We start from the raw sequence: 111,632 nt of genomic DNA, 5'->3' as shown, positions 1-111,632 counted from the left end.
TGGAGCTGCCGCGTCCGGACGTCAACGTCGAGTTCGCCGTGCAGGCCGTGCTGCACGAGGACGAAGCGCCGGTGCACTACGTGGAGAACGCACTGGTGTGCAGCCTGTTCGGGCTGCTCTGCTGGGAGGTGATCTTCACGCCGCTGCCCGGTGCCTTTTTCCACCCCTTCCAGGCCGGCCCCAGCGACCTCAACCGCAGCGACTTCGTCAGCCGCCGCGCGCAGGCCTTCGCCGCGCGCCTGGCGCTGCTGGACAGCGACGCCTACCGGGCGGCGATCCGGGCCACCCATGCCGCCAAGTTCGGCATCATCTCGCCATTCGTGCACTGGGAGCTGCTGGACGAAAACCTGCTGGAACAAGCCCTGCACTGCCTGCCCGCGGCGCACCTGAAGCTGTGGTTCGAACGCCTGCTGGCCGACCCGAAGGCCAACCGCGCCGGCATGCCCGACCTGATCCAGTTCTGGCCCGCCCAGGCGCGCTACCGGATGATCGAGGTGAAGGGCCCCGGCGACCGTCTGCAGGACAACCAGAAGCGCTGGCTGGCCTTCTGCGCCGAGCACGGCATGCCGGTGGAAGTCTGCTACGTGCGCTGGGCGGACGACGTGGCGGAAAGCGCGTGAGCTACGCCATTGCCGTGCGCGCGCTGTGCGAATTCACCGCCAAGGAAGGTGACCTCGACCTGCGCTTCACCCCCGCCCCCACCGCCCAGGAAGGCATGGCCGGGCACGCCACGGTGGTCGCCCGCCGCGGCCTGGGCTACATCGCCGAACTGCCGCTGCGCGGCGAGTATCCGGGGCTGGTGGTCAGCGGCCGCGCCGACGGCTACGACCCGAACGAAAACCTGCTGGAAGAGATCAAGACCCACCGCGGCGACGTCGCGCGCATCCCGCAGAACCACCGGCTGCTGCACTGGGCGCAGGTAAAGGTGTACGGCTGGCTGCTGTGCCAGACCCTGGAGATCGACGCCATCGACCTGGCCGTCGTCTACTTCAACGTCATCACCCAGAAGGAAACCGCGTTCCGCGAGCGCTTCGCCGCCGACGATCTGCGCGCCTTCTTCGAGCTGCAATGCCAGCGCTTCGTGCAGTGGGCCGAGCAGGAAAGCGCCCACCGCGTCGAGCGCGACCTGGGCCTTGAGGCGCTGCGCTTTCCCTATGCCGACTTCCGCCAGGGCCAGCGCATGCTTGCCGAGTCCGTCTACCGCGCCGCCCGCGACGGCCAGACGCTGATGGCGCAGGCCACCACCGGCATCGGCAAGACCCTGGGCACGCTGTTCCCGCAGCTCAAGGCCTTCCCCGGCCAACAACTGGACCGGCTGTTCTTCCTCACCGCCAAGACCCCCGGCCGGCGCCTGGCCTTGGACGCCCTGGCGACCCTGCGCCAGCAGGAGGCCGCCCAGCCGCTGCGGGTGCTGGAGCACGTCGCCCGCGACAAGGCCTGCGAACATCCGGACAAGGCCTGCCACGGCGAATCCTGCCCGCTGGCCAAGGGTTTCTACGACCGCCTCCCCGCCGCCCGCGAGGCTGCGCTCCAGCAGCGCTGGTTGACCCAGGAAGCGGTGCGCAACGTGGCGCTGGAGCATCGGGTCTGCCCCTACTACCTGAGCCAGGAACTGTGCCGCTGGGCCGACGTGGTGGTGGGCGACTACAACTACTACTTCGACATGACCGCCCTGCTCTACGGCCTTACCGTGCTCAACGACTGGAAGGTCACCCTGCTGGTGGACGAGGCGCACAACCTCATCGAGCGCGGCCGCGGCATGTACAGCGCCGAGCTGGACCAGGGTGAGTTCAACGCCCTGCGCAAGGTCGCCCCGGCCAAGCTGAAAAGCGCGTTGGAGCGCGTCGGCCGGCACTGGAACCAGCTGCACCAGGACCAGGACGTCGACTACCAGATCTACCCGACCATCCCCGACCTGTTCATCGCCGCGCTGCAGAAGGCCGTCAGCGCCATCACCGACCACCTGACCGACCAGCCCACCGGCAACGAGGCCGAGCTGCTGCGCTTCTACCTCGACGCCATGCTGTTCTGCCGGCTGGCCGAAGCCTACGGGCCGCACTCGCTGTTCGACATCACCCGCCACGATGTCAGCGCGCGCCGCGTGCTCTCGACCCTGTGCCTGCGCAACGTGGTGCCGGCGCCCTTCCTCGCCGAACGCTTCAAGGTGGCCCACAGCACCACGCTGTTCTCCGCCACGCTGACCCCGGCGCACTACTACGCCGACCTGCTCGGCCTGCCCGAAGACACCGGCTGGCGCGAGGTGGAGTCGCCGTTCCGCGCCGAACAGCTGGAAGTCCACGCATTGAGCAACCTGTCCACCCGCTACCAGCATCGCGAGGCCAGCCTCACGCCGATCAGCACGCTCATGGCACGGCAGTTCCGCGCACGCCCCGGCAACTACCTGGCCTTCTTCAGCAGCTACGCCTACCTGCAACAGGCGCTGGAGCGCTTCACCGCCGAGCACCCGGACATTCCCTGCTGGGTGCAGTCGCGCAGCATGAACGAGATCGAGCGCCAGGCCTTCCTCGACCGCTTCACCCCCTCCTCGCGCGGCATCGGCTTCGCCGTGCTCGGCGGCGCTTTCGGCGAAGGCATCGACCTGCCGGGCGAGCGCCTGATCGGCGCCTTCATCGCCACCCTGGGCCTGCCGCAGGTGAACGAGGTCAACGAGGAGATCAAGCAGCGCATGCAGGGAATGTTCGGCGACGGCTACGACTACACCTACCTGTTCCCCGGGCTGCAGAAGGTCGTCCAGGCGGCCGGCCGGGTGATCCGCACCCCGACGGATTCGGGGGTGATCTACCTGCTCGACGACCGTTTCAACCAGCCGGGGGTGCGGAAGTTGCTACCGGGGTGGTGGAAGCCGGAGCGGCTGAAGTTCATCGCCGACCCGCCGCGGTTCAAGGCGCCGCAGGGGTATCTGCTGCTGTAGCCCCGCCCCCCGTGGCGCGATGGACCTCGTGCCGTGCGGTTCGCGAGCAAGCTCGCTCCTACAACCTGCCTGTAGGAGCGGGCCACGCCTGCGACAGCCATCACCGCGTATTCCGATCACCCGGAAATACCGAGCTCCCCGCCACATTGTAGGAGCGAGCTTGCTCGCGAACCTCGTCTGAAACACCGCATTTGCCAGCGGATCGCGGGCACGGCCCGCTCCTGCAGGATGAAAAAAACGGCACTCGCAGCGCCCTTGCGCGATCCATTGACGGAAGAGTCCTCGAGGAGCCGCCATGAGCACACCGCCGGAGCTGCTGGAGCTTCCCCCCGACCTGCACTACGTCGACGACAGCCTGCCGGGCATCAGCCGGCGCCGCCTGCGCGGGCGCTTCGCCTACTTCGATCCCGGCGGCGAGCGGATCCGCGTGGAAGCGGAGATCGAGCGGATCAACCGCCTGGCCATCCCGCCGGCTTACCAGGACGTGTGGATCTGCCTCGACCCGCTAGGCCATCTGCAAGCCACCGGGCGCGACGTGCGCGGACGCAAGCAGTACCGCTACCACCCGCGCTGGACCGAGGTGCGCGACAGCGTCAAATACGAGCGCCTGCTGCGTTTCGGCGCCAACCTGCCCACCTTGCGCGCGCAGATAGAACAGCACCTGGCCCTGCCCGGCCTGGGGGCGGAAAAGGTCATGGCGACAGTGGTCGAACTGCTCGACCGCACCCTGATCCGCATCGGCAACCAGCGCTACCGCAAGCAGAACCGCTCGTTCGGCCTGACCACCCTGGACAGCCGCCACGTCGAGGTGCAGGGCGCGCGCATCCGCTTCGCCTTTCGCGGCAAGAGCGGCGTCAAACACAGCGTGGACATCGAGCACCCGCGCCTGGCGCGCATCCTCCGGCGCTGCCTGGAGCTGCCCGGCCAGCAGTTGTTCCAGTATCTGGACGAGGAACGCCAGCGGCACATGATCGACTCGCGCGACATCAACGCCTACCTGCGCGAGCATGCCGGCGAGGGCTTCACCGCCAAGGACTACCGCACCTGGGCCGGCAGCACCCTGGCGCTGGAGTACTGCCGTCGGACGCCCTGGCAGGACGAGAAAAGCGCCAGCCGCCAGCTCAAGGAGATCATCGCCCAGGTGGCGGGCGAGCTGGGCAACACCCCGGCGATCTGCCGCAAGTGCTACGTGCACCCGCGGGTCATCGAAGCCTTTCTCGCCGGCGAGCTGGTCAACCTGCCCAAGGCCCGCAAGCGCAAGCACCTGAGCGCCGAGGAAGCCACCCTGCTGGCCTTTCTCGCCGCGCACTGAAGGGAACCGGGCGCAAGAATGGCGGTCCAGAGCGTCATGAGAGGAAGAATGGCCCTCAGCCACCAGTGCGAAAAAGGTTCGAGACAGCCACACTGACGTGCTTTCATACAAGGTCGTCAGAAACTGCCCATTCTCATCGGCCGGCGTGACTCGCCGGTCCCAAACGGAGTGCCCGACTTGCCCGTCGCCGACACCGCCCTCGACCAGGCCATCGAGCGTTGTGCCCAGGAGCCGATCCAAGTGCCTGGGAGCATCCAGCCCCAGGGATTCCTGCTGGTGCTGGACGAAGCCGACCTGCGCATCCTCCAGGCCAGCGAGAACGCCCAGCGCTGGCTCGGAATGCCCGCCGGCGAGCTGCTCGGCCGCGACCTTGGCGCGCTGATCGGCGATGACTTCGACCTGCGCGCGCACCTGGAGCAACTGCCGGAGGGGGAAATCTTCCCCTTCCATATCGGCGACGTACGCCTGCGCCTGGGCCCGTCGGCGGGCGAGCGCACCACGCTGCTGGTGCACCGCTACGACCAGGTGCTGATCGCCGAATTCGAGCCACGCCGCAAGCGTGCCCCCGGCGACCCGCATGTGGACTTCTATCCGCTGGTGCGCGCCTTCGTCAGCAGCCTGCACACCGTCGGCAACATCGAGGAGTTGCTGCAGCGCTCCGTGCGCGAGATCAAGCGCATCACCGGCTTCGGCCGGGTCAAGGCCTACCGCTTCGACGCCGACGGCAATGGCCTGGTCATCGCCGAGGAAGCCGACCCCGGCTATCCGCAGTACCTGGGCCTGTGCTTTCCCGCTTCGGACATTCCGCGCCAGGCTCGCGAGCTGTACCGCACCAACCGCATCCGTGTCATCGAGGACGCCAACTACCAGCCGTCCCCGCTGGTCCCGGCGGACAACCCGCGCACCGGGCGACCGCTGGACATGAGCTTCGCCGCCCTGCGCAGCGTCTCCCCGGTGCACCTGCAGTACATGCGCAACATGGGCACCCTGGCGTCCATGTCACTGTCCATCGTGGTGGACGGCCGCCTCTGGGGGCTGATTTCCTGCCACCACCGCGAGCCGCGCCCGGTCGGCTTCCAGACCCGCACCGCCTGCGAGCTGCTGAGCAGCGTGCTGTCGTTGCAGATTGAATCGCGCGAGTCCCACGCCAGCACCCGCCAGTTGCTCGAACTGCGCCAGCGCATCGTGCAGATGCTGTCGGCCATGGCCGATCACGACAGCATCAGCGACGGCCTGCTGGAGCTGCCCGACGTGCTCCTGGACTTCGCCCAGGCCAGCGGGGCGGCGATCATCTCCGCCGAGCGCTGCGACCTGGTCGGCGCCACCCCGCCCGCCGCCCAGGTCAATGCCCTGGTGCATTGGCTGGCCCGGCGCGGCGACGAGGTGGTGTTCCACAGCGACAACCTGCAGCGCGACATCGCCGAGCTGCCGGAACTGGCCGAGCACGCCGCCGGCGTGCTGGCCGTGGCCATCTCGCAGATCCACTCGCACTACATCGTGTGGTTCCGCCCCGAGCAGGCGCGCACCGTGGACTGGGCCGGCCGCCCGGAGAAGGAGCTCGACGTTCAGGGCAAGCTGCACCCGCGCCACAGCTTCGAGCGCTGGCGCGAGGAAGTGCGCGGGTATTGCGCGCCCTGGCAACCGCTGATCGTCGATGCCGTGGTGGAACTGCGCACCTCGGTGCTGGGCATCGTCCTGCGCAAGGCCGAGGAACTGGCCCAGTTGGCCGGCGAGCTGCGCCGCTCGAACAAGGAGCTGGAAGCCTTCTCCTACAGCGTGTCCCACGACCTGCGCGCGCCCTTGCGGCACATTGCCGGCTACGCCGAACTGCTGACCGAGATCGAGAGCCAGACGCTATCCGAGCGCGGCCGCCGCTTCCTCCAGCACATCGAGGACGCAGCGAGCTTCGCCGGCACGCTGGTGGACAACCTGCTGAGCTTCTCGCAGATGGGCCGCTCGGCCCTGCGCCTCTCCGAAGTGGACCTCAACGCGCTGGTGGAAACCATCCGCGTGGAGCTGCAGCCGGACTACGCCGGGCGCGACATCGTCTGGACCGTCGCCACGCTGCCCAAGCTCCTCGGCGACCCGGCCTTCATCAACCTGGCGCTGCGCAACCTGATTGCCAACGCCATCAAGTACACCCGTGGCCGCGACCCGGCACGCATCGAGATCGGCGCCCGGCAGACCGCCAGCGAGACGGAAATCTTCATCCGCGACAATGGCGTGGGCTTCGACATGGCCTACGCCGGGAAGCTCTTCGGGGTGTTCCAGCGCCTGCACCGCATGGAGGAATTCGAGGGCACCGGCATTGGCCTGGCCAGCGTGCGGCGCATCATCGAACGCCACGACGGCCGGGTCTGGGCCGAGGGCCGCATCGACCACGGCGCCACCTTCCACTTCGCCCTGCCGCGCCACCCGCGCAAACACTGAGGGACCCTCCCAACATGCTCAAGCCCATCCTGCTGGTCGAAGACAACCCCAGGGACCTGGAACTGACCCTTGTCGCCCTGGAGCGCAGCCAGCTGGCCAACGAAGTCATCGTCATGCGCGACGGCGCCGACGCCCTGGACTATCTGCTGCGCCGGGGCGCCCACGCCGGGCGCGACGATGGCAACCCCGCCGTGCTGCTGCTCGACCTCAAGCTGCCTAAGGTCGATGGCCTGGAAGTGCTCAAGGTGGTGCGCGACACCCCCGAGCTGCGCAGCATTCCCACGGTGATGCTGACCTCCTCGCGGGAGGAGCCGGACCTGCTGCGCGCCTATGAGCTGGGCGTCAACGCCTACGTGGTCAAGCCCGTGGAGTTCAAGGAGTTCGTCACGGCGATTTCCGACCTCGGAGTGTTCTGGGCCGTTCTCAATGAACCTCCGCCCGGTTCGTTGCGTCTGAACCGTAGACGCAACCCGTGACGGAGCGGTGATGGCCGAAGTCCCGCTGAAACTGCTGATCGTCGAAGACAGCGCCATGGATGCCGAGCTGACCCTGCTGCGCCTGGAGCGCAGCGGCATGAAGGTGGATGCGCGGCATGTCTTCGACCACGTTGGTGTCGAGCACGCCCTGCACGAGGGCAGCTTCGACCTGATTCTCTGCGACTGCGTGTTGCCCGGGTCCTCCGGCACCCACGTACTCGCTATCGCCCAGCGCATGGCGCCGGACGTGCCGTTCATCTTCCTCTCCGGCATCTATGGCGAGGAGCACGCGGTGGAGATGATCCGCCTCGGCGCCACCGACTACGTGCTGAAGAAGAACCTCTCGCTGCTGCCCAAGGCGGTGCGCCGTGCCCTCACCGAAGTGCAGGAACGCCAGCGCCGGCGCCGCGCCGAGGAAGCCCTGGCGGACGTCGAGGCGCGGGCGCGCATCGCCATCGACGCCGCCGGCATGGGCACCTGGGAATTGCGCCCGGAAGACGGCGTGCTCCTGTGGGATGACCGCTGCAAGACGCTGTTCGGCCTGCCGGCGGATACCGACATGAGCATGGACATCTTCTACGCCGGTATTCATCCGGAGGACGTGGAGCGGGTGCGCCATAGCGTCCTGCGCGCCATGGACGCTCAGGGCGACGGCCGTTACCGCGTGGAATTCCGCACCCGCCAGCCCGGCGGCCTGGAACCGCGCTGGCTGTTGAGCAACGGCCAGGCGCAGTTCGTCGATGGGCGCTGCGTGCGCTTCTCCGGGGTGTTGCAGGACATCCACCAGCAGCGCAAGGCGACCCAGGCACTGGAGCAGCTCAACGAGATGCTCGGCGAACGGGTCGAACGCCGCACCCGCGAGCGCGACCGCTCCTGGGACCTCTCCCAGGACCTGCTGGCGGTGCTCAACAGCGACCTCACCCCGGTCGCCCTCAACCCGGCCTGGGAGAACACCCTGGGCTTCCAGCGCCAGATGCTCTCGCGCATGTCGCTGCTGCAACTGCTGCCCGAGCAGGACCAGGAATCCTTCCTCACCGAGCTGGCAACCTTCGCCCACGGTGGCACCAGCGCGCGTTTCGATGGCCGCATCCGCCACGCCAACGGGCGTGAGCGCTGGTTGTCCTGGGTGGTGGTGCCCGAGGACACGCTGCTCTACGTAGTCGCCCGCGACATCACCAGCGAGCGCGAAGCGGCGCTGGACCTGGCCGAGGCCAACGCGCGGCTGCGCGAGCAGATCGCCGAGCGCGAGCGCATCGAGGCCGCGCTGCAGCAGATGCAACGCCTGGAAGCGGTCGGCCAGCTCACTGCCGGCGTCGCCCACGACTTCAACAACCTGCTGACGGTGATCCTCAGCGGCGCCACCTTCCTCGAGCGCGACCTGGCCAAGGGCGACTACGACAAGGCCGGCAAGCGCCTGCAACACATCCGCGAGGCGGGCGAGCGCGGGGCCAAGCTCACCGCGCAGATGCTCGCCTTCTCCCGCCGCCAGCGCCTGGAACCGGTGCCGCTGAACCTCAACGACACCCTCGCCGGCCTGGAAGAGCTGCTGCGCCGCTCCCTGGGCGGCAACATCTCGGTGCGCCTGGAGCTGGACGGCGGCCTGTGGCAGGCGCTGACCGACCCGACCCAGACCGAGATGATCATCCTCAACCTGGCGATCAACGCCCGCGACGCCATGCCCGGCGGCGGCCAGCTGGTGCTGTCCACCCACAACACGCACATCAGCCACCCGCCCAGCCGCCCGGAACACCCCGAGCCCGGCGACTACGTGGTGCTGTCGATCCGCGACACCGGCTGCGGCATGGACGAGGATGTGCTGAGCAAGGTCTTCGAGCCCTTCTTCACCACCAAGGACATCGGCAAGGGCTCCGGCCTGGGGCTGGCCCAGGTGTTCGGCTTCGCCAAGCAGTCCGGCGGCGGCGTGCACATCGACAGCGAGCCCGGGCGCGGCACCCAGGTCAACGTCTACCTGCCGGCGGTGGAGCGCTCGCCCAACCACGAGGACAACCCGCAGGAACCGCTGGCGGCACTGGCCGACAGCGGCCGCGACCGCCACATCCTGCTGGTGGACGACGACGACCTGGTGCGCGAACTGCTCGGCGATGCCCTGCGCCTCTACGGCTACCGCGTGCGCCAGGCCAGCAGCGGCCAGCAGGCGCTGGAGATGCTCGACGGCGATGTCGACCTGCTGCTCACCGACTTCGCCATGCCCGAGCTGAACGGCGCACAGATGGCGCGGATCGCCCGCGAACGCTTCCCGTACCTGCCCGTGGTGTTCCTCACCGGCTATGCCGAGCTGCAGGGCCTGGAGCTGCCCGGCAGCGTGGTGATCCAGAAACCGGTGCGGCACGAGGAACTGGCGCGCTCGCTGGGCGAGTTGCTCGGCAGCGACTGACGCGGGCGTGTCATTGCTCGGCGCGGCTGAACTTGCCCGCGCCCGCACCGTTCTACCGTCCTGCCACGCTTGCAACCGGGACGGTCCGATGACCCACGCACGACCGCACAGCCAGCTCCCCGGCGACATCCAGCGCACCGACCTGCCGGCGCGCCTGGACCGCCTGCCCTGGGGCGCTTCCATACCCTGCTGGTGATCGCCCTGGGCATCACCTGGCTGCTCGACGGCCTGGAAGTGACCCTGGCCGGCGCCGTGGCCGGCGCGCTCAGGCAGAGCCCGGTGCTGCTCCTGAACAGCGCCGACATCGGCCTGGCCGGCGGCGCGTACATCGCCGGGGCGGTGCTTGGCGCCCTGCTGTTTGGCTGGCTCGCCGACCGCCTGGGCCGCCGCCGGCTGTTCTTCATCACCCTGGCCGTGTACATCGGCGCCACGGCGGCGACGGCGCTGTCGTGGAACCTGGCGAGCTTCCTGGTGTTCCGCTTCCTCACCGGCGCGGGGATCGGCGGCGAGTACTCGGCGATCAACTCGACCATCCAGGAATTCACCCCGGCACGTTTTCGCGGCTGGGTCGACCTGGCGATCAACGGCACCTTCTGGGTCGGCACCGCCCTGGGCGCGGTGGGGTCGGTGATCCTGCTGGACCCGGCGCTGCTCGGCCCCGAGCTGGGCTGGCGGCTGTGCTTCGGCATCGGCGCGGCGCTGGGCCTGGTGATCCTGGCGATGCGCCTGTGGCTACCGGAAAGCCCGCGCTGGCTGCTGATCCACGGCCAGCCGGAAGCCGCACGGGAAATCGTCGAGGGCATCGAGCAACGCCTGCGCCAGCAGGGCCACCGAATTGAGCCGGTCGGTCCGGACGCGGTGCTGCTCCTGCGCAGCCGGCATTACACGCCCCTGCGCGAGGTGTTCGCCACGCTGCTGGTCAGCCACCGCCAGCGTTCGCTGGTGGGCCTGACGCTGCTCACCGCGCAGGCGTTCTTCTACAACGCGATCTTCTTCACCTACGCCCTGGTGCTGACCGATTTCCATGGCATCCCCGCCGACCGCGTCGGCTGGTACCTGCTGCCGTTCGCCCTGGGCAACTTCTGCGGCCCGCTGCTGCTCGGCCCGCTCTTCGACCGCCTCGGCCGACGCCTGATGATCAGCGCGACCTACCTCGTCTCCGGCGTTCTGCTGCTGGTCAGCGCCGGGCTGTTCGAACGCGGCGTGCTCGATGCCACCGGGCAGACGCTCGCCTGGATGGTGATTTTCTTCTTCGCCTCGGCAGCGGCCAGTTCCGCCTACCTGACCGTGGCCGAGACCTTCCCGCTGGAGATCCGCGCCCTGGCCATCGCCATTTTCTATGCCCTCGGCACCGGCCTGGGCGGCATCGCCGGGCCATTGCTGTTCGGCCAGTTGATCGAGACCGCCAGCCGCTGGAACCTGTTCCTCGGCTACCTGCTCGGCGCCACGCTGATGCTCGTCGCCGGCGTGGTGCAGGCGATCTGGGGCGTGGCGGCGGAGCGGCGTTCGCTGGAGTCGGTGGCCGCGCCGCTGTCCCAGGTGAGAGCCAATCACGTTCAATAGCAAGATTGTTCAAGCCAGGCGCTGCGCTTTTCTGCCACGCTGGCGGCACTTATCTGCCTGCAAGAAGCCTTCATGTCCCACGATCAGCTTGCTTCCCGCGCCTTCCTCAAGGGCGCCATCGACATCATGCCGCTCTCCCTCGCCGTGCTGCCCTGGGGCCTGCTCGCCGGTTCCCTGGCGATCGACGCCGGGCTCTCGCCGCTGCATGGCCAGGGCCTGTCCGCCATCGTCTTCGCCGGCGCCGCGCAGCTGGTGGCCATCGGCATGCTCAAGGGCGGCGCCGGGTTCTTCTCGATCATGGTCACCACCCTGCTGCTGACCTCGCAGCACCTGCTCTACGGGATGACCATGCGCCCGCTGATTTCCGGCCTGCCGGGGCGCTGGCGCGCCGGCCTGGGCTTTCTGCTCACCGACGAACTGTTCGCCCTCATCAGCGGCCATGACCGCCAGACCTTCAACCGCTGGTATGCCCTGGGCGTGGGCCTGACGTTCTACATCGCCTGGAACCTCTTCACCCTCGTCGGCGTGCTGGTGGGCTCGAGCATTCCGGACCTCGAACACCTGGGGCTGGACTTCTCCATCGCCGCCACCTTCGTCGCGCTGATCGTGCCGGTGGTGAAGAACCTTCCCACCGTGGTCTGCGTCGCCGTCTCGCTGTTCTGCTCGGTGCTGCTGAGCTACTGGCAGGTCGGCTCGGCATTGGTGCTGTCGGGGCTGGCGGGCATGTTCGCCGGCTTCCTCTGCCAGAAATTCTCGGGGGTGCGCGCATGATGGCCTGGGCAGTGATCGTCGGCATGGGCCTGATCGTGTTCTTTAACCGCTACGTGTTCCTCGAACCGCGCCTGCCGATCCGCCTGAGCAGCAACGTGCGGCAGTTCCTCGGCTTCGCCGTGCCGGGGATGCTCACGGCCATCTGCGGACCCATCGTGTTCCTCCCGGAGCACCAGTTGAACCTGCGCGTGGACAACCCCTACCTGCTCGGCGCCGCGGTCGCCGTCGCCCTGGTGCTGTGGACGCGCAACGTACTGCTCAGCGTGATCCTCAGCATGGGCGCGTTCTACCTGCTGCGCTGGTGGCTGTAGCGGCCGCGGACACGCCGTTGTCATCCTTGCCGGCTAAGGTGCTCGTCCATCCCTCGCGCAGCCAGAAGCAGGACGATGACGGTCGACACGAGCACCTCGCGCAAGCAGTTCCTGATCCGCTCGGAGAACATGAGCGCCGACGATTTCGGCGAGCTGTACACGCGGATGTTCGGCAACCTTTATGCGGGAATGCCACGCCCGGAGCGGCCAGTCGCCATCGGCGGCGTGTACGGCCGTTACGAGGGCGTGAGCTTTCGCCGCCTGAGCTTTCGCGGCGACCTGCTGACCGAGATGCCGGACCTGGACGACGAGATCACCTTCATCTTCCCCAGCGCCGGCCGCGTGGTCTTCAACCAGTCCAGCGACCGGGTCGGCATGCCCGGCGTCGGCCTGGCCATGGAGAAGGCCCAGGTACGCTCGGTGGGCTTCATCGACGGCCACGCGCATCATGGCCTGTCGGTGCGCCGCGCATTGTTCGCCCGGCGTCTGGCCATGCTGCTGGGCCGGCCGATCACCCACAAGGTGCGCTTCCAGCCACGGGTGGACCTGGGCAGCGAGGCCTTCCAGGGCATCAAGGCAATCGTCGCGATGGCCACCGGCAACGAGTTCGAGATGCTGATCCGCTCCAGCGCGCTGATGCCGGAGCGACTGCAGGAGATGCTGGTGGATTCGGTGCTGGACAGCTGGCCGCACAACTACAGCGAAGCGCTGCGGCGCCCTGCCCCGCAGATCGCGCCACGCCACGTCAGGCTGGCCATGGAGTATATCCAGCAGCATCCCGACGCGCCGGTCAGCGGCAGCGCCCTGGCGGAGCTGACCAACGTCAGCCTGCGCGCGTTGCAGGATGGCTTTCGCCGCTTCGTTGGCCGCTCCATCGTCGGCTACCAGCGCGACGTTCGTCTGCAGCGCGCCTATGAGGCATTGCAACGGGACGATGCGCGGTCGGTCAGCGAGATTTCCCTGGCGCTGGGTTTCAGCAATGTCGGGCGCTTCTGCCAGTACTTCCAGAACGCCTACGGAATGAGTCCGGCGCAATTGCGCCGGAGATTCTCCGTACCCCTCTAGCGGCGGGATTGGCCTGGTTCGCGGGCAAGCCCGCTCCTGCAGCCAACCGGCAACGTGGGGGAGCGGCTCTGTCCGCGATGTTGTCCGGCGCGATGCGGATCAATCGCGGACGAAGTCCGCTCCCACCTGGCAACTTCTGCGCTGGGGCTCCCCTCTCCCCCGCCCTCTCCCTGAAGGGAGAGGGAGCTGTCCGTGCCGGCTGACGCCGCAGTTTCAGCCGGCATCGGCCCAGTCCCCTCTCCCTTCGGAGCGGGGCGCGTAGCCAGGGTTAGGGAGAGGGAAATCCCAGGCACGAACTTTCAGAGGGAGGCTGTTGCTCCTCCCTGGCCGGGAATGACGACGCCAACCTGTAGGAGCGGGCCATGCCCGCGATCGCGCCCGGTGGGCGCCTCTGATGAGCGCTACAGGCCAGCGTCTGCCGGTAAGTCCCATTCCGCCGCGCAGGATGTCGCGGGCATGGCCCGCTCCTACAGAATTGCAGCCCCTCTCCCTGACGGGACAGGGCGCCCAGCCATACCGGCTGACACCTTGGTTTCAACCTGCACCGTACGGTCCCCTCTCCCTCTGGGAGAGGGTCAGGGTGAGGGCCTGGGCGGGCCCGGATATGTTCAGGCGTGAAAAAACAGCCCGCCGCGAATTCTGCGGCGGGCCGCTCTCTACAGCGCGGTACCGATCAGAACTGGTAACTGGCCTTCAGGCTGCCGCTGGCGCCGTGGCTGCCGCTGCCGCCCAGCGCGCCGACTTCGGCGCCGACGCTGAAGTCGCCCTGGCTGGCGGTCAGGCTGAACGCGCCGCCGAACTGGTCGCGGTTGTCGAAGGCGGCACGCTGCGACACATCCAGCCCCAGCAGGTGGCCCTCGCTGTCGACCTGGTAATCGCCCAGCGCATGGTCATAGCCCACTTCCAGCCCCGGCACCATCTGCCAGCCGCTACCCAGCGCCACCGGGGCGAACGAGGCCTTGAGGTTGGCGTAGGCGCTGCGGCGGTTCTCGCTGATGTCGTCGACCTCCAGCGCCAGTTCGCTGCCCTTCTCCTGGAAGCCGTCCAGGTCCAGGTGGCTGTAGCGCAGGCCGATGCTCGGCTCCAGGGTGACGGTGGACACCGCCGTGCGATAGCCCAGCGCGACGCTGGCGCCGCTGAGCTTGCCATTGGTGTCGCCCTTGGCCTTGCCCAGGCCGCCGCCGAGGTCGCGCTTGCTGTCGTAGTCGAGCCAGCCGTAGCTGAGGTCGGCGTCGACGAACAGCCCCTGTTCGAGGCTATCGAGCGCCAAGCGCGCCCCGCCCCGGACGAAGGTCAGGTCGGTGTCCACGTCGCCGCCGGCGCCGCCCACGCTGCCCTTGCTGTAGCCGAAGCCGGCATTGCCGCTGAGCTGCTCGGAGAAACGCTGGGTCACGCCGACCAGCAGGCCCTGGGTGTGCTCGTTGCTGCTCTGGGCGTCGGAGGTGGCGGAATTACCCTGGTAGCCGGCGAGCGCGGTGGTCCACAGGCGGGTTTGCCCGCTCTTGAGGTCGACGCCGCTGGCGTAGGGTGCGGCGGCGCGGTCGATCAGCGCGTCCTGGCGCAGCAGGTAGCTGGCCGCGTCGGCATGCACCTGGCCGCCGACCGTGGATTCGACGCCGCCCAGGGTGCCGGCGTCGATGGCCGATTGCAGGTAGTAGTTGTAGGCGGTGTAGGCGCCGGAGAGGTTGCTGTTCTGCAGTTGGGTGAGCAGTTGCGCGCCAGCGGCGGCGTTGCCGGACAGCCCGGCGGTGCCCGGCAGGGTGCTGTAGTAGACCATCTTGCCGCGCAGCACGTAGATGGTTTCCTGGGAAAGGCCCAGGCCCTGCTTCAGGTAGTTGTCCATGCTGCCGTACCGGGCGGTGACTTCATCCAGGCCCGCCTGCAGGAAGCTGGCCTGCACGCCCAGCAGCGGTTCGTAGATGGCCGCCATGCTCGCCGGCAGCATCGCCAGGGTCGCCTTGACCCGTGCGGCGGTGTAGTCGTTGGTGGCCAGGTAGTTGTCCATGATGGTCTGGCTGTCCACCCCGGCGATGCTCAGCAGCACCGCGGCGGTCCAGCCGGTGCGGTCCTTGCCGGCGGTGCAGTGGAACAGTGCGGCGCCGTCGGCGGCGGCCAGCTCGTTGAACAGCGTGGTGAACTGGCCGCGCATGCCGGCGTCATTGACGAAGGCGCGGTTGGTCTCCTCCATCATGGCCACGGCTTCGGCAGCGCTGCTGAAGGACAGGTTGGTGATGTTGGCGCCGGAGGTAGTGCTGCCGATGATGTCGATGTTGCGATAGGTCGCCCCGGCCGGCAGGGTGTCCGGGGTGCCGGCGATTTCGCTGGGAGTGCGCAGGTCGAACACGTCGCTGATGCCCAGGCTGTTGAGCATGGCCAGGTCGGTACCCTTGGGCGTCAGCGCGTTGGAGCGGTAGAACACGCCGGAACGCATCACCCCGTCGTTGGACGTCGTGTAGGCGGTGGTGGTGCCGGCGATGTCGCGGAAGTTGTCGATGCCGGCCAGGCGCGGCGTGTCCAGGGCGTAGGTCTCGGCCGCGTTGGCGCAGGCGATGGACAGGCTGAGCAGGGACAGCCCCAGGGATGCGGAAAACAGAGCACGATGAAACACGATGTAGCCTCTTTGAGCGTGTTGGCGGGGCTACTATCGGGGGCGTTCGGGACCCGAATGTGACAGCTGCGCCCGCTGTGCAAATGGGCGCGCGATCTGTCCGTGGGCTGCGTTTTCTGTCTGTACGGCGGCTCGTTGCGACGGCCAATCTCGTTGGGCGCACAGCGCCAGAGGCGTTATCCGCCAGGGCGGCGGATAAGCCGTACCGGCTTATGCGCCCTACGGTTCACGAGTCGTCGTGCGGGCCGCTGGACTCGCGGTCGTGCTCGTAGCGGTGGCGCATCGGGAACGTCGGCAACCAGGCTTCGCGCCGGCAGATCCACAGCTCGTAGGTGGGCTGGAACTGGTCCACGGCGTCCAGCGCGCCGAGGCTCACTTCGATTTCCTCGCCGCTGCGGCCGAACACCGACGAGCCGCAGCGCGGGCAGAAGCAGCGGCCCTGGTAGTCCTGGAATTCGCCCTCGATGCGCACGGCGCTGGCGGGGAAGATCGCCGACGAGTGGAACAGCGCGCCGTGGTGCTTGCGGCAGTCCAGGCAATGGCAGATGCCGACCCGGTTGGGCCGGCCGGTTGCTTCGATGCGAAGGCCGCCGCAGAGGCAGCCGCCGGTGACCTTGTCGGTGTTGTCCATGTTCGTGCCTCCTCGTGTGTATGGCGCTGGGACTCCCTCTCCCTAACCCTGGCTACGCGCCCCCGCTCCGAAGAGAGAGGGAACTGGATCGGCGCGGGTGACGCCGTGGCATAAGCCGGCACCGTCGCCCCCTCTCCCTTCAGGGAGAGGGCTGGGGAGAGGGTGGTGGGCCAGATTAACCATCCCCAACGGATACGCCTTTGACCTTGCCGATCGTGCGGCCCCTCCTGCGAACCGACGCACGGCACCCGCCAGCGATGCCCGATTTGGCCGTTTCGCGATATTCCTCGTCCGGATCGCGTGAGACAGCCGCCATCCCCCCGCCTAGCATAGGCAACCCCAACACGAGAAACCCGGCGCGCCCTGCCCGCGCGCCTTACCTTGCTGCCCGGAGTCCCATGTCTACCACCGCTTCCCCCCTGGCCACGCCGACGGTGGCCAGCCAGGCCAGCCCGCTGGTCATGCGCGTGATCGGCGCGTGCGCCCTTGCCCACCTGACCAACGACCTGATCCAGGCCGTGCTGCCGTCCATCTACCCGGTGCTCAAGGCCAACTACGGCCTGAGCTTCACCCAGGTCGGCCTGATCACCCTGACGTTCCAGCTGACCGCCTCGCTGCTGCAGCCCTGGGTCGGCTATCACACCGACCGTCATCCCAAGCCCTGGCTGGCGCCGCTGGGCAGCGTCTGCACGCTGATCGGCATTCTCATGCTGGCCTTCGTCGGCAGCTTCCACGCCATCCTGCTGGCCTCGGCGCTGGTGGGCATCGGCTCCTCGACCTTCCACCCGGAAACCTCGCGCATCGCACGCCTGGCCTCCGGTGGGCGCTACGGGCTGGCGCAGTCCACCTTCCAGGTCGGCGGCAATGCCGGCAGCGCCTTCGGCCCACTGCTGGCGGCGGCCATCATCATTCCCTACGGGCAGGGCCACGTGGCCTACTTCGGGCTGTTCGCGGTGTTCCTCGTCGGCGTGCTCTGGGGCCTGAGCCGCTGGTACCGCAGCCACCTCAACCTGTTCAAGCTCAAGGCGGGCGGCGTGGCCACCCACGGGCTGTCCAAGGGCCGGGTGACCGCCTCCCTGGTGGTGCTGGCGCTGCTGGTGTTCTCCAAATACTTCTACATGGCCAGCTTCACCAGCTACTACACCTTCTACCTGATCGAGAAGTTCGACCTCTCGGTGGCCAGCTCGCAGCTGTACCTGTTCGGCTTCCTCGGCGCGGTGGCGGCCGGCACCTTCTTCGGCGGCCCGGTGGGCGATCGCATCGGCCGCAAGGCGGTGATCTGGTTCTCCATCCTCGGCGTCGCGCCCTTCACCCTGGCGCTGCCCTACGTCGACCTGTTCTGGACCAGCATCCTCAGCCTGGTGATCGGCTTCATCCTCGCCTCGGCCTTCTCCGCCATCGTGGTCTACGCCCAGGAGCTGGTGCCGGGCAACGTCGGCATGATCGCCGGCGTGTTCTTCGGCCTGATGTTCGGCTTCGGCGGCATCGGCGCGGCCTTCCTCGGGCACCTGGCGGACATCCACGGCATCGAGTACGTCTACACGCTGTGCTCCTACCTGCCGCTGCTGGGCTGCCTGACCATCCTGCTGCCGTCCACCCGGAAGAAGGCGTAAGCCTTCCCGTCGCCTGCGCGCCGCGTCATCAGCCCTCGCGGCGCGCGGGCTGGGTGGCGTGCACGAACACCGTGTAGGTGTCCGCCGGATGGGCCACGCCGGCCTGGTCCAGCGCGCGGGCGATAGAGCCGCGGTGGTAGGTGGCGTGGTTGAGGATATGGAAGAACATTTCCTCGCGGGTCAGGCTGCCGCTGCGGCCATCGGTGAAGCGAAAGCGGATGACCTCCCCGGCCTGCGCCGGCGCCAGCGCCGCGAGCTGTTCGACGTACCACTGGCCGGAGGTCAGCAGACGCTCGCGCAGCTCATCAAGGCCGGGCACCGCGTCGGTATTGGTGGCCGGGTGCGGGTCCGCCTCGCCGCTCAATCGCGCACGGAACAGATCCTCGACGATGACCAGGTGATTGAGCTGCTGGAGCGCGAAGGCGAACTCCCCGGGGAAGCGCTCACGGTCGATCTGCGCGATGGCATCCAGCGCGCGGCGGTCCGACCAGCATTTGTAGGCAAAGGCCTGGCTCAGCATCGCAACTCCTTGTCAGCGGCCTGAAGGCGGAGGCCACACTGTAGCCTATCCGGGGCTTGGGTTGCGCCGCTCCACCTGCCAGACTGGCCCGAGCCCCACGGACGAACCGCTGCCATGAAAACGCCCGACATCGACGCCATCCGCGCCTTCCTGCTGGTCGCCGACCTGAAGAGTTTCACCCGTGCCGCCGACATCCTCGGCACCACCCAGGCCGCCATCAGCCTGAAGATCAAGCGCCTGGAGGAATCCCTCGGCCGCCCGCTGCTGGAACGCACGCCGCGCCGCGTCACGCTGTCGGCCCACGGCGCGGTATTCCTGCCCAGCGCCCGCCGCCTGCTGGCGAGCTACGACGAAACGCTGCGCTGCTTCGACACGCCCCGCCGGACCCTGCGCATCGGCGTGAGCCACCACATACTCGGCGCGGACCTCAGCCATTGGCTGAGGCGTTTGGCCCAGGCCGATCCGGAGGTGCTCGTCGCCTTCAGCCTGGGCACCTCGCGGCAGATGCTGGAGAGCTACGAGGAAGGTGCGCTGGATATCGCGCTGATCCTGCGCCACGACAACCGCCGCCAGGACGGCGAGGTGATCGGCAGCGAACGCTTCGGCTGGATGGCCGCCGACACATTCGAGCTGGAGGACGGCGCTCCCCTGCCCCTGGCGATCCAGCCGGCGCCCTGCGGCATGCGCAGCATGGTCAGCAGCGCGCTGGAGGCGCACCAGCGCCTGTGGAGCGAAGCCTTCGTCGGTTCGGGGATCCTCGCCATCGGCGCGGCGGTGTCGGCGGGTATCGGCATCGGCGCCATGGTCGAGCGCATGGCGCCGGCCGGTTGCGTGGACGTGCGCGCACGCTTCGACCTGCCGGAACTGCCGCCCCGCGATGTGGTGCTCTACTGCGCCCACCGCGACACCCAGACCCGCGCGCTGGTCAGCACGCTGGCGCAGGCCATCGCGGCCTGAAGCTCAGTGCAGGAGCACGCCGACGCGCGCCAGGAACAACGCCAGCGCGACGATCAGCGAGCCGCACAGGGCGACGGCGGCCAGGTGGACGAAGGCGAACTCGCGGGCCTGGATCGGTTCGTGGTCCATGAACGGCACTTCCTGAGCAGCGGTAGGGAGCCGCCAGTATCGACAGTGCCGTGCAGGACAAACAGCGCACGCCGGCTATTTCAGCGATAAGCGAAACGCCTCGACAGCCCGTGCAATCCAACGGCGTCAGACCACGCCCGCGTCCTGCGAGCTGGCCACACGCTTGCCCAGCGGCGTCCTGGCGGAGCCATCGGCGGCGAGGGTCTGTTGTGCCGGCGCCTGCGAGTTCACCCGCATCCCCAGCGGCGTGCGGCTGAAGCCCTCTTCAGCCAGCTGCGGCGCCGCGTTCCGGTCCGCCAGCGGCGTCAGCTGGAAGCAGGCGGCGGCCGGGGTGCAGCTGGCTTCGACGGCGGCACTGGCATGCACGGCAACACCGGCCAGGGAGAAGGCAATGGCAGTCACGACGGTTTTCAGGTTTTTCATGGCATCGATCCTCAGGGGTCAGGGGGACGGCTCATCGGAGCGGGCACCGGGAGCTTCGGGGTGCGGGCCGCGCCGATGAGCTGTTGGGGTCCATTAAGCGTCCCTGGGGTATCTGCAGCGTGTCGGAAACGGCCGCCGCCATCTCCGCGCGTGTCACAGCGGCCGGCCGATACAGTGGAATACACAGCGGCCCACGGCGCGTGAGCCATCGTCGAGCGCATCCGGGAGCCGCAGTCCTTTATGATTCCCCCCTGCGACCAGACTCGTCCCGGTTGCAGATAATCCGCCAATGTCTCCAGGGAAATTCAATGCCGCTGTCCTTGCCGTTCGAACAGGTCGATGTCTTCGCCGAGCGCCCCTACGAAGGGAATGCGCTGGCGGTGGTGGTGGATGCCGATGCACTGACCACCGAGCAGATGCAGGCGTTCGCCCGCTGGACGCAGCTCAGCGAAACCACATTCCTGATGCGCCCCACGTCGCCCGAGGCGCATTACCGCGTGCGTATCTTCACGCCGCTGCGCGAGCTGCCCTTTGCCGGCCACCCCACCCTGGGCAGCTGCCAGGTGTGGCTGGCACACCACGACAACCCCGAGCTGGGCGAGATCGTCCAGGAATGCCCGGCAGGCCTGATTCGCCTGCGCCGGCAAGGCCCGTGCCTGGCGTTCTCCGCGCCACCGCTCCTGCGCAGCGGGCCCCTGGACGCGGCCACGCTGCGCCGGGTCGAGCACGGGCTGGGCCTCGCTGGCGGGCAGGTTCGCGCCAGCCAATGGGTCGATAACGGTCCGGGTTGGGCGGGAGTGTTGCTGGCTCGTCGCGAGGAGGTGCTGGCCATCCGCCCCGACTACGCGGCGCTGGAAGGGCTGAATGTCGGCGTCATCGCCCCCTGGGGTGGCGCGCAGGCGGAAGCGGACGTGGAAGTCCGGGCCTTCATGGGCGAGGAATGCAACGAAGACCCGGTCACCGGCAGCCTCAATGCAGGCCTGGCCCAGTGGCTGATCGGCGCGGGCGTCCTGGGCGAGCGCTATACCGTCAGCCAGGGCACGGTCCTGCAGCGACGCGGACGACTGCGCATCGAACGCGTCGACGGGGCGATCTGGGTCGGTGGCGAGGTACAGCATTGCCTGTCGGGCACAGCCGTTTTTCCCGGGCGCTGAAGGAGCCTTACGCACGCTGCGAGCCGACGTTCGATCCGCCCGGAGCCGTCGTCTCGCAGTGCTCCGCGTGACGAAAACTTCACTGCCGTCTGTCACAGAATTCCTACACGCCGGTTGACCGGCCAAACCGGCGCCACTAGATTCCTACGCTTCTTTCGCCAGGGTGCGCTGCGCCCTGGCGATCCCTACGGCAAAGGAATGTCCGTCATGTTCAAGCCCCTCAGGCCCTGGCTGCCTGCCGTGCTGCTTTGCAGCCCTCTCGCCGCCCACGCGGAAGGCCCTTCCGGCGATTTCTGGCTGATTCACCAGCAGGGCAGCCTCTACAAGAACGAACTCTTCGTGGTCGATGGCGACCCTGCCAACATCTACGACCGCAAGAACGGCGTGCGCTCGCTGGGCGTCTACCAGTTCTACGAGGAAGGCGCCAAGCCGACCTTTACCGCCTACGACGTCGAGGTCGACTGCGCGAAGAACCGCGTGCGCCTCAATGGCGCGCAGAACTACGACAAGTTCTACAACGACATCCGCCCCAAGAAGGTGTCCAAGGAGTGGCAGAAGAAGCCTGAGGCCTGGCTTGCCCAGAGCCGCGACTTCCTCTGCAAGCCGGACGCCCACGTGGAGCAGAAGATGTATCCGCTGGGCAAGATGCCCACCGCGCAGCTGGTCTCGGCCGCGCCGGGGCTGTTCCAGCTGAGAAATCGCGACCATGCCAAGGCCATGATCCTGCAGATGGTCGACAAGGGCTTCGAGCAGATGCCCGCCCGGAACGCACCCGCCAAGGAGGGCGTGCAATGAAAGGACTCTTCGCGCTGGGGATGATTGCCATCCTGCTCGGCGGCTGCTCCGCCATTCCTACCCTGCCCGAGGCGCAGGCCCGCAGCTACTGGAAGGGTCGCCCGGCCGGCGATGCGATCGACCATTTCGGCGCGCCCAGCGACATCGCCCTGGCCCCGGAGAACGACTGGGTCGTGCTGATCTACCGCCGCGACACCTCCTATACCTCCCGCGAAGCGCTCGGCACCTACACCGGCCCGCAGAACGGGCAGCTGGTGCACACCGAGTACTGGGGCGACGTGGTCCATTCGGCCAGCTGCGAAATCCGTGTCGCCATCAACCGTGCCCGGCAGGTGGACTACCTGCTGACCCGCGGCAACTGCGGCGGCATCCCGCTGCGGCCGGAAGCCTGACGCCACCTGGCCGATCAAGGAGGAAAAGAAGCATGTCCACAACGACACAGGCCAAGGCCACGCTCGCGCTGCTGACGCTGATGACGGCGGCATCGACGGTTGCGGCCGAAGAGACCAAGGTGACCGACCTGCTGCGCAGCGGCTACGAGGTGAAGGCGGCGTACGTGGCACCAGGACGGGTCAGCCAGATCCATTACCTGGTCCTGCAGAAGGACGCGTCGGTCTTCCAGTGCAGCACCTACGACAGCGGCGCACCGCTGCAGCGCTACTACGACTACTCCAACACCTACTCCTGCTCGCCGGTCGGCGACCTGGTCCCGCAACGCTGAGCGACTCCCCGCACCCGATCCCGCGCGGCCGGCCTCCCGAGGCTGGCCGCGCCGCTGCCGATCCCACGTGGTCGGAGGCGGTTCCTTCTGCCACCCCAGCCCACTTCGCCATGGATGTTTTCGCATGACACTGCGCCTTTTGACCGCCAGCCTGCTGCTGGCCTGCACCTTCGCCCACGGCGCCGAGCCGGCGCCCGTTCCCAAGGCCCTGGAAGAACAGGTTGGCCGCCTGGTGGAGCTGTACAAGGACAGCTTCGCCACCGGCTACCCCGAGGCCACCCGCGTGCAAACCCTGAAGACCGGCAAGGGCAGCGAGCTGACGCTCGCCGTGTTCACCATCGAAGGCTTCGACATGGGCAACAACTACAACCAGTACCTCGCGGTCTTCACCTCTACCCCCAACGAGGAAGGCCAGGAGCATTACAGCCTGCTCGACGCCCTGCAGATCGGCGGCGGTGGCTGGCGCTCGATCGAGACGCTGGACGCAAGGCTGGTCAGCGACCCGTCCGGCAAGCGCACCCTGATCGACATCCCGGTGATGGAAAACACCGAGGACGACGGACCGAACTTCCCCAGCCGCGCCGGAGTGATCCACCTGGCCGTCGATGACGCACCGACGCCCCGCCTGGCGGAGCAGCACTGACGCAGCCGCTGGCCGTGGGCGCCACGGCCAGGGGCAACGCGGCGGCGCTCGCTAGCGCGCCGCCGCGGCCTCGTTCATCAGGTAGGTCACCAGTTGCCGCGCGTGGGACGACAGCGCGTCCCAATCGGCGACACAGATGCGCAGCTCACGGGTGGCCCAGGCGTCCGCCAGCGCCACCACTGTCGCTGGCAGCTCTTGCGCCAGGCGCGTCGCGGCAGCCTCCGGGAGCATCGCCACACCCACTCGCTGCGCCACCAACTGGGCGATGGCGTCGAAGCTCGGTGCGCGCACCCGTACCTTGAGCGGCATCGAGTTGCGCACCGCCATCGCCTCGACGAAGCGCTGCATGGCACGCTCGGCGGGCAGGCAGACGAAGGGGAAACTCAGCGCGTCGCGCAGGCTCGGCAAGTGCTGGCTGGCCAGGGGGTGATCCTGCGGCACCAGCAGGACCAGCTTGTCGTTGCGAAACGGCAGCGACAGCAGGCCCGCGGTGGCCAGGTTGCCGTCGTAGACGCCGATGTCGATCGCCCCGTCCTGCACGGCCCGCAGCACATCCTTGCTGTTCTGCTCGGTCAGTTGCAGGTCCACCTCCGGGTAGTCCGCCAGGAAGGGCCCGAGCGCGGTGGGCAGAAAAGTGCTGTTGGCCACGGTGGAGGCCGCCAGGCGCAGGGTGATGCGCCGCTCGCCGCGCAGTTCCTGCAGGGTGTCGGTGAGTTGCTGCGCCTCCTTCAGCACGCGCTGGCCGGCTTCGAGCACCAGGCGGCCGGTGGGAGTCAAGGTCATGCCGTCGCTGTGCCGGGCGAACAGGGCAAGCCCGCAGCGCTCCTCGAACAGGCGCAACCGGTTGCTCGCTGCCGAGACGGCCACCGGCACCGACGCAGCCGCCTTGCTCAGGCTGCCGGTGCAGGCGATGGCGGCGATCAGGCGCAGGTCGGCAAGATCGAAATGCATTTGGCGTTCTCCAAAAACGAAAGCCACGTTCGCCAAGTTGCGATTCTAGCGGAGCGGCATTCTTCCTAGAATAAGGCCTTTCCCCTGCCCTGCGCTCCCTGCCCATGAATAGCCTGAACGCCCTTTACCAGCGCAGCCTGCGCAACGGCGTGTTGTTTGCCGTGCTGTCCGCCACCGGTTTCAGCCTCAAGGCGGTCTTCGTCAAGCTCTCCTACGCCGCGGCCCCGGTGGACGCGGTGACCGTGCTGGCCATCCGCATGGGCCTGGCGCTGCCGCTGTTCCTCTGGCTGGTCTGGCTGAGCCGCAGCCCCGGCCAGGCGCGCCTGTCGCTGGCCGATGGCGGGCGCATCCTGCTGCTCGGGCTGTTCGGCTACTACCTGTCGAGCCTGTTCGACTTCTACGGGCTGCAGTACATCAGCGCCGGGCTGGAGCGGCTGATCCTGTTCACCTACCCGACCCTCGTGCTGCTCCTGCAGATGGCCGTGGCCCGCGAGCGCCCCGACTCCCGCACCCTGGCGGCGATGGGGTTGTGCTACCTCGGCCTGGGGATCGCCCTGGTACACGACATCCGCGTGGAAGGCGCCGACGGGCAGATCCTGCTGGGCGCCCTCTGGGTGTTCGCCAGCGCCGTGACCTATGCCCTCTACTACATGGGCACCGGCGCGGTGGTGCGCCGCGTCGGCTCGATGCGCCTGGCCGGGCTGGCCGGCGGTGTCTCCTCGGTGATGGTGCTGATCCATTACGCGGTGAGCGGCAACGTGCAGCAACTGGCGAGCCTGCCCGGCACCGTCTGGCTCCACGGCGCGCTGATGGCGCTGATTTCCACCGTGCTGCCGATCTACTGGATGGCGCTGGCCATCCAGCGCATGGGCGCCACCCACGCCGCGGCGTTCGGCAACCTCGGGCCGGTACTCACCGTGTTCGCCTCCTGGGCGCTGCTGGGCGAGGCGATCTCGGTCTACCAGATTGCCGGCCTGGCGCTGGTGTTGTTCGGCGTGTCGCGGCTGTCGGGGGCGAAAAGGACCGCTCCGGCGGCTGTCGAAACGCAAGCGGAGAAAGGCCGCGCCGCCGGCTGAGCGCGACGGTCATCGGCTATCGGCCGGCCGCAGCGACCGGCTCACACCCGCCCGATGCGCATATTGATCGGCCAGCTCACCGGGTGCCGCGCGGCGGGGTCGCCCCAGCGCTCGGCGATGTCGACGGCGAAGCGCTGCAGCAGGTCCTCGCGCCCGGCCTCGCGGGCGCTGCGGACCGCCGACCAGGTGGAGACGTAGCCCAGGAATTCGTCGAGATTCCATTCCAGGCGGATGGCGATATCCGGCCCGGAAAACTCGGCGAAGGGGAAGTCGAGGGTCGCGTAGCCGCTGTCCACCAGGGCACGCTCGGCCGGCCAGTAAGGGCCGATTTCCTTCCAGTAGAACGGCTCGAAGCGCTCGCCCAGCGCACCTTCCAGGCGCAACACGCCATAGCTGATCAGCGCCAGCACGGCGTTGGGCCCGGCGATGCGCCGCACCTGCGCGTAGAACCTGGGCAGATCGAACCAGTGGGCGGCCTGGGCAGCGGTGACCAGGCTGGCGCTGTGGCTGCGCAGCGGCAGGTCTTCGGCCGGGGCGCAGAGGTAGCTCACCTTCGCCTGCGGCGCGCTATGGGCGATCTGCTCCGCGCTGGGGTCGACGCCGACCACCGCGTCGAAGTGCTCGGCCAGTTGCCGGGTCAGTTGGCCGCTGCCGCAGCCAACATCCACTGCCAATGCGCGGTCGGGCGCCCTCGAAGCGAGGTACGCGGCAAGCTCCGCCGGGTACTCGGGACGAAAGCGCGCGTAGGCCTCCCCGCCCTGGTCGAACCAGTTGCGCAGGTCGGCGGACGGGGAATTCATGATGGGCGACTCCTGTCCGGACGGTTGTTCGACATGAATGTACTGGGCAAACCGACGTTCCGACCAGAGCCACGCCGACCGATGCAGGGCTTGCGCCCTGCCCGGCCTCGGTGCGCGGTCAGACCTGCGCCATGCCGCCGTCGACGAACAGCTCGACTGCGTTGATGAAGCTGGCCGACTCCGACGCCAGGAAGGCCACCGCCTTGCCGATCTCCCGCGGTTCGCCAAGGCGGCCCAGCGGCACCTGGCTGGCCAGTGCGTCGAACAGGCCCTGACGCGCCTCCTCGGGCACCAGGTCGCCAAGGCCGGGGGTACGCACCGGGCCGGGGCTGACGACATTGACGCGGATGCCGCGGTCCTTCAGGTCCAGCGCCCAGGAGCGGGCGAAGTTGCGCACGGCGGCCTTGCTCGCACTGTACACGCTGAAGTTGGCGGTGCCCTGGATCGAGGTGGTGGACGCGGTGAGGATCACCGACGCGCCATCGGTCAGTAGCGGCAACGCCTTCTGCACGGTGAACAGCACACCGCGCACGTTGGTGCCGAAGATGCGGTCGAAGTGCTCCTCGGTGATCGCCCCCAGCGGCAGCATGTCGCCGCCGCCGGCATTGGCGAAGAGGATGTCCAGGCGGCCGGCGGATCTGGCGATCTGCGCATACACCGCATCGAGGTCGGCAAGCACCGAGGCGTCGGCGCGGATGGCCGTGGCGGCCGGGCCGATGGCCTCGACGGCGGCGTCCAGTTCAGCCTGGCGGCGGCCGGTGATGAACACCCGCGCGCCCTGCGCGGCGAGTTCCTGTGCGGCGCCAAGGCCGATGCCGCTGCTGCCGCCGGTGACCAGTGCAACTTTACCAGTGAGGGACGTATTCATGATGAGCTCCAGGGATTCGAGGATTGACGGTTCTGCCTCTGTGGCCGGCATCTGGCGCGGCGTTGCGGTGAGGCATGGCGCTACTCTAGGGCTCGTCGATTAGCGGAAAAAGCGCATACAATGGAATGACTATCCATACCCATGGATAATCAGGTATCGCCCGCAAGGAGCTTTCATGGATCAGCTGCAGGCCATTCGCGCCTTCGCCCGCGTGGTGGAAGCGGGCAACTTCACCCGCGCCGCCGACTCGCTGGACATGCCCAACGCCACCCTGAGCAAGCTGGTTCAGGAACTCGAAGCGCACCTGGGTGTGCGCCTGCTGCAACGCACCACCCGGCGCGTCACGGTAACGCCCGAGGGCCAGGACTATTACGCCAAGGCCACCCGCGTGCTGCGCGACCTGGAAGACATCGACTCGTCGTTCAACCTGGCCCGCGGCAGGCCGCGCGGCCACCTGCGCATCGACGTCGGCGGCTCGACCGCGCGGGACGTGCTGGTGCCGCTGCTGCCGGACTTCCTCGCGCGCTACCCGGACATCCGCATCGACCTGGGCGTATCCGACCGCTCGGTGGACCTGATCGGCGACAACGTCGATTGCGTGATCCGCGGCGGCGCGCTGGACGCCTCCTCGCTGGTGGCGCGCAGCGTCGGCCAGGCGACCATGGTCACCTGCGCCTCCCCGGAGTACCTGCGCCACAACGGCATTCCGGCCTACCCCGAGGAGTTGCGCAACGGCCACCGGCTGGTCAGCTACCTGTCGCCGCAGAATGGCCGGGCGGTACCCTTCCGCTTCGAGCGCGACGGCGAACGCATCGAGCTGAAGCTCGAACACCGCATCGGCGTCAACGAGAGCAACGCGCACCTGGCCGCCTGCGTGGCCGGCCTGGGTATCATCCAGACCTTCTCCTACGCGGCCGGCGCCGCCCTGCTCGACGGCACGCTGGTGGAAATCCTCGCCCCCTGGCGGCCGGCGCCCTACCCCTTCCACGTCGTCTACCCGCAGAACCGCTACGTCACGCACCGCCTGCGGGTGTTCATCGATTGGCTGGTGGAGTGCTTCCCCGGCAAGGTTGCCGGTTGAGGGCTCAGGGCTGCTTGTCCGCCAGGGACTCCAGCAAGTCCGCCGAGGGCACGAAGAACAGGCTGCCGGTCACCGCCTTGCTGTAGTCCAGCAGGCGGTCGTAGTTGCCGGCCGGGCGGCCGACGAACATGTTCTCCAGCATCTCCTCCACTGGCGCCGGCGAGCGCGCGTACCCGATGAAGTAGGTGCCGAACTCCCCGGCGCCGGGGCGGCCGAAGGGCATGTTGTCGCGCAGGATCTTCACTTCCTGGCCGTCCTTCTCCAGGGTGGTCAGCGAGCTGTGCGAGCAGCTGGGCTTCACCTCGTCGCCCAGTTCGATGTCCGCCAGCTTGGTGCGGCCGATGATGCGTTCCTGCGCCTCGGTGGACAGCTGGTTCCAGCCGTTCATGTCATGCAGGTACTTCTGCACCAGCACGTAGCTGCCGCCGGCGAAGTCCACGTCCTCGTCGCCGATCAGGGTGAAGTGCGGAATGTCGCGCCCTTCCGGGTTCTCCGTGCCGTCGACGAAACCGATGATGCTGCGCATGTCGAAGTAGCGGAAACCCTGCACCTCGTCGACCACCGTGACCGCATCCCCCAGGCGCGCGACCAGTTGCGTGGCCAGCTCGAAGCAGAGGTCCATCTGCTCGGCGCGGATGTGCAGCAGCAGGTCGCCCGGCGTGGAAACGGCAACCCGCTCGCCACTGCCAATCGCGCGGAAGGCATGCAGGGCGGCTGGCCGCGGAGCGCCGAACAGCGCATCCCACGCCGCCGAGCCGAAGCCCACCACACACGACAGGTTACCCCCTGGCACGCGCTTGCCGACCGAGCGCACCAGCCCGGAGACGTCCTCGCACAACGCCCGGACCGGGCTCCAGTCCTTGCCGGGAGTCAAGGTGGCGACCAGGAAGATCGCACTGCGGGTGATCGGGCTGTCCACTGCCTGAGGTGCCGGGAAGTCGTTGAGCATGTCGTCCATTCGCTGCCGTTGAAGTTGGGGAATGAGAGTAGCAAAGCCGGTGGCCGGTGGCGGTGACAGCTCCGTGCGAAGGTTACAGCGCGGGCTGTCGATCTGCCCTGGTGAGGTGCCCTGCAGGTTACAGTGCCGCGGAACCGGAGCAGCCGCAGCGCAGACGAAGGTTGACGTCCAGGCTGTCTTGGTTAAGGTCTGGGACGAGCGAACATCACCAGGGCCTCGATGCGGGAGAAGCAGCCAGTGCAACACGAACGCAGCAGCATAGACACCGTCGTTTTCGATCTTGGCGGCGTGCTGGTCGATTGGAATCCGCGCCACCTCTATCGAAAGATATTCGACGACGAGCTGGCAATGGAGACCTTCCTCGCAGAGGTCTGCAACGCCGCGTGGAACGAACGCCAGGATCGCGGGCGTCCCTGGGCCGATGCCATCGCCGAAGCCGTCGCCCGGCATCCGGCCCACGAACCCAACATCCGTGCGTACCGCGAGCGTTGGGAGGAGATGCTCGGCGGCGCTATCGAAGCGACCGTGGACGTGCTGCACGAGTTGCACCACAACGGCGTGCGCCTGCTGGCACTGACGAACTGGTCGGCGGAAACCTTCCATGTCGCCGAGGAGCGCTTCCCCTTCCTTGCGCAGTTCGAAGGTGTGCTGGTCTCCGGCCGCGAAGGGCTGATGAAAACGGAGCCGGAAATTTTCCAGCTGCTGATCCAGCGCTACAGCCTGATACCTTCGCGCACGCTGTTCATCGATGACGTCCAGAAGAACGTCGACGCGGCGCTGGCCCAGGGGATGCGCGCCGTCCAGTTCATCGACGCCGGGCAACTGCGCCGCGACCTGCAATCGTTTGGCCTGCCGGTTGCCGCGCAGAAAACCTGAAGCGCAAGCCGGAAGCGCCCTTCCGGCTCACTTGACGTTCTCAGTAGCCGGTAGCTGCCTTCTCGATGGAGCGCGCCACTGCCTCGGGGTGCGAGACCATGACGACATGGGACGCGCCGCTGACCACCTGGACATCCTTCGCCTGGGCGCGATGCGCCATGAAAGCCAGCACCTGCGGCGGGATGTTGCGGTCCTGGTCGCCATAGACGAACCACGAGGGAATCGCCGTCCAGGCCGCCGCGCCGGCTTTTTCGTTCAGGGCCGCCTCGGTAACCGGACGCTGCGCCGCCGCCATCAGCGCGGCTTCGCCGGCGGGTACATCGGCGGCGAACTGGTCGTGGAACTTGTCCTGCTGGATGTACAGGTCCTTGCCGCCGTCAGCCAGCGCCACCGGCGCGGCCAGGGTCGGGCCGAGGGTGCTGCCGGGGAACTTGCCAGCCAGCTCAGCGGCGCTCTCTCCCTGTTGCGGGGCGAATGCGGCGACGTAGACCAACGCCTTGACGTTTGGCCGGTCGCTGGCCGCCGCGCTGATCACGTTTCCGCCGTAGGAGTGGCCCACCAGCACCACCGGTCCCTTGACGCTGCCGACGATGTTGCCGATATAGGCTCCGTCGCTGGCCACGCCGCGCAGCGGGTTGGCCGCGGCGATCACGGAGTAGCCGTCCTTCTCGAGGATACGCGTCACGCCGTTCCAGCTGGAGGCATCGGCGAAGGCTCCGTGCACCAGTACTACCGTCGGTTTCACCGGCGCCGCAAAGGCATTGCCGACAAGCAGGCCGCTGGCCAGTGCCAGGGCGGTGAGGGTCTTGTTCATGGTGGATCTCCTGGTTGAGGGGAATCGGGTGTGCTTTTCCTGGAACCGAGCGGGCGCCCAGCCCTGCTTGCCAACGCTGTTCGTAGGAGCGAGCTCGCTCGCGAACGCATGTCACCGGAGCCCCGGGCGCGAGGCGAGTTCGCGAGCAAGCTCGCTCCTACAGTGAGGTGCGGGGAAAATCGCTGGACTGGCTCAGCTCGCGCCACAGGCGCAGCTCCGCCAGCCGGGCCTTGTCGGCGTTCTCGATGGCCAGCAGCGCATGGCTGCCCAGGGCCAGGCGCAGCGGCGGACGATCCATCCAGGCCACCGCGAGAATCGCCTGCGCGGCCCGCTGCGGATCGCCCGGCTGCTTGCCGTCGTAGGCCCGCTGGCGGCGCGCCACGGCGCCGACCACTGCGTCGTATTCGAAGCGCCCTTCGGAGAGCGTCGTCGAGGCGCCGGCAAAATCGGTGCGCAGGCCTCCGGGTTCGATGATGGTCACTCGCACGCCAACCTGCGCCATTTCGCGCGCCAGCACTTCGGAGAAGCCTTCCACGCCCCACTTCGCTGCCGAATAGGGCGCGCGCCCTGGCGCACCAATGCGCCCACCCACCGAGGACAGCTGGATGATGTGGCCGCTGCGCTGCCGACGCAGCAGGGGGATGGCCGCCTTGGTGACGATGATGGTGCCGAACAGGTTGGTCTCGATCTGCCGGCGGAACTCTTCCAGCGGCGTGTCTTCCACCGAGTTGACGTTGCCGTAGCCGGCGTTGTTGACCAGCACGTCGAGCCCGCCGAACGCCTCCTGCACCTGTGCTACGGCGTCCTGCGCGGCGGCCGGGTCGGTGACGTCCAGGGGCGCCACGCGCAGGGTCTGCGGGTAGAGCCGGGCGAGGTCCGCCAGCGAATCCGGATCGCGAGCGGTGGCCAGCAGGCGGTGGCCGGCCTGCAACACGGCTTCGGCCAGCGCCCGCCCCAGGCCGCGGGAACAACCGGTGATCAACCATCGTTGGTTCATGGGAACCTCCACGGCTCTCAAGGTAGGGAACTCAGGGTGCGTAGCGGGTGAAGACCAGATCGTGGTCCTTCACCCGCGCCTGGTGGCAGGCGAAACAGGTCTGGTGCTGCGCCTCGTCGGCGGGTTTGCCGTCGACGAAGCGGGCAAAGCCCCAGCCGCCGGTGGCCGCGTACTTCTTCGAGTCCTTGACCATGAACTGCACGGTGGTGGCGGCCCCGGGAATCGACGCCGGTTCGAACTCCGGCGACTGCACGTGCTTCCAGGCGAGCTTGGCCAGCACGCTGCCGTCGGGGAACGGCAAGGTGCCGGCGCGGTAGGCCTTCATGGCGATCTCGTTGCCCAGCACGGCGCGCAGTTCGTTCAGCGGCGCCGCCTCCTGGGCGGGCGCCACCAGTTGCCAGTTGCGGTAGCCCTCGGGCATGCGCACGCCGTAGATCGGCGAAGCCTCCCCGTCGGCCCTGGCGCCAGTTGTCGCCAGCAAAGCGAAACCGGCCAGGGCGATGCGGCGCAATGCGGTTGCTGCGATGGTCATGGCGCGTCTCCGGCTCACAGATGATCGGCGTCGATCACCGCCTTGACGAAGGCGGCAGGTGCCTCCTGGGGCAGGTTGTGGCCAATGCCACCGGTGACCAGGCGGTACTCGTACTTGCCGCCGAAACGTTTGGCGTAGGCCTCGGCCGGCGGGTGCGGCGCGCCGTTGGCATCGCCTTCGAGGGTAATGGTCGGCACCTGGATGGTCGGGAAGGCCGCGAGCTTCTTCTCCAGCTCGGCATAGCGCGGCTCGCCGTCCGCCAGGTTCAGGCGCCAGCGGTAGTTGTGGATGGCGATCGGCCCCTGGTCGGGGTTGTCCAGCGCCTGGGCGCTGCGCTCGAAGGTAGCGTCGTCGAACTGCCATTTCGGCGATGCCAGTTGCCAGATGAGCTTGGCGAACGCGTGGCGATACTGGTCGTAGCCGGCCTTGCCGCGTTCGGTGGCGAAGTAGAACTGATACCACCACTGCAGCTCGGCGGCCGGTGGCAGCGGCGCCTTGCCCGCCTCCTGGCTGCCAATCAGGTAGCCGCTGACGGACACCAGCGCCTTCACCCGCTCGGGCCAGAGCGCCGCGACGATGTCCGCCGAGCGTGCGCCCCAGTCGTAGCCGGCGAGTACCGCGCGCTTGATCTTCAACGCATCCATGAAGTCGATGACGTCCACCGCCAGTGCGGCGGGCTCACCGTTGCGCCGGGTGGACGCGGAGAGGAAACGCGTTTCGCCATACCCACGGGCGTAGGGAATCAGCACGTGGTAGCCCTTGGCGGCCAACTGCGGCGCCACCTCGGCGTAGCTGTGGATGTCGTACGGCCAGCCGTGCAGCAGGATCACTACCGGGCCATCGGCCGGGCCGGCTTCGGCGTAGGCGACGTTGAGCAGGCCGGCATCGACGTGCTTGAGCGCGCCGAAGACCGGGTCGGTGGCCGCTTGCGCCACGGCGCCACAGGTGAATGGCGCGAGGGCGATGGCCAGCGCCGAGGCGCCGAGTTGCGGGGACTTGAACAGGTTCATCACAGGTCTCCATGGCAGACGCGCGGCCTGCCCGGTGGTTGCCGGCAAGCGGCGGAATCTAGTGGTTGTTCAGGCTCGATCGCTGTGGGCGGAATGCCTTGCGCAGTTCCTCGCTGAACAGCTGCGGCTGTTCCCAGGCGGCGAAGTGGCCGCCCTTGTCCACCGCGTGGAAGTAATCCAGCGAGGGATAGGCGCGCTGCGCCCAGCTTTTCGGCGCCCGGTAGATCTCGCCGGGGAAGACGGTGATGGCCACCGGCACTTTGATCTGCGCGGTCTTCTGCGCGGCGGCGCTGAAATTGTTGCTGTTGTTTTCCCAGTAGAAGCGCGAGGAGGACGCGCCGGTATTGGTCAGCCAGTAGAGCGAGATGTCGTCGAGCATCTCGTCGCGGCTCAGCACGCGCTCGGGCTCGCCGCCGCTGTCGGTCCAGGCGGCGAACTTCTCGTACATCCAGGCGGCCATGCCGGCGGGTGAATCGGCCAGTGAATAGCCGATGGTCTGCGGGCGGGTCACCATCATCGCGCCGTAGGCGGCGTTGCGGACGAAGAAGGTGCTCAGTGCGTCGAAGGCGCGGCGCTCGTCGGCGCCCAGCCCGGCAGGCGCCGGAGCACCACTGTTGATCGGCCCGACCAGCTCCGGCGGCACCGTCGCCGGCATGTTCAGGTGGATGCCGAGCAACCCGGGCGGCGCCAGGCGGCCGAGGGCATCGGAGATCACCGAGCCATGGTCGCCGCCCTGGGATACGTAGTGGCTGTAGCCCAGGCGCTTCATCAGTACATCCCAGGCGCGGGCCACCCGGTCCGGGCCCCAGCCGGTAGTGGTGGGCTTGCCGGAGAACCCGTGGCCGGGAATCGCCGGGATCACCACGTCGAAGGCGTCTTCGGCACGGCCGCCATAGGCGACCGGGTCGGTCAGCGGGCCGATGGTCTTGAGGAACTCCAGCGGCGAGCCTGGCCACCCATGGGTGAGGATCAGCGGCATGGCGTGCGGCTCTTTCGAGCGTACGTGGATGAACTGGATGTCCACGCCGTCAATGCGAGTGATGAACTGCGGCAGCGCATTGAGCCTGGCTTCTGCACGGCGCCAGTCGTAGTCCTTGCCCCAGTAGCCCACCAGCGCGCGGACCTTCTCCAGCTGGATGCCCTGCGAGGCGTCGTTGACCGTCTCGCGGTCCGGCCAGCGTGTGGCGGCGATGCGCCGACGCAGGTCGTCCAGCTGCTCCTGCGGCACCTGGATACGGAACGGCCGCACGCTGTCATCGGCGTTGGCTGTGCTGCTGGCACTCGCGGCGAACGCCTGTTGCAGCAGGTGATGCTGGCCGTCGCCGAGCAGGAACAGCCCCACGGCGGAGGCCATGAGCGTACGGCTGAAACGACGACGGAGGTGGGGCGATGATGAGGCGGCTGGCATGGTCGATTCTCCCTGGTTCACTGGCCGACGGATCGGCGACTTGCAGCGATCTCAACAAAGCCGGCGGGGCGCTGCGATTGCACCATGGTGTCGGTCGATACCTTGGTATCGGAGCTCGCGCGACCGCGTGCGGTGCCGCAGCCGACACCTAGGTATCATTGGCAACCCCGCCGCCTGGGCGCATGCTCGCCCCACGGCTAGCGCCGGGAGAGGACCGGTATGCACAACGAAGTCGTCGACAAGCTGCCCGACATGGCCTGGACCGCCCACGCCGACGGCCGCCTGGAGAGCGTCAACCAAGCCTGGCGCCGCTATGCCGGCCGGGACCTGGATAACGATGGCGACTACATCTGGCAGGCGCTGGTGCACCCTGCGGACCTGCCCGCGGTGCAGCAGGGCTGGAGTGCCATCCGCCAGTCCGGCACGCCCCACGACCTGCAGGCACGCCTGCGCCGGCACGACGGGGTGTACCGACGCTTCCTGCTGCGCGCCCGCGCACTCACCGACGACGGTGGCGCCCTGGTTGGCTGGTGCGGCCAGAACATCGATATCGACGACCTGCCAACCGCCGCGCCGGCTGCCATCACCCAGGAAATCATCGACAGCATTCCCGGCCTGATCTCGCTGATGACGCCCGACGGCGAGCTGGAATGCGTCAATCGCCACAACAGCGATTACCTCGGCGCCAGCCTCGAGCAGCTGCGCGGCTGGACCGGCTCCAGCACGCTCCACCCCGACGACCTGCCCCAGGCGCTGAAGGCGTGGCAGCACGCCGTCGCCAGCGGCGAGCCGTACAACGTCCAGCACCGGGTGCGCGGCGCGGACGGCATCTACCGCTGGTTCCATGTACGCGCCCTGCCCCACCGCGACGCCGCAGGACGCATCCAGCGCTGGTTCGTGCTCAAGGTGGACATCGACGAACAGAAGCGTGACCAGGCGCTGATCGCCCAGGCACGGGAGTCGCTGGCCCGCGCACTGGACGAGGTCCGGGCGTCCGAAGACCGCCTGCGCACGCTGATCGACGCCGTGCCGGGCTTCGTCTGGCGCACCGCCCCGGATGGCAGCGTGGAATTCCTGAACCAGCGCTGGTTCGACTACACCGGCATGAGCGCGCAAAGCGCTGCCGGCGTCGGCTGGATGAGCGCCCTGCACCCCGAGGACGCGCCGGCACTGGGTGCCTACTGGCAGGGCCTGCTGGACGCCGGTAGCGCCGGCGAGTTCGAGGCCCGCCTGCGGCGCTTCGACGGCAGCTACCGCTGGTTCCTGATCCGCGCGGTGCCGCAGCTCGACGCGGCCGGGCGCGTGCTGAAATGGTACGGCGGCAACACCGATATCCATGAGCGCAAGCGCGCCGAACTGCTGCTGGCCGGCGAGAAGCGCCTGCTCGGGCTGATGGCCGGCGGCTGTGCGCTGCCCCAGGTGCTCGATGCCCTGTGCGACCTGGTGCAGAGCAACCTGGAAGATTGCCGCTGCGCCATCACCCTCGTCGCTCCGCGCCAGGGGCACGTGGCGGAAGCTGCCACGCGCCTGCAGCCTGGTGCCGCGCCGCATCTGCCGGCCGCCTTCTACGGCGGCGCCAACGGCCTCCCGGTGGATGCCCACAGCAGTCCCCAGGCTCAGGCGGCCGTGGAAAACGCCAGCGTGCTGATTGCCAACCTGAACGCGGAAACCCGCTGGCCCGCCTGGCGCCAGCAGGTGCGCGGCGGCGATGTCCATGCGCTGGCGGCGACACCGGTGGTGTCCACCACCGGCGAGGTCAGCGGCATCCTCTCGGTCTACTTCGCCCGGCCGGAGCTGCCGGATGAAAGCCAGCGCGCGCTGATCGCGCAATTCACCCATCTCGCCAGCATCGCCATCGACCGCGCCCGCAGCGAGGCCGCCCTGCGCCAGAGCGAGGCGTTCCTGGCCAAGGCCCAGCGCATCAGCCTCACCGGCACCTTCTCCTGGCGCGTGGACAACGACGAGATCGCCTGGTCGGAGGAGATCTACCGGCTGCTCGACCTGCAGCCGGGGCTGACGCCAAGCTTCGAGCTGATCTTCTCGCGTGTCCACCCGGACGACCGCGCCACGGTGCGAGCGCTGCTCAAGCGCCAGCGCCGCGACGGCTGCGACTTCGCCCACGAGCATCGGCTGTTGCTTCCCGGCGGCGCCATACGCCATGTGCACCTGGTAGCCCAGGCCACCCGCGACACCGACGGTGCGCTGCTGTACATCGCCACCGCGCAGGACGTGACCCAGCGCCGCCTCGCCGAGGAGACCCTGCACCGCACCCGCGCCGAGCTCGCCCATGTCGCCCGCGTCGCCAGTCTCGGCGCGCTGACCGCATCCATCGCCCACGAGGTCAATCAGCCGCTGGCCGGTATCATCACCAACGCCAGCACCTGCCTGCGGATGCTCGGTGCGCCCACGCCCAACCTGGAAGGCGCGCGGGAAACCGCCCGGCGCACCATCCGCGACGGCAACCGCGCGGCGGACGTGATCAAGCGCCTGCGTGCCCTGTTCGCCCGCCACGAGGCGGTCAGCGAACCGCTCGACCTCAACGAAGCGGCGCGGGAAGTGATCGCCATGCTGCACAACGAACTGCAGCGCCACGGCGTGACCGTGCTGCCGACGCTGCAGACAGACCTGCCCGCCGTGAGCGGTGACCGCGTGCAACTGCAGCAGGTGATCCTCAACCTCATCCTCAACGCCATCGATGCGCTGGGTGACGTGCATGACCGCCCCCGGCAGTTGCGCATCAGCAGCGGCCTCGATCCCGACGCGAGCATCTTCCTCGCCGTGCGCGACAACGGCGCGGGCTTCGCGCCAACGGACGCCGGCCGCCTGTTCGACGCCTTCTTCAGCACCAAGCAGTCGGGCATGGGCATCGGTCTGTGGGTCAGCCGCTCCATCGTCGAGCACCACGCCGGCCGCATCTGGGCCACCACCCACGACGGACCGGGCGCCACCTTCATCTTCGCGCTCCCCCATGCGCAGCCCACCCCCGACCAACCGACGGAGATCCGCTGATGGCCACGCCCCTGCTCGTGTCGGTGGTCGATGACGACGAATCGGTGCGCGAATCCCTGCCGGACCTGCTGCGCGAGTTCGGCTTCCAGGTCTGCGCGTTTTCCAGCGCCGAAGACTTCCTCGCGTCGGACGCGCTGCCGCGCACCCGCTGCCTGATCCTCGACGTGTCGATGCCGGGCATGAGCGGTCCGCAGTTGCAAAAGGAACTGACACGGCGCGCGATGGCCGTGCCGATCATCTTCATCACCGCCCACAGCGACGCGGGCACCCGCCCGCGGCTGATCGCCCAGGGGGCGGTGGACTGCCTGCTCAAACCGTTCAGCGAAGCGGAACTGCTCAAGGCACTCAGCGCCGCCCTGCCGGTCAGCTGACAGCCCGGTCGACGCCACTCGGAGGACATGGCATGTTGCATCACTCTCCCGCCAATCCCGGCGCAGCCCAGCGAACGGAACGCCTGCCGATGCAAGAGCCGACGCCCATCGTCTACGTTGTCGACGACGACATCTCGGTGCGTGAATCACTGGAACTGCTGATCCGCTCGGCCGGCTGGCGGCCGGTGCTGTTCGACGCTGCCAGAGCCTTCCTCGACGAGCCGGCCAGCGCCGCGCCCAGCTGCCTGGTGCTGGACGTCAACCTGCCGGACCTCAACGGCCTCGACCTGCAACGCAGCGTCGCCGGCGCGCGCCCGGCGATGCCGATCATCTTCATCACCGGCTATGGCGACGTGCCATTGACCGTGCGCGCAATGAAGGCCGGCGCGGTGGAATTCCTCACCAAGCCGTTCGACAGCGACACCCTGTTGCACGCCATCGCCGACGCGCTGCAGCAAAGCCGCGCCGCGCTCGGCCAGCAAAGCCGGCTCGAGGCCCTGCGCCAGGCCTATGCGCTGCTCACCAGCCGCGAGCGGGAAGTACTGGAAATGGTGGTGGCCGGGCGCCTGAACAAGCAGGTCGCGGCCGACCTGGGCATCAGCGAGATTACCGTGAAGGCGCACCGCGGCCGGGTCATGCGCAAGATGCAGGCGCGCACCCTGCCGGACCTGGTGAACATGGCGGCCCTGCTGGCGATCACGCCCGCCGAGAGCCGCTGAGCGCGACTCAGGTGGCGCCCAGGGCGCGCCGCCGTTCCTCCAGCAAACGCACGTCCAGCGTGTCGAAGCCTTCCTCGAGCCGGCAGGCGTCCAGCAATGCCAGCGCCGCGACGTCCTCGCCCTGTCTCGTGCGCAGCCGCGCCAGGTCCAGGCTCGAACGCAGCATCCAGGCCCTGGCGCCCTGTTCGCGCGCCATCGCCAGCGAAGCCTGCAGCAGCTCCTCTACCGCCTGATCGCCCTCCTCGCCCAAGGCGCCGATGATCTGCGCCTCGATGCGCATCAGCTCCGGCAACGCATAGGCATCGCCACTGCCACGGCAATGGGCAATGCAGCGCCGTGCAACGCCCAGCGCGCGGCGGTGTTCGCCAGCGAGGATGAGGCCCTCGGCGAGGGCAATCTCGAAGGACGTGGTCAGCAACTCGTAGCGCATGCCGTGCAGGCGCGTGAGGCTCTCCTCCAACTGGCGCACCGCATCGCCAGGCTGCTCACGGCGAATGGCGATGGCCGCCTGGAACCCCGGGGTGGCAGCCTGATACGGCGCAAAGGCATTGGCCTCGGCAATGCGGCTGAAGGTCGCCAGGCTGCGTTCGGCCTTGTCCAGCTCGCCGGTCCAGATGTGGATGCACAGCGTCCACACCAGGGCGATGCAATGGGTCGCGGGATGGTTGAGTTCCGCCGCCTCGGCCTCCACCTGGTCCGCCCAGCGCCGCGACTGGTCCGCGCAGCCCAGCAGCCAGAGCGTGCGGGCCAGGGCCAGGCCAGTGCGGTTGTGGTGGTCGAAACCATAGTGCAATGTGCGGCTGCGCTCCGAGGGCAAGCTGTTGCGCAGGGACTTTTCCAGCTCCTCGCGCGCCCGCTGCTGATCGCCCAGCAGGTGATGGGAGATGCCTGCCAGCGAGGCGGCCACCGCCACCGCTTCCGGTTCGCCCAGGGTGTCGCCGACCACCACCGCGCGCTCCGCCCAGGCCAGCGACGAGGCGAAGTCGCCGATGCGTTCGTAGAAGATCTGCAGGCGCCCCAGCACGCGCAATTCGGCCCAGTGGTCCGCGAGCGCCACGGCAATTTCCAGGGCGCGCAGCAGTGCCTTGCCGGCCGCCTCGCTGTTGCCGCGGGTGAACATCAGCACCAGCCCAAGCGCCGATTGCAGCTCCATTTCGGTGGGGGTGCCGAAATAGCCCAGTTCCAGCAACTGCGTGGCCCGCGCGCACCAGGTGCGGCATTCCACCTGCAGCGAATAATGCAGGAACAACGGCGCACTGGCAGCCGCCAGCGGCAGCGCCAAACCGGGGTCGCCCTGGGGGCCGAAGCTCCACTCCAGCGCGCTGCGCACGTTGCCCAGCTGGTTGGCCAGCCGTGCGCAGCCCTCGTAGATCACCTCCGGCACGCTGCCCAGTTGCTCCAGCAACCACAGGTAATAGGCGGCGTGACGGAAGGCCAGGGCGTGCGCCTCATCAAAGCCATGGCAAGCAGCCTTTTCACGGGCGAAGGCGCGGGTCATCTCCAGCAGGCGATACGCCGTCGCGGCCTCGCTGCGGTCTACGGCCACCAACCCCTTGGACGTCAGTTCATCGAGGATGGCGGCAGCCTCCAACCCATCGATACGCCCGTCCGCGACGACCTGCGCGGCCGCCTCCTGAGAGAACGGCCCGACAAAGACCGACAGACGATCGAACACCAGGCGCTCGTTCTCGGCGAGCAGCCCGTAACTCCAGTCCAGCATGGCGCGCAGCGTCTGGTGGCGCGGCTGCGCCGTGCGCCGGCCGGACCAGCCGAGGGAAAAACGCTCACCCAGCAGTGCATGGGTGGCCTTCACGCCGTGGAGCGCCACCCGCACCGCCGCCAGCTCGATGGGCAAGGCCATGCCACCCAGGCGCCGGCACATGTCGGCGATCAGGACGGGGTCGCCGTCCTGCCATTGCAGCGCCGCGTTGGCAGCCTCGGCGCGCTCGACGAACAGCCGCACGGCAGGGTACGCCAGCACTGTCTCGACGGGCAGGCCGTGCGGCTGCTCGGGAAACTCCAGCGGGCCGAGCCAGTGTGCCTCTTCGTCCCGCGCTCGCAGCGGTTCGCGGCTGGTGGCGAGCAGGCCGACGCCGGGAGCGACGTCGCGGATGCGCTCGGCCAGGGCGGACACCACGTCGACCACATGTTCGCAGTTGTCGACGAGCAGCAGCAGATCCTGGCCCTTGAGGTACGCCAGCAGCACCGCCAGCGGGTCTTCGGCCTGCACGGGCACCCCCAGCGCGGCGGCCAGCGCCGAGGCGACCAGATGCTCGTCCTCCACCTGGGCCAGGTCGATGAAGCGCACGGTATGCCGGCGCTCGGCAAGCAGACGATGACCGACTTCGACGACCAGGCTGGTCTTGCCCACCCCGCCGGTGCCGACGATGGTGAGCAGGCGCGGCTCGCGCAGGCGCTGCAGGATCAGCTGCACGTCGGCCTCACGGCCGATCAGCTTCACTCGCGGCGGCAGGCTGCCGACGCCCTCGGCCACGGGCAACCCCGGCAACACCGCCGGCGCCGCATCGTCCGCGCGGCTTACCGGCGCGACGAAGGCATAACCGACACCGACCTGGGTGGCGATGTAGCGCGCGCCATCCTCGCCATCGCCCAGGGCGCGGCGCAGGCCGTTCATGTGAAAGCGCAGGCTGCCCTCTTCCACCACCATGTCGGGCCACACCCGTTTGAGCAGTTCGCGCTTGGAGAGCACCCGGCCGGGCTTTTCCAGCAGGGCCAGGAGCAGGTCGAAGGCGCGTCCGCCGATGTCCATCGGCTGCGCATCACGGGTGAGCAGGCGCTTGCCGGGTATGACCCGGAACGGGCCGAATTCGATCGACGCTATCGCCGAGGGGGACAGATCGTCCGCTGCAGACTCCACGGGGCGTTTCTTCCGGAAGTGGGAGTGGGCGCGAGGCTGGCCCGCAAGTCCTAGCAGGATAGGAGTTTCGAGCGCGCGATCAAGCGTTGCGCGCGGCCTTTTATGCGCGCTGTCACGCTAAATCGGCAGCGACCGGGCTCAACGCAGGCTCAAGGTAACGGCAATGTTGCCGCGCAGCGCTTTCGAATAGGGACAGCTGTGCCGCGCCGCGTCCACCAGGCACTGCGCCAGTTCCGCTTCCAGCCCAGGCAGTTCGATGGCCAGATGCGCGCGCAGGAAGAAGCCGTGCTCGCCATGCATCAGGTCCACCTCGGCGTCCACCGCTGCATCCGCAGGGAACTCCAGCTTGCGCGCATGGGCCGCGTGGCGCAGCGCGCCGATGAAACAGGCGGACCACCCCGCGGCGAACAACTGCTCGGGGTTACTGCCCTCCCCTGGCGCCCCTGGCGGCGTCAGGCGAAGCTGCAAGCGACCGTCGTCACTGCGTGCTTCGCCATCGCGGCCACCTCGGGTGCGCACGCGGGCAGTGTAGAGAACCTTCTCGATCGACTGCATCGGTACTACATCCTGACAGCGTGAAATCAGTGCGCGGCGGCAGTGCGCCTGCGTCGCGCGGGCGTATTCGCCGGACTCGCAGGCGGAGCCTCGGCGTGCAGCGCACTGCGGTAGGCGCCCAGTTCCTGGCGGGCCAGCTCCAGCAGCCAGGCACGGAAGGGAACAGCCGGGTCGAAGGCTGCGCGCTGCCGCTCAACCTGGCGCAAGGTGGCGCGAACCAGGTCGCCCATGGCCGGTTGGCCGATGCGTCCGGCCTGCACCTGGCCCTCGAAGAAGGCGACGAGCAGCGGCAGCACCGCCATATACAGCTGTCGCGAGGCGATGCCCGCCGGCTCGCTGGTGCCAAGGAGCAACGCACCGAACTCCGCATTGCTGCGCCGCCCCGCCAGATTCATGCAGCCGTCATGCTGGGTCATGGAGGCCTCCCTGGTTAGCCAATGACTCCCGGCTGCCAGCGTGGCAAGGAGCGTGCAATCGGGCCAGTTATCTGCTGTTAGCTCTTGTTAGCTGGCCCCCAGGGGCTACCGGCAGCGCACAAAAAACCCGAGCGAGGCTCGGGTTTCGTGAAGAGCAACGCTGCGGCGCAAGCGCTCAGAACGGCGACAGTTCACCGCTGAAGGCCTCGACCGCCTGCACCAGTCCCTGGGCGGCCAGCATCACCAGTTCGCGCCCCTTTTCCGGTGTGGCGAGGCCGGGATCGGAGCCCATGCGGCCGTCCGGATGGCGCGCGCGGAAATCCGCCGCCTCGCGAATCGGCCCCCAGTTGGCGATCGCCGGCGAGTATTCGGCCGACTTGATGTGCTGCGGGTAGGCCCACTGGGTAACGGCGATCTCCGACGGCGTGGCATGAATACCGTGGCCCTTGGGGAACTGCCGATTGGCCAGCTCGCCGACTCCTTCCAGGTCCCACCAGTTGCACAGCTTCAGGGCGAACCCCGCCGGGCGCCGCGCGAAGCTGGCCTGGGCATAGAGCTCGGAGAACGCCGCCTCGATGGACGCCACGTTGCCGCCATGGCCATTGAGGAACAGGATCTTTTCGAAACCATGGGCGGCCAGGGAGCTCACCCAGTCGCAGATAGCGGCGATGAAGGTCGAGGGGCGCAGCGTAATGGTGCCGGGGAAGCCCAGGTGGTGCTGCGCCATGCCGATATTGAACGTCGGCGCGATGAGGATATCAGCCGATTTCTGCGCCTCGTGGGCGATGATTTCAGGGCACATCCAGTCCGTACCCAACAGGCCGATGGGACCGTGCTGCTCGTTGGAGCCGATGGGTATGACGATGGTCCGGCTGCGACCAAGAAACTGCTCGATTTCGGACCAGGTGCACAGGGGAAGGAGCATGGGAGACCTCGCGATTCGACGGGTTCGCCTTGGGGGATGAGCGTGCGGCGCGCGCTCGGGCTGCGGGGCTCTCGGAGCGGTGGCCGGGTTGCCCGTGGCGGGAATGACAGCACGGCCTGCGCGCTGAGGGACATTGCACCATGGTGTCTATCGGCACTGCGGCGCCCTTGGTCAACGGCGGACCGTGTGCGCCGTTCGCGGGCATGGCCCGCTCCTACAGGCGCACCGTGCTCCATGGCCATGCCTGCGCGCGCCCGAGCACTGTCGCCGTTCACGAGCTCGCTCCTACGCTGCCCGGCGGGCGTAGGAGCGGACCCGTCCGCGATAGCTCCGTCCCCCCGCATGACGTACAGGCATCCGCGCTTACAGCGTCTTCGGCCTGATCGAATACAACCCCGCCAGCAGGATCAGCAACGCGCCGGTGAGGCTCCAGAGACCTGGCGCCTCGCCGAAGACGACGACGCCGATCACCGTGGCGAAGGCCAGCAGCGAGTAGTTGAACGGCTGCAGCGTGGAGGCCTGGGCGTAGTTCAGCGCCTGGATGAGCAGCAGTTGGGCGATCACCCCGGAGACTGCGACGATGCACATCAGCACGGCCTCGCGGGGCGTGGGCATCACCCACGCGGGTAGCCCGGCGCCGGTGGCTGCGACGGCGCCGACCACGGCCATGTACAGCGTGGTAGTGGCGAAGGAATCGGTCTGGCCGATGCGCCGAGAGAGGATGTTGAAGAAGGCGAAGGTCAGCGCCGCCGCCAGCGGGATCAGCGCCGCGGGCTGGAACACGCCCAGGCCGGGGCGCAGGATGAGCAACGTGCCCGCGAATCCCACTGCGGCCGCCAGCCACTGTCGCCCGGCCATTCGCTCGCCGAGGAACGCACGCGCCAGGCCCAGCGTCATCAACGGGAAGACGGCGTAGAGCGCGTGGGTTTCGGCCAGCCCGAGGTAGCGTAGAGCCAGGCCGAAGAGTGCGATCTCGCCCACCCCCAGCACGGCGCGGACCACCTGTTGCCACGGGCTGGCGCTGCGGCTGGCCGCCCGCAGGCCGCCGCGGGAGCGGCAGACGATGAGCGCGAAGAGCACGAATACCCAGTAGCGCACCATCACCAGCTCGGCTACCGGCAGGTGGCGGACCAGCACCTTGGTGATGCCGTCCTGGCAGGCGAAGATGAGCATCGACAGCAGGCACAGGGCGATGCCCAGCCGTGGGTGTTGGGCAGCGGCCAGCGGGGCGGCCGTGGACTTGCGGGTCATGGAGGAAGGCTCTTGGCGGTGGCGGCCCCGCGGCGGGCGCCTGCTGCGCTTGTGCCGCAGAGGCCGGGCGGGGTCAAGCCGCACGGCGCTGGCAAGCACGCCGATGTCGCCTGCACGCCGCGGCACTTCATTCCTGCGCGGCTTCCCTCTACAGTCTGGCGATCCGCTCAAGGCGACAACGGTGACCCATGGACAGGTTTCAGGAAATGACGGTGCTGCTGGCGGTGGCCGAAGCCGGCAGCTTTGCCGCCGGCGCCAAGCAACTGGGCCTGTCGCCGCCCAGCGTGACCCGCGCCATCGCCGCGCTGGAGCAACGCCTGGGCACCCTGCTGCTGGCGCGAAGCACCCGCAGCGTGCGGCTCACCGACGCCGGCCAGCGCTACGTGGAGGATTGCCGGCGCATCCTGCAGGAGCTGCAGGACGCCGAGGAGCTGGCCTCGGGCAGTGCCTTGCGCCCGCGCGGCAACCTCACGGTGACCGCCCCGGTGCTGTTCGGCGAGCTGTACCTCATCCCGCTGATCGCCAGCTACCTGGAGGCCCACACCGAGGTCACGGTCAACGCGGTGCTGGTGGACCGCGTGGTGAACATGCTCGACGAAGGCATCGACGTTGCCGTGCGCATCGGTCAGTTGCCCGAAGGCAGCCTGACCGCGCTGAAGGTCGGCGAAATCCGCCCGGTGGTCTGCGCCGCCCCTGGCTTCCTCGATCGCCACGGCCGCCCGCAGCACCCCAACGAGCTGCTCGACGCGCCGATCGTCATAGCCGCCACCAGCGTGCTGATGACCCATTGGCAGTTCATCACCCCGGAAGGACCGCTGACGCTGCGCCCGCCGTCGCGCTTCGTGGTCAGCTCGAACAATGCCGCGCTCCATGCCGCGCGCCTGGGCGGCGGCTTTACCCGCGTGCTGTCGTACCAGGCTGCCGAGGCGGTGGCACGGGGCGAGCTGGAGATCGTCCTCGCCGACTTCGCCACGGCGCCGCTGCCGATCCACCTGCTCTACCAGGACGGCGCGCGACTGCCGGCCAAGGTGCGCAGCTTCGTCGCCCATTGCGCGGAACGCCTGCGCGCCGATACCGCCCTGCAGGTCGCCAACCGGTGAGCCGCTACCGGGAAATCCAGGTGTTCGACGCTGTCGCCCGCGCCGGCAGCCTGGCCGGAGGTGCGCGGCTGCTTGGGCTGTCCACCGCAACGGCGATGCGCCTGGTCGCCGCGCTGGAGGCGCGCCTGCACTGCGAGCTGCTGCAGCGCGGCCCACGCGGGGTGGCGTTGAGCGCCAGCGGCGAGACCTTCGCCGCCAGCTGCCGGCAGATTCTCGCCGGCATCGAGGAGGTCGAAGGCTCGCTCGGCGGCCTGCAGGCGCACCCCGCCGGGCAGTTGAACCTGACGCTGCCGCTGCTGATGGGCGACCGCATCTTCGCCCCCATCGCGCTGGACTACCTGGCCGCCTTTCCGGACGTGCGCGTGGTCAGCCACCACCGGGAAGACCTGCCGCGCCTGCTGGAGGACGGCATCGATGTCGCCCTGGTGATCGGTGCGCTGCCCGACTCCTCCGGCTTCGCCCTGCCGGTGGGCAGCGTGCGCCCGGTGGTCTGCGCAGCGCCCGGCTACCTCGCACGCCACGGCGTGCCGCTGGCGCCGGAAGACCTCAAGGCGCACCGCATCATCGTTGCCGGCAGCCAGGGCGCGGTCAGCGAATGGCGCTTCCGCCACCAGGGCGCGTCGCGTTCGGTGCGCCTTGCGCCGCGACTGACCTGCAGTACCACCCACGGAGCGATCCGCGCCGCCAGCCTGGGGCTGGGGCTCACCCGCTGCATGAGCCACGAGGCCCATGGTGAACTGAGCAGCGGGCGCCTGCAGCTGGTGTTGCAGGACTATGCAGCGCCGGGCGTGCCGGTACAGCTGATCTATCGCGAAGGCCGTCGCGCGGCGGCGCGGGTGCGCAGCTTCCTCGACTTTGTCGTGCCGCGCCTGCGGGCGCACCCGGCGCTGCGCGGGTAAACCTGAACCCCGCCGCTCGGGCCGTCGCAGGCATGGCCAGCTCCTACAGGCCCAGCCCCACCACTCCCCTGTAGGAGCGGGCCACGCCCACGACCCGCCGGCAGAGCCGGCGCCATCCGCGTGCCCCACCGGCAACGCCGGCGCCCATGGGTTCGCGAGCAAGCTCGCTCCTACACGCAAGTGCCGGGTCGTCTGTAGGCGCGAGCTTGCTCGCGAACATCGCCGTCGCGGCCCCCGCCGGCAGCCTCCCCCCATTCTTCCGCATTCTGAAACGCTGGATTGCCCGCCCTGGCGATTCTGCGCGCCGGCCAACGGGCGCAGCATGCGTCCATCAGCTCGAGCAACCCACCCCGGCCCCCTCGCGCTGCCTCCCCACTCACGACAAGGAACCACCGTCATGTCCCACGCCATCAAACTCTTCCGCCACCCGCTGTCCGGCCACGCCCACCGCGTCGAGCTGATGCTCTCGCTGCTGCAGCTGCCCGCCGAACTGATCTCCGTCGACCTCGCCAAGGGCGCCCACAAACATCCGGACTTCCTCGCCCTGAACCCCTTCGGCCAGGTGCCGGTGATCGACGACGACGGCGTCATCGTTGCCGACTCCAACGCCATCCTGGTGTACCTGGCGAAGAAGTACGGCAACGGCCGCTGGCTGCCGGAGGACCCGGTCGGCGCCGCCCGTGTGCAACGCTGGCTCTCGGTGGCCGCCGGGCAGGTCGCCTTCGGCCCCGCTGCCGCACGGCTGATCACCGTGTTCGGCGCGGCGTTCAATCCGCAGGAAGTCATCACCCGCGCCCACACGCTGTTCCAGGTGATGGAACGCGAACTGGCGAAGACCCCCTTCCTGGCCGGCCAGGAGGCGACCATCGCCGACGTGTCCAACTACTCCTACATTTCCCATGCGCCGGAGGGCAACGTTTCCCTGCAGGACTACCCCAACCTGCGCGCCTGGCTGGCCCGCGTGGAAGCCCTGCCGCACTTCGTGCCGATGCAGCGCACCACCATCGGCCTGCAAGCCTGATGCAACCCATGCTGCCGGGGTGACCCGGCAGCCCTCTCGTCGCGAGGTGAACGCCATGTTCCAGTTGCCAAAACACCGCACCTCCCCCTGGCACGCCGGCGAGAAGGCCGTCCAGGAGCGCGTCGGCGTCGCCGAGCGCATGGAAGTCCACGGCCAGAAGGTCATCCGCGACTACATGCCCGACCAGCACCGCGAGTTCTATCACCAGTTGCCCTTCATCATCGCCGGCGCCGTGGATGACCAGGGCCGGCCCTGGGCGACCCTGCTCGAAGGCGCGGAAGGCTTCGTCACCTCGCCGGACCCGAAAAGCCTGCTGCTGGACAGCGTGCCCGACAGCCAGGACCCGGCCGCCAGCGGCCTGCAAGCTGGCAACCCCATCGGCCTGCTGGGCATCGAGCTGCACACCCGCCGGCGCAACCGCATGAACGGCATCCTCCGCGAAGTGGATGGCGGCCGGCTGGCGGTGGCTGTCGAGCACTCCTTCGGCAATTGCCCGCAGTACATCCAGAAGCGCGAGTGGAGCCGCGACGAGCAGCGCTACAGCCAGCGTGCCCCGCGCCAGGACTTCAAGGCACTGAACGATGAACTGGCGGCGATCATCGGCAACGCCGACACCTTCTTCGTCGCCAGCTACGTGCAGCACGAGGATGGCGAACGCTCGGTGGACGTTTCCCATCGCGGCGGCCGCCCAGGTTTCGTGCGGGTCGAGGGCAATCGGCTGACCATCCCCGACTACGCCGGCAACCTGCACTTCAACACCCTCGGCAACCTGCAGGCCAATCCGCAGGCTGGGATGTTGTTCGTCGACTTCGAGAGCGGCGACGTGCTGCAGGTCCATGGCCGCACCGAGATTCTCTTCGACAGCCCACTGCTGACCGCCTTCGAAGGCGCCGAGCGCCTGTGGACGCTGGAGGTGCAGCACGCCGTCCTGCGCCGCAGCGCCCTGGCGCTGCGCTGGAGCTTCCGCGAATACTCGCCCACCAGCCTGATGACCGGCACCTGGGCCGAAGCCGACGCCACGTTGCGCGAGCGCGAGCGCGAGCAGCGCCAGCAATGGCAGGACTGGCAGGTGCTGCGTGTGGAGCGTGAGAGCGAGGACATCCGGTCCTTCTACCTGCAACCGCCAACCGGCGTTGCCGTGGACTTCGCACCGGGGCAGCACCTGCCCGTGCGGCTGACCACTGGCGAGCAACCGCTGATCCGCACCTACAGCCTGTCCAGCGCGCCGTCGGATGGCGAGCTGCGCATCAGCGTCAAGGCCCAGGGCCCGGCGTCGCGCCACCTGCATGAGCAGGTCCGGGTGGGCGACCACCTGCAGGTGCGCGCGCCCATGGGCAGCTTCACCCTCAAGCGCGACAGCGCACGCCCGGTGGTGCTGATCGCCGCCGGGGTGGGCATTACGCCGCTGCTCTCGATGCTGCGCGAACTGGCAGCGGGACCGGCCCGGCGTGTTCATCTGTTCCAGTCCGCACGGACGCTGGGCCAGTTGCCGTTCCAACGGGAGATCGCCGAACTGCGCCAGCGCGCTCCCCACCTGCAAATCCACCGCGCGCTCAGCCGCCCGGAGGACAGCGCCGTGCTTGGCGTTGACTTCGAACAGCAGGGGCGCCTGGACATCGAGGCGATCAGGACGCGGCTGCCGCTGGACGACTACGACTTCTACGTCTGCGGTCCCGGTGAATTCACCCAGGCGATCTATGACGGCCTGCGCGGGCTGAACGTCGCCGACGGGCGCATCCATGCCGAAACCTTCGGCCCCTCGACACTCAAGCGCCGGGGTGACGGCTCCGCGCCGACCTGGGTGCAGCCGCCCCCCGCCACCGAACCGGTGCCGGTGTACTTCGCCGGCTCGGCCAAGGAAGCCCGCTGGAAGCCCGAAAGCGGCACGCTGCTGGAGCTGGCCGAAGCCCGCGGCCTTGCGCCCGATTTCAGCTGCCGCGGCGGCTCCTGCGGCACCTGCCGGACGAAGATCGTCAGCGGCCAGGTGCACTACCCCAACCCGCCGGCGGAACTGCCCGAAGCCGGCAGCGCATTGATCTGCTGCGCCATCCCGGCGCAGGACGACGGCGGCGTGCAACCGCTGGTGCTGGACCTCTAGGGAGCGAATCGATGATGAACGCGCTGAACGCATTCGAAAGCGGGAGCAAGCGCTTCCCGCAGTGGGACGAGGAACTCGTCGAGTCAGCCGCACCGGCTTTCTGCGGGCCGAACGAGGCGGAAGTGGGCTTCCTGCTGCCGCAGTTGCTGTCGACGCCGGGTTGCCCGTCGCGCTCGCGCACCGTGGAGATCGGCGCGGCACTGCTGCGCTGGCTCAGGCGCGCCGCGTAACTCCAGAAGCCGACCTGTAGGAGCGAGCGTGCTCGCGAACTCCATTCGACACGCCCAGAACGTCCGGAAGGAACACGGTTCGCGATCCCGCATTACCCCGCCGCCGCAGGCGCTCCGGGTGGCGGCGATGATGGCCTTCACCACCGCCACCCAGGGCCCCGGTCGCCGTCTGCGTCCTGGCGATTGCCCACGCGCCGGAACGGGGAGCTGGAAGAGAGCTCAGTCGCCTTCGTCGAGACGCTCGACCCAGCGCTCGGCGGCATCGTGGGAGGCCTGGAAGGCTTCCTCGTGGGATTCCCACGGGCCGATCACCACGTCCAGCGGCGAGACGCCGGCCGGCACCTTCGCCAACGACAGCAACACTTCGCCCACCTTGCCCGGCGCGATGTAACGCGGCGACATCAACACGGCGATGCCCGTGGACGTCAGGTATTCACTGGGCGCCATGAACTCCGGCTCGACTGACTGCTGCATGTGATTTCCCCCCGGCCGCGGATGGCCTGTTCTGCTCTGCACACCATGGATGGGGCGCACGGTGCGACCCCCACTGTTGTCCTGACCCGAGCGAGCGGACGACAGTTCCGGCAACCATGGCGGCCGGCCGGGCGAGCGGACAGACGGCTGCTACTGCGCCGACCACACCGCCAACTCGTAGCCGTCCAGGTCGATGAAGTGGAAGCGCCGGTCGCCGGGGACGGCGGGAAATCTCGGGTCGCGGCACATACTGGCCATTTCGAGGCAATTACCGAATAATCGTCGCGAATCAGCCAGAACCGCCACCATGCTCAACATCCCCCTCGCCAGCGTCGACGATGTCGACCGCGCCGTGCTGGCCATCGGCACCGATTACCCCCTGGGTACTTTGCTCAAGCCCCACGCGCACCGACGCGCGCAGTTCCTCTATGGCATGAGCGGGCTGATGGAAGTGGAAACCGAGGACGGCGCCTGGGTGATTCCGCCCTACAGCGGTGTGTGGATTCCCGCCGGCAAGCAGCACCGTGTGCTGATGCGCGGGGTCAGCACCCGCAGCCTGTACATCGACCCCCAGCTGCCGGTGCGCGATACCCACCTTTGCCAGGCGCTGACCGTCTCGCCGCTGCTGCACCACCTGCTGCTGGCCAGCGTCGAGGTACCGGCGCTGCATGACGAAAACGGCCGCGACGGCGACCTGATCCGCCTGTTGCTGCACGAACTGCGCCGGGCGCCGAGCCTGCCGCTGTTCGCCCCGCTGCCGGCGCAGCCGAAGCTGGCCGAGCTGTGCCGGGCGTTCCTGCGTCAGCCGAACATCGGCGTCACGGCGGATCGCTGGGCCGCCGAACTGCACTGCAGCGCCCGCACCTTCAGCCGGCTGTTCCGCCAGCAGACCGGCCTGTCCTTCGGCGCCTGGCGCCAGCAGGCGTGTCTGCTCGCCGCCGTCACCCGCCTCGCCGCCGGCGCACCGGTCACGCGCGTGGCGCTGGAACTGGGCTACGACAGCCCGAGCGCCTTCTCCAGCATGTTCCGCCGCAGCCTGGGCGTGGCGCCGAGCAGCTACCAGGCCACCACCGACAGCGCCTGACGCCGTTGGCGCAATCGGACGGAACCCTCGGCGCGCGGCTCCTTCGATATGCATAGGTCGCATCCGCCCGAGGAGCCCCCATGCATAACCTGGAAACCCCCACCCTCAAGCTGGGGTTGTTCGACCCCTCGAACAGCTTCGCCCAGGCGCTGATTGCCGGCGCCCTGCAGCGCCAGCATGAAGTCACCGTGCTGCTGGACGACCTCAACCGCCTGCGCGCCCGCCCCGGGCTGCGCTGCAAGCTGGGCAGCCTGGAATCCTCGATCACGGTCAGCGAAGCGGTGTCGGGGCTCGACGTGGTGTGCGCCATGCTCACCGAGCGCCCGACGCGCGACCTGCCGCCGCAATGTGGCGCGTTGATTGATGGTTGCCTGCGCGCGGAGGTGCCTCGCTTGCTCCTGGTAGGCCACTGGGGCTGGCTAGTGGAGCCCAGCGACGCCGACCAGGAACAGCTCGGCGCCGGCCTCGCCCGCAGCCTGGAGGTCAGCGGGCTGGACTGGACGCTGGTAGAGGCACCGCCACTGCCCGAGGGCCTGCGCATCGACGACTTCAGCCGCGCCGGTGACGCCGCCACGCAGGACACGGCACTCGCCCTCTCCTACGCCGACGCGCTGCTGGATGAGATGCAACTGGGCCTGCACAGCGGCCAGTGCCTGCGTCTGCGTCGCAGCGAGGCGTGAGCGCCATGTCCGGCCCCGATGCGCTCAGCCAGTGCCTGGGCACCCTGCTCCTGGCGCTGGCGTTCAGTGCCTTCATCCTCTTCGTGCGCAGCTATCGCCCGGCCGGGGTCAGCGCGCGCTGGTACGACCTGGTGCTGGCATTCGTCGGCCTATGGCTGGCGTTGTGGCCCGAGCTCGGCACCTTCCTGCGGGCGATGAGCCTCGAAAGCGCGCTGGGCCTGCTGGCACAAGTCATCGCCACCGTGATCGGCGGACTGCTCGGGGCCGGCGTGGCCTATGGGCTGGGCCGGCTGATGCGCGAAAGCAGAGGCACGGCGAAGCGGAGCAGGCGCCCCCGCTGAGGCGCCGCAGAACGGCCCGGGGTTCACCGGGCCCGAAAGCAAGCCTCGCGCGCCGGGCTGCCGCTTATTCGGCCCAGCGCCGGAACAGCACGCTGGCGTTGACGCCGCCAAAGCCAAAACCGTTGGAGAGCGCAAAGTCGGTATCCAGCGCACGCGGTGCCCCAGCCGCGATGTCGAGCCCTTCGGCCAACGGGTCCTCCTGGGTCAGGTTGAGCGTTGCGGGCGCCACCTGGTCCCGCAATGCCAGCACGGTGAAGATCGCCTCGATCCCGCCCGCCGCCCCCAGCAGGTGGCCTGTTGAGGATTTGGTGGCGCTGATGACCGGTGACGCCACGTCCTCGAACACCGACCGGATGGCCGCCAACTCTGCCCTGTCGCCCACCGGAGTGGAGGTGGCGTGAGCGTTCAGGTGCCCCACCTGCTCCGGTGTGATGCCGGCCTGTTGCAGTGCCGCTCTCATGGCTCGTTGCGCGCCCTCGCCGTCCTCCGGCCCGGAGGTGATGTGGTGGGCGTCGGCACTGGTGCCATAGCCCACCAGCTCTGCCAGCGGCGTCGCCCCACGCGCCAGGGCATGCTCGAGTTCTTCGATGACCAGCAACCCGGCCCCCTCGCTCATGACGAAGCCTTCCCGCGCGGCATCGAATGGCCGGGAGGCCGCTTCGGGGTGGTCGTTGAATTCACTGGCCAGGGTCCGCGCGGCGGCGAACCCGGCGAGGCTGACGCGGTGGATGGCCGCTTCCGCTCCACCGCACAGCGCGACATCGACCTCGCCAGCCTGGATCATCCGCGCCGCATCGCCAATCGCCTGGACGCCGGCTGCACAGGCCGTCACCGGCGCGCCCAACGGCCCTTTCAGACGATGACGGATGGATACCTGACCGGCAGCCAGGTTGCACAGGAACGAAGGAATGGTGAAGGGCGAGAGTCGGCGCGGGCCCTTGCTGTCCGTGGTACGCACGGCTTCGGCGATAGCCGGGAAGCCGCCGATGCCCGAGGCGATGATCGTGGCGGTACGTTCCTGCTGCCGGGGCGACTGCGGATGCCAGCCGGCTTGCTCCAGCGCCTCCTCCGCCGCCGCCAGGGCGAACAGGATGAAGCGATCGACCTTGCGCTGCTCCTTCTGCGGCAGCACACGATCCGGGTCGAAACCGCCATGCGGGTCCTCTTCCAGACCGGGTACCTGGCCCCCAATGCGCACCGACAAATCGCCAATCAGCTCTGCCGGCAGCTCCCGGATCCCCGATCGGCCGGCCAGCAAACGCTCCCAGACCCGGTCCACACCGCATCCCAGCGGCGTGACCGCGCCCATACCCGTTACGACGATGCGCTTTCTCATGAAGACCTCACTCCTCTCTCGGTTTGGTACGATCTGGAAGAAAGACGTTACTATCATAATGAAAGTAACATGACGCCTTCATTTTTTTCCCAGACAGGAGCGAGCGAACCCGATGCAGCGCAAGACACTGTTGAACGCCGAATGCCCCGTGGCGCTGAGCCTGGAACACGTGGGCGAATGGTGGAGCCTGCTGATCATGCGCGATGCGCTGCAGGGCCTGCGTCGATTCGACGAGTTCTCCAAGAGCCTCGCCATCGCCCCCAACATGCTGACCCGCCGGCTCAACGCCCTGGTCGACGCCGGGCTGCTGGAACGCCGCGCCTACAGCACCAAGCCGTTGCGCCACGAGTACGTTCCCACCGAGCGCGGGCGTGACCTCATCGGCGTCATCTTCGCCCTGATCGCCTGGGGCAATAAGCACTTCGCCGGCAGCGAAGACAGCGTGCGGGTCGTCGAGAAAACATCGGGCAGGACCGTTCAACCGATGATGGTCGACATCGAAACGGGAACGGTGGTGCCCTGGGAGGATTGCGAAGTGGCCGCAGGCCCCGGCGCCAGCGACGACATGCGAGAGCGGATCGCCGGGATCAAGACCCGGTTGCAGTGACCGGCGCCCCGCAGCCAATGGCTGAGCTGGCTACAGCGCCTGCGATGCCCGTGTCGATTTCGCGGGTTCTGCAAGTGCGGACCACGCGAGTGCATTCAGCAAAGGCTGAAAAACAGAACAGCCCACCCTGCGGCGGGCCGCTCCGGCGGAGCAGGCAGCCTCAGATAGTGCGCGAGAACCGCTCCTGCTGCGCCCCGCCCAGGTAGGCATCGAAGGCCATCGCCACGCTGCGCATCATCAGCTGGCCCTGGGGTAGCAGCACCAGCGCGTCGTCGTGCAGTTCGATCAGGCCGTCGCCGACCTGCTCCTGCAACTGCCGCAGCGAGCCGTCGAAGTACTCGGCAAAGCGAATCCCGTGGCGCTGCTCCAGCGGGGCGTAGTCCACCCGGCCGTGGCACATCAGGGCGCTGATCACGTCGCGGCGCAGGCGGTCGTCCTCGCTCAGGCGATAGCCCTTGTGCACCGGCAGCAGGCCCTCGTCGAGCCGTGCGTAGTACTGCGACAGCTCCTTCACGTTCTGCCCGTAGGTATCGCCAACCTTGCTGATGGACGACACGCCCAGGGCGATCAGGTCGCAGTCGGCGTGGGTCGAGTAACCCTGGAAGTTGCGCTGCAGGGTGCCGTTGTTGCGGGCGACGGTGAGTTCATCGCCTGGCAGGGCGAAGTGGTCCATGCCGATGTAGACGTAGCCGGCTGCGGTCAGGCGCTGGATGGTCAGCTCCAGCAGTTCCAGCTTGCGCTCCGGCGGTGGCATGTCCTCGCGGCGGATCAGCCGCTGCGCGCGCACCCGTTCGGGCAGGTGGGCGTAGCTGTAGGCGGCGATGCGGTCGGGGCGCAGGGCGATGATCTTGCCGAGGGTGGTGTCGAAGCTCGCCACGGTCTGCAACGGCAAGCCGTAGATCAGGTCGACCGAGACCGACTTGAACCGCGCGTCACGAGCGGCCTGCACCAGGTCGAACACCTGCTGCTCGCTCTGCACGCGGTTGACCGCCTCCTGCACCTGCTCGTCGAAATCCTGCACACCGAAACTCAGGCGGTTGAAACCCTGGGCGCGCAGCTCGGCGATGCGTTCGCGGCTGATGGTGCGCGGGTCGACTTCGATGGAGAACTCGTGGGCATCGCTTTCATCGAGGTTGAAATGCTCACGCAGGCAGCTCATTACGTCGCCCAGTTGCTCGCTGGTCAGGTAGGTCGGCGTGCCGCCCCCCAGGTGCAGTTGGGTGAGCGTGCGCGAGCCATCGAACAGCGCGGCCTGCAGGGCAATCTCGCGTTTCAGGTAGTCTAGGTACTCCACGGCGCGGTGAGTCTTCTGGGTGATGATCTTGTTGCAGGCGCAGTAGTAGCAGAGGCTCTTGCAGAACGGGATATGGATGTACACCGAGAGCGGCTTGGCCGCGCCTTGGTTGCTGCGCTGGGCAGCCGCGCGGTAATCGTCGGCGGTGAAGGCGCCATGGAACTGCGGCGCGGTGGGGTAGGAGGTATAACGCGGGCCGGGACGGTCGTACTTCTCCACCAGCGCGCGGTTGAAATTCATCGATTCGGGCATGACACGGGCTCCTGAGGCGCTGGCAGTCTGTCGCTGCGAGTCGCTGCCGCACGATACTCCGCTCACGCTAAGCGCCTCCTGCGCGGGATCAAGAAAGATCTCCTGCGCAGGAGAAATCTTCACGGTCGTACACCGGTTGCCGACACACGGCGCATTGGCGACTCGCAATGCCACGGGCTGTAGCGCGCCCAATGACGGGCACCTCACTCATCGCGCAACGGGTGCGTCCTGTACCGCATCCAGGCGGCAGAACCGGGCCTGGTGCGAGCCATGTTCGCGCAAACGGGGCACCAACTGCCCCTTTTGACATTTCCGCAACTTGCCCGCCATGTATGCCCTTTTGCGCATATCCAATCATAGATTGTGCGGCTATTTCGGTACTCGTCGGAAAGAAACCGGCCGTGGTTCTGCTCCGCAAGCTGACGGGCATTCTCGATCCCAAGCCGGAGGCTCTCGATTTGACACTTAGGGCACCAACTGCCTCTAAGCATCTGCGTGGCCAGTGACTGCCAGGTATGTCCTTGGGCACAACGAAATGGGTATTTAGGGTATGCCATCGAAGCTGGCGATGAAGCTGCTGTCACGCGCGGCGCGGGTGACCACGCGGGTGATGACCGCGCCGGGTGCGAAGGCCTGCGGCGCGCCGTCGACCTTGAGGACCTGGCCGGGTGCGAGGGCGGCGCTGCTGGTAATGCCGCCGAGGCGGGTCTGCTGGTTGAGGTAGCGTTCATGGCGCAGGCGGCCGTAGAAGAAGCCCGACTCGCTTTGCAGGTTTTCGTCCTGCGCGTACGCATTTCCCAGCACGCCGTAGTTTTCGCCGTAATGGTAGGCCTCGCCATAGGTGGTCGGATCGCCACGGGACTGGTCGACTTCGCCCTGGAGCCAGGCATTGGCGTCACGATAGTCGTAGGACAGGAAGTGGACGTTCTGCTCGACAACGCCATGGCTGGACTGCAATTGCCAGACGGCATCGTGTCCGTCGCTGCTGGTGCCGGACTGGGGTTGGTAAGGCAGGCTGACGCCGCGTTCGTAGGCCCTTTGGTCGTCGTGCAGCTCGACGACGTCGATGCGCAATTTCTCGTTGGCTGTGAAGCGATACCAGATGCCGACCTCGGCGAGCAGGCGGTTGACGAAGGCGAGGTCCGACTCGCCAATCTGGAGCGTTTGTTCCCTAGTTGGGTATTCGCGGGTCAGCTGGAAGAAGAAATCCTGCCCAGCCCACTGGTGCCGCTCGCTGCGAAAGACGCTCTCGACGATTTCCGGAACGGATTTCTGCAGGTAGACCCGGTATTGCCGTCCCCTGTCCAGCAGGGCCAGGCGTGGCTGCAGGGTGACCTCATAGCGGGTTTCATCGGCGGACGCCGCCAGGCGGCGGTAGCCGGTAATCACACCATATAAGGTGCGCAGCGGTTCGCTGGCGGGTACCGGCATGCCGATGTAGGGCACCGGTGTGGGGGGCGGATAAAGACTGAAGCGGGCTTCCTTGCCCAGCAATCGGTCGGCGGGAATGTCGTGCTGCGCGCAGGTCAGCTCGATGGTGTAGCGGTACGGCTGGCTGAGGCCTTCTTCCCCATGGAATGAGACGATGTCCAGCAAACCATCGAAGTCCTGAATCTGGATTTTGTGTCGGTTGTGATCGAAAAACAGCGGCGTTTCGAACTGCATGATGCCCCGACCTCCTTGTGCGATGGGTGAGCGCAGGAGGTGGGCCAGAAGACCGAACCAGTGCCTGCAAACGCTTATTTGGACGAGCGTGCAGGTTTGGTTATCGAGGGGGAATCAACCGATTCCGGGATACCTGAGGGAAAGGTCGGGCGTTTTTTCCTAGGATTTAATGTGGCGCGACACAAGGCGTGCCGCTTTTCATTGCGCGCAAGTTCACTCCTGTAGCGTGCTCAAGGCCGCTGGCGACGCACCGTGGAGAGCAGGCTCGTGGGAATCGACATCAGCAGGATATAGGCCGCCACCGCGAGCATCAGCCCGCCGCTCCCCAGCAGCAGGTAGCGGCGCTCCTTCACCACGGTCAGGTCCAGCCCGCCGGAGAACAGGATCCAGCCGAGGCCGGCCAGGGCCACGGTGAACAGGATGGCGATCAGGTAACTGGCGATGACGATCAGCAACCAGAGCGGACTCCAGCGCCGGCGCGGCAGCTTTTCCATGGTCTTGGGCCTCCCAGCCCCCTCCGACAGTCACATGAGCCCGGCAGTCTGGTGGCCATTGGCGGCCCGCGCAACCCGACCAAAGCGGCAGACGCGCCGCCCAGGCGCACCGGGACAACGGCTTACCCGACCGGCAGCGGCTGCCTGGCATACCGGAAAGCCGCCCAGGGCGCTTACAATCGCGCTTTTCACCGTTTATGCAGTACGGTTTCAAAAATGGCCCTCGATCCACCCACCATGTTGACCATCTCGGTCGCCCTTGCTGCGGCCGCAGCGCTGTACCTGGCCATCGAGTGGCGCAGCGTGCGCGAACGCTCGCTGCTGTTCTGGAGCGCTGGCTTCGCCACCATTTCCCTTGGCTCGACCCTCGCGCTGCTGCGCATGGGCGGCTACCTGGTGGTGGGCGTCTGGTTCGCCAATGGCCTGCTGGTGCTGGCCCACTGGTTCTTCCTCTACGGCGTGGCGAAGTTCACCGACACCCGGCTGTCGCGCGGCTGGCTGCTGCTGCCGCTGACCTGGATGGCACTGCTGGCGTTGCCCGAGGGCGGCCCGCTGTGGTCCAGGCTGATGCTGCTGGCCAATTCCTGGCTGGTCGCCCTGCTCTCCCTGCGCGCCAGCTTCCTGCTGCGCCCCCACGGCAAGTCCCTCAGCGTAGGCGCCGTGCAGTTGCGCTACGTGATGCTGGTGCACGGCGCCTTCTATCTGGCCAAGGGCGCGACAGCGATCATTCCCGGCACGCTGATCGACCTGGCAGCCTTTCGTGGCGAGATCATCCAGATTTCCCTGGTCGAGGGCGCGATGGCGATCATGCTGATTGCCCTGTCGATGACCGGCACCGAGCGTTACCGCCGCGAGAAGCGCATCGCCCGCCTGGCCGCCCGCGACCCGCTGACCGCCCTGTACAACCGCCGCGCCCTGGAAGTGCGCGCGCCACGCGTGTTCGAGGACGTCTCGCCGGAGCGCCCCGGCGCCCTGCTGCTGATCGATATCGACAACTTCAAGCAGGTCAACGACCTGCACGGCCACACCGCCGGCGACCGCCTGCTGGTAGCGCTGAGCGAGATGATCCGCGCCGCGCTGCCGGAGCGGGCGGTGGCGGCGCGCCTGGGCGGTGACGAGTTCGTCATCCTGCTGGGCGGCGTCGCCAGTGAACAGGTGATGGCGCTGGCCGGCACGCTGCGCGAGCAATTCCATGCCCTGGCCGCGCAGAGCTTCGCCACGCCGCAAGCGGTGACGCTGAGCATTGGCGCCAACCTGTTCGACCAGCCCCCAGCCAGCCTCGCCGCGCTGATCGAGCAAGGCGATGCGACGCTCTATGAGTCCAAGCGCGGCGGCCGGGACAGCATCCGATTGATGGACCGCACGGTTGCCAATGGCGGCCGGCTGGGCTGAGAGCCGGCCGCGAGCGACGTCAAGGCCGGTGGCGGTTGCGACAGACCTCGGCGCGGGCCTTCATCAAAGCTTAATCTCGCGCCGGCAAGCTGGACTCAGTCACCAAAGGTGCGTGACCTATGAATGCTGCCTGTTCCAGGCAGCATTTTTTTTGCCCGGCGGTGCGGGGAAGCCGCAGGAGCGACGGTGTTTACCTGAAACTCCTTGCCGGCGATTGTCCCTCTCCCTGACCCTGGCTACGCGCCCCGCTCCGAAAGGGTGTGGGGAGGCCTGCCACGACCTTCCATGCAGGAGCGGACTCCGTCGGCGCGCGGTGTGCATCGCACCGACGGTTATCGCTGACATCCTCCGCGTCTGCACAACCGCTCGTGCCGGACAACCCGCCCGATAGATGCTATATGCCTTGAGGCGCGCACCGATGTGCGCCCGCCTCCACCTGCCTTCGTATGGATACCGGCATGCCGATCCGCCGTTCGACAACCGTTCTCCTCGCCAGCCTGGGCCTGACCGGCGCCATTGGCGTGCTGTCCGCCTGGGCCATTCTGGAAATGCGTCACGACGCCTTCGAGGTCGCCAGCGCCAACGGCCACAACATCGCCCTGCTGGTGCAGCGCGACATCCAGCGCAACCTCGATCTCTACGACATGACCCTGCAGGCGATAGCCCACGTCCATGCCCAGCCGGAGATCCGCGGGCTGTCGATGGACACCCGCAACCTGCTGCTCAGGGCCTACACCGCGCCCACCCGCGGCATGGGCTCGGTGTTCCTGACCAATGCCGACGGTGTCGCGACCTACAGCTTCGGCAAGGAAGTGCCCGCACGCATCGACCTCTCCGGCCGCGAGTATTTCCAGGCGCTACGGGTATCGCGCAGCGACGCGCCCTATCTCAGCCACCCGTACATCCCCTACTCCAACAATGCCCGCAACAGCATCGCCCTGAGCCGTCGCCTGGAACGCGAGGACGGGAGTTTCGCCGGCGTGGTCGGCGCGAACCTCGAACTGGCCTACTTCAGCGAACTGTTCAGCGGCCTCAACCTGGGCGAGGGCGGCACGGTCAGCCTGCACATGCGCGACGGTACGCTGCTGGCCCACTGGCCCGAGAGCGAACCCACCGCGACCCTGAACGAATCCTTCCAGCGTTACCTGGGCAACGGTGCGGAGAACTTCTTCGATACCAACAACGACGGGCTGGAACGCTGGCACGACTTCCGTCCGGTGGAAGGCTACCCGCTGGTATTCAGCGTCGCTCTGCCCTCCCGCGAGATCTACGAGGACTGGTATTGGCGCGCCAGCCTGATCGGCCTGCTGGGGGTCTCCCTGGTCGCCGCGGTGCTCGGCCTGGCGCTCACCGCCCTGCGCCAGATGCGCGAACGCGATCGCCAGGAGGCCGAGCTGCGCCTGGCCGCCAGCACCGACCCGCTGACCGGCCTGAACAACCGCCGCGCCTTCGACCTGCGCGCCGGCCACGAATGGGCGCGCTACCAGCGCAGCGGCGCGCCGCTGGCGGTGATGCTGATGGACATCGACAAGTTCAAGGCCTACAACGACCACTACGGCCACCCTGCCGGCGACGCGGCGCTCAAAACCGTGGCCCGGGTGATCGCCGAACATTCGCGGCGCCCCGCCGATTGCGCGGCACGCTTCGGCGGCGAGGAATTCGTGGTGCTGCTGGGCGACAGCGGGGAAGCCGACGCCCTGGCCCTGGCCGAGCAGATCCGCGCCGGTCTGCAGGCCCTGGAAGTGCCGCACGAACACGGCCCCCTGGGCGTGCTGACCCTGAGCATCGGCGTGGCCTGCACGTCGCAGTTCAGCCCGAGCGACTGGGCCGAGCTGCTGCAATCGGCGGACAGTGCGCTGTACCAGGCCAAGAACGGCGGGCGCAACCGCGTGGTGGCCTTCCGCTGCACCGCGGTCGGAGCCTCCTAATCCCGCCGGCCGCCCAGGCTCCGCAGCGCGAGCTCGCAGGCGAATAGAAATTCGAACGCCTCCACCTGGCGCAGCGCATCGCTCATGCGCGGGCCCCAGGTGTACAGGCCGTGGCCGCGGATCAGGTAACCGGGGCAATCCGGATGCGCATCCAGCCAGGGCTGCACCTGGGCGGCCAGACGGGCGATGTCCTGGTCGTTGTCGAAGATCGGCACGGTGACGCGGTCTTCGTGGGTGGTGACGCCGGCGAAGGCCTTCTGCAGTTCGTAGCCTTCCAGTTCCAGGCGGTCGCCCACCGTCAGACGCGACAGTACGGTGGCGTTGATCGAATGGGTGTGCAGTACCGCGCCGATCTCGCCACGCCAGGCGTAGAGCTGGGTGTGCAGCAGGGTTTCCGCGGACGGCTTCTTGCCCAGTTCCAGGCTGTTGCCGGCCAGGTCGGTCTCCAGCACGTCATCCTCGCCGAGCTGGCCCTTGTGCTTGCCGGAGACGGTGAGCAACGCGCGGTCGGCCGCCAGGCGCGCCGAATAGTTGCTGCTGGTGGCCGGCGACCAGCCGCGGCCGTAGAGGAAACGTCCGGCCTCGATGATCTGCCGGGTGAGTTGCTGGCGGGTGTCAGTCATGGGAAACCGAAGCGATGGTAAGGGGTCGCCACTCTATCCAGCGCCATCCAGCGCGCTAAATACCGAAATCGCATGGACTCATAACCGCTCCCCATTCACCCTCGGGAGGACCCGGCCATCTATTCTTTTCAGTTATAAAAACCAGTTAAATTCATATTGGTATATACCAAATACTCTCCCCTTCAATACGCTCCATCGCAGTTGCCGGCCGTTGGCCGTTTCGGAGAAAGGTTTCATGTTTGCCTTGCGGGTCATGCTCGAATACTTCCACCCCTGGCCCAATTCGGCCGGTTTCTACCTCGCCCGTGAACGCGGCTGGTACCGCGATGCGGGGCTGGACGTGGAACTCGTGGTGCACGACCCCTATCACGGCGACACCCTGGACCACCTGGCACGCGGCGCCGCTGCCTTTGGCGTATTCCCCAGCAACCGCCTGCTGGTGCGCCGCGAGCTGGGCCAGCCGCTGATCGGCGTGGCGGCGATCAACCATCGCGGCCTGGAGTCGATCCAGACCCTCACCGACAGCGGCATCCGCCGCCCCCGTGACCTGCCGGGCAAACGCCTGGCGCTCAACCCCACCCCGCGTGGCCTGGCCATGGTGCGCCACCTGGTATCCCGTGATGGTGGCGACCCCGACGCGGTCGAGCTGGTCGATGCGGGCTTCCGCGAGCTGCGCCCGGAGGACCTGGCCGCCGGCCTCGCCGATGCCAGCTTCGGCGGCTACTGGGCCTGGGAAGCGCTGCTGCCCAGCCCCATCGCCGAGGAACGCCGCGTGGTCCTGCCGGTGGACGAGATCGGCGCACCGCCCTATCACAGCTACCTGCTGGGCGCCCGCGAGGATTGGCTCGATGCCAACGCGGACGTCGCCCGACGCTTCCTCGCCGTCACCGCGCGGGGATTCCTCGCCGCCGCGGCGGAGCCGGAAGCCGCGTTGCCCGTCTACGAACGCACCATTCCGTACTTCCCCCACGAGATGCTGGCAAAATCCCTGCGGCGCATCGCGCCCAGCTGGCTGCACGACGGCCGCTGGGGCGAACAGCGCGAGGAACTGCTGCAGCCCTACGCCCAGTGGCTGCATGACTATGGTGTGCTGCGCGACCCGGAAATCTGGCGCGGCGCCACCAGCAATGCCTGGCAAGTGGAGACCCCAGCATGACGAAACGCCTGAGCCACGGCATGGGCCTGGAACCGGTGGAGCCCGACTGGCCGGCCCTGACCGAGGCGGAAGTGGCCACCCTGCTGGCGGGCTTCACCCAGGTGAGTGGCCAGCCTCGGCTGCTCTGGCACAGCCCGCGCCCGTTCTCCGCCGCTGCGCTGGTGGCGACCGACAGCGGCCCGCTGTTCGTCAAGCGCCACCACCCCAGCGTGCGCACGGCGGCCTGGCTGGCGGAAGAACACGCCTTCCTCGATCACCTGGCCCGCCGTGGCGCCCCGGTGGCCCGCGTGCTGCGCGATGGCGCCGGCCACAGCACCATCGCCCGCGACGGCTGGACCTACGAGGTACACGAGAAGGCCGAGGGGCTGGACCTGTACCGCGACGCGCTGTCCTGGACGCCCTTCCAGCACAACGCCCACGCCTTCGCCGCCGGCGGCGCGCTGGCCACACTGCACCGCGCCGCCGAAGGCTTCGATGCCCCCTCGCGCAGCGCAGGTGTGCTGCTGAGCAACCTGAACCTGTTCGGCGCGGCGGACCCGCTGGCCGCCATCGAGGCGACCTTCCCCCAGGCGCCCGCCCTCGCCGACTACCTGCAGGCGCGCCCGTGGAAGCAGACCCTGGGTGAGCTGCACCTACCGCTGCAACGCACGCTGCTGCCCTACCTGCAGCGCCAGCCGGCGCTCTGGACCCACAACGACTGGCACGCCTCCAACCTGCTGTGGAGCGAAGACGGTCCGCAGGCGCAGGTGGCCGCGGTGCTCGACTTCGGCCTGAGCGACCGCAGCTTTGCGCTGTTCGACCTGGCCACCGCCATCGAACGCAACCTGGTGCCCTGGCTGGAGCTGGACCAGGGCCGCAGCGCCGTGGCCGATCTCGATGCCCTGGACGCGCTACTGGCCGGTTACGCCAGCGTGCGCCCGCTGGGCCGCGACGACCTGCACGCACTGGCTGCACTGCTGCCGCTGGTGCATGCGGATTTCGCCCTGTCCGAGGTCATCTACTTCCACGGCATCCTCGGCCAGGCCGACAGCGCCTCGCTGGCCTACGACAACTACCTGATCGGCCACACGCGCTGGTTCCTGGACAGCGAGGGCCAGCGTCTGCTGAATCATGTGCGCCAGTTGGCCGCGAAGGTGGCTTGAGATGACCGACATCCTGATCAGCCCCGAAGAACTCGCCACCACGCTGGACGACCCGCGACTGCGCCTGCTGGACGCCAGCGTCGAACTGGCCGCGCCCGAGTTCGACGGCGACTACCGCGTCACCAGCGGCCACGCCGGTTGGCTCGCCGGGCACATTCGCGGTGCGCGCCATGCCGACCTGCTGGTCGACCTGGCGGCTACCGGGGCGACCTTCAGCTTCGCCCTGCCGGACGCGGAGCAGGCGCTGGATGCCTTGCAAGCGCTGGGGATCGAGGATGGCTCGCAGATCGTGATTTACGACGGCAGCGACGGCTTCTGGGCCGCGCGCCTGTGGTGGATGCTGCGCAGCCTGGGCCTCGACGCAAGGGTGCTCGACGGCGGGCTGCGCGCCTGGATCGCCGCGGGCTACCCGCTGGAGCGCGGGGACCTGCCCGCGGCGCGACGCGGCGCACTGTCGACCCCGGCAGAGTACCGCGACGGCTACTGGGTCGACCGCCGGCACGTCGAGAACGTCGTGGCCGGTGCCGCGGCCGGCACGCTCGTCTGCGCTCTGTCCGCGGCCCTCTTCGATGGCAGCGCCATTACCCGTTACGCCCGCCGCGGGCACATCCCCGGCAGCCGCAACCTGCCGGCACGCACACTGTTCGACGACGACGGCCGCTACCGCCGCGGCGCAGCCCTGGACCAGGCCCTCGCCGGGCTGCGCCAGGCCGAGCCGCCCTTGCTGCTGTACTGCGGCGGCGGTATCTCCGCTGCCGCCCTGGCCCTGGCGCTGACGCTGGCCGGGGAAACGCGGGTCGCGATCTATGACGGCTCGCTGCAGGAGTGGGCCGCAGAGCCTGCCCTGCCATTGACCACCGGAGCAGCTCCGGCCTGACAGCCCGCCCGCGGGCAATCACGTCTCACATCCACGGCCATCCGTTTCGCGCGGGAGGGGCTTTGCCCCGTGCATTCCCGGCGCACGCCCCGGCGATTTTCAGGAGCGTTCCATGCAGTACCTGCCGCGCCCCGCGCGCACGCGATTTCCCCTCAGCCTGCTGACCCTGGCCGTGCTGCTGGCCAGCGGCCCCGGCCAGGCCGAGGAAGCCACCACCCTGGACACCGTCACGGTGATCGGCCATGACACGCAGAGCTACGCCAGCAACCGCGCCTCGGTCGGCGGCTTCGGCGAGGCGCCGCTGCTGGACACGCCCGCCGCCATCTCGGTGTTCAACCAGGCGCTGCTCAAGGACCAGCAGGCGCGCCTGCTCAGCGACGTGCTGAAGAACGACGCCTCCACCGGCGAGGCCTATGCGCCGGTGGGCTACTACGAGAACTTCGAGATCCGCGGTTATTCGCTCAACGCCGCCAGCAGCTACAAGATCAACGGCCGCACCATCACCGGCGAGCAGAACGTGGCGCTGGAGAACAAGGAGCAGGTCGAGGTGCTCAAGGGGCTGTCCGGCCTACAGAGCGGCGTGTCCGAACCCGGCGGGGTGATCAACTACGTCACCAAGCGCCCCCAGGACGTGCGCTCGGTGACCCTCGGCACCGACGACGAGGGCGGCCGCTACCTGGCCACCGACGTCGGCGCCTGGCTGGACGGCGAGCAGACCGTGGGCGTGCGGGTGAACCTCGCCCACGAGGACCTGCGCTCCTACATCGACCACACTGACGGCAAGCGCGACTTCGCTTCCCTGGCCCTGGACTGGAACCTCTCGCCCAATGCGCTCTGGCAGTTCGACGCCGAATACCAGAACCGTCGCCAGCCCTCGGCGCCGGGCTACCAGTTGCTCGGCGGGACCGAACTGCCCCACGGCATCGACCCGCACGACCGCCTCGGCTACCAGAGCTGGGCCGACCCGGTGCGCATCGAATCGCTGAACCTCAACACGCGCTTCGAGTACCGCTTCGACGATGCCTGGACCGGCACCCTCAGCGCCTCGCGCAGCAAGGTGGTGATCGACGACTACAGCGCCTTCCCCTGGGGCTGCTACGGTGCCGCCAGCTGTGCCGATTCGGCCGTGCCGAACTACTTCAGTCCCGAGGGCGACTACGACCTCTACGACTTCCGCAGCCCCGATGACACCCGCCGCAACGACGAACTGGAAGCCGCGCTGCACGGCCAGTTCGCCACCGGCTGGCTGCGCCACGAGCTGACGGTCGGCACCTCGGCGTTCCGCCGCGTGCTGGACAGCCGCCCGGAGCTCAACGAGTGGGTCGGCACCGGCAACATCTACACCGGCATCGGCGCCGTGGCGCCCGCCGAGGGCGAGCCCGGCCACAGCTATCGCCACCTCGACAGCCGCCAGTACGGCCTGTTCGCCAGCGACCGCATCAGCCTGAACGAGCAATGGCAGCTGGTGCTCGGCGGCCGCCAGGTACGCCTGGACGAACGCACCTTCGACAGCGATGGCGACACCACCCGCCATACCCGCCGCTCGGAGTTCCTGCCCAACGGCGCGCTGATCTTCAAGCCGCGCGAGGACATCTCGATCTACGGCAGCTACAGCAAGGGCCTGTCCCTGGGCGGCGAGGCGCCCTGGTTCGCCAGCAACGCCGGCGATACCCTGGCGCCCACCTCCTCGCGCCAGGTCGAGTTCGGCATCAAGCAGGAGCTGGCCGGCTTCGACTGGAGCGCGGCGCTGTTCCAGATCCACCAGGCCTACCAGTTCGCCCGCCCCAATGGCGACGGCACCTTCACCTACGTGCAGCAGGGCCAGCAGAAGAACAGCGGGCTGGAGTTGTCCGCCAGTGGCCGGGTAACCTCCGCGCTGCAATTAAGTGGCAGCGTCGCGGCCATCCGCTCGCGCGTGGTCAACAGCGGCACGGACGACTACGAGGGCCACCAGGCGATCAACGTTCCGCGCCTGCGCGCGAGCCTGCAGGCCGACTACGCACTGGCCGACGTGCCGGGGCTCTCGCTGCTCGGCACGGCGCGCTACAGCGGGGCCAAGTACGCCGACCGCGACGGCGCGGTGGAGGTCGGCGGCTACACCGTGTATGACGTCGGCGCGCGCTTCAGCACGCGGCTCGGGGACTACCCGACCACGCTGCGGCTGAGCGTCGACAACCTGTTCGACAAGCGCTACTGGCGCGATGTCGGTGAATATTTCGGCGACGGCTACCTGTTCCAGGGTGCGCCGCGCACGGCTCGCCTGACGGCGAGCGTCAACTTCTGAGGTAAGTGCGAATGTCTGCTCTGGAAATCGTCGCGGTGATCGTCAACGTGCTCGGCGTCTGGCTCACCGCCCGTCGCATCCGCTGGTGCTGGCCGGTGAACGTGGTGGCGGTGCTGCTCTACGCCTGGATCTTCTTCAGCGTGAAGCTGTATTCCGACATGCTCCTGCAACTGGTCTTCGTCGTGCTGCAGTTCTACGGCTGGTGGCAATGGAGCCAGGGTGGCAGCGACCACGGCAAGGTGCGCGTCGAACGCCTGCCGCTGGCCACCGCCCTCTCCAGTTGCCTGGCCGGCGCCGTCGGCGCCCTCGCCCTGGGCTGGGCGATGCACGCCCATACCGACGCCGCCCTGCCCTGGCTGGACGCGGCGCTGACCGCCTTCAGCCTGGTGGCCAGCTTCTGGGCCGCGCGCAAGTACGTCGCCAGCTGGTGGCTGTGGATCATCCTCGACGTCGTCTACACCGGGGTGTTCCTCTACAAGGCGCTGTACCTCACCGCCGGGCTCTACGCCGGCTTCGTGGTACTGGCGATCTACGGCCTGCTGGCCTGGCAGCGCGAACTGCACGACGAACCGCCGGCGCTCGCCGCCGGCCATTCCTGAGGGTCGCCATGCTCTACCAGGCCATCCCGCCGCACTACGCGCGCATCCGCGACCAGTTGGCCGCGGACATCGCCCAGAAGCGCTTCCTCGCCGGGCAGAAGCTGCCGCCCGAGCGCGACCTCGCCGAGCGCTTCGACTGCACCCGCGTCACCCTGCGCCAGGCCCTGCAACAGCTGGAAACCGAGGGGCTGATCTACCGCGAGAACCGCCGCGGCTGGTACCTCAGCCCGCCGCGCATCGACTATGACCCGACGCGGCTGGTCAGCTTCATGGACTACGTGCGCCTGCAGGGCCGCGAGCCGCTCACCGAATGCCTGAGCGCCGAGCGCCGCCGGGCCGGTGCCTGGCTCGCGGCGCGGATGAACCTGCCGTCGCCGGACGAGCCGGTCTTCCGTCTGCACCGCCGGCGCCTGATCGACGGCCGCCCGGTGCTGGTGGAAATCAACACCCTGCTCGCCAGCTGGTGCCCGGACCTGCTCGATGCGCGCCTGGATCGCTCGCTGACCACCGTGCTGCGCGAACGCTTCGGCAAGGTGCAGACGCGCTGCACGCTGAACCTGCGCCTGGGCACGGTGAACGACGACCACGCCGAGCTGCTGCAACTCGCCTCCGGCGCGAGCAACCTCGTGCTGGAACGGCTCAATTACGCCGAGGATGGATTGCTGGTGGAATTCGATCAGGAATTCTGGCGGCCGGACGCGGTGTCCGTGGCCGTGCAGGCGGACTTCCCGTCACGGCCGTTATAGCTGAATAAGTAATTACCAAATGCTAATTCAGTATTTCTGGTTCTAACAGGATCGCGGCTAAGGTAGCTCCAACTTCACCGCAACCGGCTTGTCTGCAAGCCTTCTGGAGCCGCCATGGACCGCACCGACAACATCATCGACCTCGCCCGCCACCGCACGCGCCGTCAGGCACGCCGCCAGGCCGAGCTGATGTGGATGCTGTATGCCCAGCGCGCCGGCTACGATGCCTTCCAAATCGTCCAGCAGAGCCGCGACAGCGGCCGCCGCGAGGCCTGAGCCATGGGCCTGTCGCTTTCCACGGAGCTGCCGGCCGTGGAGTTCGACACGACTCCCGGCACTCCCGAAGACCCCATCGGCGAGCGCGTGGCCAGCAACCTGCTGCGCCTGCGCGCCAAGCGCAACCTGTCCCTCGACGGCCTCGCCCGCCTCTGCGGCGTGAGCCGCACCATGCTCGCGCAGATCGAGTCTGGCCGCAGCGTGCCGTCGATCAAGGTGCTCTGCAAGATCGCCCAGGGCCTGAAGGTCTCGGTCGCCGCCTTCCTCGACGACCGCGCCTTCGACGGCGTGGCGGTGCTGCCTGCCCGCGACAGCAAACGCCTGGTCAGCGGCGATGGCGCCTTCGTCAGCCGCGCGCTGTTCCCCTTCGACGTCTCGCGCCAGGTGGAATTCTACGAACTGCGCCTGAAGGGCCTGGCCACCGAACAGTCCACCGGCCACGCGCCCGGCACCCAGGAAAACCTGGTAGTCGCCCAGGGCGTGCTGGAAATCAGCGTCAACGAAGAACGCTTCCTCCTCGGCACCGGCGACTCCATTCTGTTCTACGCCGACCAGCCGCACAGCTACCGCAACCCGGCGGACAGCGAAGCGGTGGCGTACCTGGTGACGACGTACGCGGAGCGCCTGGACTGAGTCGAATGCCGCAAGAAAGCTGACATGAAAAAGGCCCGGTGGGGCAACCCACCGGGCCTTTTCGTTCAGTGCGCCGCGATCAGCAGGTGCAGCACATCATCGGCATGCCGTTGCAGCTCATCATCATCGGCATGCCGCACTCCATCATCTTGTTCATCAGCATGCAGCAGTTCTTGAACATCTCCATGTTCATGTCCTGCATCGGCATCATCTTGCACATCATCATGTCGCCCTGCATGGAGCATTCCATCATGCACTTCATGGTCGGCATACCCATGTTCATGCCCATCATCGGCATCTGCATCATCGGGTTCATCATGCCCATCATCGGCATCATGGCCATGGCGGACTGGGACATGCCCATCATCATCATGTTGCCGCAGTGCATCATCATCGGCATGCCACAGTTCATCATCATCGCCATCATCTCGGCGCTGTTGCGGAACATGGCCATTTCCATGCCCATGGCCGGCTTCATCTTGCACATCATGCCGTCGTCGAGCATCTCGCATTCCATGGTCGCCATCATCATGGGCATGCCCATCATCGGCATCATGGCGTTGGTGTTCATCGGCATCTGCATGGCGTTCATCATGGTGGGGCTCCCTGAATCGATTGGAATGAAGTGCTGCGAATGGGGCCGATTCTAGGAAGTCGCAGCGACGGGACAAGATGGCGGAAGAGCGGCGACTTCTGGCGCCTCTCCTCGCAACTTTCGCTCAATGACGAGTTCGCTGTCCGCCATCCTTTCCTTAATGCCGTTACAGCGCCGAAACGATCATCGCCAAAGTCGTTAACGACACTATGGATATCTCATCCGATGCTTAGCAAAGAACCGTTGTGAATATTGAATCTAACCAGTTCGCAAAAACTTTCATTCCGCCCGGGAACCACGCCCTAGAGCGGCCGGATGCGACCGCACACCGAATAGAAACGGGCATATGGGAATGCGTTTTTAATATTTATGGAAATAACAAACCCCCTTCTATAGTGGCGATCTGGTTCAACTCTCATCACCGCAAGGAAGTCCCATGCTCCGCCAACTGCTCGCCGCCAGCCTCGCCCTGGCGCTGTTCGGCTGCGCCACCCCGCCCGCTCCGTCCGTCCATACCACCGATCCCAGCAGTTCGACCCTCCAGGGCGACCCGACCCGGCCGGCGCAGGCGCAATGGCTGCGCACCGAGCTGTATTTCGCGCTGGGCCAGGAGAACGGCAAGGACAGGATCAGCGAGCAACGCTGGCGGCAGTTCCTCGACCAGGAAGTGACGCCGCGTTTCCCGGACGGCTTCACCGCCTACGACGCCTACGGCCAGTGGCGCGACCACGGCGCACCGACGCCGGAGCGCCTGAGCACCAAGGTGATCGTGATCCTGCACGAAGACAGCGCGGCGCGCGGCAAGGACATCGAGGCGATCCGCCTGGCGTGGAAGCGCATCACCGGCGACCTCTCCGTGCTGCGGCTGTCGCAACCGGCGCAGGTTTCGTTCTGATGTTCCGCGAGTCGCTGCATGACGGTTACGCGCAGGCGCTGACCGTCGACGAGCCGATCTACCAGGGCCACACCGGCCAGCAGGAAGTACAGGTATTCCGCAACCGCCGATTCGGCCGCGTGCTGACGCTGGACGGCGTGGTACAGACCACCGAGGCCGACGAGTTCGTCTACCACGAGATGCTCGCCCATGTGCCGATCCTCGCCCATGGCGCGGTGCGCCGCGTGCTGGTGATCGGCGTGGGCGATGGCGGCATCCTGCGGGAAATCGTCCGCCATGCCGGCATCGAGGAGATCGTCGCGGTGGAGATCGACCCGCAGGTGGTCGCGCTGTGCCGGGACCTGCTGCCGCTGCACTCGGCCGGCGCGCTGGACGACCCACGCCTCACGCTGATCTACGCCGATGGCCTGGAGTACCTGGCGCAGAGCCGCGAGACCTTCGACCTGATCCTCTGCGATTCCACCGACCCGGGCGGCCCGGCGGCCAGCCTGTTCAGCGACGCCTTCTACCGCAACTGCCGGCAGCGCCTGGGCACCGGCGGCATTCTCGCCACGCAGAATGGCGTGCCCTTCCTCCAGCCGGAGGAACTGGGCGGCACGGCGCGGCGGCTGGCGGACAACTTCGCCGACTGGGGCTTCTTCCATGCCGCGGTGCCGACCTACATCGGGGGCAGCATGGCCTTCGGCTGGGCCTCCAACAGCGAGAAAGTGCGGCGCACCGATCTGGATACGCTGCGCCAGCGCTTCGCGAAAAGCGCCCTGGTGACCCGTTACTACACGCCCGAGGTGCACCAGGCCGCGTTCGCCCTGCCGCGCTACATGCTCGACCTGATCGAGGCGGGGCTTCAGCGCGACAGCTGAGGGTTGTCCAGGCGCTGCGGCGTCCAGTCCGGGTCGCGGGCGCGAACCGGGCTGCTGACCTGCAGCACCGCCGTGCCGAAGCGTTTCTGGAAGTCCGCGCCGATCTGCGCCAGCGCCTGGCGGGTGTAGGGGTTGTCGGCGTGGATGAGGATGAGCAGGCGCGACGGCAGCTTCTCCGGCCCGCCGCTGGGCCCGCGCCACTGGCCATGCAGGTCGAGCCAGCTGAGGCCATCGGGGAAGCGCGGCGTCACCTCGCGGGCAAGGAAGTCCTCCCACTGCGACAGCTCCACCGCCTCCAGGTACAGCTCGGTGCGCAGCATGCGCCGGCTGCCGGCTTCACCGCTGGCACTGGCCGCCTCCTCGTTCAGCCACAGCGCGACCAGGGCCGCCAGCAACACGGCCACGGCGCCATTGCGCCAGAGTGTTTTAGCGCGCATCAGGCGCCCTCCTCCGTCCAGCCTTCGGCAGGCACCGCCCGCGGTCGCAGAATCAGCTGCAGCACGGCGCCGAGCGCCAGCACCGCCACGCCCAGCAGCGCGCCCCAGCCCACATAGGCGACGCTGGAATACAGCATGTACAGGCAGACCGCGAGGAAGCCCAGCGGTAGCCATGGGTAGAGCGGCACGCGGATCGGCCGGGGCACCTCCGGGTGGCGGCGGCGCAGGACGATCAGCGCCACGCTGCTCAGGCTGAGGAACAGCCAGTACACCGGGGTCATGTATTCGACCATGGTGTTGAAGCCGTGGCCGCTCCAGCCTCCGACCGCGATCAGCAGCAGCGCCACCACGCCTTCGGCCAGCAACGCGGCGCGCGGCACGCCGTGGCGCACGTCCCAGCGGCCAAGCACGCCGAGGGCGGGAACGTCGCGCGCGGCAGCAAAGGTGGTGCGGCTGCCGACGATCAGCGTGGAATTGATGCTGGCGACGGCGGACACCACCACCACCGCCATGATCAGGCCGATGCCCGGCGCGCCAAAGGCCAACCCCAGCAGCTCCAGCGCCGGCGCGCCGCTGGCGGCCAGGCCGTCGAAGCCCAGGCCGCGGATGAAGGCCCAGTTCAGCGCCAGGTAGATCAGTAGCAAGGCGGCCAGCGCACCGAGCATGGCGGTGAAGATGCCCCGGCGGTTGTCGCGCAGCTCCGCCGACAGCGTTGCGGCATCGCTCCAGCCGCCGAAGGCGAGGAACACGTAGATCAGCGCGGCGGAGAAACCGGCGACGCCCACCTGCTCCGGCTCCACCGGCGCCACGGGGAGCGGCACGAAGCCGCGCCACTCCAGCCACAGCCCGGCGCCGACGATGCCGAGGAAACCGGTGGCCACCAGGGCGACCAGCCCGGCCTGGGTGCCGAGGCTGACCCGCCAGCCGATCAGGTTGAGCGCCACCAGTGCGGCGACCAGCGCGCCCGCCAGCAGCACGTTGCCGAGCTGGCCGAGGCCAAGCAGGGCGCTGAAGTGGTCGGCGAAAAGGAAGGCCATCAAGGCGATCCAGCCGGTGTGCAGGATGGCGAAGCGCGACCAGGCAAAGAGGAAGCCCACCCGCTGGCCATAGGCACGCTCGAGGAAGTGGTAGTCGCCGCCGGGATGGGCGAAGGCCGAGGCCATCTCCACGTAGCACAGCGCACCGACCATGGACAGCAGGCCGCCAAGCACCCACACCCCGTAGAAGTATTCCTGCCCGACGTTGAGCGCCACGGTGGGCGCGGTTTTCAGGATGTCACTGGTGATCACCATGCCCAGCGTCAGCAGCAGCGCGTGGACCGCGCCCAGGTGCCGGCGCGGGCCGGCCGGCTTGTCAGCGGCGAAGTTGTCAGCCATGAGTCGGCTCCGCAAAGGTAGCCGGGCCGCCGTGCGGCCCGGTTGCAACGACAGCGATCAGAACGAATAGCTCGCGCGGGCGTAGTAGTAGGCGCCGTTGGAGCCGATCGGCGAGAGCACGTCGTACGGCAGGTTGCCGCCGTAGTTGATCTCGGAGCTGGAACGTTCCGGATAGTTGTCGGTGAGGTTGTTGCCGCCCACCGCCAAGCTGAACTGCGGGGTGAACTTGTAGGCCACCTCGGCATCCAGCTGCCACACCGCGCCGTAGGTCTGCTCCGGGTGGTAGCCATCGCCGAAGTCGAACACGCGGGTGGTCTCGCCCTGCCGGGTCAGGCGGCCGAGCAGGTTCCACTGCGCATCGCTCCAGGTGGTGGTGAGGATGAAGCGATCCTTGGGCGCCGCATCGGTGAGGGTGTTGCGTTCCTCCACGCCCACCAGCGCGTCTTCGCCGATGCCCAGGTCGGAGAGTTGCTGCGGCGTGCCCTTGGTGCTGCGCACCTTGGTGTGGTTGTAGGTGTACGCGGTGGTCACGCCCAGTTGCCCGCCGACGAAGGGCTGGTGGTAGTTGAGCACCAGCTCGGCGCCGTCGGTGCGGGTGTCGGCGGCGTTGGTGAAGAAGTTCACGTCATGCACGCCGGCCACGCCGAAGTTGTCCTGGATGAACTGCTCCATGGCGTCGCTGCCGATGCGCTGGGACAGGGTGATGCGGTCGTCGACGTCGATGCGGAACACGTCGAAGGACAGGTCGAAGCGATCGTTCAGTTGCGCGGTCAGGCCCAGGCTGAAGTTCTTCGAGGTTTCCGGGTCGAGCTTCTCGGCGCCCAGCGCGCGGGCGATCGGGTCGTTCACCGAGAGCACGCGGATGTCGGTGAGCGTGCCGCCGTCGCCGAAGTTGCTGGTGGTGTTCTGGAAGCCCACCTGGGCCAGCGACGGCGCGCGGAAGTTGGTGGACGCCGCGCCGCGCAAAGCCAGCACCGGGGTCAGCTGGTAGCGTCCGCTGAGCTTGCCGGTGAGCTTGCTGCCGGCATCGTCGTAGCGCTCCCAGCGCGCGGCAGCATCGACGAAGAACTGGTCGGTGAGGTCGCCCGAGAGGTCCACGTAGGTGCCGAAGACGTTGCGGTCGATGTCCACCTCTTCGCTGGGTCGCAGGCCGCTCGCGCCATCCGCGCCGACGCCGTAGTACGACGCGGGGTCGCCGGCGGTGGTGATGTAGTTCTCGTAGCGGTACTCGCCGCCCAGGGCCAGCACGAAGGGCCGCCCGGCCAGGCTCAGCTCGCGGCTGAGGTCGAGGTTGGCGACGCTCTGGCGCAGCTCGTAGTCGCCGGTGTCGAAGCGGGTCGGCGTGTCGTCGCCCAGGGACGGGTTGAGGGTGCGCCGGGTGGAGGATTCGAAGCGGTTGCGACCGTGGGTGACGCTGGCGTCGTAGTCCCAGGTGTCGGCGATCAGGCCCTTGTAGCCAAGGGTGGCGGAGAGGTCGGTGTTGTCGCCCAGGGATTGCGGCAGGTAGCCGTTGGGGTAGATCTCCGGGTGCTCGTCCGGGTAGCGGTAGAACTCCGCGCCGGTGGTGTGACGCTCGTTGTACAGGCCGAAGGAGTAAAGCTTGCCGCCGCCCAGGGCGAGGTCGCCGTTGAACCAGGCGTTGACGTCGCGGGCCAGGCCATCGCCCATCACGTAGTTGCGCTGCCCGGGGGTATCGGCGAAGCCGTCGTAGCCGGCGCGGTTGGTCGGCTCGCGGTTGATGAACTCGGCGCCGCCACGGATGAAGCCATCCTCGCCCAGGCGGGTACCGGCCTTGGCGGCGGTATAGGAGTTCTGCCCGTCGGTGGTGGTCTTGTCGATGGCGTCCTGGTGGGTGTGGTAGGCGCCGTAGCTGGTGGTCACTTCGCCGCCTTCCGGGGCGTCGTCGAGAATGATGTTGATCACCCCGGCGATGGCGTCGGAGCCGTACTGCGCGCCGGCGCCGTCGCGCAGCACTTCGATGCGCTTGATGGCGCTGATGGGGATCGAGTTGAAGTCCACCGGGGCGGTGCCGCGGCCGATCTTCGAGGAGTCGTTGACCAGCGCGGAGGTGTGCTGGCGCTTGCCGTTGATCAGCACCAGCACCTGGTCCGGGCTCATGCCGCGCAGCTGCGCGGCGCGCACATGGTCGGCGCCGCCGGAGTTGGACTGGCGCGGGAAGTTGAAGGACGGCAGCAGCGTCGCCAGGGCCTGGCCCAGCTCGCCGCCGACGGCGCCGGTGGACTTGAGGTCGTCGGCGGTGAGCACGTCCACCGGCACCGGCGAATCCAGCAGCGTGCGGTTGTTGCCGCGGGTGCCGGTGACCAGCACGGTCTCCAGCTTGGTGGTGGCTTCGGGGGCCGACGAACTGTCGTCGGCGTGCGCGGCGGACTGGGCGATGGCAGCGGCCACCGCAACGGCAATGAGGGAACGGGATAACACGCGACGTACTCCTGTCTCGCTTAAAGAGCGCCACTCGCCGTTGGCGGCGAGTCCGGAACTCCGCTGATGGTTTCTTCTGATGGGCTCGAGCGGTTGGTGTCGGAAGTCCGGAAACCGCGAGCGACTGTTCCCCTCAGGCGGGCGAAAACAGTGCTCGGGAAAGCGCTCCAGGTGTCGGGGCCGGTCTCTCTTCGTGATGAGCGAAAAGGCGCGGCTTCTCGGTATCGCCGGTCATCCCTGACCAGATGGGGAAGGCGTCATCCTAGCTAGTGGCAGAATGCTTTTAAACGAATAAAAAATGCTTTGGTTATAACCAGTTACCAGTGTTTCCAGCGCAACAGTGGCTACTGTTCCTGCAGCAACAGCGCGGCGTTCAATCGAACGCCTTGCGGGTCCATTCGTCCTCGGGGATAGCCAGCGCCTCGCCGGAAAAACGCTCCTCGCGGAACGGGTTCGCCTCATTGTGGAAGCCGTTGCGCTCCCAGAAACCCGGACGGTCGCTGTCGCTGAACTGCAACTCGCGCAGCCATTTCGCGCTCTTCCAGAAGTAGCGCCCGGCCACCACCAGCCGCAACGGCCAGCCATGCACCGGGGTCAGCGGCGCGCCGGCATAGTGCGTGGCGAGCAGGCTGTCCGGGCGCAGCAGGTCCGGCAGCGGCAGGTTGGTCTCGTAGTCGTGGTCGGCGTAGGCCATGACGAACTGCCCGGCCGGCGCCACGCCGTAGTGCGCGAACAGGTCGGCCAGGTGCACGCCGCGCCAGGCGGTGTCGAACTTGGACCAGCGCGTGACGCAATGGATATCGCAGACCAGCTCGCGCTGCGGCAGCGCCAGCAGGTCGTCCAGGCTCAGCTCCAGCGCCTGCGCCGGCTCTTGCGACAACAGCCCGGAGAGGCGCAGGCGCCACGTCGCGCGGTCGTATTGCGGGACCTCGCCTTCATGGAGGATCGGGAAGCGCTCGGTCAGCACCTGCCCCGGCGGCAGGCGCTCGCCATGACGCGGGTCGCCGGCCGGCGAGCGGGCTTTCTTCAGGCGCCGGGCCTTGTCGTGCGTGCTGTTCGCGGCCATTGCAGCGTCCTCAGTTGGCCAGCGGGATCCACGGCGCCTGCGCCACCTTCTGCGCCTCGCCGAAGGCCGGCACCTTGCGCGCCAGGTCGCGGACGTTCTTCACGTCCAGGTCGAGCAATTGTTGGCGGGTGATCAGGGTCGGCGGGACCAGCACCTGCTCGCCCGGATTCTGCCCGGCGATGCGCAGCGCCAGGCTGCGCACGCTGATGGCGCCCGCCACTTCCGGGTTGACCGCGGCGGTGGCGCTCCAGGCGCTGCCCTCCTCCTTCATGATCTGGATGTCGGCGGTGGAAATATCGGCGCTGTAGATCTTCACCTGCTTTCCCCGCCCGGCTTCGTCCACGGCGATCTTCACGCCCTTGGCGAACTCGTCGAAGGGCGCGAAGAACACGGTGATGCCGGGGTTGGCGCGCAGTACGGCACTGGCCTGGTCGGCCACCGAGTTGGCGATCGGCGCATTGAGCGTGCCGAAGCGCGCCTTCTCGACGATGCCGGGGTTCTCGGCCTTTACCTGGCGCCAGATTTCATCGCGGCGCTCCATGGGCGTGAAGCCGTCGATGTACACGTAGCCGGCCTCGAACGCGGTGCCGTTGTCCTGCAGCACCTGCTTGAGCGCCAGACGCGCCAGCTCGCGGTGATCCTGCTCGACGCGGGTGATGCGCGGATCGTTCACGTCGACGTCGAAGGTGACCACCTTGATGCCCTTGGCCAGCGCCTTGTCGATGGAGTCCTTGAGGGTCTCGGCGAGGCCGAGCTGGACGATGATGCCATCCACGCCCAGGTCGATGGCCTGCTCCAGCATCTCGCGCTGGGTGGCCGCCTGTTGCCGGGCGTCGAACACGCGCAGCTTCACATCCAGGGCGTTGGCCTGTTTCTCGACGCCGCGCAGGTAGGCCTCGGGGAAGTCACCGGAGAACAGGTAGCCGACCAGGGCGATCTGCACGCCGCCCTTGTCGAAGGGTGCGGGGGCGCCGGGCAGCCCGGCGGCTACGGCGCTGGCGGCGCCGGACAGCAACAGCACGGCGGCGAACAGCGCGCGCAGGGATTTGGCGGGGGTGAATGTCATCCGTTGAATCTCCGAAAAGTAGCGATCAGCGCCCGCGCCGGGCCAGACCGAAGGTGAACATCAGGGCCGAGACCAGCACCGCGCCCTTGACGAAATCCTGGGCGTAGTACGGCGCGTTGAGCATGGTCAGGCCGTTGAGCAGGGTCGCCACCAGCACCGCGCCGACCAGGGTGCCGAAGGCGTTGGGCTTCTGCGCACCGAGCACGGCGAAACCGATCAGCGCAGCGCCGAGGGCATCGAGCACCAGACCGTTGCCGGAGCTCACGTCGCCGCGCCCCAGGCGCGCCGCCAGCAGCAACCCGCCCAGCGAAGCGAGCAGCGCCGAGAGCACGTAGGCCAGCAGCTTGTAGCGTTCCACGGCCGCACCGGCCAGGCGCGCAGCCTGCTCGTTGCCGCCGATGGCATAGAACAGCCGCCCAGGCCGCGTGCGCTCGAGGAACAGCCAGACCAGCAGCGCGCAGCCGAGCATGATCACCACGGGCACCGGGACGCGGTCCCACAGCTGGGCGCGGCCCAGGGCGAGGAACCAGCCGGCGAAGGCCCCCGGCGCTTCGTCGCCATTGGGCAGGGTCATGCCGACGGCGATGGACCGGCCACCGGTGGGAATCAGTTGCACGCCGACCACCAGGAACATGCTGCCCAGGGTGGCGAGGATGTCCGGCACGCGCATGCGCACGATCAGCCAGCCGTTGAGCAACCCGACCAGGGTCCCAAGGCCCAGGCTGATGAGGATCGCCGCCAGCGGACCCCAGTCCAGCACCACCATGACGTAGCTGGCGGTCATCAGGCTCAGCGCGGCGACCGCGCCGATGGACAGGTCCAGCCCGCCCACGGCCATGCTCAGGGTCACGCCCAGGGCGAGCAGCGCGACGATGGACACCGATTGCAGCACCAGGAACAGGTTGCCGACCCGCAGGAAGGCCGGCTCCAGCAGGGCGAACACCAGCACCAGCAAGGCCAGCAGCAACAGCAGCGCGTAATGGATGAGGAAGTCGAGCAAGCGGGCGACGGGCGAGGTCGCCGGGCTGCCCACGGCAGTTCTAGACACGCACGGCTCCTTTTTCAGACATGCGAAGTTTCTTCTCGAGCGGGATGGGGCGGGGTGAGATGGGCGACGATCTCGCTGCGCTGCAGGTCGTGCCGGGGCAGTTCGGCAACCACCGCGCCGTCGCGCACGACGAGGATGCGGTCGGCGATTTCCAGGGCTTCGTCCGGGTCGCTGCAGATCACCAGCGTGGCGCGGGCGGCGGCACTGGCACGGATGCGCTGGCCGATGTCGCGGCGGGCGCGCACGTCAACGCCCTGGAAGGGTTCGTCGAGGATCAGCGCGCGGCCCCGCCCCAGCAGCCAGCGGGCGAGAATCACCTTCTGCTGGTTGCCGCCGGAAAGCAGTTCCAGCGGGGCTTCGATGCCGGGGCCCTTGATGCCGAGCGCGTCGATCTGCTCGGCAACCTGGGTTCGCTCGCGGCTGCGGTCGATGAAGCCGAAGCGGCTGAAGCGGCGCAGGAACGGCAACGTCATGCTGGCGCGCACCGAGAAGCCCGGCACCCGCGAGTTGCGCGCACGGTCCTCGGCCGCAAAGAACACGCCGGCGGCAATCGCTTCGCGTGGCGTGCGGGGCAGCCAGTCGCGGCCATCGAGGCGGATCGAGCCGGCGTGGTGCCGGCGCAGGCCGAACAGCACCTCGGCGATCTCGCTCTTGCCGGCGCCAAGCAGGCCGGTCAACGCGACCACCTCGCCTGCGTGCAGGTCCAGGTCGAAGGCAGCGCTGTGTTCTTCAAGCTGCCAGTCACGCAGGGACAGGACGCACCCGCCGCGCTGCAGCGGCTGCAGCTGCACCTCGTCCAGCGCGGCGCCGAGCATGGACTCCACCGCGGCGGAAAGATCCAGCGGCGCGGAAAACTCGCCCACCAGGCGGCCATCGCGCAGCACCAGCGCTCGGTCCGCCAGGCGCTGCAGGTCCGACAGCCGATGGGAGATGTAAAGGATCGCCACGCCACGCTCGCGCAGGCGGTCGACGAGGTGGAACAGACGCTCCGCCTCGGCAGTCGACAACGATGCGGTGGGTTCGTCGAGAATCAGCAGGCGCGGATTCAGGGCGAGCGCGCGGGAGAGGATCACCAGTTGCCGTTCCGCGGTACCGAGGGTTTCGATGGGAGCGTGCAGCGGCAACTGCAGCTCCAGGCCGGCAGCGATTTCAGCAGCGCGCTCGAGCGCTTCTCGCGGACGGAATAACAGCGAGCCGGAGGCGCCGCAGAGTTCGTCCAGCAGGAGGTTTTCCGCGACGCTCAGGCCGGGCACCACGCCCTGCTCCACCTGCTGGTGCACCGCAACGATGCCATGGCGGCGGGCGTCCTGGGGCGAGGTGAAACGGACCTCCTCGCCATCGATGGACAAACGCCCGGTATCGTGGCCATGGGAGCCGGCGATGATCTTCACCAGCGTCGACTTCCCCGCACCGTTGGCGCCGAGCAGGGCAAGGACTTCGCCGGAACGAATCTCCAGGTCGAGATCAATCAACACTCGGTTTTCGGCAAAGGACTTGCCGACGCCCTCGAGGCGGAAGAATGCGGTGGCGGCGGACTGGGCGGACATGGGGCTCTCGAAACGCGGCAGGTGCGAAAGCGCCGTATCAGAGCTTCGCCGTTGGACTGAGCGGCGATTCTTTTATAATCTCAAATCATGCATCAACTTATTTTTAATATCGTTTATGCATATGCTAACAACCGTCCGCTCATGGCACAGGCCACTGTCCGCCCAGCAACAGCCGCTGGGAAAACGGCTGACGCGGCGCCGGTCCGGCGGTTAGCATCCATGGCATTCAACCCACTAGGTGAGAACACGAGATGGCGAACGATACCTACACTCCACCCCGCGTCTGGACATGGGACAAGAGCAACGGCGGCGCCTTCGCCAGCATCAACCGTCCCATCGCCGGCCCGACCCACGACAAGCAGCTGCCGCGCGGCAAGCACCCGCTGCAACTGTATTCGCTGGCAACGCCCAACGGCGTGAAGGTCACCATCCTGCTCGAGGAACTGCTGGAGCTGGGTGTGAGCGCCGCCGAGTACGACGCCTGGCCGATCAGGATCAGCGACGGCGACCAGTTCGGCAGCGGCTTCGTCGAGATCAACCCGAACTCGAAGATCCCCGCCCTGCTGGACACCAGCGTCGAGCCTGCGCTGCGCATCTTCGAATCCGGCTCGATCCTGGTGTACCTCGCGGAGAAGTTCGGCCACTTCCTGCCCAAGGACCTGGCCAAGCGCACCGAGACGCTGAACTGGCTGTTCTGGCAGATGGGCAGTGCGCCTTTCCTGGGCGGCGGCTTCGGCCATTTCTACGCCTACGCGCCGGAGAAGTACGAGTACCCGATCAACCGCTACGCCATGGAGGTCAAGCGCCAGCTCGACGTGCTCGACCGGCAATTGGCCGAGAACCGCTACATCGCCGGCGACGAATACAGCATCGCCGACATGGCGATCTGGCCCTGGTACGGCGCGCTGCTGAACAACCAGGCCTATGAGGCGGCGGAGTTCCTCGACGTGGAGAGCTACACCCATGTCCGCCGCTGGACCGACGAAATCGGCGCACGCCCGGCCGTACAGCGTGGCCGCCGGGTCAACCGTACCTGGGGCGACGACGCCTTGCCGGAACGGCACAGCGCGGAGGATTTCACCCGCTGATTGCCCCGCGCGACGTCGCCCTGCCGACGGATCGCGGGCGCGGCCCGCTGCCGGCGTAGGAGCGGACCTTGTCCGCGACATCCATCGCGGAGGGCGGCGACCCCGCAGGAGTGCCCGGCGCATTGCGCCTGCGTAGGAGCGGACTCCGTCCGCGATAGGCCGGAGATCGGCTTCCGCCGCGTAAGATTTCGCGGAAAAGGTCCGCTCCTACGAAAAGCAAAAAACCGGAGCCCCTTTCGAGGCTCCGGTTTTCATTTCGGCGGACGCTTATTTGCCAGCGGTCAGCGCGTTGTAGCTGGTGATCAGGTTGCGGTAGTCCGGGATGTGGTTGGAGCACAGCGCGGCCAGGCCTTCGATGTCGTTGCGCCAGTCGCGGTGCAGCTCACAGGCCACGCCGAACCAGGTCATCAGCTGCGCACCGGCCGCTTCCATGCGGCGCCAGGCGGCGTCGCGGGTCATCTCGTTGAAGGTGCCGGAGGCATCCGCCACCACGAACACATCGAAACCTTCCGCCAGAGCCGCCAGCGCGGGGAACGCTACGCAGACCTCGGTCACCACGCCGGCGATGATCAGTTGCTTCTTGCCGGTGGCCTTCACCGCCTTGACGAAGTCTTCGTTGTCCCATGCGTTGATCTGGCCAGGGCGGGCAATGTACGGCGCGTCCGGGAACTGGGCTTTCAGCTCGGGCACCAGCGGGCCGTTGGGGCCGGTTTCGAAGCTGGTGGTAAGGATGGTCGGCAGGTTGAAGAACTTGGCCAGGTCGCCCAGGGCCAGCACGTTGTTCTTGAACTTATCCGGATCGATGTCGCGCACCAGCGAGAGCAGGCCGGCCTGGTGGTCGACCAGCAGTACGGCGGCGTTGTCTTTGTCCAGGCGGTTGTAGGTGGCGTTGGTCATGGTGAAATCCTCGATTTGCTTTCAGTGGGTGCCGGCCGGGCCGGAAGGTTTGGACTCGTCGTGCAGTGCGTCACTGCATGGAGCAAAGATTAATTTCGACACCCTTGCTCCACCAGACGGCAAAATTTGCTTGTAGCGTTCCATTTTCAGAACGATCACAACACGGTATGGCAGGAAGAACTATCCGGCGTGTCGCCAGGTGGATTCGCCTGTCTCGTCGAAGAAGCGTCGCTGCCAGCCCAGGGGGGTGATGCCCTCGATGCGGTAGAAGATCCGGCAGAAATGCGCCTGGTCGCAGAAGCCGCATTGCAGGCCGATCTCCGCCAGGGCGAAGGTCGATTCGCGCATCAGCTGCTTGGCCTTTTCCACCCGCTGGAGTCGCATCCAGGCCTGGGGCGAATGGCCGGTGGTGACCTTGAACTTTCGGGTGAAGTCGCTGCGCGACAGCGCGCAGGCCGCGGCCAGTTCGCTCACCGAGATGCCCGTATCCAGGTGTTTGAGCAGCAGGCCCTGGGCGCGCTCCTTCTGCCAGGGAGCCAGGTCGCGCTTGGGGGCCTCCCCTGGAATCTGGCCGATAAGTCTGTGCAGCATGCTCGTCCCTCCCCTGCGGTCTGCCGCCATTTTTCGTGGGTGCAGGTGTGCCGGCGAGTTAAAGCTGGTTAAACCGCATTAACCCGGCAGCGGGGAAAACACCAATCGGGCGACCACGAACAGCACCTCCCCCGGCATACGCGGCGAAGCGATAACCCCTTGCGGAGAACCGCCACGCCTTGCCAGGCGTGGCTTGCAGCGCGAAGGCGCGGCGTCGGCCGGCAATGCCGCAGGGCCTTGGGCGTTAATCGTTATTAAGCTCGCCACCGACGCAGCCCCGCAGGGCGCAGGGTGGCCCAACACCGTACCGTCGATTACCCTGATTCCTGTTCAATGATGACAAGCCAATCGACCAGAGAGTCGATGGACATGCCACCGGGGCTGTCACCCGGGCGGCGCGGAACCTGCCCCCAGCGTGCGAAAACGAACCTGACGATGATTCCCGAGCCCATCGCGGCAGCCGAGACCGTGCTTCACTTCGGTCCCTACCAGATCTACCCCGCATCCCGCGTGATCCACGACGCCGGCCGCCCGCTGCGCCTTGGCCAGCGCGCGCTGGATATCCTGCTGGCCTTGCTGGAGCGCGCCGGCCAGGTGGTCAGCAAACGTGAGTTGCTGGCCCGCGCCTGGCCCGGACAGGACGTCGACGAGGGCAACCTGCGCGTCCACATGACCGCCCTGCGCAAGGCCTTGGGCGACGGCCAGAACGGTCGGCGCTACATCGTCACCGTGGCGTTGCGCGGCTACAGCTTCGTCGAGCCGATCACCCGCTCAGCGCAGTCGGCGCCGATGCCCGATGGCGGCCAGGCGGCTGACCACAACCTGCCGCCCCGGCGCACTCGCCTGCTCGGCCGCGAGGCGGAGCTGCAACGGCTGCTGGCCGAGTTGCCGCGCAGCCGCTGCATCAGCCTGGTGGGCTGCGGCGGCATCGGCAAGACCAGCCTCGCCCTGCAGGCCGCGGAGCGTTCCATCGGCCGCTACCCCCACGGCATCCGCCTGCTCGACCTCACCCAACTGCAGGACCCGCGCCCATTGAACAGCACCCTCGCCGGCGCCCTGGGCATTCCGGGGCTGGCGGGCGAATCGCTGGAGCGCATCTGCCGCCAGGTCGCTGACCGGCAGATGCTGCTGGTCATCGACAACTGCGAGCACCTGATCGAGGCTGCCGCGCACCTGGTGGAGTGCCTGCTGAGCCACGCGCCGCACCTCCACATCATCGCCACCAGCCGGGAAAGCCTGCGCGCCACCGGCGAGCACATCCTGCCGCTGCGGCCGCTGGGCTGCCCGCCGGCGCAGGTGGGCAGCGTCGAGGACGCCCTCGCCTACCCCGCCGTGGCGCTGCTCATCGAGCGCACCCGCGAAAGCCACGACGATTTCGAGTTCCGCCCCGAGGACCTGCCGCGGGTCAGCGAGATCTGTCGCCGCCTGGAGGGCATCCCCCTGGCCCTGGAACTGGCCGCCGGCCATCTGGGCCAGGCCGACGGCAGCATCGATGCACTGCTGCTGGGTGGGTACCTGGACCTGCCGCTGCAGTCGGAGGCATCGCCCAAGCGCCATGAACACCTGCGCGCAATGCTCGACTGGAGCTACACGCTGCTGCGCCCGGCGGAACGATCCTGCCTGCGCCGACTCAGCGTGTTTCGCGGCAGCTTCTCGCTCGACTCCGTCGCTGCCGTGCTCGGGCAGCCGGCGGACCTCGCCGGCGCCTTCGTACTGGTGAACCACCTGGCCGCCAAATCGTTGCTGAGCACCGAGATCCGCGGCGACGATGTCACCTACCGCCTGCTCGAACCGACGCGCCTCTACGCGCTGGAGAAACTCGAGGCCGCCGGTGAACTGCACGACGCCCGCGAACGCCATCTGCAGCTCTGCCAGAGCATCATGGAGGCTGCGCAGAACGAGTGGGAACGCTCAGCCTCCCAGGGCTGGCTGCAGCGCCATGCGCCCTGGCTGGCGGACGTCCGCGCCGCGCTCGACTGGGGCCTGGACGCCGAGGTCCGGCATACCCGGGCGATCCACCTGGCCGCCTGCTCGTCGCCGCTGTGGCAGGAGTTGTCGCTGCTACACGAGTACGGCCCGTATGTGAGCGCCGCGCTCGGCCTGCTCAGCGCCGAGTCCGCCTCGTCGCTGCCACTGGCCATGCGCCTGGAGTTGGCGCTGGGCAACACCACCTACCACGATGTGCGCAACCGCCAGGCCGACGAAGCCTTCCAGAACGCCCGCTTCCTGGCGCAGCAGATCGGCGACGTCAACGGCGAACTCACTGCGCTGTCCGGAGGCCTGGCGGTGCTGCTGTGGTCCGGCCAGTACCAGAAGGCGGCCGAGCAGAGCCGGTATTTCGATGCGCTCAGCAGCGGCCACGGCGACCTGTTGGACACCAGCGCCCTGCGCCTGAAGGTACTGGCGCTGCATTACTCGGGCGACCAGTTGCAGGCCCAGGCCGTCGGCGACGAGGTGCTGCAGCGCCTGCGCCAACAGCGCCAGGCCAACCGCTTCGCACCCTGCCTGGGCGTGCAGTACGACCAGCAGGTCGCCTCCCTCGCCGCCCAGGCGCGCACGTTGTGGCTGCGCGGGTTGCCGGAGCAGGCCGAGCGCATGGCCGCCCACGCCCTCGAACTGGCCTGCGAGATTGACCACAGCGCCTCCATCGCCTACAGCCTCGCTGTCGCCGGCTGCGTCATCGCCTTCTACAACGGCGAATTCGGCAAGGCGCGCCAGCGCGTGGGGCAGATGATCGACGTCGCCGAGCGTCACCGCGTGCCGCTGTTCACCGACTGGGCGCGGCACTATGCCTGGGCCATGGGCTTCGACGAATCGGCCGGCGCCACGGCCCCCGCCGTCGGCCTGGTGCGCGACATCGTGCAGACCCTCGGTGGCCGCACGCTGCCTGTGGACCAGGCCCAGCTAATGCGCGCACGAACCGGCGCGGCTGGCTGGTGCGCCGCGGAAATCCTGCGCAACCAGGCCGTGGCGCTGGTCGAGCGCGGCGACCACGAATCCCTGCTCAGCGCCGAAACCCTGCTCACCCGCGCGCTGGCGTTGGCGCAGGAACAAGGCGCGCTGGCCTGGGAGCTGCGCGCGGCGACCAGCCTGGCGCAGCTGTGGATCGCACAAGGCAAGCTGGCCCCGGCGCGGCAGTTGCTGGCGCCGGTGTATCGACGCTTCACCGAGGGCTTCGATTCGCCGGACCAGCAGCGGGCTCGGCGTTGCCTGGAGGCGTGCGGCCACTGACGTCGGTGCGCGCCGCATGAACGCGAGTGACAGAGCGGAGGCATCGTGGCGGGGCGAGCGCTCTGCCCCGCTCCTCTCCCTGTAGGAGCGCGCCATGCGCGCGATCGCGGGCATGGCCCGCTCCTACATATTGCTTGCGCCGGGACGGACGTTATCCGCGCATCCCAGCGCATGCCTAACAGCAACCACTCCCGCACAACTTCAAAAACCCGGCGAGCGCGCCAGGTTGCCAGCGCGCCGGGTCAGGCCCAGGCGCAGACGGATGCGCTACTGCGGCTGCACGTTGACCGCCACGGCCGAGGTCACCCGCATCACCAATTGGCGGCCGACGTATTCAGGCTTCATCACCACGTCCGGACGGACCTTGACGGTGTGCTGGCTGCCGTCGGCGAACTGCAGGGTCGCGGTGCGCGTGGCGGCGTCCAGGGATTTGACCGTGGCGGTGATCTCCACCGAATCGGCGGCGAGCATGCCCGGCTTGTTGCCCGGCTGCGCAGTAGCCAGCAGGCCGGCCGCGCCGTTGCCGGCGGCCTGGCCCGGTTCGCGCAGGTAGACGAGGCGCTCCAGCGCGACGATGGCGCGGACGCGGTCGCCGACCTTGAGCTGGTCGAAATTGCGCATTTCCGGCGGGGCCTGGAGGGTACGGCTGTTGCCGTGGTCATCCGTGAGGGTGAAGGTGCGCTTGGCACGGTCGACGGCGGTGACGCTGGCCTGCATCTCCTCCGTCTCGGTCATCGCGCCGCCGGGCACGCCCTTGGCAACCGATTCGGTGCTGTCGTACTGGTAGCTCAGCTCATCGTTCTTCTGGCTTTGGCAGCCGACCAGCACGCCAGCGGCGAGGGACAGGCAGATCCAACGGGACACACTCATCAGGCGACTCCTTGCATCAGGGTGTTGGCAAACGGGTTCAGGCGGCAGGAAAGGCCGTTGCCTCACGGCAGCGCTGTCGCTCCGAGCGTAGCAGTTGCCCGGCTATCCGCCGTGCGGCGCGTCGCGCCCTGGCGCATCAGTACTTGATGTCGCGCGCGGTCTCGCGCCCCTGTTGCTTGGTCTGGCGTTTGTCCTGGCGGCACTGGGCGTTGTACTGCTGGTCGGCGGCGCGGCAGTCCTGCTTGGTCTGGCGGGCGTCCTGGCGGGTTTCCTGACGCACGTCGCGCGCCTGGCGACGCTGGTTGCCCTGCTCCGTCGCCCAGGTGGTACCGGCCGAGGCGACGAGGAAGGCCGCCGCCAGAATCGCAGTGAAGAGGGAACGGCGCATGGCATTACCTCCTGCAACGCAGGGATCGGGATTATCCAGTACAGCCGATTTCCCGCCGGCCTGCCGCTGGCCGCGCGGGGTGGTTCGACGAAAGGCACTGCCGGCTGCGGCTGTGCGCCAGGGGCGCCACGCAGCCGACTGCGCAGGTCAGTGATCGCGCACCAGCAGCACCGGGCGCCTGCTGGAATGCAGCACCCCTTCGGCCACGCTGCCCAGCATCAGCCGGTGAACGCCGCGGCGGCTATGGGTACCCATGACGATGGCATCGGCCTTGACCGCCTCGGCCTCGGCCTCGATGCGGTCGGCCACCTCCTCCCCGGTGGTTTCCAGGCTGACCCGCTGGTAGGTGGCGGGCACGGCGTACTCGGCGACCACGTTGCGCGCCTTGTCCAGAATCTCGTCGGCGGCCTTGAGGGCGGCGGCGTAGAGCGCCTCGGCATCGTAGTACTTGGCGTAATACGGCATGTGCCCCAGCGGGCGGTCGACGATGGTGATGACGTGCAGTTCGCCGCCGCTCATGCGGACCAGCCGCGCGCTTTCGGCCAGGGCGCGGAAGGAAACGTCGCTGCCGTCCACGGCGGCCAGTACGTGCTCGTACATGATGTGCTCCTCGTTGGTTGGGCAGTACAACCTTAACCGCCGAACAGGGAAACCCCCTTGTGCCGCGTCAATGGATGCGCGCCGTCGCGGCTCACTGGGCCAGGGCCGCGCCGTCCTCGCGACAGGCGGACGGGCTTCGCCCGGTCCAGCGTTTGAAGGCCCGGCGGAAACCGCGCACGTCGCTGTAGCCCAGCGCCTCGGCGATGCGCTCGATGGGCATCTCCGGGTTGTTCAGCAGGCTCATGGCGCGGGCGCGGCGCACCTGTTCCTGCAAGGCGTCGAAGGTCATGCCGTGCTCGCTCAGGCGACGGCGCAGGGTGCGGCTGCTCATGTTCAGCTCGCCGGCGACCTTGTCGATCGGGCTGCCGTGGGCCAGGTCGCGGGCGATGGCGCGCTCCACCGCATCCAGCAGGTCGGTCTTGTGCTGCACCTGGGCGGCTTCCATCTCCAGTAGGTTGAGCGCCTGGCGCAAGGCGACCGGGTGGTGGCTGGGCAGTTGCACGTCCAGCCAGTGGCTGGCGATGGCCACGCGGTTGTGCAGGCAGCCGAACCGCAGGTCGGGCCCGAGCAGACGCCGGTACTCGGCCTCGTAGACCGGCGCGGCATGGGTGAACTCGAAGCGCAGCGGCTGGAACTGCGGGCCGATCAGGCTGCGGTTGTAGACCAGCAGGCTGGCGAAGAACTCCTCCACGGCGAACACCTGGATGTCCGCGTAGGGCAGCCGGCACTCGACCTCGATGAAGCTTTCCTGCGGCCCCTCCACCAGGCTGCACAGGGCGATGCCGCCGGTGGTGTGCTGGAAGCGCCGGCCGACCTCGAAGGCGTCGCGCAGGGTCCGGCACAGGGAGAGCACGTGCCCCAGCAGGCCGAGGGTGCCGAGCACGTTGCGGTGCCCGACCCACAGGCCCAGGCCGCGGTCGGGAATCGCCGCCAGCGCACGCTGGATCATCGCCACCGTCTGCCGGTACGAGACGCGCTGCGCCGGGTCCTGCAGTTCCTCGACGGTGAAGCCCAGCCCACGGCACAGGCGTTCGCCGCTTACGCCCTGGTCGCTGGCGACCTCGGCGAGGGTCTGCAGGAGAAAAGGCGAAACCAGGGCCTGGTCGAATGGCGCATCGATGCTTGTGCTGGGCATGTAGGCTGCTCTCGATCGGGGGCGCCCGCGGTTGTTGTTATGTGGCAGGCACGCGATGGCCGCATCATAACGCGTTCGCAGGCCCGCCAAGAGCGGGCGTAACAGAATATTTCAACCACCTCGCCAGGCCCCGCGCCAGAGCGACCCGCAGGCCGCCGACGGCCCCCGCGTCAGTGCCCCGCCACAGGGCCGCTCAGCTGTAGACCGGCCACTGCTCGACGATACGGCCCCCGCGCACCGCCAGCAGATCGCCGAACTGCAGCAGGATCGACTCGGACTGGGTGGGGCGCAGGAACACCTGGTCGTCCACCGCCAGGCCCACGGCGCTGGAGCCGTTGACCATCTCCTGGTTCGAGCTGCGCCCGTACAGGCCGTTGAACTGCAGGCCCCGGGGCGATTCGGGTTCGGCCATCCAGTTGCCGCCGTAGACGAAGAAGGTCTCGCGCAGGTTCGGGTCCCACCAGGAAAGCACTTTCGACCGGTCGTCCAGGGCCGGAATCCGCACCGGGCCGGTGCTCTTGATCACCGGCGTGGCGATGAAGGCTGCAGGCTGGTGCTCCACCAGCGAGGGCAGGTCGTAATGGGTCGGCTTGACCAGCGCCGAGCCCACCGATACCTCGGTGCTGGTGCGCTCGTGCTCATGCATCCGGTAGCTCGGGCTGCCAGCGGTGTTGAGCGTCAGCCCCGGGTTCCACAGCGGCGCATGGCGGGTGCGGGCGTAATCGACGAAGCCGTCATAGAGCGTCATCACCCTGGCGAACAGCTCGTCCGAGGAGGCCAGGACCTCGGGTACGCCCATGCCGACGAAGGGGTCGTAGCCCATGAAGCCGGCGAACTCCAGGTGCTGCGGGTTGGCGCCGATGATCCGGAGCATCCGGTCCAGGGTGTCGTGGTCGGCCACCCCGCCGCGGTGCAGGCCGACGTCCAGCTCGATATTGATCCGCAGCCGGGTGTTACGCCCCTGGGCCAACGCCAGGTATTGCTGCAGGCGCTCGGGGGTATCGAGCAGCCATTGCAGTTGGCGGGTCGGGTCGAACGGGCCGCGCAGGTTATCGTAGAACTGCTGCGCCGAGCCCACCGGCAGCGGCTTGCCCAGCAGCAGATCGGCATCGGGGAAGCGCTCGGCATCGTGGTTGAGGAACGGCTGGTGGAACGACATCATCCGCCGGGTGCCGGCACGCCTGGCGATGTAGTCGAGCAACTGCGGCGACGGCAGGGACTTCTCCACCACGCGCAAGTGCTTGCCGGTGCGGGCCACCGACTGCATCACTACGTCGACGTTGTGGTCCAGGCGGTCGAGGTCGATCAGCATCACCGGGCGCATCGGCCCGTGCTCGCGCAGCTCGCGGTTGAGCCGGGCGAAGTAGTCGTCGTACGGGGCGCCATGGTCGCCCGGGCGCATCCAGGCGCCGAAACCGGCTAGCAACACGCCCGCCCCGGCCGCGCCAACGATGAACGTGCGTCGTTTCATGCTCTGTGCTTCCTTGTCAGGCCACGCCGAGGATCGACGACAGGTGGGCGTTGAGGAACTTGCCCTGCGGGTCCAGTTCGCGGCGCACCTCGGTGAACTCCCTCCAGCGCGGGTACAGCGGTTGCAGGGTGCGCGCGTTGAGGGTGTGCAGCTTGCCCCAGTGCGGGCGCCCGGCGTACTTCCAGAAGATCGGTTCGACGGCGGCGAAGAAGTTGTGGTGGTCCATGCTGTAGTGCTGGTGCACCGAGATCGAGCAGCTGTCGCGGCCCTCGAACATGCTCAGGGGGATGTCGTCGGCCTTCACGTAGCGGTACTCGATGGGGAACCAGGTGCGCAGGTCCTTGTCGTTGATCAGCGCGAGAATCTCGCGCAGGCAGGCCGGGCCGTGTTCGGCCGGGACCGAATATTCCATCTCGTTGAAGCGCACGTTACGCACGTTGGCGAATATCTCGTAGGAGTCGCCGACACGGTCATCGAAGCTGGCGACGTGGCGCAGGCTGTTGAGCAGAAAGCGCCGCGCGGCGGGGAAGTCGCTGCCGTACTTGTCCAGGCCCTCGATGAGGCTGACGAACTGGTTGCCGCCCTCCTCGGCCGGGTCCAGCGGTGGCGTGGCCGGGTCCTGGGTTTCGTTCAGGGCGATGGACAGCGCGTAGTCGGAGTGGGTCATGACCTGCATTTCCCAGTGCTGGTTCTCGCGGGTGTTCTTCTCCACGTCCTCTAGCAACTCTTCGGTGCGGGCGACCCACTGCCGCTCGTGCAGGCGAAACGCCGCGCGGTTCTGCAGGCGTACGCGGGTGGCGACACCGAAGGCGCCCAGCGACACCCGCGCGGCGTTGAACACCTCGGGATGGCGCTGGGCGTCGCAATCCAGCACCTCGCCGCTGGCGGTCACCAGCTGCAGGCCGACCACGCGGGAGGAATAGGAGCCGAAGCCCACGCCCGTGCCATGGGTCGAGGTGGAGATCGCCCCGGCCAGGGTCTGGTAGTCGATGTCGGACATGTTCGGCAGCGCCTGGCCGATGTCCTTCAGCGCGGCGCCCATCAGCGACATCGGCGTGCCGGCGGCGAATTCCGCCTGCAGCGTGGCGGCGTCATGGCCGAGCAGGCCGTTGAAGTACGCCAGCGAGACCAGCGTGCCATCGGTGGGCACCAGCGCGCTGAAGGAGTGCGCCGAGCCCACCGGGCGAACCTTGCCTTCGGCCCGGCGGATGACCTGCACCAGTTCGTCCAGGCGCTGCGGCGCCAGGCGCGCGGCCGGCAGGCAGCTTTGCCCGCCGGACCAGTTGCGCCAGGGAATCAGCCGGGGCGTGCGGCCCAGCTCGGCCCCCAGCGCCGTGCGCGACAGGGCGGCGAATGCACCGGCCACGGCGGCACGGTGCAGGAGTTGGCGGCGGGTGAGATGGATTGGCATCGGCGTTACCCCGCTTACCGGATCGACTGGCCGGACATGAAGGCAATCAGCGCGAGGAACTCATCCTCCGAACACTGCATGCACATCCCCATTGGCGGCATCCCCTTGAAGCCGTTGATGCTGTGGTCCAGCAGGCTGTCGGCGCCCTGGGCGACGCGCGGTTGCCAGGCCTTCACGTCGCCGGCCTGCGGTGCGCCGGAGGCCGGGTTGGCATGGCACAGCTTGCAGCTGCTGTCGTAGATCTTCGCCAGGGCGGGGTCGCTGGGCGCGAGGGCGGCGGCGTTGCGCGGCGGCGGCGCGGCATCCTCGCCACAGCCACCGAGCAGGCTGGCCAGGGCGAGCAGGGCCAGCGGCCACAAGGCGATTGCGGGTTTGTGCATGGGCTCCCCTTTTCTTGCCGCGCGGCGACGGCGCGGAGTCTTGTTGTCACGGGTAGCCAGCAGATTACGTCGGACGCCGCGCCCGCCTGAGGGCATTACCGGCCAACAAGGGGGCTTTGAGCGGCCAAGGTGGCCGTTGCGGTCCTCTGTCGGTTTCAGGACGCGAAGGGTCGTTCGAGTGCTATCCCTAATCGGTGGGGGTGGCAATCTTTCCTTCTGTCGAGGACCAGGCGCGTGCAGATGCCTGGCCGGACGGCAACAATAAGAACGATGGCGCTCCGAACAGCCACGCCAGCCGTGACGTGGCCGGGACGCCGCCGCCGAAGGATTCCGGGACGCCGCCCAGGGTGGCGCCCGCGATGTCGAGGTGCGCTGCATGCCTGATGATTCGCTTCACCTGCCCCTGATCCACGATATCCTGGAACGTCTCAAGGCCACGCCCGGCGCCCTGCTGCCGGTGCTGCACGCCATCCAGGAGGGCGTCGGCTACATCCCCGACGACGCCCTCCCGGACATCGCCCATGCCCTGAACCTCAGCGTCGCCGAGGTGCGCGGGGTGATCAGCTTCTACCACGACTTCCGCACCGCGCCCCCGGCCCGCCATACGCTGCGCCTGTGCCGCGCCGAGTCGTGCCAGAGCCGTGGCGCCGAGGCCCTGGCCGCGCAACTGCGCGAACAACTGGGCCTGGACGACCACGGCACCAGCGCCGACGGCCGCATCACCCTGCGCCCGGTGTACTGCCTGGGCGCCTGTGCCTGCTCGCCGGCGCTGGAACTGGACGGCCGCGTGCACGCCCGCCTCACTGCCGACCGCCTGCGCCAACTGGTGAACGCTTGCCAGGAGGACGCCGCATGCTGAAGCTGTTCATCCCCTGCGACTCGGTCACCTGCGCGGTGGGCGCCGACGAGGTGACCGACGCCCTGGTGGCGGAAGCCGAACGCCGCCAGCTGCCCATGGAAATCCGCCGCACCAGTTCCCGTGGCCTGTATTGGCTGGAGCCGCTGCTGGAGCTGGACAGCGACGCCGGCCGGCTCGGCTTCGGCCCGCTGACGGTCGATGAGGTGCCGTCCCTGCTGGACGCCCTTGCCGGCGCCCCCGCCAGCCATCCGCTGGCCCTGGGACCGGTGGAAGACATCCCTTACCTGAAGACCCAGCAGCGCCTGCTGTTCGCCCGCGCCGGCATCACCCGGCCACTGTCGCTGGACGACTACCGCGCCCACGGCGGCTTCGAAGGCCTCGCCCGCGCCCTCGGCCTGGACGGCGCCGAGGTCGTTGCCGCGGTGCTCGACTCCGGCCTGCGCGGCCGCGGCGGCGCGGCCTTCCCCGCTGGCATCAAGTGGCGCACGGTGCGTGACGCCCGGGCGGCGCAGAAATACGTGGTGTGCAATGCCGACGAAGGCGATTCCGGCACCTTCGCCGACCGCATGCTGATGGAGGGCGACCCCTTCCTGCTGATCGAAGGCATGGCCATCGCCGGCCTCGCCGTCGGCGCCACCCAGGGCTACGTCTATGTGCGCTCGGAGTACCCCGACGCCATTGCCGTGCTCAACCAGGCGCTGAAGATCGCCCGCGACGCCGGCTACCTCGGTGAAGACCTCTGCGGCAGCGGCCGCACCTTCGAGCTGGAGGTCCGGGTCGGCGCGGGTGCCTACATCTGCGGCGAGGAAACCGCCCTGCTGGATTCGCTGGAGGGCAAGCGCGGCGTGGTCCGCGCCAAGCCGCCATTGCCGGCGCTGCAAGGCCTGTTCGGCCAGCCGACGCTGGTGCACAACGTACTCACCCTGGCGTCGGTGCCGGTCATCCTGGCCAAGGGCGCGCCGTTCTATCGCGACTTCGGCATGGGCCGCTCGCTGGGCACCATGCCCTTCCAGCTGGCCGGCAACGTTCGCCATGGCGGGCTGGTGGAACGCGCCTTCGGCCTGACCCTGCGCGAGCTGGTGGAAGGCTACGGCGGCGGCACCGCCAGCGGCCGCCCGCTCAAGGCCGCACAGGTCGGCGGCCCGCTGGGCGCCTGGGTGCCGCCGTCGCAATTCGACACCCCGCTGGACTACGAAGCCTTCGCCGCCGTCGGCGCCATGCTCGGCCACGGCGGCGTGGTGGTCGCCGACGACAGCCTGGACATGGCACGCATGGCGCGTTTCGCCCTGCAGTTCTGCGCCGAGGAATCCTGTGGCAAGTGCACGCCCTGCCGCATCGGCTCGACCCGCGGCGTGGAGGTGGTGGACCGGCTGATCGCCGCCACCGATATCGGCGCCCGCGAAGAACAGGCGCGGCTGCTGACAGACCTTTGCGACACGATGCAATACGGCTCGCTCTGCGCCCTCGGCGGCATGACCGCCTTCCCCGTGGCCAGCGCCCTCAAGCACTTCCCCGCCGACTTCGGTCTGGCGACTTCGGAGGCCGACCAGTGATCAACTATTTCGATCCCTCCACGTCCGCTGGCAACACCAGCAACCTCGACTTCGGCACGCCGGAACGCGACAGCGACGTGCAGGTCAGTCTGAGCATCGACGGCCGCACCATCAGCGTGCCCGCCGGTACCTCGGTGATGCGCGCCGCCGCGATGCTCGGCACCACCATTCCCAAACTCTGCGCCACCGACAGCCTGGAGGCCTTCGGCTCGTGCCGCATGTGCCTGGTGGAAATCGACGGCATGCGCGGCTACCCGGCCTCCTGCACCACGCCGGTCAGCGAAGGCATGGTGGTGCGCACGCAGACCTCGAAGCTGGCGGACCTGCGCCGCAACGTCATGGAGCTGTACATCTCCGACCACCCGCTGGACTGCCTGACCTGCTCGGCCAACGGCAATTGCGAGCTGCAGACGGTCGCCGGCCAGGTCGGCCTGCGCGAGGTGCGCTACGGCTATGACGGCGCCAACCACCTGAGCGATGCGAAGGACGTCTCCAACCCCTACTTCGACTACGACCCGAGCAAGTGCATCGTCTGCAACCGCTGCGTGCGCGCCTGCGAAGAAACCCAGGGCACCTTCGCCCTGACCATCGCCGGACGCGGCTTCGAGTCCCGCGTGGCGGCCGCCGGCGGCGACAACTTCCTCGACTCCGAATGCGTCTCCTGCGGCGCCTGCGTGCAGGCCTGCCCCACCGCCACGCTGATGGAAAAGAGCGTGGTCGAGATCGGCCAGCCGGAGCGCGCCGTCATCACCACCTGCGCCTACTGCGGCGTGGGCTGCTCCTTCCGTGCGGAGATGAAGGGCAACCAGCTGGTGCGCATGGTCCCGGACAAGAACGGCCAGGCCAACCACGGCCACTCCTGCGTCAAGGGCCGCTTCGCCTGGGGTTATGCGACCCACCCGGACCGCATCACCACGCCGATGATCCGCAAGCACATCAGCGACCCCTGGCAGGAGGTCAGCTGGGACGAGGCCGTCTCCTACGCCGCCAGCGAATTCCGCCGCATCCAGCTCCAGTACGGGCGCGACTCCATCGGCGGCATCACCTCCAGCCGCTGCACCAACGAGGAAACCTACCTGGTGCAGAAACTGGTGCGCGCGGCGTTCGGCAACAACAACGTCGATACGTGCGCGCGGGTCTGCCACTCGCCCACCGGCTATGGCCTGAAGCAGACCCTGGGCGAATCCGCCGGCACCCAGAGCTTCGACTCGGTGATGCAGTCCGACGTGGTGCTGGTGATCGGCGCCAACCCCACCGACGCGCACCCGGTGTTCGGCTCGCAGCTCAAGCGCCGCCTGCGCCAGGGCGCGCAGCTGATCGTCATCGACCCGCGGCGCATCGACCTGGTCGATTCGCCCCACGCCCGCGCCGAGCTGTACCTGCAACTGCGCCCCGGCACCAACGTCGCCATGCTCAATGCGCTGGCCCACGTCATCGTCACCGAAGGCCTGGTCAAGCAGGACTTTGTCGACGCCCGCTGCGAAGCGGCCGACTTCGCCCGCTGGCGCGACTTCGTCAGCCTGCCGGAGAACGCTCCGGAAGTGCTCGGCCCGGTGTGCGGCGTACCCGCCGAGGAGATCCGCGCCGCCGCGCGCCTCTATGCCACCGGCGGCAACGCGGCGATCTACTACGGCCTGGGTGTGACCGAACACAGCCAGGGCAGCACCGCCGTGATGGGTATCGCCAACCTCGCCATGGCCACCGGCAACGTCGGCCGCGAAGGTGTCGGGGTGAACCCGCTGCGCGGGCAGAACAACGTGCAGGGCTCCTGCGACATGGGCTCCTTCCCCCATGAACTGCCCGGCTACCGGCACATCTCCAACGAGGCCGTGCGCCACCAGTTCGAACAGGCCTGGGGCGTGACCCTGCAGCCCGACCCCGGCCTGCGCATCCCCAACATGTTCGAAGCGGCGCTGGGCGGCAGCTTCAAGGCGCTGTACTGCCAGGGCGAGGACATCGCCCAGAGCGACCCCAACACCCAGCACGTCACCGCCGCCCTGTCCGCCATGGAATGCGTGGTGGTGCAGGACATCTTCCTCAACGAAACCGCCAAGTTCGCCCACGTGTTCCTGCCGGGCAGCTCCTTCCTCGAGAAGGACGGCACCTTCACCAACGCCGAGCGGCGCATCTCCCGCGTGCGCAAGGTGATGGAGCCCCTGGGCGGCAAGGCCGACTGGGAGGCCACCGTGGCCCTGGCCAATGCCCTGGGCTACCCGATGAACTACAGCCATCCGTCGCAGATCATGGACGAGATCGCCCGCCTCACGCCGAGCTTCGCCCGCGTCAGCTACGCCGAGCTGGACCGCCACGGCAGCCTGCAATGGCCGTGCAACGATGCCGCGCCCGACGGCACGCCGACCATGCACATCGAGCAGTTCGTGCGCGGCAAGGGGCGCTTCATGCTCACCGGCTACGTGCCCACCGAGGAGAAGGTCAACGCGCGCTATCCGCTGCTGCTCACCACCGGGCGCATCCTCAGCCAGTACAACGTCGGCGCGCAGACCCGGCGCACCGACAACGTCGCCTGGCACGAAGAAGACCGCCTGGAAATCCATCCCAGCGACGCCGAAAGCCGTGGCATCGGCGACGGCGACTGGGTCGGCATCGGCAGCCGCGCCGGGCAGACGGTGCTGCGCGCCAAGGTCAGCGAGCGCGTGGCGCCGGGGGTGGTCTACACGACCTTCCACTTCCCCGAATCGGGTGCCAACGTGATCACCACCGACAATTCCGACTGGGCCACCAACTGCCCGGAATACAAGGTCACCGCGGTGGAAGTGGTGCGCGTGTTCCAGCCGTCGGAATGGCAGAAGCGCTACCAGGCATTCAGCGACGAACAACGGCGCCTGCTCAAGGAACGCCGCCACGAAGAGAAAGCCGAGGTCCGTCGATGAGCACCGAGAACCTGATCAAGATGGCCAACCAGATCGGCCAGTACTTCTCCACCGAATCGGACCACGCCCTCGCGGTCCACGGCGTGCAGCAGCACCTGCAGAACTTCTGGACCCCGGCCATGCGCCGCGAGCTGAAGGCCTGGCTCGACGAACATCCGGACGGCGAATTGCACGTGCTGGTGCGGGCGGCGCTCACCGAGGCGGTGGCCCAGCCCTAGCGGACCACACCGCTCCCTGCCCGCACGCCGGGCCGGGAGCGGCGGTCTCAGGCGTGCTTGCCCGATGCCGTGTCAGCCGGCACGGCGTACTGCGGCTTGAGCTTGCCGTTCCCGTCGAGCAGCCACGCGTCCATGATCTCGCGCACCACCGGGCCTGCGACGCGGCCGCCGGCCTCGCCGTTCTCGATGGTCACCGAAACCACGATGCAGGGTTCGGCCGCCGGGGCGAAGCCGACGAACAGGGCGTTGTCGCGGTGGCGCTCCTTGGTCTTCAGGCGGTCGTAGCGCTCGCCCTGGCGGATGCCGACGATCTGCGCGGTGCCGCTCTTGCCGGCGATGCGGTACTGCGCGCCCTGCCCCGCGGCCCGCGCGCCGCCGCCCGGATCGTGCATGACCAGTTGCATGCCGTAGTTCACCGCATCCCAGTCGCGGGGGTTGCTCAGGCGGATGTCGGGCATCGGGTGGCTATCGACGACGTCCGCGCCGCCCACCGATTCCGCCAGGCGCGGGCGGTGCCAGGCGCCCTTGCTGGCGATCAGCGAAGTGGCTTCGGCGAGCTGCAGCGGCGTCACCTGCATGTAGCCCTGGCCGATACCGAGGATCACCGTCTCGCCGGGGAACCAGGCCTGGCGCCGGGTGGCGCGCTTCCATTCGCGCGAGGGCATCAGCCCGGGGGCTTCCTCGGCCATGTCGATGGAGACCTTGCTGCCCAGCCCGAAGCGCGTCAGGTAGTCGTGCATGCGGTCGATGCCGAGCTTGTGCGCGACGTCGTAGAAGTAGGTGTCGTTGGAGCGCTTGATGGCCGTGTCCAGGTCCACCCAGCCGTCGCCGCTGTGGTTCCAGTTGCGGTACTTGTGGTCGTAGTTGGGCAGCTCGAAATAGCCCGGATCGAAGACCCGCGTGGACGGCGTGATGGTGCCGGTATCCAGCCCGGCGATGGCCACCACCGGCTTGATGGTCGAGCCCGGCGAATACAACCCGCGCAGCGCCCGGTTGAACAGCGGCCGGTCGATGGAGTCGCGCAGCTGCGCGTACTGCGCCGAGCTGATGCCGTTGACGAACAGGTTCGGGTCGAAGCTCGGGTTGCTGACCATCGCCAGCACCTGGCCGCTGTTCGGATCCAGCGCCACCACGGAGCCGCGGCGATCGCCCAGGGCCTTCTCGGCGGCGATCTGCAGGTCCACGTCCAGGCCCAGCACGATGTTCTCGCCGGCCACCGGCGGTACCTTCTTCAGCACGCGCATGACGCGGCCCTGGGCGTTGGTTTCGACTTCCTCGTAGCCCACGTGGCCGTGCAGTTGCGGCTCGTAGAAGTGTTCGATGCCGGTCTTGCCGACGTACTCGGTGCCGCGGTACTCGGTGCTGTCCAGGCGCGCGGCCTCGCGCTCGTTGATCCGCCCGACGAAGCCGACCGAATGGGCGAAGTGCTCGCCGTAGGGGTAGTGGCGGACGAACTCGGCGTCCACGTCGATCCCCGGCAGCTTGAAGCGGTTGACCTCGATGAGGGCGATCTGCTCCTCGCTCAGGTCATGCAGCAGGGTGACCGGCTCGAAGGGATGGCGGCTTTTCTTCAGGGCCTTGTCGCACTGCAGGCGCTGCTCGGGGCTGAGGTGGAGGATCTCCGTGACCTGGTCGAGCACCGCCTGGGAATTGCCGGTGCGCTCACGGGTCAGGGTGAGGTTGAAGCTCGGCAGGTTCTCGGCGAGCACCTTGCCGTTGCGGTCGAAGATCAGCCCGCGTTCCGGGGGGATCGGCAGCACGTGGATGCGGTTGTTCTCGGAGACGGTGGCGTTGGTCGCGTAGTCGGTGACCTGGAGGAAGTACATCCTCGCCACCAGGGTCACGCTCATCAGGGCCACCAGCGCGCCGCAGGCGATCAGGCGGCGGTTGACCAGCGTCGACTCCTGCTGGTGGTCCTTGAGTTTGATCGGATCGTGCATCGGGATTCCAGAAGGTCCCCATCGCCCCTGCGGAAAGCGTGTTGCCCTGCCGTGCAGGGGAGCTTTCCGGACGATGCGGCCTGTTTGCAGCAGACGGAAAAAGAGGCCGGCGCGGCGCCCGGTGACAGGCGGATCAGCGTCAGCTGGCATACCGGCGCGGCATGGTACCAGACTCGCCGGCCGGATTCTGACCGGTAGTCGTGGCGGGGCCTTGGCTGCAGAGCCGATTCCGCCCTCGATGGGTGCGCAGAACGGTGGAAGCCTCGCGGACAAAGTCCGCTCCTACAGTGATACTCCAGCGCTCGGCCCTGCCCTCACCCTAACCCTCTCCCTCAGGGAGAGGGTTAGGGTGAGGGCAAAAGCTGGCACGAAGTGAACCGGCGCAAAGACACCTACTCCTACAATTCCCGCGTGGTGATTTGCCCTCACCCATCACACCACCGCCCCTTCCGCCGGCTGCTCCAGCACCGCCACCACCACGGCGCTGCCGACGATCAGCAGGATGCCCAGCAGCGACAGCACGCCGAGCACCTCGCCCCAGATCACGTAGCCGAACAGGCTCGCCCAGATGATGCTGGTGTAGGTGTATGGCGCCAGCGTGGCGGCATGGGCGCGGCGCACGGCGATGGTGAACAGCAGCTGGCCGAGGGTCGCGAGCAGCCCGACGGCCAGCATGAAGCCGAGGTCCGGCAGGCTCGGCGTCTGCCAGGAGAACGGCAGCGTGGCGCCGGTGACCAGGGTGCCGACCACGGTGAAGTACAGCACCGTGGTGGTGGAATCGTCGGTCTCGCGGATGCGGCGGATCTGGATCATCGACAGCGCGCCGAAGAACGCGCTGGCCAGCAGCAGCGCGGGACCGACCAGGCTGGCGTCGGGACTGTCCGGCTTGACCACCATCAGCACGCCGACGAACCCCAGCACGGCCGCCAGCGCGTTGCGCGGCAGCAGGCGTTCGCCCAGCAGCAACGGCGCCAGCACGATCACCAGCAGGGCCTCGGAATAGGCGATGGAGATCGCCTCGCTGAGCGCCACGTAGGGCAGCCCGGCGAAGAACAGCGCCGAGGCACCCAGCAGCGTTAGCGCGCGGATGCTCTGGCCACGCACGTCCAGCTGCCGCCAGCGCTGCGCCAGGGGGCGACCGCGCAGGCAGAGGAGAAACGCCGGCAGCACGCCGAAGGCCATGCGGAAGAAGGTCACCTCGTTGGCGGGGTACTTCAGCGCCACCACCTTGGCCAGCGCATCCACCACGGCGAAGCAGAACATCGACAGCAGCATCAGCCCGACGCTGCGCATGGCATGGCTGCGGGGGGCGGCAAGAGTCAGCTGGGGCATGTGTGATGTCCTGTTTCGGTCGTGGTTGGGCGCTCAGCGCGCACGGAAGCGGCGGGCGAGGAACGGCGTCACCGGCACGCAGGTGTCGGTGCCGCTGGCCTGCTCGGCGAGCAGGCGGCCGGTGATGGCGGCGAGGGTCAGGCCCACGTGGCCGTGGCCGAAGTTGTAGAACACCTGCGGCAGGCGCCGGGACGGGCCGAGCACCGGCATGCTGTCCGGCACCGAGGAGCGGAAGCCCATCCACGGCGAGACCGGCTCGTGCTGCAGGCGCAGGAATCGCCGTGCGCCACGGGCCAGGTAGCGGTAGCGCGCCGGGCTCGGCAATGCGTCCAGCCCGGCGAACTCCACCGTGCCGGCCACGCGCAGGCCCTGCGCCATGGGCGTCATGTAGAAGCCGCCGGCGCCCCAGCACACCGGGCGGTTGAGCACCTGCCCGGCGTGACCGAAAAGCACGTGGTAGCCGCGCTCGGTGTCCTGCGGCACGGCATCGCCCAACTGGTCCACGAGGGCGCGCGACCAGGCGCCGGTGCACAGCGCCACGCGGTCGGCGGCCAGCGTCTCGCCGCTTGCCAGTTGCGCGCTGACCGCATCCCTGCCCTGCCCGGCCGGTTCCAGGCCCAGCAGTTCGCTGCGGCGAAACTCGCCGCCCACGGCGAGGAAGCGCTCGAACAGGCGCAGGCTCAGCGCATACGGGTCGAGCGTGCGGCTGACCCCGGGCAGCTCCACGGCGCAGCTGGCGCGCGCGTTGAGCGCCGGTTCCAGCGCGCGCAGCTCGGCACCTCCGACGAAACGGATCGGCACTTCGAAACGCCGGTGATAATCCACCATGGCCTGGGCGTCGCCGCGCTCGTGTTGCTCGAAAATGTACAGCGAGCCGTCATGGCGGATCAGGTCGTTGGCGCCGGCCGCGTCGAACAGCCCCTGCCAGGCGTCCATGCAGGGGCGCAGCAAGGTGTTGAGGTGATGGCCGATGGCGTCGACGCGGTCCCGCCGCGAGGCCAGGAGGAACCGCCACAGCCAGGGCGCGATGCGCGGCAGGTAGCGCGGGCGGATCGCCAGCGGGCTGTCCGGGCGCAGCAGCATGCCCGGCGCCTTGCGCCAGATGCCGGGGGTCGCCACCGGCTCCACCGAGTAGGTGGCGAAGGTGCAGGCATTGCCGAACGACGTGGCCAGGCCCGGCGGGTTGCGGTCCAGCAGGGTCACGCGGAAGTCGTGGCGTTGCAGTTGCAGCGCGGTGGCCAGGCCGACCACGCCGGCACCCACCACCAGCGCGTGGCGGCGCGAATCCGTAGGCTGGCTCATTGGCGTTTCGCTACCCGCGGCCGCAGATGGGCGCCCATGGGCAGTCCGGAGGCGGCGATCCCGCCGCAGCGATTGTTCATGACCCGATACTCCTTCACACTCCATGCGCCGGGCGTATCCTGGGAATCGCCCCGTCGGCGCGTCATACCCGCAATCTTCGGGCTGTTGCGCAGGGCGCGCCAACGCTCATTTTTCATCCTTGCATTCGCAAAACGCATAGATCACGAACGGGGTCGTCATGGACAAACTGCTGCGTGTTCCCTCCCTGCAGGCGCTGCAAGCGCTGGTGCAGGTTGCCAACGCGGGCAGCTTCACCGCCGCCGCGCAGCAGTTGCACCTGACCCAGAGCGCCATCAGCCGGCAAATCCAGCAACTGGAGGAGTACTACCGCGTGGCGCTGTTCGACCGCACCAGCCGCAAGGTGGCGCTGACCGATGCCGGCCGCGAGGTGTACGCGGTGGCGGACGGGATGCTCCAGCAGCTGCTGCGCCTGGAGGAGCGCCTGGCCCCGGCGTCGGCGGATCGGCCGTTCCGCATCCGCATCTTCGTCTCGATGGCGGTGCGCTGGCTGCTGCCGCGCCTGAGTTCGTTCTACTCGCGGCACCCGGAGCTGTGCCTGTCCATCGAGACGGTGGGCGGCGACGTGGTGGACGATGGCGGCGACTGCGACGCCTACGTGCTCTACCTGCCCAGCGGCAGCGACCCACAGGGCCGCGCCCTGACGCCGCTGTACGACGAGTACCTGATCCCGGTGTGCGCCCCGCGCCTGGAAGACGGCCAGGCGCCGCCACGCTCCCTGGAGGAACTCGCCCGCCACGCGCTGATCCACGCTTCCACCGGCCGCCTGGAATGGCCGCAGTGGCTGCGCGCCCAGGCCGCCCCGCCGCCGACGCAGTTCAAGCACATGCTGTTCAACCTCGACGACCTCGCCCTGGACGCCGCCGCCCGCGGCCTGGGCGTGGCGATGACCGACCGCATGCTGGCCCACGACGCCCTGCAACGCGGCGACCTCATCGTGCCCTTTGGCGAGGCACTGAAAACCGGAGGCCGCTATGCCCTCTGGCTGCGGGACAGCGGCGCCGCCCACCCGGCCTGCCAGGCGGTGCTCGACTGGTTCGAGGAGCAGCGCACGCAGCTCGAAGGCTGAGCCAGGTCAGCGCAGCTGCGCCGGGATCTCGCTGGCCAGCCCTTCCACCGCGCGCCAGGCGGCGTCTCGCGCACGGGCCAGCACCGCCTGCTTCCAGGCGTCCGTATCGACGTAGAAGGCATCGCGCAGCTGCTGCTTGATCCGCCGCACCGTGGCCGCCGGCACATCCGCCGTGCGCTGCAGCCATTGGTCCGCGCGCAGGGCTTCGAGGACCTGCGGGCCGGGCACGGTGCCGAACTCCAGGCTCATGGAGATCAGCAGCGCCTGCGGGCATTCGTCGAACGCCGCATGCACCAGCTTGCCGCTGAGCTTCACCGACACGCTGTTGCCCTCCTCCGTGGAACGCACCTCATCGCCCCACCAGGCGCGGGCACGGCGCAGCGCGTGCGGACGCGGGTCACCCGAGTAGATGTACTCGCCATAACCGCACGGGCCGAGGCCGGTGTGCACGTCGATCCAGGCGATTTCGCGGCATTGCCGGCCATGCTGGCGCAGCACCTCGCGCACGGTGCGGTTGCTCCAGGTTGGCTGCGTGCCGCAGAAGAACAGGCCGTCGGGATGGCTGGCCTGGCCGGAGGAGATCGCCTGCTGCAACGCCCAGCGGCCATGGCGCGCCGCATAGGCCAACAGGCGCAGGCGGCCCAGCGGACTGGGCCAGCGCCGCGGCGCCAGCACCCCGTGCAGGCGTGCGTAGCCCGGGTTCGCCGGCGCGGCCTGGGTGAAGTCGCGGAAGTTGCGGTTGAGGTCCACGTTCTCCTGGGTCCAGCGCCGCCACCAGGAGAAGCCGTAAGGGTTGGCGGCGTGCAGGTAGAGCACCGCGCAGCCGTTGCGCCGAGCGTGCTCGCGCCAGTGGGCATCGGCTAGCAAGGCGCTCTGCACGGCCGACCCGCAGAAACCTTCCACACCGTGGCAAGCGCTGCTGACGATCAGCAGGCGCTGCGCGTCCGGCGGGCCTTCGCGGACGACATCGAGCGCCAGCGTCTCGCCGTCGCGGCCGGTCAGCGGGTGGACGTGGGATTCCACCCGCAGGCCGGCGCTCGCGCAGGTGTCGAGGAACAGGCGGCGCGCCTGGGCGTAGCTCTGGGAAAAGTACGACGATGCATGCATGGCGACTCCGGCCGCTTCCTGGGTCATGGGCGGCCGGCAGGATGCATCAACGCGGCGCCGCGCAGTAATGCTCTCTGCCTATGAGCATCGACGCAGGTTATGCCCGTGCGCCGTGCTCGTCGCAGGCGCGGATCACTCGGCCATGTTCAGTTCCGGCAGCGGCACCTGGAACATCCGCGTCGCGCTGAGCAGGCAGACGAAGCCCAGGCACATCCAGCCGAAGCCGATCAGGAAGGACATCCCCGACAGGCTCGACCACAGCCAGATGGTGCTGAGGAAGCCCACCGCCGGCAGCGCGCCGTAGCGCAGGTAGTTGCCCTTGCCGGTGAGGCGCAGGTCCACCAGGTAATGCTTGACCACCGCCAGGTTCACCGCGGAGAAGGCGAACAGCGCGCCGAAGCTGATCATGTTGGCGACGGTGTCCAGGGTGACGAACAGGGCGATCAGCGACAGCAGGCTGATCAGCAGGATCGCCGTGGCCGGCACGCGCTTCTTCGTCACCAGCTTGCCGAACACCCGGGGAATCGCCCCATCGCGGCCCATGGCGAACAGCACGCGGGACACGCTGGCCTGCGACACCATCGCCGAGGCGAAGCAGCCGGCCACGTAGGTGGCGGTGAAGAAAGTCACCAGCCACTCGCCGCCTATCCGGCGCAGCACGTCCAGCGCCGCGGAATCGGCATCGGAGAGGGCCTGCCATTCGGGGAACACCAGCTGGCCGAAGTAGGCCACGACGATGAACAGCACCCCGCCGATCAGGGTCACCAGCATGATCGCCGCGGGAATCTGCCGGCGCGGCTCCGGGGTCTCCTCGGCCATGGTCGACACGGCGTCGAAACCGAGGAAGGACAGGCACAGCACCGCCGCGCCGGACATCACCAGCGGCAGGCTGAAGTGCTCGTCATAGAACGGCTGGACCAGCGGCGCCGGCGCAGGCTGGGTACCCAGGTGGCTCAGCGACAGGGCGATGAACACCACCACGAAGACCATCTGCGCGACGATCAGCACCCAGTTGACCCGCGTGATGGATTCGATGCCGACCAGGTTGAGCAGCGTCACCAGCACGATGGAGCCGAGGATCCACACCGACAACGGCACGGACGGGAAGTAGTCGGCCATGTAGATACCGATCAGCAGGTAGCTCAGGAGCGGCAGGAAGATGTAGTCCAGCAGCAGCGTCCAGCCGGCGAGGAAGCCGAATGCCGCGCCGAAGGTCTTGCGCGTGTAGCTGTAGACCGACCCGGAATACGGGTGCGCCTGCACCATGCGCCCGTAGCTGTAGGCGGTCAGCAGCATGGCGGCGAGGGTGAACAGGTAGGCCGCCGGCAGGTGGCCCTGGCTCATGCGGGTGACCAGGCCGTAGGTGGTGAAGACCGCCAGCGGCACCATGTAGGCCAGGCCGAACAGCACCAGCGCCGGGATGCCCAGCGACTTGCGGAAGGACCGCGAGGACGAGCCGTGGGGCTGATGGGCAGGCAAGGAGGTATCGGTAGCACTTGTTGTTTTTTTCATGGCTGACTCATGGGCTGCGAGCGCCGGGCGCTCGTTGGACAGGAACGGCGTGACGCCGATCGAGGCTTCCTGCGCAGCGGTGGGTGCCCGGCGATGGCTGGGCGTCGGGCAGCCGCTGCGCAAGGGATTCAGCGTGGGTCGTTCGCGGCGAGCGGGCAGGCTCGGCGGGGCAGCATCACCGGCTGGCGTTGCGCCGACGGCGCGTTCTTGCGCGCGGCGGATTCCGGCGCGGCGTCGGGCGTTTCGCCGATGACGATCGACGCGGCACGACACCGCCGCCACGGGTTGAATGCTTGCACCTGGGCACTCCTGCTGGCCGTCTCGAAGGACCTTTTGTTCGAATCGGGCCGCATGGTGCTTCAGCGCGTCGCCGAGGAAAATTAGTAAAAATATCTTCGTGGCCAATGAAAAAAATGGCCGTGCTGAGCCCAGCCCGGCCTGCCCCGCGCGCCAGTCCGATTTCCGCGGCAAGCACGCCGGGCTGGTGTACCATGCCGCGCCGAAACCTTCGGCGAACCCTTGCCCTGGCTGCCTATGTCCTCCAACGCGCTGTACACCGACCTGTCCTCTTACTACGACCTGATGTGCGCCGATATCGACTACCCGGCGCAGAGCCACTGCGTGGGCCGCCTGCACCAGTTGTTCGGCAACCAGGGCCGCCGGCATCTGGACCTGGCCTGCGGGACCGGGCCACACGTGCGCCACTTCCTCGACGCGGGCTACCGGAGCGCCGGCCTGGACATCAACCAGCCGATGCTCGACATCGCCCGGCAGCGCTGCCCGCAGGCGCACTTCAGCCGGCAGGACATGGCGAGCTTCCAGGTCGGCGAGCCGCTGGACCTGATCACCTGCTTCCTCTACTCGATCCACTACAACCCCGGCGTGGAGCAACTGCAGGCGTGCCTGGCGAGCGTGCACGCTGCCCTGGCGCAGGGCGGCGTGTTCTGCTTCAACAGCGTCGATAAGGCGCTGATCGACAATCGCTCCTTCGTGCGCCACGGCGTGGAACACGACGGCAGCCAGTTCACCTTCGGCTCGGGCTGGTACTACAGCGGCGAGGGCGAGCGCCAGGCGCTGCGCCTGAGCATCGAGAAGACCACGGCCGGAGAAACCCAGGCCTGGGAAGACGAACACCCCATGGTCGCGCTGACCTTCGCCGAGCTGCGGCAACTGCTGGAGCCGCTCTTCGAGGTGCACGCCTTCGAGCACGACTACGAGCGCATCACGCCCTGGGCCGGCACCTCGGGCAATGCGCTGTTCGTCTGCGTGAAGCGCTGAGGAACCGCCCCGCTCTATCCCTCACCTGATCCTGCCCTGCGGGATGAAGTTGCCAGTGAGGTGGCCGCCCACGGTGTTCTTGGGCTTGTACTGGGCGTCGTGCTTGAGGCGTTCTTCCACGCTGGCGTCGATGGACTCCTGGCCGAAGGCGGTTTCGCCGATCTCCCGGTAGTACGGCTGGGTGAACTGGCTGTAGGCGCCGCCGAGGAATGCCTTGTAGGAGTTGGTGATCGGCTGCGCCGTGGTGGGCAGGCTCGGCGTCTTGCGGGTATCCACCGCCAGGCCGCACTCGATGGCCTTGTTGATCATCCACACCAGGGCGATATCCGACAGGCTGTTGTCGGCATAGCCGCCGCCGACATTCGCGTGGGCGCCGGCGAACCAGACCTGCTCCACCCGCTGGTTCGGCTTGCTCCTGGGGTCCCACAGCGTGCACTGGTAGTTCTTGCGCCACTCGTCGATGGGCAGCGCATGGAAGGCGTTGTGGACGATGGAGCTGAGTTCGGTGTCGTGGAATTCGTAGTAGGACTTGTTGAACCAGTCGAACGATTCCAGCGGCACGCCCAGGGCACCCACCGTGTCCCAGATGCCCAGCATGTGGATGGAGATGACGCGGGAAAAGCTCTCCCGGAACAGCTTGGCGCGCTCGGAATCGGCGCCCTCGTCGCGGGTGCGGTAGAGGTTGTAGGCCTCGTTCGCCAGGTCGATGTGCTCGGGCTTGAGCAGCCCTGCGTTGCGGATCAGCCCCACCAGGCTGCGCGCCGTGTAGGCCCCACGGCTGAAGCCGAACAGGTAGACCTCGTCGCCGGCCTCGTAGGTCGTGACCAGCTGTCGATAGCCATCGAGGATGTTCTCCGACAGCCCGACGCCGAACGCACCGCCGGCCAGCCGGTCGTACCACGCCGTGCCGACACCCTTGTCGTACCACTTGTCCTGGGTCGTACCGTTGCTGTCGGTGGGAAGAATGGCGGCATGCAGCTTCCACACGTTGGTGCTTTTACTGCCCTTGACCTCGGACTTCGCGTCCGGCGTGTTCCAGGTCCCGTCAAAGGAGATGATGATTTTCTTCGGCATGCCGGTTCTCCAACGTCAGAGGTGACTGCTCGGGATGACGAGTGGAGTGGGCTTTCGCAAGAATGCACGGCGAGGGAATCTTCATTCTGGCCAAAGGTTCGGATTCCCTTCGCCGCTGAGCGGACTTCCGTTGCCTGGCGCACGCGCCAGTGGCGTCCTCGACTGGAAACTGTAGTCGTCACCAGGCCGGGTTGCATCGACAGGCGCGATGCGCAGCCGCTGGAATGGCGTCACGCGGGGTGCACGCGGTGCTGTCGTGCGCACGGCCCGCCTGCATCGGGCAGGTGCAGGCGGGCCGCCGGACCGCTGTTGGTCAGCCGCTAGAACAGCGTCCAGGTGTAATTGAATACCAGCCGGTTCTCGTCGACGTCGGTGCGGTAGTTCGAACGCGCCATGGCATTGCGCACGCGCACGTTGAGCCCCGCCAGCGGCCCGCTCTGCACGGTGTAGCCGAGGTCGATGTCGCGCTCGCGATCCCGGCCTACGTAGCCCTTGCCGGTATCGACGTTGTCGCCGTCGATGTAGCGCAGGGTGCTGACCAGCCCGGGCAGGCCGAGGGCGGCGAAGTCGTAGTCGTAGCGCACCTGCCAGGAACGCTCGTCGGTGGAGGCGAACTCGTAGGTCGGCACCTCGTTGCCCAGCGGCGCGATGTTGGCGAAGACCCGCGGGAAGGCGCTATCGCCGTACATGCCCTGGTAGCCGAGGAACACGGTATGGCCGCCGTGCTTGGCGAATAACAGCGAGAAGAACGCGCGGTTATCGATGTTGCCCAGCAGGTGCGCGCCGCTTTCGCTGGCATCGTAGAAGCCGAGGTTGGCGCCCAGCACCCATTCGCCGCCGACCGGCTGGCTGTGCTTCAGGCCGAGGAAGCGCTGCTGGTAGATGTCTTCGAGTTGGCCGTACCAGGCACTGACACGGGTCCTGCCGGCGTTGAAGTCGTAGTCGCCGCCGGCGTAGTTGAAGGCATCGCTCTGCGCCTGCCGCTGCGGCTGGTAGCTGAGCATGGCGATCATCTTCTCGTCGCCGCTTTCGTTGCGCAGGTGCGTCGAGGTCAGGTGGCCGGCCTGCAGCGTCAGGCCGTCGATCTCGCGGGAGGTCAGCGCGGTGCCCTGGAAGCTCGGCGGCAGCAGGCGGATGTCGCTGAAAGCGAGCACCGGCAGATTGGGTTGCAGCTCGCCGAACTTCAGCTCGGTGTTCGACAGCCGCGCCTTGGCGGCCAGGCCCAGGCGGCTGTAGTTGCCGGGTGCGCGGCCATCGTCGCCCACCGGCAGCAGGCCGGTGTTGGTGCGATCCGGGCTGCTGTCGAGCTTCAGGCCGAGCAGGCCGATGGCGTCGACGCCGAAGCCGACCGGCCCCGGCGTATAGCCCGAGGCAAAATTGAGAATGAAGCCCTGGGCCCACTCCTCGGCTTTGGATTGCCTGTTCGGCCCGACGATGTCCGAGTAGTCGCGGCTGAAGTAGTAGTTGCGGGCCTGCAGCGTGGCGCTGGAGTCGTCGAGGAAACCGGCGGCGGCAGTGCCGCCGCTCAGCAGGCCACAGGCGAGCGCCAGCCCGCCCGGCAGAGCGAAAGTCAGGGCATTTGTCATTGTTGTACCCAGGGTGGTTCGCGGAAATGTCCGTGACGGCGCCGCCTCCGGCAGGTACCGGAGGCAGCGTGCGGCTCAGCGACTCATGCAGTTGTTGATGTTCCAGCCGTACAGCCACTGAACGGCGTCATAGAACTGGTCCTGGCTGCGGCCGGCCCAGAGCTGGTTGCGCACCAGGCGCTCGACGCCCTTGGCGTGGTAGAGCCGGCCCATCTCCCGCGCCGACCACACCACCCGCGCGGTCCGCGGGATACGGATCGATTCGTA

At 68.1% G+C, this 111,632-nt stretch carries 101 protein-coding genes and 3 pseudogenes (2 of these 104 only partly in view); 52 read left to right on the top strand and 52 right to left on the bottom strand.

The window, feature by feature from the left end; genetic code table 11:
* The 10 genes and pseudogenes from ACNFIA_RS09300 to ACNFIA_RS09255 form a co-directional block, all read left to right on the top strand.
* A protein-coding gene (locus ACNFIA_RS09300) for a VRR-NUC domain-containing protein (RefSeq protein WP_416784282.1) crosses the window boundary here: on the top strand, positions 1 to 620 show its final stretch. Its footprint begins 1,030 nt before the window's first position; the window shows 620 of its 1,650 coding nt (coding positions 1,031-1,650); its start codon lies beyond the left edge, outside the window; its stop codon occupies positions 618 to 620.
* Positions 617 to 2,932, top strand: coding sequence for an ATP-dependent DNA helicase (locus tag ACNFIA_RS09295; protein ID WP_416784280.1), 2,316 nt, complete (start codon positions 617 to 619; stop codon positions 2,930 to 2,932). The genes ACNFIA_RS09300 and ACNFIA_RS09295 overlap by 4 nt, the downstream gene beginning before the upstream one ends.
* Positions 2,933 to 3,227: 295 nt before the next feature.
* Positions 3,228 to 4,244 (top strand): DNA topoisomerase IB, encoded by a 1,017-nt coding sequence (locus ACNFIA_RS09290; protein WP_416784278.1) that lies wholly within the window; start codon positions 3,228 to 3,230, stop codon positions 4,242 to 4,244.
* 177 nt (positions 4,245 to 4,421) lie between these two features.
* Complete coding sequence (locus ACNFIA_RS09285; RefSeq protein WP_416784276.1) at positions 4,422 to 6,674, top strand: ATP-binding protein; 2,253 nt, start codon at positions 4,422 to 4,424, stop codon at positions 6,672 to 6,674.
* 14 nt (positions 6,675 to 6,688) lie between these two features.
* Complete coding sequence (locus tag ACNFIA_RS09280) at positions 6,689 to 7,150, top strand: response regulator (RefSeq protein WP_259755428.1); 462 nt, start codon at positions 6,689 to 6,691, stop codon at positions 7,148 to 7,150.
* A gap of 10 nt (positions 7,151 to 7,160) precedes the next feature.
* On the top strand, positions 7,161 to 9,545 hold the full coding sequence (locus tag ACNFIA_RS09275; protein WP_416784274.1) for a response regulator: 2,385 nt from the start codon (positions 7,161 to 7,163) through the stop codon (positions 9,543 to 9,545).
* 88 nt (positions 9,546 to 9,633) lie between these two features.
* Positions 9,634 to 11,108: pseudogene (locus ACNFIA_RS09270) on the top strand (MFS transporter).
* Positions 11,109 to 11,180: 72 nt separating this feature from the next.
* Complete coding sequence (locus ACNFIA_RS09265) at positions 11,181 to 11,879, top strand: AzlC family ABC transporter permease (protein ID WP_259755432.1); 699 nt, start codon at positions 11,181 to 11,183, stop codon at positions 11,877 to 11,879.
* Positions 11,876 to 12,190, top strand: coding sequence for an AzlD domain-containing protein (locus ACNFIA_RS09260; protein ID WP_259755433.1), 315 nt, complete (start codon positions 11,876 to 11,878; stop codon positions 12,188 to 12,190). The genes ACNFIA_RS09265 and ACNFIA_RS09260 overlap by 4 nt, the downstream gene beginning before the upstream one ends.
* A 75-nt stretch (positions 12,191 to 12,265) precedes the next feature.
* On the top strand, positions 12,266 to 13,255 hold the full coding sequence (locus tag ACNFIA_RS09255; protein WP_416784271.1) for an AraC family transcriptional regulator: 990 nt from the start codon (positions 12,266 to 12,268) through the stop codon (positions 13,253 to 13,255).
* Positions 13,256 to 13,928: 673 nt separating this feature from the next.
* Here the strand turns inward: ACNFIA_RS09255 and ACNFIA_RS09250 are convergent.
* Together ACNFIA_RS09250 and ACNFIA_RS09245 are read right to left on the bottom strand one after the other, a co-directional pair.
* Positions 13,929 to 15,863: a tyrosine-protein phosphatase gene (locus ACNFIA_RS09250; RefSeq protein WP_416784269.1), complete on the bottom strand. Its 1,935-nt coding sequence runs from the start codon at positions 15,861 to 15,863 to the stop codon at positions 13,929 to 13,931.
* A gap of 226 nt (positions 15,864 to 16,089) precedes the next feature.
* Positions 16,090 to 16,494: a GFA family protein gene (locus tag ACNFIA_RS09245; RefSeq protein WP_416784268.1), complete on the bottom strand. Its 405-nt coding sequence runs from the start codon at positions 16,492 to 16,494 to the stop codon at positions 16,090 to 16,092.
* A 398-nt stretch (positions 16,495 to 16,892) separates the two neighbouring features.
* Here ACNFIA_RS09245 and ACNFIA_RS09240 point away from each other — a divergent pair, with 398 nt between their 5' ends.
* On the top strand, positions 16,893 to 18,107 hold the full coding sequence (locus ACNFIA_RS09240; RefSeq protein ID WP_259755438.1) for an MFS transporter: 1,215 nt from the start codon (positions 16,893 to 16,895) through the stop codon (positions 18,105 to 18,107).
* Between the two features lie 28 nt (positions 18,108 to 18,135).
* Here ACNFIA_RS09240 and ACNFIA_RS09235 read toward each other — a convergent pair whose 3' ends face one another.
* Positions 18,136 to 18,627 carry a DinB family protein gene (locus ACNFIA_RS09235; protein WP_416784265.1) on the bottom strand — a complete coding sequence of 164 codons (492 nt, stop codon included), beginning with the start codon at positions 18,625 to 18,627 and terminating at the stop codon, positions 18,136 to 18,138.
* Between the two features lie 114 nt (positions 18,628 to 18,741).
* On the opposite strand from ACNFIA_RS09235, the gene ACNFIA_RS09230 reads away from it, so the two are divergent.
* Positions 18,742 to 19,584, top strand: coding sequence for a LysR family transcriptional regulator (locus ACNFIA_RS09230; RefSeq protein WP_416784263.1), 843 nt, complete (start codon positions 18,742 to 18,744; stop codon positions 19,582 to 19,584).
* Between the two features lie 3 nt (positions 19,585 to 19,587).
* Here the strand turns inward: ACNFIA_RS09230 and ACNFIA_RS09225 are convergent, their stop codons facing one another.
* Both ACNFIA_RS09225 and ACNFIA_RS09220 read right to left on the bottom strand, forming a co-directional pair.
* Positions 19,588 to 19,713, bottom strand: coding sequence for a hypothetical protein (locus ACNFIA_RS09225; RefSeq protein ID WP_259755441.1), 126 nt, complete (start codon positions 19,711 to 19,713; stop codon positions 19,588 to 19,590).
* Positions 19,714 to 19,839: 126 nt separating this feature from the next.
* The gene (locus tag ACNFIA_RS09220) at positions 19,840 to 20,136 is read right to left on the bottom strand and encodes a hypothetical protein (protein ID WP_259755442.1); all 297 of its coding nucleotides are present in this window, start codon (positions 20,134 to 20,136) and stop codon (positions 19,840 to 19,842) included.
* A gap of 308 nt (positions 20,137 to 20,444) precedes the next feature.
* Here ACNFIA_RS09220 and ACNFIA_RS09215 point away from each other — a divergent pair, with 308 nt between their 5' ends.
* The 5 genes from ACNFIA_RS09215 to ACNFIA_RS09195 all read left to right on the top strand — a co-directional run bounded on the left by ACNFIA_RS09215 (position 20,445) and on the right by ACNFIA_RS09195 (position 23,449).
* A complete protein-coding gene (locus tag ACNFIA_RS09215) occupies positions 20,445 to 21,290 on the top strand; it encodes a PhzF family phenazine biosynthesis protein (RefSeq protein ID WP_416784260.1) in 846 nt (281 codons plus the stop codon).
* A 207-nt stretch (positions 21,291 to 21,497) separates the two neighbouring features.
* Entirely contained in the window at positions 21,498 to 22,085 is a 588-nt protein-coding gene (locus ACNFIA_RS09210; protein ID WP_416784258.1) for a hypothetical protein, read from the top strand.
* Complete coding sequence (locus tag ACNFIA_RS09205) at positions 22,082 to 22,477, top strand: hypothetical protein (protein ID WP_259755447.1); 396 nt, start codon at positions 22,082 to 22,084, stop codon at positions 22,475 to 22,477. Before ACNFIA_RS09210 ends, ACNFIA_RS09205 begins: the two co-directional genes overlap by 4 nt.
* Positions 22,478 to 22,509: 32 nt before the next feature.
* Complete coding sequence (locus ACNFIA_RS09200) at positions 22,510 to 22,806, top strand: hypothetical protein (RefSeq protein WP_416784635.1); 297 nt, start codon at positions 22,510 to 22,512, stop codon at positions 22,804 to 22,806.
* Between the two features lie 124 nt (positions 22,807 to 22,930).
* On the top strand, positions 22,931 to 23,449 hold the full coding sequence (locus ACNFIA_RS09195) for a hypothetical protein (RefSeq protein ID WP_416784256.1): 519 nt from the start codon (positions 22,931 to 22,933) through the stop codon (positions 23,447 to 23,449).
* Positions 23,450 to 23,500: 51 nt separating this feature from the next.
* Here the strand turns inward: ACNFIA_RS09195 and ACNFIA_RS09190 are convergent, their stop codons facing one another.
* Positions 23,501 to 24,400, bottom strand: a complete 900-nt coding sequence (locus tag ACNFIA_RS09190; protein WP_416784254.1) for a LysR family transcriptional regulator — start codon at positions 24,398 to 24,400, stop codon at positions 23,501 to 23,503.
* A 104-nt stretch (positions 24,401 to 24,504) separates the two neighbouring features.
* On the opposite strand from ACNFIA_RS09190, the gene ACNFIA_RS09185 reads away from it, so the two are divergent.
* Positions 24,505 to 25,476 (top strand): DMT family transporter, encoded by a 972-nt coding sequence (locus ACNFIA_RS09185; RefSeq protein ID WP_416784252.1) that lies wholly within the window; start codon positions 24,505 to 24,507, stop codon positions 25,474 to 25,476.
* Positions 25,477 to 25,517: 41 nt separating this feature from the next.
* Here the strand turns inward: ACNFIA_RS09185 and ACNFIA_RS09180 are convergent, their stop codons facing one another.
* Together ACNFIA_RS09180 and ACNFIA_RS09175 are read right to left on the bottom strand one after the other, a co-directional pair.
* Positions 25,518 to 26,276 (bottom strand): class I SAM-dependent methyltransferase, encoded by a 759-nt coding sequence (locus tag ACNFIA_RS09180; RefSeq protein WP_416784250.1) that lies wholly within the window; start codon positions 26,274 to 26,276, stop codon positions 25,518 to 25,520.
* A gap of 118 nt (positions 26,277 to 26,394) precedes the next feature.
* On the bottom strand, positions 26,395 to 27,144 hold the full coding sequence (locus tag ACNFIA_RS09175) for an SDR family oxidoreductase (protein ID WP_416784248.1): 750 nt from the start codon (positions 27,142 to 27,144) through the stop codon (positions 26,395 to 26,397).
* A 175-nt stretch (positions 27,145 to 27,319) separates the two neighbouring features.
* Here ACNFIA_RS09175 and ACNFIA_RS09170 point away from each other — a divergent pair, with 175 nt between their 5' ends.
* The gene (locus tag ACNFIA_RS09170) at positions 27,320 to 28,225 is read left to right on the top strand and encodes a LysR family transcriptional regulator (RefSeq protein ID WP_416784246.1); all 906 of its coding nucleotides are present in this window, start codon (positions 27,320 to 27,322) and stop codon (positions 28,223 to 28,225) included.
* Positions 28,226 to 28,229: 4 nt separating this feature from the next.
* Here ACNFIA_RS09170 and ACNFIA_RS09165 read toward each other — a convergent pair whose 3' ends face one another.
* Positions 28,230 to 29,174, bottom strand: coding sequence for a Dyp-type peroxidase (locus ACNFIA_RS09165; protein ID WP_416784244.1), 945 nt, complete (start codon positions 29,172 to 29,174; stop codon positions 28,230 to 28,232).
* A gap of 246 nt (positions 29,175 to 29,420) precedes the next feature.
* Here ACNFIA_RS09165 and ACNFIA_RS09160 point away from each other — a divergent pair, with 246 nt between their 5' ends.
* A complete protein-coding gene (locus tag ACNFIA_RS09160) occupies positions 29,421 to 30,059 on the top strand; it encodes an HAD family hydrolase (protein WP_416784242.1) in 639 nt (212 codons plus the stop codon).
* 40 nt (positions 30,060 to 30,099) lie between these two features.
* On the opposite strand, the gene ACNFIA_RS09155 is transcribed toward ACNFIA_RS09160, so the two are convergent.
* The 5 genes from ACNFIA_RS09155 to ACNFIA_RS09135 all read right to left on the bottom strand — a co-directional run bounded on the left by ACNFIA_RS09155 (position 30,100) and on the right by ACNFIA_RS09135 (position 34,766).
* Complete coding sequence (locus tag ACNFIA_RS09155; protein ID WP_416784240.1) at positions 30,100 to 30,873, bottom strand: alpha/beta fold hydrolase; 774 nt, start codon at positions 30,871 to 30,873, stop codon at positions 30,100 to 30,102.
* Between the two features lie 157 nt (positions 30,874 to 31,030).
* A complete protein-coding gene (locus ACNFIA_RS09150; RefSeq protein ID WP_416784238.1) occupies positions 31,031 to 31,870 on the bottom strand; it encodes an oxidoreductase in 840 nt (279 codons plus the stop codon).
* 31 nt (positions 31,871 to 31,901) lie between these two features.
* On the bottom strand, positions 31,902 to 32,402 hold the full coding sequence (locus ACNFIA_RS09145) for a cytochrome P460 family protein (protein ID WP_416784236.1): 501 nt from the start codon (positions 32,400 to 32,402) through the stop codon (positions 31,902 to 31,904).
* Positions 32,403 to 32,416: 14 nt separating this feature from the next.
* A complete protein-coding gene (locus ACNFIA_RS09140) occupies positions 32,417 to 33,412 on the bottom strand; it encodes an alpha/beta fold hydrolase (RefSeq protein WP_416784234.1) in 996 nt (331 codons plus the stop codon).
* A gap of 58 nt (positions 33,413 to 33,470) precedes the next feature.
* The gene (locus ACNFIA_RS09135; protein ID WP_416784619.1) at positions 33,471 to 34,766 is read right to left on the bottom strand and encodes an epoxide hydrolase family protein; all 1,296 of its coding nucleotides are present in this window, start codon (positions 34,764 to 34,766) and stop codon (positions 33,471 to 33,473) included.
* Positions 34,767 to 35,039: 273 nt separating this feature from the next.
* Here ACNFIA_RS09135 and ACNFIA_RS09130 point away from each other — a divergent pair, with 273 nt between their 5' ends.
* From ACNFIA_RS09130 to ACNFIA_RS09120, 3 genes are all read left to right on the top strand, one after another.
* Positions 35,040 to 37,829: a PAS domain-containing protein gene (locus tag ACNFIA_RS09130; protein WP_416784232.1), complete on the top strand. Its 2,790-nt coding sequence runs from the start codon at positions 35,040 to 35,042 to the stop codon at positions 37,827 to 37,829.
* Positions 37,829 to 38,200, top strand: a complete 372-nt coding sequence (locus ACNFIA_RS09125; RefSeq protein ID WP_413347752.1) for a response regulator transcription factor — start codon at positions 37,829 to 37,831, stop codon at positions 38,198 to 38,200. The genes ACNFIA_RS09130 and ACNFIA_RS09125 overlap by 1 nt, the downstream gene beginning before the upstream one ends.
* A gap of 89 nt (positions 38,201 to 38,289) precedes the next feature.
* Positions 38,290 to 38,919 (top strand): response regulator transcription factor, encoded by a 630-nt coding sequence (locus tag ACNFIA_RS09120; protein WP_416784230.1) that lies wholly within the window; start codon positions 38,290 to 38,292, stop codon positions 38,917 to 38,919.
* 7 nt (positions 38,920 to 38,926) lie between these two features.
* Here ACNFIA_RS09120 and ACNFIA_RS09115 read toward each other — a convergent pair whose 3' ends face one another.
* The 5 genes from ACNFIA_RS09115 to ACNFIA_RS09095 all read right to left on the bottom strand — a co-directional run bounded on the left by ACNFIA_RS09115 (position 38,927) and on the right by ACNFIA_RS09095 (position 44,944).
* Positions 38,927 to 41,797 (bottom strand): ATP-binding protein, encoded by a 2,871-nt coding sequence (locus ACNFIA_RS09115; protein WP_416784228.1) that lies wholly within the window; start codon positions 41,795 to 41,797, stop codon positions 38,927 to 38,929.
* Between the two features lie 138 nt (positions 41,798 to 41,935).
* A complete protein-coding gene (locus ACNFIA_RS09110; protein ID WP_413347749.1) occupies positions 41,936 to 42,352 on the bottom strand; it encodes an organic hydroperoxide resistance protein in 417 nt (138 codons plus the stop codon).
* A 26-nt stretch (positions 42,353 to 42,378) separates the two neighbouring features.
* Entirely contained in the window at positions 42,379 to 42,768 is a 390-nt protein-coding gene (locus ACNFIA_RS09105; protein ID WP_416784226.1) for a hypothetical protein, read from the bottom strand.
* Positions 42,769 to 42,943: 175 nt separating this feature from the next.
* Entirely contained in the window at positions 42,944 to 43,693 is a 750-nt protein-coding gene (locus tag ACNFIA_RS09100; protein ID WP_416784224.1) for a creatininase family protein, read from the bottom strand.
* A gap of 363 nt (positions 43,694 to 44,056) precedes the next feature.
* A complete protein-coding gene (locus tag ACNFIA_RS09095; RefSeq protein WP_416784222.1) occupies positions 44,057 to 44,944 on the bottom strand; it encodes a DMT family transporter in 888 nt (295 codons plus the stop codon).
* A gap of 188 nt (positions 44,945 to 45,132) precedes the next feature.
* On the opposite strand from ACNFIA_RS09095, the gene ACNFIA_RS09090 reads away from it, so the two are divergent.
* The 5 genes from ACNFIA_RS09090 to ACNFIA_RS09070 all read left to right on the top strand — a co-directional run bounded on the left by ACNFIA_RS09090 (position 45,133) and on the right by ACNFIA_RS09070 (position 50,292).
* Positions 45,133 to 46,044 carry a LysR family transcriptional regulator gene (locus tag ACNFIA_RS09090; RefSeq protein ID WP_416784220.1) on the top strand — a complete coding sequence of 304 codons (912 nt, stop codon included), beginning with the start codon at positions 45,133 to 45,135 and terminating at the stop codon, positions 46,042 to 46,044.
* Positions 46,041 to 46,943: a LysR family transcriptional regulator gene (locus ACNFIA_RS09085; RefSeq protein WP_416784218.1), complete on the top strand. Its 903-nt coding sequence runs from the start codon at positions 46,041 to 46,043 to the stop codon at positions 46,941 to 46,943. Before ACNFIA_RS09090 ends, ACNFIA_RS09085 begins: the two co-directional genes overlap by 4 nt.
* 397 nt (positions 46,944 to 47,340) lie before the next feature.
* Positions 47,341 to 47,964 (top strand): glutathione S-transferase family protein, encoded by a 624-nt coding sequence (locus ACNFIA_RS09080; protein ID WP_416784216.1) that lies wholly within the window; start codon positions 47,341 to 47,343, stop codon positions 47,962 to 47,964.
* Between the two features lie 55 nt (positions 47,965 to 48,019).
* Positions 48,020 to 50,062 (top strand): pyridoxamine 5'-phosphate oxidase family protein, encoded by a 2,043-nt coding sequence (locus tag ACNFIA_RS09075; protein ID WP_416784214.1) that lies wholly within the window; start codon positions 48,020 to 48,022, stop codon positions 50,060 to 50,062.
* Positions 50,063 to 50,073: 11 nt separating this feature from the next.
* Complete coding sequence (locus ACNFIA_RS09070; protein ID WP_416784212.1) at positions 50,074 to 50,292, top strand: hypothetical protein; 219 nt, start codon at positions 50,074 to 50,076, stop codon at positions 50,290 to 50,292.
* A gap of 219 nt (positions 50,293 to 50,511) precedes the next feature.
* Here ACNFIA_RS09070 and ACNFIA_RS09065 read toward each other — a convergent pair whose 3' ends face one another.
* Both ACNFIA_RS09065 and ACNFIA_RS09060 read right to left on the bottom strand, forming a co-directional pair.
* Positions 50,512 to 50,766 carry a hypothetical protein gene (locus ACNFIA_RS09065; RefSeq protein WP_259755481.1) on the bottom strand — a complete coding sequence of 85 codons (255 nt, stop codon included), beginning with the start codon at positions 50,764 to 50,766 and terminating at the stop codon, positions 50,512 to 50,514.
* Positions 50,767 to 50,916: 150 nt separating this feature from the next.
* Positions 50,917 to 50,991 (bottom strand): annotated as a pseudogene (locus tag ACNFIA_RS09060) (VOC family protein); the annotation flags it as partial.
* An 82-nt stretch (positions 50,992 to 51,073) separates the two neighbouring features.
* Between ACNFIA_RS09060 and ACNFIA_RS09055 the strand changes: the two are divergent.
* The 3 genes from ACNFIA_RS09055 (at position 51,074) to ACNFIA_RS09045 (ending at position 52,871) form a co-directional block, all read left to right on the top strand.
* On the top strand, positions 51,074 to 51,850 hold the full coding sequence (locus tag ACNFIA_RS09055) for an AraC family transcriptional regulator (RefSeq protein WP_259755482.1): 777 nt from the start codon (positions 51,074 to 51,076) through the stop codon (positions 51,848 to 51,850).
* An 80-nt stretch (positions 51,851 to 51,930) separates the two neighbouring features.
* Positions 51,931 to 52,530, top strand: a complete 600-nt coding sequence (locus ACNFIA_RS09050; RefSeq protein WP_416784209.1) for an NAD(P)H-binding protein — start codon at positions 51,931 to 51,933, stop codon at positions 52,528 to 52,530.
* Positions 52,531 to 52,535: 5 nt separating this feature from the next.
* Positions 52,536 to 52,871, top strand: a complete 336-nt coding sequence (locus ACNFIA_RS09045; RefSeq protein WP_416784207.1) for a hypothetical protein — start codon at positions 52,536 to 52,538, stop codon at positions 52,869 to 52,871.
* A 64-nt stretch (positions 52,872 to 52,935) separates the two neighbouring features.
* Here ACNFIA_RS09045 and fabF read toward each other — a convergent pair whose 3' ends face one another.
* Entirely contained in the window at positions 52,936 to 54,207 is a 1,272-nt protein-coding gene (fabF, locus tag ACNFIA_RS09040) for a beta-ketoacyl-ACP synthase II (protein ID WP_416784205.1), read from the bottom strand.
* A gap of 112 nt (positions 54,208 to 54,319) precedes the next feature.
* Here fabF and ACNFIA_RS09035 point away from each other — a divergent pair, with 112 nt between their 5' ends.
* Positions 54,320 to 54,814 carry a winged helix-turn-helix transcriptional regulator gene (locus ACNFIA_RS09035; RefSeq protein WP_416784203.1) on the top strand — a complete coding sequence of 165 codons (495 nt, stop codon included), beginning with the start codon at positions 54,320 to 54,322 and terminating at the stop codon, positions 54,812 to 54,814.
* A 160-nt stretch (positions 54,815 to 54,974) separates the two neighbouring features.
* On the opposite strand, the gene hemN is transcribed toward ACNFIA_RS09035, so the two are convergent.
* The 3 genes and pseudogenes from hemN to ACNFIA_RS09020 all read right to left on the bottom strand — a co-directional run bounded on the left by hemN (position 54,975) and on the right by ACNFIA_RS09020 (position 58,519).
* On the bottom strand, positions 54,975 to 56,360 hold the full coding sequence (gene hemN, locus ACNFIA_RS09030; protein ID WP_416784201.1) for an oxygen-independent coproporphyrinogen III oxidase: 1,386 nt from the start codon (positions 56,358 to 56,360) through the stop codon (positions 54,975 to 54,977).
* A gap of 546 nt (positions 56,361 to 56,906) precedes the next feature.
* Positions 56,907 to 58,025, bottom strand: a pseudogene (locus ACNFIA_RS09025) (type VI secretion system Vgr family protein); the annotation flags it as partial.
* Between the two features lie 230 nt (positions 58,026 to 58,255).
* Positions 58,256 to 58,519 (bottom strand): hypothetical protein, encoded by a 264-nt coding sequence (locus ACNFIA_RS09020; RefSeq protein WP_259755502.1) that lies wholly within the window; start codon positions 58,517 to 58,519, stop codon positions 58,256 to 58,258.
* Between the two features lie 216 nt (positions 58,520 to 58,735).
* Here ACNFIA_RS09020 and ACNFIA_RS09015 point away from each other — a divergent pair, with 216 nt between their 5' ends.
* Both ACNFIA_RS09015 and ACNFIA_RS09010 read left to right on the top strand, forming a co-directional pair.
* Positions 58,736 to 59,911: a GGDEF domain-containing protein gene (locus ACNFIA_RS09015; RefSeq protein ID WP_416784199.1), complete on the top strand. Its 1,176-nt coding sequence runs from the start codon at positions 58,736 to 58,738 to the stop codon at positions 59,909 to 59,911.
* 458 nt (positions 59,912 to 60,369) lie between these two features.
* A complete protein-coding gene (locus ACNFIA_RS09010; protein ID WP_416784197.1) occupies positions 60,370 to 61,839 on the top strand; it encodes a diguanylate cyclase in 1,470 nt (489 codons plus the stop codon).
* On the opposite strand, the gene ACNFIA_RS09005 is transcribed toward ACNFIA_RS09010, so the two are convergent.
* Positions 61,836 to 62,462: a methylthioribulose 1-phosphate dehydratase gene (locus ACNFIA_RS09005; RefSeq protein WP_416784195.1), complete on the bottom strand. Its 627-nt coding sequence runs from the start codon at positions 62,460 to 62,462 to the stop codon at positions 61,836 to 61,838. The two genes, ACNFIA_RS09010 and ACNFIA_RS09005, sit on opposite strands and share 4 nt — an antisense overlap.
* A 235-nt stretch (positions 62,463 to 62,697) precedes the next feature.
* On the opposite strand from ACNFIA_RS09005, the gene ACNFIA_RS09000 reads away from it, so the two are divergent.
* The 8 genes from ACNFIA_RS09000 to ACNFIA_RS08965 all read left to right on the top strand — a co-directional run bounded on the left by ACNFIA_RS09000 (position 62,698) and on the right by ACNFIA_RS08965 (position 70,175).
* Entirely contained in the window at positions 62,698 to 63,618 is a 921-nt protein-coding gene (locus ACNFIA_RS09000) for an ABC transporter substrate-binding protein (RefSeq protein WP_416784193.1), read from the top strand.
* Positions 63,615 to 64,760 (top strand): phosphotransferase enzyme family protein, encoded by a 1,146-nt coding sequence (locus tag ACNFIA_RS08995; protein ID WP_416784191.1) that lies wholly within the window; start codon positions 63,615 to 63,617, stop codon positions 64,758 to 64,760. The genes ACNFIA_RS09000 and ACNFIA_RS08995 overlap by 4 nt, the downstream gene beginning before the upstream one ends.
* A 1-nt stretch (position 64,761) precedes the next feature.
* Positions 64,762 to 65,637, top strand: coding sequence for a sulfurtransferase (locus ACNFIA_RS08990; protein ID WP_416784189.1), 876 nt, complete (start codon positions 64,762 to 64,764; stop codon positions 65,635 to 65,637).
* A gap of 112 nt (positions 65,638 to 65,749) precedes the next feature.
* The gene (locus ACNFIA_RS08985; protein ID WP_416784187.1) at positions 65,750 to 67,921 is read left to right on the top strand and encodes a TonB-dependent siderophore receptor; all 2,172 of its coding nucleotides are present in this window, start codon (positions 65,750 to 65,752) and stop codon (positions 67,919 to 67,921) included.
* Positions 67,922 to 67,932: 11 nt separating this feature from the next.
* Complete coding sequence (gene pnuC / locus ACNFIA_RS08980) at positions 67,933 to 68,520, top strand: nicotinamide riboside transporter PnuC (RefSeq protein WP_416784185.1); 588 nt, start codon at positions 67,933 to 67,935, stop codon at positions 68,518 to 68,520.
* Between the two features lie 8 nt (positions 68,521 to 68,528).
* Entirely contained in the window at positions 68,529 to 69,266 is a 738-nt protein-coding gene (locus tag ACNFIA_RS08975; RefSeq protein ID WP_416784183.1) for a UTRA domain-containing protein, read from the top strand.
* Between the two features lie 114 nt (positions 69,267 to 69,380).
* Positions 69,381 to 69,542, top strand: coding sequence for a hypothetical protein (locus tag ACNFIA_RS08970; protein ID WP_017519129.1), 162 nt, complete (start codon positions 69,381 to 69,383; stop codon positions 69,540 to 69,542).
* Positions 69,543 to 69,545: 3 nt separating this feature from the next.
* Entirely contained in the window at positions 69,546 to 70,175 is a 630-nt protein-coding gene (locus ACNFIA_RS08965) for a helix-turn-helix domain-containing protein (RefSeq protein ID WP_259755513.1), read from the top strand.
* A 79-nt stretch (positions 70,176 to 70,254) separates the two neighbouring features.
* Here the strand turns inward: ACNFIA_RS08965 and ACNFIA_RS08960 are convergent, their stop codons facing one another.
* On the bottom strand, positions 70,255 to 70,770 hold the full coding sequence (locus ACNFIA_RS08960) for a hypothetical protein (RefSeq protein ID WP_416784180.1): 516 nt from the start codon (positions 70,768 to 70,770) through the stop codon (positions 70,255 to 70,257).
* A 436-nt stretch (positions 70,771 to 71,206) separates the two neighbouring features.
* On the opposite strand from ACNFIA_RS08960, the gene ACNFIA_RS08955 reads away from it, so the two are divergent.
* Both ACNFIA_RS08955 and speE read left to right on the top strand, forming a co-directional pair.
* On the top strand, positions 71,207 to 71,665 hold the full coding sequence (locus tag ACNFIA_RS08955; protein WP_416784178.1) for a DUF3574 domain-containing protein: 459 nt from the start codon (positions 71,207 to 71,209) through the stop codon (positions 71,663 to 71,665).
* Positions 71,665 to 72,525: a polyamine aminopropyltransferase gene (gene speE, locus ACNFIA_RS08950; RefSeq protein WP_416784176.1), complete on the top strand. Its 861-nt coding sequence runs from the start codon at positions 71,665 to 71,667 to the stop codon at positions 72,523 to 72,525. Before ACNFIA_RS08955 ends, speE begins: the two co-directional genes overlap by 1 nt.
* On the opposite strand, the gene ACNFIA_RS08945 is transcribed toward speE, so the two are convergent.
* The 7 genes from ACNFIA_RS08945 to ACNFIA_RS08915 all read right to left on the bottom strand — a co-directional run bounded on the left by ACNFIA_RS08945 (position 72,510) and on the right by ACNFIA_RS08915 (position 81,504).
* Positions 72,510 to 72,962: a DUF3574 domain-containing protein gene (locus tag ACNFIA_RS08945; RefSeq protein WP_416784174.1), complete on the bottom strand. Its 453-nt coding sequence runs from the start codon at positions 72,960 to 72,962 to the stop codon at positions 72,510 to 72,512. The genes speE and ACNFIA_RS08945 overlap by 16 nt on opposite strands.
* Complete coding sequence (locus tag ACNFIA_RS08940; RefSeq protein ID WP_416784172.1) at positions 72,962 to 74,338, bottom strand: APC family permease; 1,377 nt, start codon at positions 74,336 to 74,338, stop codon at positions 72,962 to 72,964. Before ACNFIA_RS08940 ends, ACNFIA_RS08945 begins: the two co-directional genes overlap by 1 nt.
* A 57-nt stretch (positions 74,339 to 74,395) precedes the next feature.
* Positions 74,396 to 76,777, bottom strand: a complete 2,382-nt coding sequence (locus ACNFIA_RS08935) for a TonB-dependent receptor plug domain-containing protein (RefSeq protein WP_416784170.1) — start codon at positions 76,775 to 76,777, stop codon at positions 74,396 to 74,398.
* A 373-nt stretch (positions 76,778 to 77,150) separates the two neighbouring features.
* Positions 77,151 to 77,843 carry a sulfite oxidase-like oxidoreductase gene (locus ACNFIA_RS08930; protein ID WP_416784168.1) on the bottom strand — a complete coding sequence of 231 codons (693 nt, stop codon included), beginning with the start codon at positions 77,841 to 77,843 and terminating at the stop codon, positions 77,151 to 77,153.
* Between the two features lie 10 nt (positions 77,844 to 77,853).
* Positions 77,854 to 78,909: a substrate-binding domain-containing protein gene (locus ACNFIA_RS08925; RefSeq protein ID WP_416784166.1), complete on the bottom strand. Its 1,056-nt coding sequence runs from the start codon at positions 78,907 to 78,909 to the stop codon at positions 77,854 to 77,856.
* A 25-nt stretch (positions 78,910 to 78,934) separates the two neighbouring features.
* Positions 78,935 to 79,957, bottom strand: coding sequence for an ABC transporter permease (locus tag ACNFIA_RS08920; RefSeq protein ID WP_259755523.1), 1,023 nt, complete (start codon positions 79,955 to 79,957; stop codon positions 78,935 to 78,937).
* A gap of 14 nt (positions 79,958 to 79,971) precedes the next feature.
* Complete coding sequence (locus ACNFIA_RS08915) at positions 79,972 to 81,504, bottom strand: sugar ABC transporter ATP-binding protein (RefSeq protein ID WP_416784164.1); 1,533 nt, start codon at positions 81,502 to 81,504, stop codon at positions 79,972 to 79,974.
* Positions 81,505 to 81,755: 251 nt separating this feature from the next.
* Here ACNFIA_RS08915 and yghU point away from each other — a divergent pair, with 251 nt between their 5' ends.
* Entirely contained in the window at positions 81,756 to 82,592 is an 837-nt protein-coding gene (gene yghU, locus ACNFIA_RS08910) for a glutathione-dependent disulfide-bond oxidoreductase (RefSeq protein ID WP_416784162.1), read from the top strand.
* Positions 82,593 to 82,859: 267 nt separating this feature from the next.
* On the opposite strand, the gene ycaC is transcribed toward yghU, so the two are convergent.
* Together ycaC and ACNFIA_RS08900 are read right to left on the bottom strand one after the other, a co-directional pair.
* On the bottom strand, positions 82,860 to 83,489 hold the full coding sequence (gene ycaC, locus ACNFIA_RS08905; RefSeq protein ID WP_024767455.1) for an isochorismate family cysteine hydrolase YcaC: 630 nt from the start codon (positions 83,487 to 83,489) through the stop codon (positions 82,860 to 82,862).
* 180 nt (positions 83,490 to 83,669) lie between these two features.
* Entirely contained in the window at positions 83,670 to 84,080 is a 411-nt protein-coding gene (locus ACNFIA_RS08900) for a helix-turn-helix domain-containing protein (protein ID WP_416784160.1), read from the bottom strand.
* Positions 84,081 to 84,515: 435 nt separating this feature from the next.
* On the opposite strand from ACNFIA_RS08900, the gene ACNFIA_RS08895 reads away from it, so the two are divergent.
* Positions 84,516 to 87,311, top strand: coding sequence for an ATP-binding protein (locus ACNFIA_RS08895; protein ID WP_416784158.1), 2,796 nt, complete (start codon positions 84,516 to 84,518; stop codon positions 87,309 to 87,311).
* Between the two features lie 267 nt (positions 87,312 to 87,578).
* On the opposite strand, the gene ACNFIA_RS08890 is transcribed toward ACNFIA_RS08895, so the two are convergent.
* From ACNFIA_RS08890 to ACNFIA_RS08860, 7 genes are all read right to left on the bottom strand, one after another.
* Positions 87,579 to 88,181, bottom strand: a complete 603-nt coding sequence (locus tag ACNFIA_RS08890) for a hypothetical protein (protein WP_416784156.1) — start codon at positions 88,179 to 88,181, stop codon at positions 87,579 to 87,581.
* 136 nt (positions 88,182 to 88,317) lie between these two features.
* The gene (locus ACNFIA_RS08885) at positions 88,318 to 88,569 is read right to left on the bottom strand and encodes a hypothetical protein (RefSeq protein ID WP_416784154.1); all 252 of its coding nucleotides are present in this window, start codon (positions 88,567 to 88,569) and stop codon (positions 88,318 to 88,320) included.
* Positions 88,570 to 88,716: 147 nt separating this feature from the next.
* Positions 88,717 to 89,169 (bottom strand): universal stress protein, encoded by a 453-nt coding sequence (locus ACNFIA_RS08880; RefSeq protein WP_259755533.1) that lies wholly within the window; start codon positions 89,167 to 89,169, stop codon positions 88,717 to 88,719.
* A gap of 91 nt (positions 89,170 to 89,260) precedes the next feature.
* Complete coding sequence (locus tag ACNFIA_RS08875; RefSeq protein WP_259755535.1) at positions 89,261 to 90,304, bottom strand: AraC family transcriptional regulator; 1,044 nt, start codon at positions 90,302 to 90,304, stop codon at positions 89,261 to 89,263.
* A 193-nt stretch (positions 90,305 to 90,497) separates the two neighbouring features.
* Entirely contained in the window at positions 90,498 to 91,775 is a 1,278-nt protein-coding gene (locus ACNFIA_RS08870; RefSeq protein WP_416784151.1) for a DSD1 family PLP-dependent enzyme, read from the bottom strand.
* Between the two features lie 16 nt (positions 91,776 to 91,791).
* Positions 91,792 to 93,186, bottom strand: a complete 1,395-nt coding sequence (locus tag ACNFIA_RS08865; RefSeq protein WP_416784150.1) for a D-arabinono-1,4-lactone oxidase — start codon at positions 93,184 to 93,186, stop codon at positions 91,792 to 91,794.
* Positions 93,187 to 93,200: 14 nt separating this feature from the next.
* The gene (locus ACNFIA_RS08860; RefSeq protein ID WP_416784148.1) at positions 93,201 to 93,566 is read right to left on the bottom strand and encodes a c-type cytochrome; all 366 of its coding nucleotides are present in this window, start codon (positions 93,564 to 93,566) and stop codon (positions 93,201 to 93,203) included.
* A gap of 376 nt (positions 93,567 to 93,942) precedes the next feature.
* Between ACNFIA_RS08860 and ACNFIA_RS08855 the strand changes: the two genes are divergently transcribed.
* The 4 genes from ACNFIA_RS08855 to ACNFIA_RS08840 are packed head-to-tail and all read left to right on the top strand — an operon-like array spanning position 93,943 to position 99,087.
* The gene (locus tag ACNFIA_RS08855) at positions 93,943 to 94,425 is read left to right on the top strand and encodes a formate dehydrogenase subunit gamma (protein WP_416784146.1); all 483 of its coding nucleotides are present in this window, start codon (positions 93,943 to 93,945) and stop codon (positions 94,423 to 94,425) included.
* A complete protein-coding gene (locus ACNFIA_RS08850) occupies positions 94,419 to 95,978 on the top strand; it encodes a formate dehydrogenase beta subunit (protein WP_416784144.1) in 1,560 nt (519 codons plus the stop codon). Before ACNFIA_RS08855 ends, ACNFIA_RS08850 begins: the two co-directional genes overlap by 7 nt.
* Complete coding sequence (gene fdhF, locus ACNFIA_RS08845) at positions 95,975 to 98,869, top strand: formate dehydrogenase subunit alpha (protein ID WP_416784142.1); 2,895 nt, start codon at positions 95,975 to 95,977, stop codon at positions 98,867 to 98,869. The genes ACNFIA_RS08850 and fdhF overlap by 4 nt, the downstream gene beginning before the upstream one ends.
* Positions 98,866 to 99,087 carry a formate dehydrogenase subunit delta gene (locus ACNFIA_RS08840; RefSeq protein WP_416784140.1) on the top strand — a complete coding sequence of 74 codons (222 nt, stop codon included), beginning with the start codon at positions 98,866 to 98,868 and terminating at the stop codon, positions 99,085 to 99,087. The genes fdhF and ACNFIA_RS08840 overlap by 4 nt, the downstream gene beginning before the upstream one ends.
* A 47-nt stretch (positions 99,088 to 99,134) precedes the next feature.
* On the opposite strand, the gene mrdA is transcribed toward ACNFIA_RS08840, so the two are convergent.
* The 3 genes from mrdA to ACNFIA_RS08825 all read right to left on the bottom strand — a co-directional run bounded on the left by mrdA (position 99,135) and on the right by ACNFIA_RS08825 (position 103,661).
* On the bottom strand, positions 99,135 to 101,027 hold the full coding sequence (gene mrdA, locus ACNFIA_RS08835) for a penicillin-binding protein 2 (protein WP_416784138.1): 1,893 nt from the start codon (positions 101,025 to 101,027) through the stop codon (positions 99,135 to 99,137).
* Between the two features lie 432 nt (positions 101,028 to 101,459).
* Positions 101,460 to 102,359: a DMT family transporter gene (locus ACNFIA_RS08830; protein ID WP_416784136.1), complete on the bottom strand. Its 900-nt coding sequence runs from the start codon at positions 102,357 to 102,359 to the stop codon at positions 101,460 to 101,462.
* A 33-nt stretch (positions 102,360 to 102,392) separates the two neighbouring features.
* Positions 102,393 to 103,661 carry an NAD(P)/FAD-dependent oxidoreductase gene (locus ACNFIA_RS08825; RefSeq protein WP_416784134.1) on the bottom strand — a complete coding sequence of 423 codons (1,269 nt, stop codon included), beginning with the start codon at positions 103,659 to 103,661 and terminating at the stop codon, positions 102,393 to 102,395.
* 238 nt (positions 103,662 to 103,899) lie between these two features.
* On the opposite strand from ACNFIA_RS08825, the gene ACNFIA_RS08820 reads away from it, so the two are divergent.
* Positions 103,900 to 104,808: a LysR substrate-binding domain-containing protein gene (locus ACNFIA_RS08820; RefSeq protein ID WP_416784132.1), complete on the top strand. Its 909-nt coding sequence runs from the start codon at positions 103,900 to 103,902 to the stop codon at positions 104,806 to 104,808.
* Positions 104,809 to 104,814: 6 nt separating this feature from the next.
* On the opposite strand, the gene ACNFIA_RS08815 is transcribed toward ACNFIA_RS08820, so the two are convergent.
* The 3 genes from ACNFIA_RS08815 to ACNFIA_RS08805 all read right to left on the bottom strand — a co-directional run bounded on the left by ACNFIA_RS08815 (position 104,815) and on the right by ACNFIA_RS08805 (position 107,726).
* Positions 104,815 to 105,915 carry a M14 family metallopeptidase gene (locus ACNFIA_RS08815; RefSeq protein WP_416784130.1) on the bottom strand — a complete coding sequence of 367 codons (1,101 nt, stop codon included), beginning with the start codon at positions 105,913 to 105,915 and terminating at the stop codon, positions 104,815 to 104,817.
* 132 nt (positions 105,916 to 106,047) lie between these two features.
* On the bottom strand, positions 106,048 to 107,427 hold the full coding sequence (locus tag ACNFIA_RS08810) for an APC family permease (RefSeq protein WP_416784128.1): 1,380 nt from the start codon (positions 107,425 to 107,427) through the stop codon (positions 106,048 to 106,050).
* 128 nt (positions 107,428 to 107,555) lie between these two features.
* Positions 107,556 to 107,726 (bottom strand): hypothetical protein, encoded by a 171-nt coding sequence (locus ACNFIA_RS08805; RefSeq protein ID WP_416784126.1) that lies wholly within the window; start codon positions 107,724 to 107,726, stop codon positions 107,556 to 107,558.
* Positions 107,727 to 107,961: 235 nt separating this feature from the next.
* Here ACNFIA_RS08805 and ACNFIA_RS08800 point away from each other — a divergent pair, with 235 nt between their 5' ends.
* Positions 107,962 to 108,705, top strand: coding sequence for a class I SAM-dependent DNA methyltransferase (locus ACNFIA_RS08800; protein ID WP_416784615.1), 744 nt, complete (start codon positions 107,962 to 107,964; stop codon positions 108,703 to 108,705).
* 21 nt (positions 108,706 to 108,726) lie between these two features.
* On the opposite strand, the gene ACNFIA_RS08795 is transcribed toward ACNFIA_RS08800, so the two are convergent.
* The 3 genes from ACNFIA_RS08795 to ACNFIA_RS08785 form a co-directional block, all read right to left on the bottom strand.
* Entirely contained in the window at positions 108,727 to 109,779 is a 1,053-nt protein-coding gene (locus ACNFIA_RS08795) for a DUF2235 domain-containing protein (RefSeq protein WP_416784124.1), read from the bottom strand.
* Positions 109,780 to 110,099: 320 nt separating this feature from the next.
* On the bottom strand, positions 110,100 to 111,365 hold the full coding sequence (locus tag ACNFIA_RS08790) for an OprD family porin (RefSeq protein WP_416784122.1): 1,266 nt from the start codon (positions 111,363 to 111,365) through the stop codon (positions 110,100 to 110,102).
* A gap of 75 nt (positions 111,366 to 111,440) precedes the next feature.
* Positions 111,441 to 111,632 carry the final stretch of a 3-hydroxybenzoate 6-monooxygenase gene (locus ACNFIA_RS08785; protein WP_416784120.1) on the bottom strand. 1,002 nt of this gene lie beyond the right edge of the window, so the window shows 192 of its 1,194 coding nt (coding positions 1,003-1,194); the start codon falls outside the window, past its right edge; it ends in the stop codon at positions 111,441 to 111,443.

Origin of the sequence: Pseudomonas sp. NY15437 (assembly GCF_048068435.1) — a bacterium.
In the GTDB taxonomy this organism is placed as follows: domain Bacteria; phylum Pseudomonadota; class Gammaproteobacteria; order Pseudomonadales; family Pseudomonadaceae; genus Pseudomonas; species Pseudomonas nitroreducens_B.
Note: the sequence above shows the minus strand (reverse complement) of the source record. Positions and strands in the feature narration are given on the sequence as shown.

Bases quoted from the DNA above. Each gene is read 5' to 3' on its own strand.
- ACNFIA_RS09290 (WP_416784278.1), top strand. From the start codon at position 3,228: ATGAGCACACCGCCGGAGCTGCTGGAGCTTCCCCCCGACCTGCACTAC.
- ACNFIA_RS09280 (WP_259755428.1), top strand. From the start codon at position 6,689: ATGCTCAAGCCCATCCTGCTGGTCGAAGACAACCCCAGGGACCTGGAA.
- ACNFIA_RS09275 (WP_416784274.1), top strand. From the start codon at position 7,161: ATGGCCGAAGTCCCGCTGAAACTGCTGATCGTCGAAGACAGCGCCATG.
- ACNFIA_RS09265 (WP_259755432.1), top strand. From the start codon at position 11,181: ATGTCCCACGATCAGCTTGCTTCCCGCGCCTTCCTCAAGGGCGCCATC.
- ACNFIA_RS09260 (WP_259755433.1), top strand. From the start codon at position 11,876: ATGATGGCCTGGGCAGTGATCGTCGGCATGGGCCTGATCGTGTTCTTT.
- ACNFIA_RS09255 (WP_416784271.1), top strand. From the start codon at position 12,266: ATGACGGTCGACACGAGCACCTCGCGCAAGCAGTTCCTGATCCGCTCG.
- ACNFIA_RS09245 (WP_416784268.1), bottom strand. From the start codon at position 16,494: ATGGACAACACCGACAAGGTCACCGGCGGCTGCCTCTGCGGCGGCCTT.
- ACNFIA_RS09240 (WP_259755438.1), top strand. From the start codon at position 16,893: ATGTCTACCACCGCTTCCCCCCTGGCCACGCCGACGGTGGCCAGCCAG.
- ACNFIA_RS09235 (WP_416784265.1), bottom strand. From the start codon at position 18,627: ATGCTGAGCCAGGCCTTTGCCTACAAATGCTGGTCGGACCGCCGCGCG.
- ACNFIA_RS09230 (WP_416784263.1), top strand. From the start codon at position 18,742: ATGAAAACGCCCGACATCGACGCCATCCGCGCCTTCCTGCTGGTCGCC.
- ACNFIA_RS09225 (WP_259755441.1), bottom strand. From the start codon at position 19,713: ATGGACCACGAACCGATCCAGGCCCGCGAGTTCGCCTTCGTCCACCTG.
- ACNFIA_RS09220 (WP_259755442.1), bottom strand. From the start codon at position 20,136: ATGAAAAACCTGAAAACCGTCGTGACTGCCATTGCCTTCTCCCTGGCC.
- ACNFIA_RS09215 (WP_416784260.1), top strand. From the start codon at position 20,445: ATGCCGCTGTCCTTGCCGTTCGAACAGGTCGATGTCTTCGCCGAGCGC.
- ACNFIA_RS09210 (WP_416784258.1), top strand. From the start codon at position 21,498: ATGTTCAAGCCCCTCAGGCCCTGGCTGCCTGCCGTGCTGCTTTGCAGC.
- ACNFIA_RS09205 (WP_259755447.1), top strand. From the start codon at position 22,082: ATGAAAGGACTCTTCGCGCTGGGGATGATTGCCATCCTGCTCGGCGGC.
- ACNFIA_RS09200 (WP_416784635.1), top strand. From the start codon at position 22,510: ATGTCCACAACGACACAGGCCAAGGCCACGCTCGCGCTGCTGACGCTG.
- ACNFIA_RS09195 (WP_416784256.1), top strand. From the start codon at position 22,931: ATGACACTGCGCCTTTTGACCGCCAGCCTGCTGCTGGCCTGCACCTTC.
- ACNFIA_RS09190 (WP_416784254.1), bottom strand. From the start codon at position 24,400: ATGCATTTCGATCTTGCCGACCTGCGCCTGATCGCCGCCATCGCCTGC.
- ACNFIA_RS09185 (WP_416784252.1), top strand. From the start codon at position 24,505: ATGAATAGCCTGAACGCCCTTTACCAGCGCAGCCTGCGCAACGGCGTG.
- ACNFIA_RS09180 (WP_416784250.1), bottom strand. From the start codon at position 26,276: ATGAATTCCCCGTCCGCCGACCTGCGCAACTGGTTCGACCAGGGCGGG.
- ACNFIA_RS09175 (WP_416784248.1), bottom strand. From the start codon at position 27,144: ATGAATACGTCCCTCACTGGTAAAGTTGCACTGGTCACCGGCGGCAGC.
- ACNFIA_RS09170 (WP_416784246.1), top strand. From the start codon at position 27,320: ATGGATCAGCTGCAGGCCATTCGCGCCTTCGCCCGCGTGGTGGAAGCG.
- ACNFIA_RS09165 (WP_416784244.1), bottom strand. From the start codon at position 29,174: ATGCTCAACGACTTCCCGGCACCTCAGGCAGTGGACAGCCCGATCACC.
- ACNFIA_RS09155 (WP_416784240.1), bottom strand. From the start codon at position 30,873: ATGAACAAGACCCTCACCGCCCTGGCACTGGCCAGCGGCCTGCTTGTC.
- ACNFIA_RS09150 (WP_416784238.1), bottom strand. From the start codon at position 31,870: ATGAACCAACGATGGTTGATCACCGGTTGTTCCCGCGGCCTGGGGCGG.
- ACNFIA_RS09145 (WP_416784236.1), bottom strand. From the start codon at position 32,402: ATGACCATCGCAGCAACCGCATTGCGCCGCATCGCCCTGGCCGGTTTC.
- ACNFIA_RS09140 (WP_416784234.1), bottom strand. From the start codon at position 33,412: ATGAACCTGTTCAAGTCCCCGCAACTCGGCGCCTCGGCGCTGGCCATC.
- ACNFIA_RS09135 (WP_416784619.1), bottom strand. From the start codon at position 34,766: ATGGCCTCCGCCGTGGGGCTGTTCCTGCTCGGCGACGGCCAGCATCAC.
- ACNFIA_RS09130 (WP_416784232.1), top strand. From the start codon at position 35,040: ATGCACAACGAAGTCGTCGACAAGCTGCCCGACATGGCCTGGACCGCC.
- ACNFIA_RS09125 (WP_413347752.1), top strand. From the start codon at position 37,829: ATGGCCACGCCCCTGCTCGTGTCGGTGGTCGATGACGACGAATCGGTG.
- ACNFIA_RS09120 (WP_416784230.1), top strand. From the start codon at position 38,290: ATGCAAGAGCCGACGCCCATCGTCTACGTTGTCGACGACGACATCTCG.
- ACNFIA_RS09110 (WP_413347749.1), bottom strand. From the start codon at position 42,352: ATGCAGTCGATCGAGAAGGTTCTCTACACTGCCCGCGTGCGCACCCGA.
- ACNFIA_RS09105 (WP_416784226.1), bottom strand. From the start codon at position 42,768: ATGACCCAGCATGACGGCTGCATGAATCTGGCGGGGCGGCGCAGCAAT.
- ACNFIA_RS09100 (WP_416784224.1), bottom strand. From the start codon at position 43,693: ATGCTCCTTCCCCTGTGCACCTGGTCCGAAATCGAGCAGTTTCTTGGT.
- ACNFIA_RS09095 (WP_416784222.1), bottom strand. From the start codon at position 44,944: ATGACCCGCAAGTCCACGGCCGCCCCGCTGGCCGCTGCCCAACACCCA.
- ACNFIA_RS09090 (WP_416784220.1), top strand. From the start codon at position 45,133: ATGGACAGGTTTCAGGAAATGACGGTGCTGCTGGCGGTGGCCGAAGCC.
- ACNFIA_RS09080 (WP_416784216.1), top strand. From the start codon at position 47,341: ATGTCCCACGCCATCAAACTCTTCCGCCACCCGCTGTCCGGCCACGCC.
- ACNFIA_RS09075 (WP_416784214.1), top strand. From the start codon at position 48,020: ATGTTCCAGTTGCCAAAACACCGCACCTCCCCCTGGCACGCCGGCGAG.
- ACNFIA_RS09070 (WP_416784212.1), top strand. From the start codon at position 50,074: ATGATGAACGCGCTGAACGCATTCGAAAGCGGGAGCAAGCGCTTCCCG.
- ACNFIA_RS09065 (WP_259755481.1), bottom strand. From the start codon at position 50,766: ATGCAGCAGTCAGTCGAGCCGGAGTTCATGGCGCCCAGTGAATACCTG.
- ACNFIA_RS09055 (WP_259755482.1), top strand. From the start codon at position 51,074: ATGCTCAACATCCCCCTCGCCAGCGTCGACGATGTCGACCGCGCCGTG.
- ACNFIA_RS09050 (WP_416784209.1), top strand. From the start codon at position 51,931: ATGCATAACCTGGAAACCCCCACCCTCAAGCTGGGGTTGTTCGACCCC.
- ACNFIA_RS09045 (WP_416784207.1), top strand. From the start codon at position 52,536: ATGTCCGGCCCCGATGCGCTCAGCCAGTGCCTGGGCACCCTGCTCCTG.
- fabF (WP_416784205.1), bottom strand. From the start codon at position 54,207: ATGAGAAAGCGCATCGTCGTAACGGGTATGGGCGCGGTCACGCCGCTG.
- ACNFIA_RS09035 (WP_416784203.1), top strand. From the start codon at position 54,320: ATGCAGCGCAAGACACTGTTGAACGCCGAATGCCCCGTGGCGCTGAGC.
- hemN (WP_416784201.1), bottom strand. From the start codon at position 56,360: ATGCCCGAATCGATGAATTTCAACCGCGCGCTGGTGGAGAAGTACGAC.
- ACNFIA_RS09020 (WP_259755502.1), bottom strand. From the start codon at position 58,519: ATGGAAAAGCTGCCGCGCCGGCGCTGGAGTCCGCTCTGGTTGCTGATC.
- ACNFIA_RS09015 (WP_416784199.1), top strand. From the start codon at position 58,736: ATGGCCCTCGATCCACCCACCATGTTGACCATCTCGGTCGCCCTTGCT.
- ACNFIA_RS09010 (WP_416784197.1), top strand. From the start codon at position 60,370: ATGCCGATCCGCCGTTCGACAACCGTTCTCCTCGCCAGCCTGGGCCTG.
- ACNFIA_RS09005 (WP_416784195.1), bottom strand. From the start codon at position 62,462: ATGACTGACACCCGCCAGCAACTCACCCGGCAGATCATCGAGGCCGGA.
- ACNFIA_RS09000 (WP_416784193.1), top strand. From the start codon at position 62,698: ATGTTTGCCTTGCGGGTCATGCTCGAATACTTCCACCCCTGGCCCAAT.
- ACNFIA_RS08995 (WP_416784191.1), top strand. From the start codon at position 63,615: ATGACGAAACGCCTGAGCCACGGCATGGGCCTGGAACCGGTGGAGCCC.
- ACNFIA_RS08990 (WP_416784189.1), top strand. From the start codon at position 64,762: ATGACCGACATCCTGATCAGCCCCGAAGAACTCGCCACCACGCTGGAC.
- ACNFIA_RS08985 (WP_416784187.1), top strand. From the start codon at position 65,750: ATGCAGTACCTGCCGCGCCCCGCGCGCACGCGATTTCCCCTCAGCCTG.
- pnuC (WP_416784185.1), top strand. From the start codon at position 67,933: ATGTCTGCTCTGGAAATCGTCGCGGTGATCGTCAACGTGCTCGGCGTC.
- ACNFIA_RS08975 (WP_416784183.1), top strand. From the start codon at position 68,529: ATGCTCTACCAGGCCATCCCGCCGCACTACGCGCGCATCCGCGACCAG.
- ACNFIA_RS08970 (WP_017519129.1), top strand. From the start codon at position 69,381: ATGGACCGCACCGACAACATCATCGACCTCGCCCGCCACCGCACGCGC.
- ACNFIA_RS08965 (WP_259755513.1), top strand. From the start codon at position 69,546: ATGGGCCTGTCGCTTTCCACGGAGCTGCCGGCCGTGGAGTTCGACACG.
- ACNFIA_RS08960 (WP_416784180.1), bottom strand. From the start codon at position 70,770: ATGATGAACGCCATGCAGATGCCGATGAACACCAACGCCATGATGCCG.
- ACNFIA_RS08955 (WP_416784178.1), top strand. From the start codon at position 71,207: ATGCTCCGCCAACTGCTCGCCGCCAGCCTCGCCCTGGCGCTGTTCGGC.
- speE (WP_416784176.1), top strand. From the start codon at position 71,665: ATGTTCCGCGAGTCGCTGCATGACGGTTACGCGCAGGCGCTGACCGTC.
- ACNFIA_RS08945 (WP_416784174.1), bottom strand. From the start codon at position 72,962: ATGCGCGCTAAAACACTCTGGCGCAATGGCGCCGTGGCCGTGTTGCTG.
- ACNFIA_RS08940 (WP_416784172.1), bottom strand. From the start codon at position 74,338: ATGGCTGACAACTTCGCCGCTGACAAGCCGGCCGGCCCGCGCCGGCAC.
- ACNFIA_RS08930 (WP_416784168.1), bottom strand. From the start codon at position 77,843: ATGGCCGCGAACAGCACGCACGACAAGGCCCGGCGCCTGAAGAAAGCC.
- ACNFIA_RS08925 (WP_416784166.1), bottom strand. From the start codon at position 78,909: ATGACATTCACCCCCGCCAAATCCCTGCGCGCGCTGTTCGCCGCCGTG.
- ACNFIA_RS08915 (WP_416784164.1), bottom strand. From the start codon at position 81,504: ATGTCCGCCCAGTCCGCCGCCACCGCATTCTTCCGCCTCGAGGGCGTC.
- yghU (WP_416784162.1), top strand. From the start codon at position 81,756: ATGGCGAACGATACCTACACTCCACCCCGCGTCTGGACATGGGACAAG.
- ycaC (WP_024767455.1), bottom strand. From the start codon at position 83,489: ATGACCAACGCCACCTACAACCGCCTGGACAAAGACAACGCCGCCGTA.
- ACNFIA_RS08900 (WP_416784160.1), bottom strand. From the start codon at position 84,080: ATGCTGCACAGACTTATCGGCCAGATTCCAGGGGAGGCCCCCAAGCGC.
- ACNFIA_RS08895 (WP_416784158.1), top strand. From the start codon at position 84,516: ATGATTCCCGAGCCCATCGCGGCAGCCGAGACCGTGCTTCACTTCGGT.
- ACNFIA_RS08890 (WP_416784156.1), bottom strand. From the start codon at position 88,181: ATGAGTGTGTCCCGTTGGATCTGCCTGTCCCTCGCCGCTGGCGTGCTG.
- ACNFIA_RS08885 (WP_416784154.1), bottom strand. From the start codon at position 88,569: ATGCGCCGTTCCCTCTTCACTGCGATTCTGGCGGCGGCCTTCCTCGTC.
- ACNFIA_RS08880 (WP_259755533.1), bottom strand. From the start codon at position 89,169: ATGTACGAGCACGTACTGGCCGCCGTGGACGGCAGCGACGTTTCCTTC.
- ACNFIA_RS08875 (WP_259755535.1), bottom strand. From the start codon at position 90,304: ATGCCCAGCACAAGCATCGATGCGCCATTCGACCAGGCCCTGGTTTCG.
- ACNFIA_RS08870 (WP_416784151.1), bottom strand. From the start codon at position 91,775: ATGAAACGACGCACGTTCATCGTTGGCGCGGCCGGGGCGGGCGTGTTG.
- ACNFIA_RS08865 (WP_416784150.1), bottom strand. From the start codon at position 93,186: ATGCCAATCCATCTCACCCGCCGCCAACTCCTGCACCGTGCCGCCGTG.
- ACNFIA_RS08860 (WP_416784148.1), bottom strand. From the start codon at position 93,566: ATGCACAAACCCGCAATCGCCTTGTGGCCGCTGGCCCTGCTCGCCCTG.
- ACNFIA_RS08855 (WP_416784146.1), top strand. From the start codon at position 93,943: ATGCCTGATGATTCGCTTCACCTGCCCCTGATCCACGATATCCTGGAA.
- ACNFIA_RS08850 (WP_416784144.1), top strand. From the start codon at position 94,419: ATGCTGAAGCTGTTCATCCCCTGCGACTCGGTCACCTGCGCGGTGGGC.
- ACNFIA_RS08840 (WP_416784140.1), top strand. From the start codon at position 98,866: ATGAGCACCGAGAACCTGATCAAGATGGCCAACCAGATCGGCCAGTAC.
- mrdA (WP_416784138.1), bottom strand. From the start codon at position 101,027: ATGCACGATCCGATCAAACTCAAGGACCACCAGCAGGAGTCGACGCTG.
- ACNFIA_RS08830 (WP_416784136.1), bottom strand. From the start codon at position 102,359: ATGCCCCAGCTGACTCTTGCCGCCCCCCGCAGCCATGCCATGCGCAGC.
- ACNFIA_RS08825 (WP_416784134.1), bottom strand. From the start codon at position 103,661: ATGAGCCAGCCTACGGATTCGCGCCGCCACGCGCTGGTGGTGGGTGCC.
- ACNFIA_RS08820 (WP_416784132.1), top strand. From the start codon at position 103,900: ATGGACAAACTGCTGCGTGTTCCCTCCCTGCAGGCGCTGCAAGCGCTG.
- ACNFIA_RS08815 (WP_416784130.1), bottom strand. From the start codon at position 105,915: ATGCATGCATCGTCGTACTTTTCCCAGAGCTACGCCCAGGCGCGCCGC.
- ACNFIA_RS08810 (WP_416784128.1), bottom strand. From the start codon at position 107,427: ATGAAAAAAACAACAAGTGCTACCGATACCTCCTTGCCTGCCCATCAG.
- ACNFIA_RS08800 (WP_416784615.1), top strand. From the start codon at position 107,962: ATGTCCTCCAACGCGCTGTACACCGACCTGTCCTCTTACTACGACCTG.
- ACNFIA_RS08795 (WP_416784124.1), bottom strand. From the start codon at position 109,779: ATGCCGAAGAAAATCATCATCTCCTTTGACGGGACCTGGAACACGCCG.
- ACNFIA_RS08790 (WP_416784122.1), bottom strand. From the start codon at position 111,365: ATGACAAATGCCCTGACTTTCGCTCTGCCGGGCGGGCTGGCGCTCGCC.